The sequence below is a fragment of the Sphingobacterium sp. JB170 genome (genome assembly GCF_900163865.1).
Classification (GTDB): Bacteria; Bacteroidota; Bacteroidia; order Sphingobacteriales; family Sphingobacteriaceae; genus Sphingobacterium.
Genome location: NZ_FUKU01000030.1, coordinates 57,672 through 173,014 on the forward strand (window position 1 = coordinate 57,672; position 115,343 = coordinate 173,014).

Genomic DNA, 115,343 nt, shown 5'->3' on the forward strand with positions numbered 1-115,343 from the left:
AGACGTGAATAATCAAAAAGCACAAGTTCAAGGTGCACAGGCGGCATTAACAACCGCACAAACAAATTTACAACGCGCTGTCATCCGTGCGCCGTTTTCTGGTTCTGTCGGGATTTCTCAAGTTCGCGACGGAGCCCTGGTAACCGCCGGTGGAACTTTATTAAATACCTTGAGTTCAATAAACCCTATAGCCGTAGAATTCCAAATAAGTGAACGTGAGATTCTTGAATTTTCGAACTACCAAAATGGAAAAGCCGCGACAGAGATTACTGTTCAGCTTCCCGACGGCACGAATTATTCCGAAGTCGGTAAAATTTCAATTATTGACCGGGCGGTTGATCCACAAACGGGAACAATTAAAGTACGTGCAAATTTTGCAAATGCCCAAAATGTGCTACGTGCTGGTATGAATCTTACTATGATGGTGAAAAGCACCTCGAGTACAGAACAACTGGTTATCCCATTTAAAGCCGTACAAGATCAATTAGGTGTTTACAACGCATACGTCGTAAGCGACAGCAGCACGGTTACGCAGCGCGCCGTCGAATTAGGACTTAAACTTGATGAACTTGTTGTTGTAGAATCTGGTCTAGAAGAGGGTGAAAAGATTGTTGTCGACGGAATTATGAAAGTAAGAACAGGCGCTAAAATTGTCGAGAACAACGAACAAAAATAAATGCTTGTCCCTAAACAAAAAAGAATAGTATGATTTCAGAAGTATTTATAAAAAGGCCGGTCACCGCCATCGTTATCTCTATATTGATTGTAATTATAGGTACGATATCGCTGATGACATTGCCTATTAGTCAATATCCATCTATCGCCCCTCCTACAGTGAATGTTACGGCGAATTATACAGGCGCAGATGCCCAGACGGTGGAGCAAACGGTGACCACGCCGATTGAGAGTCAGATCAACGGTACGCCGGGCATGATCTACATGTCTTCGAACAGTACCTCAAATGGGCAAGCACAAATCACAATTACATTTGAAGTTGGAACGGATATTGATATCGCCACACTCGACGTACAAAACCGTGTTGGGATTGCTGAACCAGCCTTACCCGAGGCCGTACGTCGCTTAGGTATAACAACCCGTAAAGCAAACAGTGATATCTTAATGCTTGTCTCATTGGTATCACCAAATGGCACACGTGACGATAATTTTTTAGCAAACTACGCCAACTTATACATCAGAGATGCAATTATGCGTGTTCCTGGTGTCGGTGACGTAACGGCATTTGGGCAGCCATTCGCCATGCGTATATGGTTAGATGCTAACAAACTAACCGCGATTGGTTTAACGCCAGATGATGTATCCTCGGCAATTGGTGAACAAAACCTTCGTATCCCAGGAGGATCAGTAGGTGCTCCACCACAGGCGAATTCCCAAGTATTTGAATACCCCGTAATTACGGACTCCGATTTATCGTCGGTCGAAGATTTCGAGGAAATAATAGTAAAATCAAATACAGACGGTTCCATCGTCCTTCTAAAAGACGTTGCTCGGGTAGAACTGGGACAGTTTAACTATGCCACTACAACACGGGTAAATGGGATGGTATCGACCGGTATGATGATCGCGCAGACGCCAGGAGGAAATGCCGTAGAAACTGCCGAAGGTATCTATGTAGCATTGGACGAGTTGAAAAAGTCCTTCCCAGATGACGTCGATTACGTCGTTGGATACGAAACGGTTTCGGTTGTCCACGCATCCATTGACTCCGTTGTCCACACACTGATCGAAGCATTATTACTGGTTACAGTCGTTGTATTTTTCTTCCTTCAATCGTGGCGTGCCACACTAATTCCAGTGCTTGCAATTCCAGTATCGATTGTGGGAACATTCATCTTCTTCACACTCTTTGGCTTTTCAGTCAACAATTTAACGCTATTGGCTTTCGTACTCGCGATTGGTATAGTGGTGGATGATGCCATTGTGGTAGTTGAAGCTGTTCAGCATTACATCGATCATTATAAGATGAGTGCGACAGAGGCGACTAGGCGTGCGATGAAAGACATCACCGCTCCGGTAATTGCAATTGCTTTAATCCTCGCTGCTGTATTCGTTCCGGTAGGTTTTATTCCGGGAATGGTAGGGCAGCTTTATCAACAGTTTGCGATCACGATTGCCGTATCGGTTATGCTCTCTGCTTTTATCGCTCTTTCCTTGACACCGGCTTTATGTTCGTTGCTACTTAAGGAAACTTCAGTTAATAAAGACGCTAAAGGATTAAATAAGTTCTTTTATAAATTCAACCTTTGGTTTGACAAAGTAACGTTCAAATATTCAAGTGGTGTTCGTGCTTGTATTCGTAAAGCACCACTCGCACTTATTATAGTGCTATGTATTTTCATCGGTACAGGGGTTATGTTTACTACAAAACCTTCCGGATTTATACCGAATGAAGACGGTGGTATGTTCTTCGCTGGGGTTACACTCCCCGAAGGTTCATCGGCCGCCCGTACGGGAGCAGTTTTGAATGAAATTGAAGCTGACATTCGTAAAGACTACCCAGAGATTGAACACATTACGCTAATTTCAGGTATCAATATCTTGAACCGTTCTTTCAAGTCTAATGGTGCGACCTTATTCGTATCGTTGAAGCCGTGGGCAGAACGTACAAGAACAGCAGCTGAAGTTTCAGGCGGTATCATGGCGAAATATGGCAGCTACAAAAAAGCAACTGTTCTAGCTGTTACGCCTCCTGCTATTCCGGGATTAGGTACCTCGGGTGGTTTCTCCATGATGATCCAAGATCACGAAACGGTTGATATTAAACAGTTTGAAGCCGTTGTGGGTACATTCCTGGCCGAGGCAAACAAGCGGCCTGAAATTGGAATGGCCTATACTTTGTTTAGCTCGAACTCTCCGAACTTCAAAGTCTCAGTAGATAGAGAACAGGCGAGAAAAATGTCTGTACCGGTATCTTCCGTTTACAGCACGATTTCGGCCTATTTGGGTTCTTCTTATATCAATGACTTCACCCGGTACGGTCGTAACTTCCGTGTGGTAACACAAGCTGATCAGGAGTTCCGGATGAATATTGAGGATATCAATAAACTATACGTGAAAAATTTGAATGGACAAACCGTTCCAATTAGTTCACTTGTGACCTGGGAATTGATACAGAACCCATCAATTATCAATCACTATAATATATTTAGAAATATTGAAGTGAGCGGTGCCGCGGCACCAGGATATAGTTCCGGTGATGCATTAAATGCCTTAGAAGAAGTCGCAGCGCAGACCTTGCCGAATGGTTATGGCTATGATTTCTCGGGACTATCATTACAGGAAAAACAGTCGGGAAGCACGACGGTAATGATTTTCGCGCTGTGTATCATTTTCGTGTTTTTACTACTTGCAGCACTATACGAAAGCTGGTCTGTTCCTTTCTCAATTCTTCTTTCGGTACCTTTAGGGTTATTCGGAGCAATCTTAACATTGACGTTAATTCCTGCATTGGACAACAACATCTATGCGCAGATTGGTTTGGTAACAATCATCGGTCTGGCGGCGAAAAATGCGATTTTGATCGTGGAATTCGCCAAAGAACGGGTAGACATCGGTATGCCGTTATTAGACGCAATAATTGATGCGGTTAAGTTGAGGCTTCGCCCAATTATCATGACTTCGTTTGCCTTCATTCTAGGTATCATCCCACTGATGCTCTCAACGGGTGCGGGTGCTATTTCGAGACAAACAATTGGTTGGACAGTATTTGGAGGAATGACTGCCGCAACTTTGCTTGCAATATTTGTCGTTCCAGTACTCTTCTACGTAATCACAAAATTAGCGTACGGAAAAGCAAAACTTGCTGAATTAGAAGCAAACTATGATGCTGAAAAAGCAGCGAATTTAAGTGCACACTAAGACAGCATTAACATAAAAGTAAAAAGTGGACATTCCGAAAGTTTTGTCCACTTTTCTTTTTGTATCCAACAGCACTTATTTATAAGCAACAAACGAAGCAAAACTTAGATTTTTATGTAATATATCGACAGACTTAAAGCCTACCCTACGCAGCAAATCCAACTGTTCGATAAGTGGCCGAGGAGTATCTTCCTTCTCAATATAGCTAAATACCTTTTCGCGGTATTGTTCACCGTCTAAACCTGCTAAATATTGTCCGTATAATTCCGAATAGATCAGATCTTGTAGTTCATCACTATTTTGCTTAACCAAATCGAATACCCAAAGGCTTCCACCATCTGCAAGTAATCTGAAAATTTTGGAAAAATTTTCACTCCAATCAGCATCCTCGCGCAAGTGGTGTAGAACAGAAGTGGCTATGATTACATCATACGATTCACCCGGCAAGTTTACCGTTCTAAAATCACCATGGTAAGCCTTGACGGCAGTTGGCCCATGGGAGTTTATGCGTTGAACTGCACGCGCCAACATCGGTTCACTTAAATCGAGTAGATCAACTGCAACATCCTTTTTCTTGGTGAGGAGCTTGATCGTGTAGTTCCCTGCCCCACATCCGATATCCAGTAATTTGATCTTTTTGGGGTAAGTACGAGTGATACCTTCCGCGATGAGTTCCATATTGAGTACCGAGTCAATTGTACTCTGTTGCCCAAGGTACAAGTTTGAAAAACGTTCAACGTCAGCGTCGAAGCGTTCCTGAATTTCCTTAACGGTTGATTTCATATCCTTTTTTTTCAAAAATACATTATCAATATATACGCTAAAAATACTATTTTGGGCATTATTCGATACCTTTAAGGTATGGAACTACGTCACATACGCTATTTTCTTACGCTTGCTCAGGAACTTCATTTCGGCAAAGCCGCACAAAAGCTTTGTATTACTCAACCTCCACTCAGTCGTCAAATTAAAGAAATGGAAATGGAACTTGGTGTACAGCTTTTCCTGCGATCAAATAAACGAGTTGTTTTAACAGTTGCGGGGGAACATTTTAAAAAAGAAGCAAGCTCTATCCTAGCGCAATTAGAACTCCTCAAGCAGCAAACAAATCAAATTTATCACTCCTTCGCAGGAGAGATCAAAATAAGTCACACGGGTTCTATTGATAAGAGGCAATTAGGCCTTCTAATCCAACGTATCGACGAGTCTTATCCCTTCTTAAATGCGAAACTATTTGAACTCTCTAGCGACCGCCAAATACAACTGTTGACGGACCGAAAAATGGACCTAGGTATCATACGTGCGCCAGCAAGTTCTCCACTACTTCATTCTTTGAAACTCTATGACGATGGTTTTGCATTAATGTATCCTACGACATTCAATTTACCGGTCGACATGTCTCTGCTATCTCAAGAAGCATTTATCGCATTTGACATGGATAATGCGCAGTTCTATCATCGGCACGTAACCGCTTATTGCGCACAATTAGGTTTCACACCCACGGTGCGTCACGAATGTAACAACATGGCATCCATAATCGAGTTTGTGCATCTGGGGTTAGGAATCAGTGTCGTTCCCCAATCGCTCCAAGAACAATGTCGTAATCTCAATATTAATTTTTTAAATTTGGCAGACATAACGCTAAAGACAGACGTCATGCTTGCATATAGTAAAAACAGTAAGCATCCAGCGATGGATGAATTATGCAATTTGATACTTCAAATTTTTAAAGGATGAGATTATATTCAATAGATACTGGTTTTTTTAAACTCGACGGTGGAGCAATGTTCGGCGTAGTTCCCAAATCAATTTGGCAAAAATTAAGTCCACCTGACGAACGTAACCTATGTACGTGGGCTACTAGACTCCTACTGATTGAAGATGAGGACCGGTTAATTCTGATAGACACGGGGCTGGGAGACAAACAAGATGATAAGTTCTTTTCTCATTATCATCTTCATGGCGAGGATACCATCGATTCTTCGCTCGCTAAATACGGATTTCGACGTGAGGATATAACTGATGTTATCTTGACCCACCTGCATTTTGATCACTGCGGTGGCGCAATAACACGGGATGGTGAAAAATTAATTCCGGCATTTAAAAATGCAACATACTGGAGTAACGAAAAACATTGGCTATGGGCAACTGATCCGAATCCTCGAGAGAAAGCATCCTTTTTAAAAGAAAACATACTACCGATTCAACAAAGCGGACAGCTAAATTTCATAAAAGAAGGTGACCCTTTTTCTCCTGCAATAAATATACGATACGCGTTTGGCCATACCGAAGCGATGATCTTGCCACAAATTCAGTATAAGGGACATACCATACTATACATGGCCGACTTACTTCCTTCGGTTGCCCATATTCCCCTTCCGTATGTGATGAGCTACGATGTTCGCCCACTTGTCACGATGCAGGAGCGCGTCGATTATTGGACGGAAATCGCGGATAACAAATATATTCTTTTTCTAGAACATGATCCAGTACATACATGTTGTACCTTAAAACATACCGAAAAAGGTGTGCGTTTGGATCAAACATTTCAACTGGAAGACATTTAAAAAGCCGATTTATGGGGATTACCACCCCATCTAGCGCAAAAGGAAGTATCCCGCATAAAATCGACCTTTAGTCGTTCCGAGGGTCTCGAACTAACCTATCGGTTCAAGGTACTGCGCGTAACAATATCCTTCTTCTCCGTCTCGGGTCCGAACTAACCACCACTGGTCATTAGCGCGGCTAATTAAGGTAATAACTTCATCTTTGGCCGCCTTTCCAACGATCGGTTGATCCGTTCCCGGGCCTTTGCGAATGTTTAAATTCGTCGATTCTGTTATAACTCGCACTTCACTACCGACAATCGCAGAGGAAACATCGACATTCATGACAACATCTCCCGAAAGGAAATTTGGGTCAATTTGATTGTAAATATCCCATAACTTATTCTTCACATCCGCGTTAGGCGCTGTGCCTCTTATTTGCAAAACACCTTCCTGTTCAGCAACCTGTAAATCCAGTATATCAGCCGATTTGGCTGTATCTAATAAAATTTTATATTTATCTAATAACCCCATAATATCTTACTTGTTTTTATCTAATTAATGGCTAGTGCCGACATATCGACTTTCTTTGGATTTAACGCATCGAGAGCCATTTTTAACGGCTGCACACGTGTTTGTTCAATATTACCGGTTACCGTAATGACACCGTCTTTAACATCAACATTAACCGTTGGATAATCTTTAGTTGCATCAATCACCTTAGTGATAAGGTCCGCATCATCCAAATTCGTTTGGATCGGTGCCTGCTCAACGATTAATTCATTTACGACAGATTTCACATTGTTAGCATCCGCATTCTTGGCAGCTTCCCCCAGTGAGGTTTTCTCTTCTTCGGTCGCGACCGTTCCTGTAAGCGTCACAACCCCTTCTGCAACTCCGACGACCACGTTCGGGCTGCCAGCGGTTACAGTTTCAACTTTAGCTTGTAAATTAGCATCTGAAACTTTGCTTTTACAAGCTACTATCGAACCGGTAAGCAATAAAGCCAATAATATGGCAGACCATGTACTTCTTCCTTTTTTAATCATTTCCAATTCCATTTTAGTGTTTAACATTTGGAGGTTTATAATATTAAAGAAACAAGAAATTAAAAGTTTTGTTTGAATAATGTGAAAAGGTCGCTTAAGCCTAGAATACCTGAACGATAGTTTGACTGATGCCATTAAACGTAATGCTGTCCCCCGTGCTTTTCCCCAGCATCAATGCCCCAATTGGCGAGGAAGGAGAAACGACCATATAAACGTCCCCGTTATATTCGATTCGCCCCAGGCTAATAGCAATAAAGTAGAATGCTCGATCCGTTAGAACCACCGCGCCCAAAGCAACCGTCAATTTCGCTCCTAAATCAATTTGATGCAACAGATGTTCGTCCACTTTTGCTTGCGCCAATTGATCGTGGAAGCGGTTGAGATCTTGTTGTATCATTTCGCGCGTGGTCTCATATTTGTCCCCCGCGCTACTTTTAGTATCGTTTTCAATAGCTTCTTGCGATTGCCCAATGGCGTGATTGATTTCGTCCAATCGGGCGTTATTCCGTTGTAGGCAAACCTTATACAAAACATCTTTTATTTCCATCGCGCTTTTTATATCTATCTAAAGCGTACTAGCGAGGAGGAATATTTCGCTATCGAACGCAACAAAAAAACGCCAAACACAAGGTTCGGCGCTTTCATCTCATGAAACTTTTAAACTATTTTTTCAACGCATCATTTACGTCGTCTGCTTTTTCTTTTGTTTTATCTACCGCTTTATCAATGGCATTTCCAGTTCTCTCCGCTGCGCCTTTAGTGGCGTCGAGCGCATTATTTGCACCTTCATCGATTTTTTCACCTGCCTTGTTTACTGCGCCTTTAACTTTATCCCAAGCAGAATTTGCTTCGTCGTACGTTTTTCTGGCTGCTTCTTCTGCTTCTTTATCACCTTTGGCAACAGCAGCATCTAGATCCTCTTTTGCTTGTTGAAGCTTCACTTCGGCATCTTCTAATTCCTGATCAACTTCCGAATGCATATGATCCGCATGTTCGTCCACTGTTTCTATTGTGCTATCAAGTTTTTCTCCCACTGAAACTTCACCATCGCCATTCTTGTCTGCCGAGCTGTTACATCCCGCAAAACCGATTGTTCCAACTACTAAGGCTACTAACGCTAATTTCTTCATGTTTTTAATTATATTAATGGTTAACAATGTGCTAAATCAAACAATTACTGTACCAAAACCAAATTATTTCATATAGATCGTTCCCTTTGCGGCCTCCAAAGTATTTTTCAACAAGCCAACAATTGTCATCAAACCGACTCCACCGGGTACCGGCGTAATCCACGATGTTTTTTGTGATACAGCGTCAAAATCAACATCACCATACAATCGATATCCGGATTTCGTTTTACTTGAGACCTCCCGATTAATCCCAACATCAATAACAACAGCTCCAGGCTTTACCATATCCGCGGTCACAAAATTTTTGCGCCCAATTGCTGCTACGATTATATCTGCCTCTAATACCTCTTGTTTTAAATTTTGCGTACGACTGTGTGTTAAGGTCACTGTACAATTCCCAGGATTACTATTTCGAGCGAGTAGGATGCTCATCGGTGAACCAACGATATTGCTACGGCCCACGACAACAGCCTTTTTACCCGCTGTTTCGATTCCATAATGCGCTAACATCAACATGATTCCATACGGGGTCGCAGGGATGAAACAAGGCAAATTACGTTGCATCCTGCCTAAATTAATCGGATGAAAACCATCGACGTCTTTACGATGATCGATTGCTTCGGTAATCTCTTCCGGATCAATATGTTTTGGAAGCGGAAGCTGTACAATAAGCCCATCAATATTTGGATCCGCATTAATTTCTTTGATCTTCGCTATAAGCTGTTCTTGGGTGATATCTACGTCGTAGCGTATATTGGTAGATTCAAAACCGACAAGATCACAGTTACGCATTTTACTTGCCACATAGGTTTCACTTCCTCCGTCGTTTCCCACCAAGATCGCAACCAAGTGTGGTTTACGTCCAGACGCAGCGATAAACGCAGCCGTTTCTACTTTAATATCTTCTTTAATTTTTGCTGAAACCAGCTTTCCATCTAATAAGTTCATCTTCAATTCGAATAGTAATTAAAAAACTGTACGGATGATCAAGGATTTATTAGTCCAATTTGAGTACCGCCATAAATGCTGACTGCGGTATCTCTACGTTTCCAACTGAACGCATCCGCTTTTTACCTTTCTTCTGTTTCTCTAAAAGTTTACGCTTCCGCGAGATATCACCACCATAACATTTCGCCGTTACGTCTTTACGTAATGCCGAAATAGTTTCGCGCGCAATGATTTTTGCACCAATTGAAGCCTGAATTCGAATTTCGAACTGCTGTCTGGGTAAAAGCTCTTTTAATTTCTCACAGATTTTCTTACCAAAGTCGTAAGCATTAGATCTATGAATAAGTGAAGATAACGCATCTACCGGTTCGTCGTTTAGGCGTATATCTAAACGCACTAAATCCGATTGACGATACCCAATTTGGTGATAGTCAAATGAAGCGTATCCTTTTGATATCGTTTTCAACTTATCGTAAAAATCGAACACAATTTCGCCCATGGGCATTTCAAAAACCAATTCAACACGATCTGAAGTTAAATATGATTGGTTAACAATTGTACCACGTTTCTGTATACACAAGGACATCACCGGTCCCACATAATCGGACTTGGTGATAATGTTCGCTTTGATATAAGGCTCATCAATGGAGTCGAGCTTACTGGGATCAGGAAGATCCGATGGATTATGCACGACAACTTCTTCATTATCTTTTGTCAGATATGCGCGATACGATACGTTCGGTACAGTCGTAATCACCGTCATATTGAATTCGCGTTCTAACCGCTCCTGAACGATCTCCATATGGAGCATTCCCAAGAAGCCACAACGGAAACCAAAGCCTAGTGCGGCTGATGATTCAGGTTCAAAGACAAGTGATGCGTCGTTCAATTGTAAACGGTGCATCGACTCGCGCAATTCTTCGTAGTCTTCAGTTTCTACCGGATAGATCCCAGCAAAAACCATTGGTTTTACTTCCTCAAAGCCTTGTATAGCAGAAGCACATGGACGTTCGCGGTGTGTGATGGTGTCCCCTACTTTTACTTCCCGAGCTTCCTTAATACCCGAAATAATGTATCCTACATCACCCGTTTTGATCACGTCTTTCGCGACCTGATTCAACTTCAAAGTACCGATTTCGTCTGCAATATATTCTTTGCCCGTTGCCACGAATTTTACGCGATCGCCCTTGCGTATTTCTCCATTTTCGACTTTGAAATAGGCCATAATCCCCCGAAAGGAATTGAATACAGAATCAAAAATAAGAGCTTGCAGAGGAGCGTCTGGTTCACCAACCGGCGCCGGAACGCGGCTAACAATCGCTTCCAAAATATCGCTAATTCCCATTCCCGTCTTTCCTGACGCTGGAATAATATCTTCACGGCGTCCACCGATGAGTTCCACAATCTGATCTTTCACTTCCTCCGGCATAGCACCAGGAAGATCCATCTTATTTAAAACCGGGATGATCTCTAAGTCGTGTTCGAGCGCTAAATAAAGATTCGAAATTGTTTGTGCTTGGATACCCTGAGATGCATCAACAATCAATAGCGCGCCTTCGCATGCAGCGATTGAACGAGAAACTTCATATGAAAAGTCGACGTGACCGGGCGTATCGATCAAATTCAACACATAGTTCTGTCCATCTTGAATGTATTCCATCTGAATAGCGTGGGACTTTATCGTGATGCCACGTTCGCGCTCCAGATCCATATTGTCCAATAATTGAGCTTGAGCCTCTCGTTGCGTGATCGTCTTTGTGAATTCCAACAAACGATCTGCCAAGGTACTCTTGCCGTGGTCAATATGCGCGATGATACAAAAATTACGTATATGCTTCATACAATGTTTTATCCAATTTTTCTAAACGGCAAATATAATTTTTTTCGGGCAGATAATACGTGTTATCCACGGAAATAAAACTTAAGTGATACCAGACCTCGGACTCCTGCCGTAGAATAGTTCAAAAACTCTCCGCGACCGTAAATACCTAGAACAGTAACCATATCATGATGCAAGCCGTGAAGCTTTCCCCCTGCTAATGCAAAGGCTTAGCGTCTACCCGACGAATCTGGGCTCCTATTGCTTTAAGGCGTTCTTCGATATCCTGATAACCACGTTCAATCTGATCGATATTATAGATGATCGATTTACCTTGGGCCGAAAGTGCTGCAATCAACAAGGATACCCCGGCTCTGATATCCGGCGACGTCATTTCTATTCCACGAAGTTTTGTCTGGTTATTTAAACCGATCACGGTCGCCCTGTGTGGATCGCACAGAATTATCTGTGCGCCCATATCGATTAATTTATCGACGAAAAACAATCTGCTCTCAAACATTTTCTGATGAATAAGTACATTTCCTTTTGCCTGAATTGCAGTGACCAGAACGATACTCAATAGATCGGGAGTGAAGCCCGGCCAAGGTGCATCGGACACGGTTAAAATTGAGCCATCAATAAACGTATCAATTTCATAGGACTCTTGCGCAGGAATAAATATATCATCCCCGCGAAGCTCAAACCGGATGCCCAGTTTTGCAAATACCGTTGGGATGAGTCCAAGTTCCTGAAAGTGCACATCTTTAATGGTCAACTCTGAACCGGTCATCGCCGCCAATCCAATAAAAGAGCCGATCTCGATCATATCAGGAAGCATTCGATGGCTGGTTCCACCTAATTTCTCAACACCCTGAATCGTTAATAAATTTGACCCAATACCCGATATGTCCGCTCCCATTCGGTTTAACATTTTACACAGTTGTTGCAAATAGGGCTCACAAGCCGCATTATAAATGGTGGTTGTGCCTTGTGCTAGCACTGCGGCCATAATAATATTTGCCGTACCGGTAACTGAAGCCTCATCCATCAAGATATAGGCACCCCGAAGCTCTGAGGCATCGACATTAAAGAAATTCTTCTCCGCATCGTACACGAACTTAGCGCCGAGTTTTTCAAAGCCCAAAAAGTGGGAATCTAAACGGCGTCGCCCAATCTTATCGCCTCCCGGTTTAGGAATAGCAGCCTTACCGAAACGAGCCAGTAGCGGCCCGACAATCATAATAGATCCCCGAAGTCCCGCTCCTTTTTCTTTAAATTCCGCAGATAGAAAATAATCGATATTAATCGCATTCGCACGAAATTCGTAGGTATCTTTATTTACGCGCTTAACCTCGACACCTAATGATTCCAGTAAATCGATAAGCTTATTTACATCTTTAATATCCGGAATATTGCTAATGGTAATTTTCTCCTCCGTCAACAAAACGGCAGACAACACCTGCAACGCCTCATTTTTAGCTCCCTGCGGGATAATCTCCCCTTTTAGCTTCTTTCCACCGATTATTTCAAATGCGTTCATATATCGTTTGTTTTACTTTTATGTATTTCAAAAAATTAAAAAAAGAGCAATTGAATAACGAACGTCGCTACACAATTGCCCTCAAATGGTATACGTTTTTCTAACAAAAACTACCGCTTAAAGTGACTCCTTTTTGGTCCAGCACTAAAGCTCTTTTTGCCAGCAGCATGTTTTTTGTTATTGTTATTATTGCTATGACCAGACCCGCCCTGATTATTTCGTTGATTATTGTTATTAGTACTTGAGCTACTCGACGATTTCATACGGTTTCCCGGAGGAGGTGTTTTGAAATCCAACTTGGTTAACACCGTATCGGCAGGTAAAGTCAGCTGGCCCTTTGAAACCTCTTTTAAGTCTTGAATGATATGCTCATCTTGCACACTATCTTTGTTCCAAGTCATATACGCCATCTTCATAAAATTAGCAATTGATAGCGCCATACGTTCGCGGTTCTCCGGACTTGGCATCGCTAATGCCTTTTCAATCATGCGCTCCACTGTGAACCCATAATGTTTAAACCGTATCCGATGCTGCGGATACCCCAGCAATTCAGGCTGCTGATGAATCGCATTGCGATCAGGAATTGGATATGGCGAATCGACATCAATCTTAAAATCAGATATGATATGAAGGTGATCCCATAATTTATGCTTAAAGTCGGAAACATCTCTAAGGTGAGGATTCAACACCCCCATCATATCAATGACAACTTGTGCGTAACGGTTTCTTTCTTCTTTGGTCGGAAGGGTACAAATATAGTCTACCATATTTTGCACATTTCTTCCATATTCCGCCAAAATAAGTTTTGAGCGGGTACTATTATAATCGAAATCCATATTGTGTAGTTTCACGCTAATCTAACGTGTAATTAGCGCCGTTATTATTTTAAGTGGTAATTTATACTATTCTAAGTTTAGCAAATTTAAGCAACAATTGTTTCTGTCCCAACTCTTTGAAGAAAATAGTTGCTTTTATATCCGGTTTATTGCCTTCTAAACTCACAACTTTACCGTAACCGAACCGTTCATGCTCGACTTCCATCCCCACTTGCAAGCCCGAGGTATCCGAAGGGGCGAAGTTCTCGGACGGCACATGTGCTTTGGGTAATATTGAAGTAGTTTTCACTACTTTGGGCTTGGGTTTCGAGTAGGTATCGGTATCTTTTTGCTGCCATGTGACCCTTTCCGATTGGAACCCATTATCCAAGCTTGTGGATGCCGCCCGTTGCTGAAAGTCGATATCGAGACACGCGGGGTTCAATTCATCGAGAAAACGACTCGGCTCGCAATTATTTAATGATCCCCACCGATAACGAGAAGTCGCATATGACAAATGAAGGTTTTTTTCCGCCCGTGTAACGGCCACGTAAAATAGACGCCGCTCCTCCTCGAGCTCCGAACGGGAATTTAACGACAACTGCGAGGGGAATAAGTTCTCCTCGAGTCCAACGATAAACACATTCGGAAATTCCAACCCTTTCGAAGAGTGAATGGTCATCAATGAAACGGTATCTGCATTGGGATCTTTGTCATTATCGTCATTTGTTAGCAACGCGATATCCTGCATAAAAATATCGAGTCCCTTTTCTTCGATATCCTCCCGTTCGGAAAATTCTTTTATTCCATTGAGTAGCTCCTGAATATTTTCATAGCGGCTTATCCCTTCGACGGATTTGTCCTCATAAAGGTCTTTCAATAGTCCGGAATGTTGCGCAATGTGCATCGCTGTTTCAAAAGCACTTTTCGATTTGGCCAGGGCTTGAAAACTCTGAATCATTAACCCAAAATTTCCTACCGCGGAGGCACTGCGCCCATCGAGAAAATTAGATGCATTGGAGACCACATCCCATAGCCTATAATTTTGTTGATCGGCAGCAACCATCACTTTTTCTACGGTTGTATCGCCAATCCCTCGACGCGGGTAATTAATAACGCGTTTTAACGCCTCTTCATCGTTCGGGTTAAACGTCAATCGAAAATAAGCTATTAAATCTTTAATTTCTTTCCGTTGGTAAAATGATGTTCCACCATGCAGCTTATAAGGCACTCCAATTTTACGCAAAGCCTCCTCCATTGAGCGTGACTGTGCGTTTGTGCGATACAAAATCGCAAAATCTTTATAATTCGAACCCTCACGCGAACGCCTTTGCGCAATCTCTTCTGCAACGATCTTCCCTTCTTCATTATCTGAAAAAGCGCGCTTCACCTTTATTTTCTCACCGTCCTCATTCTCCGAAAAAACATTTTTTTCTAACTGGTTTGTATTCTTTTCAATAATACTGTTTGCGGCATTAACGATCATCTTGGTCGATCGGTAATTTTGCTCCAATTTAAACACCTTTACATCAGGGTAGTCTTTTTGGAAGTTTAGGATATTCTGAATATTTGCCCCCCGGAAGGCATAAATACTTTGCGCATCATCCCCGACAACACAGATATTTTCTTGAACAGCGGCGAGCCTTTTTACAATCAGATACTGCGAAAAGTTGGTATCCTGATACTCATCCACCATTAAATACTTGAATTGGTGTTGATATTTATGAAGTACATCCGGATGCTTGTTTAATAAAACATTCGTTTTAAACAAAAGATCATCGAAGTCCATGGCACCGGCGCGGTAACACCGCTGCGCATAGGTCATATAAATTTGTCCTAACTGGCCACGTCCGTTCGCGATATCTTCAGCCAGGATCGCTTCATTCTTATTATATTCCTGAGCAGAAATCAAATTATTCTTTGCCGAGGAAATTCGGCCGTAGACATGATTCGCATTGTAAAGCTTATCATCTAAACTCATTTCCTTGATAATCGAGCGAATTAAACTTTTGGTATCATCCGAATCATAGATGGTAAAATTCTTGGGATAACCAATCAATTCTGCCTCGACGCGTAAAATACGCGCAAAAACCGAGTGAAATGTCCCCATCCAAATATTTTTCGCTTCCGATCCAACGACTTGCATGATACGCTCGCGCATCTCCTTTGCAGCTTTATTGGTGAATGTGAGAACCAATACATTAAACGGATCGATTCCTTGCCGAATCAAATGTGCTACTCTATAGGTAATTACGCGTGTCTTTCCAGAACCTGCACCCGCGACTATCATCACTGGACCTTTAATCTGTTCGACCGCCGCACGTTGAGAAGGGTTTAATCCTGCTAAAAAATCCAAATTTGTCTCCTAAATTTTAAAATAAATTAATCAAAAAAATCGTGTAAAAGTAAGAAAAATAATTTACACCAAGGGAAGGCCAATAGAATACTCTACCGAGATATGACGGAATCTAAATGCATCTTTTTGAATTCGTAAAAACAAAGCTACAGGTAGCTAGCTAGGTCTAAAATGGTGCATCATCTGGCATATCATTCATACGAGAAGGCATCGTAATACCGCCGCCGCCTGCGGGAGGATTACTCGTAAAAGCATCCGACGGATTTATTGCTGAACTAAAAGAATCCGTACCAAAACTATCTGCACTAGCACCGCCGAAATCCTCTTCTAGATCGACAAATTTGACGTATTTACCAATAAACCGCAACGGCACAATCCCCGTTTCACCATTTCTATGTTTCGCGATGATTACCTCACCCACCCCAGCTGTTGGACGTCCCTCTTCATCTTCGGTCAATCCATAATATTCCGGACGATACAAGAACAACACCATATCGGCATCCTGCTCGATAGATCCAGATTCACGTAAATCAGATAACATTGGTCGCTTACTGTTTCCAGGTCTCGATTCCACGGCACGACTTAACTGCGACAAGGCTAGCACAGGGACATTGAGCTCTTTTGCCACAGACTTCAACGCCCTCGAAATACTACCAATCTCTTGCTCGCGGTTCCCCCCCCCCTTACCTTCGGGTTTACCATGCATCAGTTGCAAATAATCGACAATCACCATTTGAATATCGTGCTGCGCTTTGAGTCTCCGACATTTCGCACGAAACTCAAAAACATTTAAAGCTGGCGTATCATCAATAATAAGCGGGGCCTCTGTAAGTCGTCCAATTCGTGAATGCAATTGCTGCCATTCGTGATCAGCCAAGTTCCCTTTTTTTAGTTTTTCTTGCTCAATTTCCGTTTCCCCGGCAATTAAACGATTCACGAGTTGCACCGAGGACATTTCCAAAGAGAAAACCGCAACCGGACGCTGGTGATCCACCGCAGCATTCCGCGCAACAGATAACACGAATGCCGTTTTACCCATTGCAGGACGCGCAGCAATAATCACTAAATCTGACGGCTGCCACCCAGAGGTCATACGGTCTAACGCTGTAAGTCCAGACGGAATACCTGTCAAGCCATCGGTTTTATCGCGAAGCATTTCTAAATTGTTGATTGCTTCGCGCATAATATCGTCCATCATACGCGAGTCGCGACGAAGGTTATTCTGCGCGATGTCAAATAACGACTTTTCAGCCGTATCTAATAAATCAAATATATCTGATGTTTCATCGTAGGCGCTATTAATGATCTCCGTAGAAACCTTAATTAATTCGCGTTGTATAAATTTTTGCGAAATGATACGAGCGTGAAACTCAATATTAGCCGCTGAAACGACGCGATCGGTCAATTGAGTAATGTAGTATGCCCCACCAATAATTTCTAATGCCCCCATCTTCCGAAGCTCCGCCGTAACGGTCAAAATATCAATGGGAGAACTTTGTTGAAACAATCGAAAAATTGCCTCGTATATTTTTTGATGCGCGTCTTTATAAAAAGACTCGGGCTTTAAAATATCAATAATCTCACTTAAGGCATTTTTTTCTAACATCAAGGCCCCGAGCACCGCTTCTTCGAGATCGAGTGCTTGCGGCGGCAATTTTCCAAGCCCCCCGACTAAATTATTCAAATTTGCGCGCTTTTTAGCAAAGTTAGTTTTGCTGCCCATGTTATTGGAAAATTCACTGTCTGTCGTCATTCGGAAAAAGCTTCTGCTGTTAATATTTACTGTATGCTCCTGAGTACCGCACTCGTAATACGGGGAAACAAAAATAGAAAAAAATAACACGATAAAATTAACTAATTGTGAACATCACATTTTAATAATTCGGACATTTCTGTAGCCCCCTTTACATCAGTGACAAATAACACCTAGTTTTACACATCGTTATGTTAGTAACGAACAATCGTCTCCTATAGTTTATTAAAAATCAAGCACTTTTACGATTGTTAATAACTTTAAGACATGTTAACAACTCCAACCGCGACTTTAATCTGAAGCAAAAATCTGAATACATCAACTCTTCAACCTAATAGCCAAATACTTATAAACTTAATCCCCAAAATATTTACGAGCTGAATTCTTTCTCGATGCTTTTCAATATCGTATATTTGTGTTATGGCAAACGATACATCAACGATAAAACCTTACAAAACAAAGGAAGGTGGCAAAAAAGAACAAGTGGCAGACATGTTCAATAATATATCGAAAACCTACGATGTATTAAACCGTCTGATGACCATGGGAATCGATACGATATGGCGTAAGAAAGCAATTAAATTATTAAAAAGTATCCAGCCTCAGCTCCTACTCGATGTCGCAACAGGTACGGGTGATTTTGCCATCGAATCTTTACGTATTTTAGAACCTAAAAAAATTATAGGTATCGATATCTCATCGGGTATGCTTGAGGTAGCCAAAGAAAAAATCGCAAAAAAAGGTCTGCAAGATCGCATCGAGGTTCAGCTTGGGGATTCAGAAAAACTCCAGTTTGAAGACAACACTTTTGACGCGGTCACCGTGGCATTCGGTGTTCGAAACTTCGAAAATTTAGAAAAAGGGCTCGCCGACATCCACCGTGTACTCAGACCAGGCGGAAAAGCAGTCATCCTCGAGCTTTCTAATCCATCGAAATTCCCGATCAAACAATTGTATCATTTTTATTTCCACAAATTTACACCGGCACTGGGCAAACTGATATCTAAAGATTCGAGCGCGTATTCATACCTCCCGGAGTCTGTCGCAAATTTCCCTGATGGTGCCCGATTTGCCGCGATCACATCCAAAGTTGGTTTCAAAGACACCATTGTTCGCCCACAGACATTTGGCTTCTGTTCGATTTACGAATGTTCAAAATAACAGCGAAGTCCGTTATGTAAGCGACCACAACGCATGTTGAAAAGTAAGGCATAATATATAGTCTGTAAAAACAAGACAAATACAATCCTTTAAATATCAAACAATGAGAACAGTATTTATTACAGGCGCGAGTTCCGGAATTGGGGAAGCTTGCGCACAAGTTTTAGCCAAAGAACAATCTTACCGGTTAGTGTTATGTGCACGCCGTTTATCCAGGCTAGAGCAAATCAAAAAAGATATCCTAGAGAGCTATCCCAACACTGAAATATATTGTTTTGAATTAGACGTAAGAGACTTCGCGCAGGTGGAACGCACTCTATCAAATTTACCGGCCGATTGGCGCGCGATTGATATACTTATTAATAACGCGGGATTGAGCCAGGGCTTGGATAGCATTCAAAATGGCGATATTGGCGATTGGGACCGTATGATCGATACCAATGTGAAAGGTTTGCTTTATGTCAGCAAAAAGGTCATACCAATGATGAAAAATAGTAATCACGCACATATAATCAACCTAGGATCGATCGCTGGCAAAGAAGTATATCCCAACGGAAACGTGTACTGCGCAACAAAACACGCTGTCGACGCACTCACAAAAGCGATGCGTATTGATCTACTCCAACAAGGCATCAAGGTTACTTCGGTCGACCCGGGAATGGTCGAAACCGAGTTTTCGCAAGTACGGTTCAAAGGCGATCAGGAACGCGCTAAAGATGTGTACCACGGACTCACTCCTTTATCAGGTACAGATATCGCCGAAATAATTGCTTTTGTACTCGCTCGGCCGGCTCATGTAAACATCAATGACCTGCTGGTGATGCCAAGTGCACAAGCGACTGGAACAATCGTCAACCGAGCACCAACTATTCAAAAAAAATAATTTTTTAACTTTAATTTTCAATAAAATGTCATTAGAACAAACGATAAACCAAGATATCAAAGCAGCGATGATTGCCAAAGACAACGCCCGTCTTCGTGGACTTCGGGCAATTAAGGCTGCCGTACTTCTTGCTAAAACTGAAAAAGGTGCTAGCGAAGATCTAACCGAAGAAGGTGAAATAAAGGTTCTTCAAAAACTAGTTAAACAACGTAAAGAGTCGGCAGAAATTTATAAAACCCAAAATAGAGACGATTTATACGAAGTCGAAGTCGAAGAACAAGAAGTTATTGAACAGTATCTTCCTAAACAATTAGACAGATCGTCTGTCGAACAAATAATAAAAGATATTATAGAACAAGTGAATGCCACGTCTGTTAAAGATATGGGGAAAGTTATGGGTGCCGCAAATCAAAAACTTGCTGGTCGGGCAGACGGACGCACGATATCCGAGGTTGTAAAGTCACTGCTAAGCTAAAACTAAATGGAAATCAATTGGGAAATTAAATCGTTTCAGGAACTTAACACGACGGAATTGTACCAAATTGTTCAACTGCGTATCGATATTTTCATGCTGGAGCAAAACTGTTTCTACCGCGACTTAGACAACAAAGATTTCCCGTCAAATCACTTAATGGGCTGGCATCAAGACACTCTTGTTGCCTATGCCCGTTTATTACCCCCGTCTATCTCCTATGAAGAATGCTCAATTGGAAGAGTACTCGTCCATCGTGACTTTCGAAAATTTGGCCTCGGTAAACAGCTTATGTTGCAGGCTATAGCCTTTCTAAGCCCGCCGTCCACGCCACAGCCGATACGGATCAGTGCACAGCTATATTTGCAAAGATTCTATGAAGACCTCGGATTTGTACCTACAGGCGATGAATATCTGGAGGATGATATCCCACATATTCAAATGTTACGCCCTTCGTAATACCGTTCAACTCGCAACACGGTAACGACCACAGGAAGACTAAACTTGGACCATAACAGAACAAAGTAGAGGTCCGGGAATCGAACCCCATAAAAAGGATATATTAATAAAACAGAAAATATAAGAAATTATTTCTGAGGCCGCACTCCAAAATTTCTATCGCGTTCAAAGGTAACCATATGGCGTTCTTTTTTCGCCGGGTAAATATCGTCCAATGTAATCATAATACCGGTCTCTTCCACCTCGCCAAATTCATCGTTCATTGCGGTACCGAACGTACGCATGGTTGGTGAGAGATTCATATAAGTATTGATCAACGGCGGAATGTTTTCACCAAGCTCACGCACTTTCGTATTAAGTACTTTGTAACCTTCCTTATATTCAAGCCCGTCAAAAAGACTGCGAAATTTGGATATATCCGTCTTATAAGCAATATTCAGGTGTGCGACAGGGGTAACCAATTTATCTGGATCTGGGAAATAATGTTCCATAAAAAGAATCAAAAGGTCACGCGCTGTCTCATTATAACGTGGATACATGGTCACCTTTCCAAACAAATATTTAATATCCGGAAATATCATAACCAAAGCGCCCAGACCATCCCATAGATTGTCCAAAGAAAATAACCCTCTTCGATTATCAATCGCGGGTTGATAACGTGGTTGAACCCAAGAGCGTCCCAGCTCCAATGTCAGGGGAAGATACTCTTGCTTAAACCGGTCGGAAAAATCAAAATAATGAGCGGTAGAAAGATGCAAATCACCATTTCCGTCGACGGCATCGCGACACTGTATCACCCGATAACCAGCAATAATTTCTTCGTCGTCCGGATTCCATGCTATAAGCTGATCGTAATTATGCGCGCCCGTATCGTTCTCATCGATATCGAAAGGTAACCCTGTTCCGCCGCCAGCCCCACGGAACGTTAATTCCCGTAGTCGCCCGATCTCTTTCATTATATTTGGTGCTTGATGAAAGTTTATCAAATACACCTCATTGTTTCCATTATTTGTATAACGAATAAAAGCCTTTTTGGTTAACTCGGCCTTAATTAAACTTCTTTCTACTGGTGCAATAATTTCTTGCATATATTATTTCTTATCCCCCATTTTATAAACTAATGACCTTACTTCACCGGCCCACTCACGTTCGTTTTTCGATTTATCAAAAGAGGCGTAATCGATACGCTCTCCTATACGAATCGTTATCGTCTGTCCTCGTTGCGAAAACATTTCATCAGGCAAATATAACATCTCTAAATTTGCTTTGAGCCCAACTTTCTGTCTTAGACTAGCTAAATTATAGAAAAAACTAGAATTTTTGCCTTCAATATGAACCGGAACGACGTCTCGCTTATATTTTTTTGCTTTATTAATAAAACTCTTCTTCCACTCCAAGTCGCGAATCTGTCCCTTTATTTTCCGTGAAACCAGCCCCGCTGGAAATATGAGCAGTGCATTATCCGAGGCATATGCCTTGTCAATTGCGAGTACGCCACTCTTCGCTTGGTTACCTACTTTATTTACCGGCACGAAAAGAGGTTCTAAATTTCGAATATTCATCAAGATATCGTTCACCAAGAATTTAACATCGCGGCGATAACGCCCAATCGCATGCATAATAGCAATTCCATCAAGCCCCCCCAAGGGGTGATTTGACGCAAAAATAACGTTTTCATCTAATGGAATATTCTCCCCCCCCACCAGAACGACATTAAGCCCCAACTCATCAATAACGGCATCGACAAAGTCCAAACCATACAAATCTCTAAACTTGGTCATGAGATAATTGATATCATCTTCGTGTAATACTCGTTCAAGATAGCGTACAATTGGGCTAGGGATCCATTTGGCAAGTTGCGGACTTTTCGTATGAATTACCTCTCTAACTTCAATAAATTTTTGTAATCCTTCTTCTTCGATCATTTGCTTTTCCAAATACTAATATGTCTGATAATCGACAAAATCAATCGTAAAATTAATAAAATATATTATTATTGGTTGTAAAAACATATTTACAAGGCTATCATTGTTTACTACCATATTCTTTTTAAATTAGCTATATTTAAAATGGAGCAATGATACTTGACAATTTCACTCCAATTACGACATCAAACGGCTGAACATGTACATAGGTGAGATTCTGGAACAGAACTATTTTGAAATTGACGCTTCCACTACGATCGAATTAGGGCTAGACAAGCTAAATGAAACGCATGCTTCTCAACTAGCAGTAGTCAAGAAGCATGAATACCTTGGTTTGGTGACCGAGGATGATCTTTTAAGCGTGAGCGACGTATCAAAACCTATATCCTCGCTGGCTGTCACTTTAGGATTCCTATATCTTTATGAATATCAACACGTTTACGATGCCTTACAATACATGACTGCACATCAATTGCAAATCCTTCCGATCCTAAACAAGGAAAACACTTATTTAGGAGTTCTTACCTCGCAAAACCTAATAAAAGCACTTAATAGCACATTAGGTAACCAAACCCCCGGAGCGATCATCGTTTTGGAACTCGGAAAAAACGACGTGTCTTTTTCCCACATAGCGCATATTTTTGAGTCGGAGAATGTCCGTATCTTAAATGCTGCGGTACGAGACATATCGGACACTACTAAGATTGAAATGACGATTAAAGTTGATAAACAAAATATTTCGACGCTCGTTTCCTCGTTATGGCGTTTCGATTATGTTGTAAAAGCAACTTTCAATGACGGAAGCCAGGATTCGGATATAAAAGAGCGCTACGATATCTTAATGAATTACCTTAACTTATAGTATCTCGCGCTTTTTTTAGCATCTTTGCAGTAGAATTGTCAAAACAGATAAGCATGCACAAAAAATCAATTGCGATATACGGGAGGGCATTTAATGCCTCGGTCGTTCCCTATGTTGAGCAACTCTTCGCTTATTTAAAGAATAAGGACATTCACATTTACATCCACGCAGATTTTTATAATTCCCTCAAAGTACAGTACGATTGCTCGAGCGACTTTTTGATGTACCACAACCACGAAGACCTCCCTCAAGATATCATGTTTTTACTTAGTTTAGGTGGAGATGGAACCATGCTTTCTGCGGTATCACAAGTGCGTGACTTGGGGATTCCGATAGCAGGTATAAATTTTGGACGTCTTGGCTTTCTCGCTTCTATCAACAAAGCGGATATGATTCAGGCACTAGACGATATATTCGCTGGAAACTACACCTTGCAACCCAGAGATCTCATAGAGGTAAGTGGAAATGACAAAGCGATTTTCGGAAATGAAAATTACGCTTTAAATGATATCACTGTATTTCGACATGATACCTCCTCGATGATTACAATTAACGCGACCCTGGATGGCGAACTATTAAATTCTTATTGGGCAGACGGAATAATTATCGCTACCCCCACCGGCTCTACGGCCTACTCGCTAAGCTGTGGCGGTCCGATTATCATGCCTGGTAGCGGGAATTTTGTAATTACACCAATTTCCCCACATAACCTCAACGTGCGCCCGTTGATCATCTCGGCAAATAGTGTCCTTGAACTGGAGATTGAAAGCCGCACAGATAAGTATGTATTAAGTTGTGACTCTAAAACCGAAATGCTTGACAGGACGACCAAATTACGATTACAACGTGCGCCCTTTCAAATAAACTTGATCCGTTTGCCCTCAGACAGCTATTTCTCTACGCTTAGGGAGAAGCTCTTATGGGGTTTGGATGTCCGCAATTATTAACTTGATTAAAATTTGTATTAATCATATTGTATTAAAACAATTATATTTACGTCACAAAGAGATGCCTTTGTTATTATTTGATTTATCAATTTGCGCGAGTGCCCGTTTAATCGAGCTGTGCAAAGCTTCAAAATCAACATATATTAACAAAAACCTCGACGTAAAAATTTTCTCAAACATGCCATGAAATGGACCGCATTTAAAGGACATTATCAACAAACGATACGGCATGAAAAAAGGGAACCTATTAGTCTGCGACATAAGGCAGGCTAAGAAAACATTAATGTGTTCTATAAAAAATGAGTTTCAAAGAAAGACTAAAGAAAGATAACTTGCCACAGCATATAGCAATCATCATGGATGGCAATGGACGATGGGCAAAGGGGATCGGAAAACTCCGCATATTTGGACACCAAAACGGTGTGTCGGCGGTACGTGAAGCTATGGAAGGATGTGTGGACGTAGGCATAAATTACCTAACATTGTACGCCTTCTCTTCGGAAAACTGGAACAGACCCAAACTGGAAGTACGCGCGTTGATGGAGCTGTTGGTAAACACCTTAGCGAAGGAAACCAAAACATTTATGGACAACGGCATTAAGTTACAAACCATTGGAAATATAAGCGATCTCCCAACGAATTGTCAAAAAACCTTAGCGGACACCATAGATCTTACAAAATCAAACGATCAGTGCGTGCTCACACTCGCTTTAAGTTACGGATCGCGGACAGAGATCGTTGATGCTACCAAAGCCATCGCGCAAAAGGTGGCGAATGGACAACTAGATATAGCAGATATCGACGAAGCCACGATCAGTATGCATCTATACACACACGGTACACCTGACCCCGACTTAATGATTCGTACAAGTGGTGAGCAACGGATCAGCAACTACCTCCTTTACCAAATGGCATACACCGAACTCTGCTTCTTAGATAAAATGTGGCCGGAATTCAAACGCGAGGACCTGTTTGAAGCAATATATAACTATCAAAACCGTGAAAGAAGATTCGGGAAAACAAGCGAACAATTGTAATATTTATTTACCTTTGCAGCATTCATTAAAAGCCTAATCAATTGTCTGGCTATTAATTATATTCTTTTAACAAAAATTAACAAGAGATTCGTGTACTTTAGCACAGAGAAAATAGATTAAATGAAGCGCATATTATACTTAATAACATTTACCTTACTATTTGGAGGACAAGAATTATTTGCTCAAATACAAGGAAATAATCCGATTAACTTAAACAATCCTAGTGAAATAAGTTACTTAGAACCTAAAGACTACGTTATCGCTGGAGTTCGCGTTACAGGAACGGAGTATTTGGATGGCGATGTACTAGTTACCATATCGAAATTAGTTGTCGGACAATACATAGAAGTTCCAAGTGAGGCTACTGCGAATGTTGTTAAAACGTTAATGTCGCAAAACTTATTCGACGACGTACAACTATACGCCGAGCGAATTGAAAATGAGAACATCTATTTGGAAATCCGCGTACGAGAGCGCCCGCGCCTTACACGTATTGATATAAACGGGCTAAAGAAAACAGAATCTGAAGAAATTCACAAACGCTTAAATACAAGCGCAGGTAAAATCGTTAATGAAAACCTAATCAAAACGACAAAATCAACCATCGAGAAGTTTCTTCGTGAAAAATCTTTTCTCTACCCGGACATTAAAATCCGCACCGAAAAAGATACCGTACAAACAAATAACGAAATTGTTATTGTTGACGTTGAAAAGAATAAAAAAATAAAAGTACACGGTGTTAAATTTAGCGGCAACGAAGCTTTCTCCAACAAACAGCTACGTAAATATTTAAAAGGTGTTAAACCACGTCGTTGGTTCCGGATATTTGGTCCCGGAAAATTTAAAGAAGACAAATATGAAGAGGCCAAAACTAACTTGATTGCTAAAATGCAAGACAAGGGGTACCGCGACGCGCAAATCGTAAATGATAGCATCGCTCGTTACGATAACAATGAGGTTGATATATATGTCGATTTATACGAGGGCCCGAAATATTTCATGGGAAATATCGAATGGTCAGGAAACTCAAAATACACCGATTCGGTATTAAATATCATTTTAGGGATCGCTAAAGGCGATGTATACAGTGAGGAGAAACTGACTACAAAACTAAGCGGACCTTCCCGTAATAGTGACGACATCAGTGCATTATACCAAAACGACGGTTATCTAACCTTCAACGTGCAGCCGATTATAAAACGAATCTACAATGATACAATCGACGTCGAAATTGTACTAAGTGAGGGAAAACAGTTTACAATAAACAATGTAATCGTCAAAGGTAATGACGTGACCAATGACCGCGTTGTTCTCCGTTCAATATACACAAAGCCGGGTCAAAAATTCTCTCGTGAGATGCTTATGCGCAGTGTACGAGAGATTTCACAGTTAGGCATGTTCGACGAACAAAAAATCAATCCAGTACCAACGAATCTTAATTACGAGGAAGGTACAACTGATCTTGAATATACCGTTGTCGAAAAACCTTCGGATCAAGTCGAGCTTTCGGGTGGTTACGGAGCAGGACAAGTTATCGGTACCTTAGGTTTAACATTTAATAACTTTTCCACAAGCAATCTATTTAAGAAAGATGCATGGAAGCCTCTCCCACGTGGAGACGGACAGAAATTAAGCATACGCGGACAGACATCCGGTAAGCGCTACCAGTCGTATAGTTTCTCTTTTTCCGAACCTTGGTTGGGCGGAAAGAAACCAATATATTTCGGATTGAGCGCCTATACGTCCAATTCCTCGTACGGCGGATTTAACTACTATACAGGAGAGCAGATGGTAAAAGATTCGGAATTGAATCGGATATGGATGACCGGTGTAACCGCTACCCTAGGTAAACGTCTACAGTGGCCAGATCCGTATTTCCAAGTCAATACGTCCTTATCCTTCCAGCGCTATAAACTTCAAAACTACGGCAACTATTTCCTTTTCTCGGACGGAACAGCCTATAATATTAACTTGACTCAAGAGATAAGCCGTAACACCATTGACGCACCTATTTACCCAACATCGGGATCAAATATAAAATTCAGTGTGCAATTAACACCGCCATACTCATTATGGAACGACATTAATTACGAGACAGCAGAAGATAACGTTAAATACAAGTGGACAGAGTACCACAAATGGAAACTGGACGCGCAATGGTTTGCGAAAATAGCCGGTAAATTGGTTTTGAAAACTCAGGCGCAGTTTGGTTACTTGGGAAACTATTCCAATAAAACGCCAACATCTACTTTTGAACGCTTTAAATTAGGTGGAGATGGTATGCAAGGATTTGACTTCTTACAGGGTTCTGAGATTATCGCGATGCGTGGTTACGCAAATGGTACAATCATCCCTGAATCAACTGGTTATAATCAAGAAAACATAGCAATCAACTCAGGTAGCCCGATATATGCAAAATATCAATTGGAACTAAGACATCCGGTAATGCTGAACGATCAAGCTACAGTATTCGTACTTGCATTTGCAGAAGCAGGTAATACCTGGAACAAATTCAGCGAAGTGAACCCATTAAAAATGCGCCGCTCAGCAGGTGTTGGTGCACGTATCTTCCTACCTATATTTGGTATGCTAGGAATCGATTACGGACATGCATTCGACCCTATTCCAGGACTGCAATCAAGTCAATGGAAACAAAACTTCACATTCAGTATTTTACAAAATATGGGCGGCTTTTAAACCATTTGCAAACAACATAGTCCTAAAAAATAGAAAAGCGAAATAGTAGCTATTTAGAAGGATTTAACGTTTCTTAAGGGAAACCAGCGAAGGTACGTGAATTTAAGGCACATTATTCGCTAGAGTATTATAATACAGTAGAACAATAGATCGTTCAAACAAAATTTAACATACATGAAAAAGATAATATTTGTCATCGCTATTTTATTAACCGCATCCTTTGGTGCTGTTAAAGCACAATCAGTTGCTTACGTTGATTCTGAATTTATCCTTAAACATATTCCGGAATATGTTACAGCACAAAAGCAACTTGACGAGATGTCTACCAACTGGCAGCAGGAAGTTGATAAACAATATGCGGCAATTGAAACGATGTATCAAGCCTATCAAAACGACCAAGTATTATTGAATGATGATATGCGTAAGCGTCGCGAAGATGAAATTGTCAACAAAGAGAAAGAAGTCAAAGAATTTCAACGTCAAAAATTCGGATTCGAAGGCGACTTATTTAAAGAACGTACACGTCTAATTCAGCCCATACAAGATCGCGTAACATCGGCTATTAAAGATGTAGCTACCACACAAGGTGTAGACCTAATACTTGACAAGGGATCGGAAGTGACATTCTTATTTGCAAATCCAAAATTGGATAAAAGCAACGATATCATTACAAAATTAGGTTATAAACCAGATCCGAGCTTGGCAAACTAATTTTTTTGATTATAATTGTTTAATTAAATCAGTGAATCTATTATAGTAATATTAAAAAAACAGTATCATTTACAAAGAGAGGGATACAAAAAGTTTAAAATGAAAAGAATGAGAAATTTATTTAAAAGTGCAGTTTTAGCAGCAGTGGTGTTTTTAGGCGTTCAAAATGTTAACGCACAACAAAAAATTGGACACGTAAACGCGGATGAAATTTTCCAATTAACACCAGAATTCAAAACTGCAAACGATCAATTGAAAACTCTTAACGATACAAAAACAAAAGAATTACAAGGTATGTATGCAGAGTTTCAAAAGAAACAAACTGATGCCAATGAAAAAGTACGAACTCGTAGTGAAGCAAATAAAGATGCTGTAGATGCAGAACTTCAAACTTTGGGTCAAGAGCTCCAAGCTATCGAAACTCGTATCCAAGAGCAACAACGTGCTGCACAGGAAGAGCTAGGAAAAAAACAACAAGAGTTGCTTACTCCAATTCAGACAAAAGTAATGACAGCAATAAATACTGTAGCGAAAGAGAAAGGTTTTGCTTACGTATTAGACATCTCTAACGGTAGTGTGATGTATTTCGACGGTGGTGAAGACATCTCCGCTGACGTAAAAACTAAACTTGGAATTGCGGCGAATGCAACTCCACCTGCGAACCCAGCAGCAACTGCTCCAGCGCAACAATAAACAGAACGTATTTTGTAAATGAACGAGGCTACATCCATGATGTAGCCTCGTTCATTTTTAAGGTGATATTTTTTACGTTGTACGCCCTGACAATTCATTTGATTCACACCATTAATCGGAGCGATTAGGGACGAACCTCATCGTTACCTGTAGCACTTTTCGTTGCCGATAATTCATCGCTCGGTATCTCTGCCACTTCACGCTCTACCTCCCTAACCTCTACGTGTACGGCGAAATCCGAAGGTGCGATAGGAATGCCTTTTAATGATGCATATTCACGTGTAAAGATCGCGCCTAAATAGAGTATCGCTGCTGTATAATATACCCACAAGAGGATCAACACAATAGAGCTCGCCGCTCCATATGTCGATTCTGTATCTGAAAACTCGAGATAAAGGCTTATCAAAAAACGGCCAAAGACGAAGAGAATACTCGTAAACAGTGCCCCAGAGCGCACCGTTCGCCATTCAATTTTCACGTCGGGTAGCGTCTTGAAGATTATTGAGAAAAGAACAAAGATTATTAAAAACGAGATCAAGAAATTAATAGAATTGAACAAGAACACCGTCATGTCTTGAAAATAGCGTTGTAGTCGCTCGGTCATTGCTACGACAACACCATTGATGATTAAAGTCACGACCAGCAAAAACCCAAGGCCAATCACTAATGATGAGGACAATAAGCGATCTTTTAAGATTTTCAACCACCCTTTCTTTGCTTTCGGTCGAACGCGCCAAATCTTATTGATAGAATTCTGAATATCGCCGAACACCGTAGTTGCTCCCACCAGTAACGTTATTGCACTGATAATTAATGCAATATTAGATTTCCCAGACAGCGAAAGATTTTTAATTATATCTTGAACTTGCCGTGCGGCACTAGGACCGATTAGTCCAGTTAACTCTACGACAACTTTTCCACGGATCGCTTCCTCTCCTAAGAATATCCCCGCTAAAGATATCATCAGCACAAGAATAGGCCCGAGAGAAAATACGGTGTAATAAGCTAAGGAAGCGCTGTACTTAAGGCTATCTTCCTTTGTAAATCCAATGACCGTATTCTTAGATACCGTAAAAAATTCCTTAAGATCAATCGCTAGTTTACTCATATATTATTTCATTTGCGAACCGATAAATTATGCGGCTACCCGTGCCATATCTTCCTCACAGTTAACCAACCCACTTATAGAGGTAAAAGTTTTAGAAAACTTAAAATTAGCGCGATCGCCGCCCGAAGAAATTGGGCCATTTAGCATCGTATTGAAGTCAATTTAGGCGCGCGTAATGAGCGGATCCTACGAGGAGTAGACCAAGTGCCAGGAGAAACTTTACGACACTCTATTACCTCTCTTACTGTCGAAATGCCAATCCCCGTTGCAAATACGTTTTTTTATGCTAGATCAGCGACGACATTTTATGCGCATAGTCGCGGAATACTTCCTTGGCGCAATATCTGCAATTTGAATTTCGTTCCCCCCTAAAGAAATGAGGCTATGGACCAAAAACAACGCCTAAAAAAAGGAGCCACTTGGGCTCCTTTTAAAGTATCTAACAAATTGATAACGATTTAAAACTCTATTTTACTGCGTCTACAACTGCTTTGAAAGCATCGGGGTTATTTAAGGCTAAATCAGCTAAAACCTTACGGTTTAAACCGATATTCTTAGCATTTAATTTACCGATCAACTGCGAATAAGAAATTCCATGTTGACGTGCTCCTGCATTGATACGTTGAATCCATAAAGCTCTGAACTCGCGTTTTTTAGTTTTACGGTCGCGGTAAGCGTACTGTAAACCTTTTTCTACTGTATTTTTAGCAATAGTATAAACTTTGCTTCTTGAACCGAAATAGCCTTTAGCTAATTTCAAGATTCTTTTTCTTCTTCTTCTGGAAGCGACTGCGTTAACCGAACGTGGCATATTATTTAAAATTTAGTTTGGTATTAGGCGTTACGTTTCTCAGTAATCTTACTACCTGATACCCGGTCAAAAAATATTTGTTAAAATTGAGATAAAAACTTATTTACCCAGAGCAAGCATACGTTTTACGTTGCCTAAATCCGCGTCATGTACGTAGCTAGTTTGTGTCAAGTTACGTTTTTGTTTTTTTGTTTTTTTCGTCAAAATGTGGCTTTTGTAAGCCCCTTTTCTTGCTATTTTACCTGTTCCAGTCAATTTAAAGCGTTTTTTCGCGCTGGAATTGGTTTTTACTTTTGGCATAATCCTATTTTTTATATCAATCTGTTAGACTCTCTATTTTTTTGGAGCTTTGGGTGCAAGCGTAAGGAACATTCGTTTACCTTCTAATTTAGGTAGCAACTCAACTTTTCCATAATCCTCTAACGCCTGTGCGAACCGTAATAAAAGAATTTCTCCATGTTCTTTAAATACGATAGCACGACCTTTAAAATGCACGTATGCACGCACTTTCTCTCCGTTTTCTAAAAACTTCATCGCGTGCTTAAGCTTAAAGTCAAAATCGTGGTCACTTGTATTGGGACCAAAACGAATTTCTTTAATTACTGTCTGCTTAGCATTCGATTTTATTTCTTTTTGCTTCTTCTTCTGTTCGTAAATAAACTTACTATAGTCTATAATTCTACAAACGGGAGGAGCCGCATTTGGCGAAATTTCCACAAGATCAAGTTCCAATTGATCAGCTAATTCCATTGCCTTACGAGTTGGATAAATTCCTTGTTCTATATTATCGCCGACCAGGCGTACCTCAGGTACCCTGATAAATTCGTTAATGCGATGTTCTGGTTCTTTCTTTCTCATTGGTGGTCTAGAACCACCACCTCTATTTAATGCCAAATATTTTAAAATTAAACGGTTATCTCTTTAATTAATAATTCCTTAAAATCCGAAGGGCTCATCGTCCCTACCTCGACAGACCCATGCTTACGCACAGAAACTGTGCCACTCTCCATCTCCTTTTCCCCCACAATCAGCATATAAGGGATTTTTTTCACTTCCGCATCACGAATCTTACGGCCAACTTTCTCATCGCGATGGTCAATCAGTCCGCGAATATCGGAATTATTTAGGGATTCTAAAAGGTTTTTCGCATATTCTTCATATTTTTCTGACACTGGCAAGACGATAAATTGCTCTGGAGCAAGCCATAATGGAAATTGCCCTGCGCAATGCTCAATCAAGACTGCAACAAAACGTTCGATAGAACCGAAGGGAGCGCGGTGAATCATCACAGGACGATGCTTTTGGTTATCACTACCCGTGTATTCAAGCTCGAAACGCTCGGGTAAATTATAATCCACCTGAATCGTGCCGAGCTGCCATCTGCGTCCTAATGCATCCTTCACCATAAAGTCTAGCTTCGGACCATAGAAAGCCGCCTCCCCATATTCAACCGTCGTAGGAAGTCCCTTTTCATCAGCTGCTTCGATAATCGCCTGCTCGGCAAGCTGCCAGTTCTCATCTGTCCCGATATATTTAGTACGATTTTCAGGATCACGAAGCGAAACTTGCGCCGTAAAATCAACAAATCCGAGTGCATCAAAAACATAAAGTACTAAATCGATGACCTTTTTAAATTCCTCTTTTACTTGATCCGGACGACAAAATAGATGTGCATCATCTTGCGTAAACCCACGTACACGGGTTAAACCATGAAGCTCACCCGATTGTTCATAACGGTATACTGTTCCAAACTCTGCAAATCGAACTGGTAAATCTTTATACGAGCGCGGTTTGACTTTATATATTTCACAATGATGCGGACAGTTCATCGGCTTCAAGAAGAATTCCTCCCCTTCAACGGGCGTATGAATCGGCTGAAAAGCATCAGCTCCGTATTTCTCATAATGCCCGGAAGTAACATACAGTTGTTTATGTCCGATATGCGGTGTAACAACCGGCTCATAGCCCCCTTTGATCTGTGCGCGCTGAAGGAAATCCTGTAATTTCTGACGCAATGCGGTGCCCTTAGGCAACCATAATGGCAACCCAGCGCCTACCTTTTCCGAAAACGCAAATAGTTCAAGTTCTTTACCTAGTTTACGGTGATCTCTTCTCTTTGCTTCTTCAATAAACTTAAGATATTCCGTCAACTCTGACGCTTTGGGGAAAGTCACACCATAAATACGAGTCAACTGTTTACGCGTTTCATCCCCACGCCAAAATGCACCCGCAACGTTCGTTAATTTTATCGCTTTTATTACCCCTGTTTGTGGGATATGTGGTCCTCGACAAAGATCCGTAAAATTACCCTGCGTATAGAATGTGATCTTCCCATCTTCGAGATCCTTTAAAAGGTCAAGCTTATATTCATCACCTTTTTCAGTAAAATACGCAACTGCATCAGCCTTGGAAATAGGTTTGCGTTCGAAGACCTCCTTTTGCTTTGCTAAAGCAAGCATTTTATCTTCGATCTGTTTAAATTCATCTGAAGAGAATGTGCGGTCACCAAAATCGACGTCATAATAGAAGCCAGTTTCGACGGAGGGGCCTATCCCTAATTTCACGCCCGGATATAAAGCCTCCAACGCTTCAGCCAACAAATGTGCAGATGAATGCCAAAAGGTAGATTTTCCTTTATCATCATTCCAAGTGAGCAGCTTAACCGATGCATCTTCTTCGATAGCACGAGTAGCATCCCAGACCTCGCCATTTATTTCTGCTGCCAATACGTTTCGTGCAAGCCCCTCAGATATTGAAAGTGCGACCTGCATTGCGGTAGTTCCTTTTTCAAACTGACGTACCGAACCGTCAGGTAATGTAATGTTAATCATTAACAAATATGATTTAGAATTTGTAAGTTATTCGTTTTTAAAACTTTACAAACACCCACCCTACTATGGTGTAAATTATTTGTAAATCTTTTTTAAAAACGTAGCTCAATCGAGCATTCTTTACAAATATCTCCAAAACTTTACAAAAAGTCGCAAAATGTTTTGACATTTTAATTTCTACTCTTATTATTATACTGCTACGTCGGATTTATTTTAATTTTAACAAAATTGTTTGAGATAAAAGTCGGCTAACTGCCGGAATGTGTAAATCTAAATGAAAAATTAAATTACCATATTGAAGCAGAATATTCTGTTAAGGTTTTTCTTAGTGATAATAAAATACAGATTTGTTGCCTATTGAGCCTCTGACTCCTATTAGCCGTAATAAAGAAGAAATTAAAAAGTAACTAAGCATTTTCAAACCGGGGTTCGATTTGCAAAATGTACTTTTCAATTACAACAATTTGATGAAATTCCTGGAAAATCCGGAGAAACATTGGGAAATAGATAAACAAAAAAAGTAACCAAATGACTTTTGAATCGTAGCTTGCATTTAGAAAACCTTAATAACATAATTGACTGAATATTAGATACAAAAAGAAGCTATCACGATGAATTATACTCTTTGCGGGAAATAAACTACTTAAAATATTAATAAAGACCAAATTGATATATTTAATCGTTTCTCTCAATAAAAAATAACTAATAAAAAAGGGAACAAAAACACGTTTTCAATCCACAATTATGTTCGTAAACTAAAAGATTAAATCATTAATTAAATAAAATTGTGATTAAAGTCCAATTTGACTATTCGCTCTTATAGGAATTTATCAAAAATTATCCAAGATAGACTTTGTCGATGATTTTTATATTTCTACCGATATACATATTGTACCAAATCCAATCAGACCATTTTTATAAGTTTAACATTTTGAATTTCCGTCCTAGTCGTTTCCGGTCGGTGCATGTGTCATCAAAAAACGAGGATACAATTCACATTTTGAAAAAACTAAGACATTAGCCTAACTTCTCCTGTACTTAATTTTCGTACCTTTGTCCTCGAAAATAACTAAGAAATGTCAAATCAGGTTCCAGAAGACGGAAGACTCCTCCCCCTAATGGAGGAATTTTACACAATACAAGGAGAGGGATATCACACCGGAAAAGCTGCTTATTTCATACGTTTGGGAGGTTGTGATATAGGTTGCCACTGGTGTGACGTAAAGGAAAGTTGGGATGCGGACGTTCATCCTCTCACCGCAGCCGACACGATTGTCGAACATGCGAAACTACATCCCGCAAAAACAGTCGTTGTAACTGGAGGAGAACCTCTTTTATATAATTTAGATTATCTGACAAAAAGATTGAAAGAAGAAGGTATCCAAACCTTTATCGAAACATCCGGCGCATATCCTCTTTCGGGTTTTTGGGATTGGATTTGTCTGTCTCCCAAGAAATTTAAAGCTCCACGTCCCGATGTATTGAATGCAGCGGGCGAACTCAAAGTTATCGTATTCAACAAAAGCGATTTTCAATGGGCCGAAGAACACGCCAAATTTGTGAGTAAAAACTGTAAACTATACCTTCAGCCCGAATGGTCGAAAGTCTCGGAAATGACTCCAGCTATTATTGAATATGTTAAAGAAAACCCACAATGGGAAATATCTTTACAAACACATAAATACCTCAATATACCGTAGTGATTTTGATGGAAATTTCTATTTGTTTGGCAACACTATGAACAAATAATCTAAAAGCGCTTACTGAGCACGCAAGATAATATTTCACCCGATTGCGAGCAGCATCGCTCCCCGATAGCAGCTACAGACAAATACTTTATAACTTCACGACCTCCCCACTTCGTACAGATTCATCGCAGGCAAAAGCAATTCGCAAACTATTAAGTGCATCTTGCATTGATTTCTCTAGATTTAAATCCTCTTTAATTGCTTGCAAAAAGAATTGTTGTTCGCGGTTGCATAATTCCTGGTGGTCGGGTTCATCGGAAAGATCAACCCATTGATCGCTATGTACGAAATTATTTGTTTCATCAATGTCCGCATAATGCACACGTAATGATTCGGTTTTTGAATGTGCTTCTACGGAATCGGACTGTCCGATTGACGCTGCTTGGTTTGCAACGATCGATACGGAACCTTTAGGACCGATCACATCTTTCACAAAAAATGCAGTCTCGCTAACCATTGGCCCCCACCCCGCCTCATACCATCCTACTGAGCCGTCGTCAAACCGAATCTGTAACTGCCCATAGTTGTAGTTGGTCTTGGGGATCTCGTCGGTGAGTCGCGCACCGATGGCATAAACCTGAGTAGGTTTCGCGGCTGTCATCTGGCACATCACATCGATATAATGTACGCCGCAATCTACAATAGGGCTCAAACTGTCCATCAGGTTGCGATGCACGTCCCACATATACCCATGACTTTGCTGATTAAGATTCATGCGGAACACCAAGGGCGTGCCTAATGTTTGACCAATTTCAATAAATTTAATCCAGGAAGGATGGTAACGTAAAATATACCCTACAACCAACTTCTTACCAGATTTCTTTGCCGACTGTACAACACGTACAGCACCAATAACACTATCGGCAAGCGGTTTTTCTATAAAAACATGCGCACCGATTTCAAAAGCCATGATTGCATATTGCTCATGCGTATCGGGATAAGTGGAAATACAAACAGCATCCGGGACCGTTTGATCAAGGGCAGTCTCATAGCTATCAAACAACGGATAATTCGCTCCTAGCTTCCGATTCAAGGCGCTTTTACTCGCTCCTCGTGAGACTAAGCCGACAATTTCAAAGTCATCCATTTGGTGATAAGCCAATGCATGGGAGGCGCCCATATTACCACATCCAACAATTAAGATTCTAATTTTCTCCATCTTCTCTTATACAAATTTATACGCACCTGGCCTAGCAATTGGGAGTTCATCTACTTCGGTGTCCCAAGTATATTCTTTAGCCGATGGCCCTAAAGTTTCCGTTGAGTTTATAATTTCCTCGTATGATATAGTCTTTCCTGAATAAGCCGAGGCACGTCCCCAAATAGCCATTAGCGTCGAATTTGCCATATATTCGCCGTCCTCGATCACACGATTTTCACGAATTGCCTTAAATAATTCGTCATGTTCGGTTTGATACATATTGTTTAACTGCTCCGTGTTCTTCCATGGTTGATCACCGAAAATCTCATAACTCGTATTCAAAGCTACATTAACTCTGCCCTGGGTACCAAGCGCTTCAATGGTATTGCGCGGAGTGGTTCCATTTTGCTGGCGACCAAAGTGGAAACCACGGAATCCATCGTCATAGACAAATTCCACGCTGAAATGATCATAAACATTTCCAAATTTATTCCACGGACGACTTTGACGCCCCCCCATAGCTGTCACTTGGGTCGGAACCTTTTCCTTCAACATCCAGTTCATAAAATCGATGCTATGAACAGTTTGCTCCACAATCATATCACCTGAATAACGTTGATAATAAAACCAATTTCGAATTTGTTGTTCTAATTCAGAACTTCCGGCTAGGGGCTCACGATAACTCAACTCGCCACCTAAACGAAAAGTTGAAATCGCATGTATATCTCCGATTGCTCCTTGATGCACTTTAGCAACTAACTTCCGGCTAGGGAATGAATACCGGAAACAAAACCCACTCATTACACAAAGCTTCTTTTGCTTCGCTAGTCGTACAGCATCGTGGACAATATGCACCCCAGGGATATCTACTGCAACAGGTTTTTCACAAAAAACATGTTTTCCTTCCTGTATTGCAAGCGCTAAGTGTGCTGGACGAAAACTAGGTGGCGTACATAAAAGAACGACATCAACATTTGATTTTATTAGCTTTTCGAACGCGTCGAAACCGATAAAGGCACGATTTTCCGGTACGTCAATTCGATCACCATACTTCCCCTTCAAGGCGGTAAGCGTCTCCTGAAGATTATGATCAAATACATCTGCAAGTGCAGTAACCTTTACATCTGGATCAGCTTGCAAAGCTTGGAAGATCGCTCCCGTCCCTCGACCTCCGCAGCCTATAAGGCCAACATTTAAAGTTTTATTTTTTTGAATAAGACCTGCAGCCGTTAGCGGCGTGTCAATTGCAGTAGCCCCTAAAACGATGCTACTAGATTTTAAAAACTCACGTCTATTAGTCATGCATATAATTTACGGTTTAGAAAAAAATCTTGCATCCACACGCAAGAATAACAAAAAATCAATTGCCAATAAGGAATATTTGCATAATTTCACGACAAATTAACAATAACCCCAAGATTATGCAAGATGCTATCAAAGATATTACACCGCTAATCAAAGATAATGCTGCCACGTTTGGATTATTAATGGCAGTACTAGGCGGCGTATTTTACACCTCAAATCTTGAGAATAAATATATTAAAAATTTCTATTCGATTATCCCGCCATTGCTGCTATGTTATTTTGTTCCGGGTATCCTGAATTCCACCCATGTAATTGACGGAGCAAACTCGCCCTTAGCTAGCATAGGAAGCCGCTTCTTTCTTCCGTCCTGCGTAATTCTTTTCACCCTAAATCTCGATCTGCGTGAACTGTGGAATCTGCGCAAACGTGCGGGGTTAATGTTTATAACGGGCACGGTGGGTTTAGTTTTGGGCGGTCCTATTGCCGTGTGGCTCACCGCACTCGTAGCACCTGAGGTTGTTGGGGGAATTGGTCCCGATGCAGTGTGGCGTGGCCTAGGCACACTGGCAGGATCGTGGATCGGAGGCAGCGCAAATCAGGTTGCATTACGTGAAATATTACAACCTTCAGGGAAGCTTTTTTCGTCCATAATTGCGGTGGATGCATTAGTGGCTTACCTCTGGATGGCGCTTTTATTGTATGGCGCTGCGAACGTCAAGAAGGTGGACAAATTTTTCAAAGCGGACGCTAGAGACGTAGAGGAACTTACGGTGCGGATGGATCATTTATCGAAATCTAATAGTAGAATACCAGAGACAAAAGATATCATCATGATGCTTTCATTTGCTTTAGGCGGTACAGGTTTAGCTTCTTTCTTAGCGACACCTATCTCGGAATATATGCAGGTTAATTTCCCACAGCTAGAGACATTTTCATTAACTAATAATTACTTCTGGATCATACTTATAGCAACCATAATCGGGATCACACTTTCGTTCACGCCTGCTCGGAAACTAGAGCATGCCGGTGCATCTAAGTTAGCGACTGCATTACTTTATATGCTCATTATAACTATCGGTATGCAGATGGACATCTTAGCTATCTTAGAAAACCCAGGGTTGTTCGTTGTTGGTGCGCTATGGCTTTCATTCCATGCAATACTTTTAATTATCGTTGGGAAAATCTTAAAAGTTCCATTCTTTTATTTCGCAGTAGGTAGCTTGTCGAATATCGGAGGTGTTGCTTCTGCGACCGTCGTTTCTGCCGCATTCCACCCATCGCTAATTTCCGTAGGTGTGATACTTTCTGTTTTTGGTTATGCAATAGGTACATACGCCGGATGGTTAACCGCTATTTTAATGCAGCTAGCAGCTGGCGGATAATTAAATCGTTTTTAAACTGTACTGGGAATATTTTTTGTAATTTCACCTACCATGGAAGATAACAAAACCTACTATCAGGGCCAGGTCTTGTGGGCGCAACTAGATCCCAACCGGCACCTTCGTCACTCAGCTTATGCAGATTTTTGTGCGCAAGCACGCAGCAATATGTTAAAAGAATCAGGACTATCACTTGAAGAGTTTGCTAAAAGCGGAATCGGTCCTATTCTATTTCGTGAGGAGCTTATCTATCACCGTGAAATAGGCTTGGACGAAAAAATCACCGTAAAAGTTGAGCTAACAAAACTCAATACCTCGAACTTTAGATTTTCGTTTCGCCATGAGATATACAAAGAAAATGGCGTTAAAGCAGCGACTGTAATTGTCGATGGTGCTTGGTTGAATTTAAAGGAAAGAAAATTAACAAGTATCCCAAAAGATTGGGAGTCACATATCGACAGAATTCCCAAAGCTCTGGATTATCAGAGCGAATCAACTCCAAAATAATAACCAGAGGTTCGATCAATCTGATCCGGTAAAATAACTATCGGTAAAAGAAAATTCGTTCTACTGAAGATTTAATTAGTACAGTAACGAATAAACATTGGCGACAGCTGGTATTCAATGAATTTTCAGTCCCGAACTAAAGCCAATTGAAGAACAAACTCTCTAAAGTGCCCATCAAGCGGTTACAAACTGATTGTGTATTGCCCGGATGTCCCCCCCTCCTACACCCTATGCTTGAGGGACATTTAGATCATCATCATGAGGAGAATAAGCCCCACAGGTAATTCAAGTGGAAGGAACGTCCATACCAAATGACGGTTAGAAACCTTCTATTTATTCTTTACAACAACCTCATAAAGATCATTGCGCCGATCTTTCAATAATTTTACCGTTCCGTATTCATGCAAATCACGTAATGCATATAAATCGACATCTGCAATTAATACCATCTCCGTATTTGGTGTCGCTTCTGCCTTGATACCGTTATTTGGAAACGCAAAATCTGAAGGCGTAAAAACCGCTGATTGTGAATACTGTATATCCATGTTATTTACACGCGGTAAATTCCCAACACAACCTGCAATGGCAACATAGCATTCATTTTCAATTGCTCGTGCTTGTGCGCAAGATCGAACCCGCATATATCCATTCTGCGTATCGGTCATAAAAGGTACGAACAATATCTGCATGCCTTGATCCGCCATAATTCGGCTTACCTCCGGAAATTCGACATCATAGCATATAAGCAACCCCACCTTACCACAATCCGTATCAAACACACCTATATCACTCCCTCCGGCCATGCCATAATACTTGAACTCATTCGGTGTTATATGGATCTTTTTATGTACATCTACTTTACCATTTCGATGGCACAGATATGAGGCATTATATAACTTCTTATATTCCATGATCGGCATCGAACCGGCAATAATGTTTACATTGTAAGATATCGCCAACTCTTGCATCTTAACAATAATCCCCGAGGTAAGCTCCGCTAACTTTTCCATCGCGGCACGCTCGGGAAGGTGATTATAAGGGCTCATCAGGGGTGTATTGAAAAACTCCGGGAACAAGACAAAATCGGCGCCATAATCACTAACCGCATCGACGAAAAACTCTACTTGGTCGTAGAACTCTTCTACGTCTTTAAATGAGCGCATCTGCCATTGAACGAGTCCCAAACGAATAGTCTGTTTTGTCGTCGAATTTGATTTGGCATCCGGTTCATAATAAATATTGTCCCACACGAGTAATGTGGCAAATTCGTTCGATTCTTTATCTCCAGGTAAATAGTTTTTTAAAATTTTCTGAACGTGAAAGTCATTCGACAACTGAAACGTTAATGTCGGATCGAAGATCTCTTTGCGCTTTACCTTTTCAATGTACGTCCGCGGTGTCATTTTATCCGCATAGTTATGATAATTCGGTATCCGTCCACCTGCGACAATACCTTTTAGGTTCATCTCTTCACAGAGTTGTTTACGCGCATCGTATAACCGCCTTCCAAGGCGCAGTGCACGATGGTCGGGGTGCACGAATACTTCGATCCCATATAAGGTATCGCCTTCGTCATCATGTGTCGTAAACTTCCCGTCATCGATGATCTCATAATACTTCTTCTGTAGATTCGTTTTTTTCGAGTCTATTATCAGAGACAATGCACAAGCGACCACCCTGCCATTTAATTCAACGCATAGTTGACCTTCTGGAAACAGCGTAAGTAGATCTTCTATATTTTCGCGCGTCCATACGCCTCCAGAATCACCGCCGTACGCCTTTTCCATAGATCGTTTAAGATCCTTATAATCTTCGTCCGTTAATATCCTAACCTCTATATCCATATATTCCGTTCTTGCCACAGCGAACTCTAGCTATCAGCCTCGCCCATATTATCTAAATTAAACAAAAAGGAGAACTTCCCGTTCTCCAATCTTTTTCTATAACAGCTTACGCCTCTCCTTTAGGACCACCAAAGTTCATGGGAATGGGAGGATCGTTAGTTTTGATCGGACCATTTCCCTCTTCATACCGGTTCACATTATCTTGAAGTGCCCCAAGGAGTCTTTTCGCGTGCTCGGGCGTCAAGACGATGCGAGACTTAACTTTCGCCTTAGGAATACCCGGCATGATGCGGATAAAATCTAAAACAAACTCACTATTGGAGTGCGTAATAATTGCCAAATTACTATATATGCCTTCTGCAATCTCCTCGCTCAGTTCAATACTTAACTCGCTATTTTCTTCCGGCTCTGTACTATCGTTCTTCAAATCCATAAAATTAACATCAATTTTCGACATTCTGTTTTTTCTAACTAATATATCAAATTATTACCGCTTATACGTTTATTTTGTAAACGTTCGGAAGTCCTGCCCAGATTCGATAACTAATATAGCTTCATAAATTAAGCGAATCACATTGTCTACATCTTCCTTATGAATCATTTCCACGGTCGTATGCATATAGCGAAGTGGCAGGGAAATTAGTGCTGAAGGCACTCCACCATTGGAATACGCAAAGGCATCCGTATCCGTACCCGTCCACCTCGAGGAAGCCTGACGCTGGAACGGAATACTATTCTTTTGCGCAACTTCGATCAACAATTTATTCAGATTAACCTGTACCGCAGGCGCATACGATAACACCGGCCCCTGGCCACAGGCTAAATCTCCTTGGGTAATTTTATTAATCATTGGCGTCTGCGTATCGTGTGTAACGTCGGTCACGATTGCAATATTCGGCTTGATGTAGTCTGCAATCATCTCGGCCCCACGTAGACCAATTTCTTCTTGCACCGAATTTACAATATATAAGCCGAAGGGAAGTTTCTTTTTATTTTCCTTCAATAGCCGCGCTACCTCAGCGATCATAAATCCCCCTGCCCGGTTATCGAGTGCACGTCCCACATAATATCGATCGTTTAAGACCATAAATTCATCTTCGTAGGTCACCACACATCCAACGTGGATACCCATCTGTTCAACCTCCTCGTTGGATGTGGCTCCGCAATCCAAAAAGATATTTTTCAGATTCGGGGTATCCTCTTTTTCGCCCGAACGAGTGTGGATTGCCGGCCAACCAAACACAGCTTTCACCATCCCATTATCTGTATGGATATTGACACGTTTAGATGGCGCAATCTGATGGTCAGATCCTCCATTGCGGATAACATAAATAAGACCATCTTTGGTGATATAATTTACGAACCATGAAATCTCATCGGCATGCGCTTCAATAACGACCTTATAAGGCGCCTTAGGGTTAATAATCCCCATTGCTGTACCGTAATTATCGATATATGTTTCATCCACATAGGGCTTAAGGTAATCCAACCATAACCGCTGTCCCTGCCATTCAAACCCTGTAGGCGAGGGATTATTAATATATGTTTCAAAAAAACCAATTGACTTCTCGGTAACAACCGAAACATGCGTCTTCTCTTCTTTTCCTTTTTTGTTCGCCATGTTTTAAAAATTTGATAGGCAAAATAGAAAAAATTACAGGCATTTCAAATAAACAATTGTTCGGAAATTAGGGAATAAACCATTTTGCTGTTGGAATTTATTAATGGATAACGTTATATTTACCATTTAAAATAGAACTATGCTTTCAATCCTAAATGTCTTCCATTGGAATATTGACCCAATTATTTTTCAAATTGGTTCTTTTGGTTTACGCTACTATGCATTGTGTTTTTTAGCGGCCTTCGTTGTTTCGTACGTACTTATGCTTCGTGTTTTTAACAGAGAAGGGAAATCGCAAGAATTATTAGATCAATTAAGCATTTATATTTTCCTAGGCACACTGATCGGTGCACGGCTAGGCCATTGCCTATTTTATGAGTTCGACTATTATATGGCACATCCGCTAGAGATGATTCTCCCGTTTCGCATAAGCAATAATAATTTTGAATTCACAGGTTTTCAAGGTTTGGCTAGTCACGGGGGAGCAATTGGCATCATTACGGCATTATGGCTGTTCTCGCGAAAGACAAAAACAAATTTCGTTTGGATTGCCGACCGTCTTGTCCTCGTCGTACCACTGGCAGGTGCATTTGTACGATTGGGGAATTTTTTCAATTCAGAAATCATAGGCCTACCGACGAGTTTACCGTGGGGCGTTGTTTTTGAAAAGCACGACGAAATAGCGCGACACCCCGCACAAATCTATGAAGCGATTTGCTACGTCATTATATTTCTTATTCTTTGGGCGATGTACCAGAAAAATAGTAAGCCCAAACCTGGTTTATTATTCGGTATATTCTTGGTTTTATTATTTGGCGTACGCTTCGGTCTTGAATTCTTCAAAGAGAATCAAGAGGCATTCGAAGAGGGCATGAAATTTAACATGGGCCAGTTACTTAGTCTTCCATTTGTGGCTATTGGATTTTATTTAATATTCAAAAAACCCAAAGCAGCACCGGCCAAAAAATAATACAAAAAATCAGCCGCAACAAAGATTTATTCACGAAATACTGCTACCACAATTTTGGCACCATACAATGGCTCATACCAAAAATTCGTATATGGTAAAAATTTAGCACAAAACTTTACGCTATACGTCGTACATTTGCGGAGTCGTGCCTGAGCACGACGCTTTTATCTGCGTACGCATGCAACAAACTAAAAAACCCAGTAGGACATTAGTCCTATTCATCCTCGGCTTACTCTCGGCAATCGGTCCATTTTCAATCGACATGTATCTTCCGGCGTTTAAAATTATAGCATCGGATTTCGATACTTCTGTTGATTTGGTTCAATATTCGTTAACAAGCTTTTTCGTCGGTATTGCATTCGGTCAGCTAATCTACGGTCCATTATTGGATCGTTATGGCCGAAAAAAACCTCTATTAATTGGTTTAACGATCTATATTGGCGCTACTTTTCTATGTATTTTCACCCGCGATATAGAACACCTTATTCTTCTACGTTTTTTTCAGGCGCTAGGTAGCTGTGCGGGTATGGTCGCCGCACGTGCAATGATTCAAGATTATTACGAACCGCGCGAAGCGGCACGCGTGTTCAGTCTATTAATGCTTGTTATTGCGATCTCTCCAATATTGGCGCCCAGTGCAGGAGCATTCTTGATGAATCACCTCGACTGGCATTACATCTTCGTTTCCCTGTTGGTGATAGGGACATTTATTCTTTTAGCAACATACTTTAAACTACCCGAGTCATACCCGGGTAATAAGGACTTCTCCTTACGCCCAGCTGCAATCACGAAAAACTTCTGGACAGTATTTACCAACAGAACCTTTTTAAGCTACAGTATGGTGGGATCAATTGCCTCGTCAGGCTTATATGCATACCTCGCTGGTTCTTCGTTTGTCATGCAGGAACAATACGGGTTAACGCAGTCTGAATATGGGCTGGCTTTCGCATTCGTAGCTTCGGCAATGGTGGTTGCTACGCAAATCAATCGGATTATTTTAAAAAGATGGACCAGTCCACAGATTAGCCGAATTGCAAATATCTGGCAAGCGCTTGTTGCACTCGTGCTCTTTGGTTTTCTTGTCAGCGATTTATTGACATTCCCGATTATGCTCGGACTTATTTTCTGCTACCTATTAGGACACGGTTTTATATTTCCCAATACCTCGGCGATGGCACTCTCTCCATTCAAAACTCTTGCCGGAAGCGCATCAGCACTACTGGGCTGCATCCAAATGGCCATCGGCGCAGTTACCTCCGGACTGGTGAGTTTTTTTCACAACAACACGGCCTATCCAATGATATGTGTGATGGCAGTAGCAGCGGCAGGATCTTTGATCATTTCTGTTGTCGCCGCAAAACCCGGCGACCAAGGGGCAATTTAGTGTCTCGCTGGATTTGGCTAGAGAAAACTTTGAAGCCCCAAACGGTAACTAGGGAGGCCAAAACCACAAATGACACCGACACAATTCTTTGCTAAAAAAGAATGATGTCTAAAATCTTCTCTTTGATGCACGTTGGAAATGTGCACCTCGACCACCGGTGTTTGAATCGCAGCTATCGCATCGCCAATCGCTAAGGACGTGTGGGTAAATGCACCCGCGTTGAGGACAATCCCGTGGTAGGAAAAGCCAATCTCATGCAGCTTGTCTATGATCGATCCCTCGTGGTTACTTTGAAAATAGGTCAATTCCACTTGTTCATATTCAGCTTTCAGCTCCTCGAAATAAGACTGAAAATCCCGGTCCCCATACACACTCTTTTCGCGAACCCCTAATAAGTTTAAGTTCGGTCCGTTAATTATAATTATTTTTTTCATCGAATTTCCCTAAACACTAAAGATAGACAATCTCCTAAATATCTCCATAAAAATTCCGGAATGAAGAACGCAGCCCGATATTAAATATTCCAGACTTCTGGGTTGGGAATCCTTTAATCTGGTGATAGCGCTGCGTATACCCCAGTTCAAAACGGAGATTATATTTTGGATTTAAAACATAAGAAGCTTTGGCATCTAGATAATACAAATCATTCTTCACCCCCTGCCCTATTTTGTTCCCATACGTTTCAGGAATGGTCCGGTAGGATTGAAAAATATCACCTCCCATATTCGTTCCATCTGCAGGGTCCGTTCCAAAACGGCTATACACGCCTTGCAAGGAAAAATCAAACCGGTTCCAAGAATAATTAGCTATACCAATGAGCTCCTTGAAATTCGCTCCACGTGGATGTGCGAGCGGTTCCCCGTTATTACTATAATTAGAGATCGAGACAAAATGTTGATAAGTATAAGGTCTTACGACGTTATACTCCGCAAGAAAATTCAGGTGTTTAACATTAAAAATATCATAGCCGCGCGCCCCCACTTGTGCGCCCCATTTGTTATGGGCGTATCCATCACCTCCGAAAAACTCCTTGGCTGTAAATTCACCGAGTAAAAATTGCCCATAAGCCGTTACGTTACGTAAAATTTTATACTTCGCGTTCAGTCCCAAAAACATTTTGTCGGGTGAGGTAGAATTATTGGATTCGACAGGCCGAATAAAAATCACTGGGCTTATATAATTGAAATCAAAGCCACGGTGTCCCGCCTGGTTTTTATTAGCCCAGACCACAGCCTGGAAAAAACCGACCGACAATCGATTACTAACGTTATAATCTAAGTATTGAAAAGCGCCCCATTTAGCTCCATCGCCATATTGACTACCTGAATCCAAAGAGTCAACTCTCGGATTGTCCGGATCGTTCATATACGCCCAAATCGAAGTATATTGCACGTTACCAATTTTACCGGTCAGTTTTAATTGGGCATAATTCGATGAAAAATCGGACAGCAATAATGATCGATAACCATCACCTATATGATTTTTATCGTAGGCAAGCGTCGTTTGAAAATAATCGCTAAAATCATAGGTGACACTCGCCGTCGCGTATAACCAATCTTTTTTATTTCCAGATAAATGATCCACTCCTCCTTGCCCTGGTATAACCTGGTTACGCTCGGCATACTCCGAGAGGTATCTTGGGAATACTCCTCGATTCTTATAGATACTCGCATAGTAGGTAAACTTATCGTTGATAGTCCCCCCGACTTGCGCGCCAACCGTACCGAGCCAGGTCGTTCTTTTATCCGAATCAATCATTTCTTTACCGATAACCAATTCAGGTAAAAAGTCTGCATAAAACGTATGATTTTCATCTTTAACCTCAATAAGATGTTCATTAAATAATTTCCGTAGAAAACCGTTCTGCGTATCCATATGATTTGATGTGGCTAACGAATCATATTTTGTCAATAGTTCACCTCTTAAAAGATATGGTTTCGAGGCTGTATGGTAGCGTGTATCAGGCGAATAAAGTAGCTCATTGTATTTTTGAAAATGTTGATAAGAATAAGGTAGATTCTTCACCTGTGCGACCACCGATTGCATAAAAGAAATTGCCAGCAGAACAGCAGAATATATAATAACGTTATTACGCTTCATAAATTAACAAATAATTTGCAGTTGACCATTGCAATTATTATTCCGAAATAATAATTCATAACAAATGTATACATAATAAATCAAAACCGCGCAACATCGAATAACATGCTAAATCGATTATCTGTCATTAATTTCCAATTTAATAACTATATTAGTTGCTACAACAGAACTAGAATTTGAATATAGACTGAATAGAACGAATGAAACGAAGAAATTTTCTTAAAAACACAGCAGCCTTGAGCATGGGTTTAGCAGTAAGCAAGTTCTCTTTTGCCGATTCATTTAACGAATTTCCGACGGTTCGCGTGCCAGCCGATAAAAGACATTTCTCGAGTAAAGTCATCGAAGATGCCATCAAGGAATTTCAAAAAAATGTTTCCAACAAGGAATTGGGATGGCTTTTTAATAACTGTTTCCCAAACACACTTGATACAACAATTTATGACGAGTCAACCGCAGACAGGAGGCTTACCTATGTGATCACGGGTGATATCGATGCGATGTGGCTGCGTGACAGTAGTGCACAGGTATGGCCCTACCTTCCGTTCATGAAAAAGGATAAAAAGTTAAAAGATCTAATATTGGGTTTAATCAACAAGCAATCGCAGTGTATAAATATAGATCCGTACGCGAATGCATTTTACAATGACCCAAACAAAAAAGGGGAATGGTTTTCCGATCATACGGATATGACACCAGGCATCCACGAGCGTAAATGGGAAATAGACTCTTTATGTTACCCGATCCGCCTTGCGTACCATTACTGGAAACAGACCAATGACGCCACTCCATTTGATGACCAGTGGGTACAAGCACAAGAAAATATTTATAAGACCTTTACGGAACAGCAGCGCAAAAATGACGTTGGTCCCTATAAGTTCGCGCGAACAACCGACCGAGGTTCTGACACACTGCAGGTCGATGGATTAGGCTATCCGGTAAATCCTGTGGGATTAATCTGTTCAGCATTCCGCCCATCAGATGATGCGTCAATTTTTCTTTTTCTCATCCCCTCCAACCTATTTGCCGTGGTAAGCTTACGTCAAGCTGCAGAGATACTACGCAAAGTAAAAAACAATACGGATTTAGCATCTCGTATGGAGGCATTAGCTAACGAAGTAGAAGATGCGGTAAATCGATATGGTATCGTCGAACACCCGGAGGCCGGAAAAATTTATGCTTTTGAAGTTGACGGGTATGGAAGCCAGATTTTAATGGATGATGCAAATGTTCCATCATTACTCGCTTTACCATATTTAGGCGCAGTAGACGTAAATGACGAAGTATATCAACGAACCAGAAAGTTTATTTTGTCGGAAAAAAATCCATTTTTCTTTAAGGGTTCCGCAGCAGAGGGCGTTGGCGGTCCACATATCGGGCGTGACATGATTTGGCCAATGTCAATCATTATGCGCGCATTCACCTCGAAAGATGACCAGGAGATCCAAGCGTGTATCCAGACACTTAAAAAAACGCACGGAGATACCGGCTTCATGCACGAGTCCTTTCATAAAGATGATCCTAAAAATTTCACGCGCCATTGGTTTGCATGGACCAATACCTTGTTCGGCGAACTCCTTTGGCACACCTATAACGAGAACCCGAAATTACTCAAAGCCTAAGCCCCCTCAACGGCCTCCGCTTATAAAATAGGAGCGAATTAAAATCGGATGTGGTAAAACAGCGAGCTATCACTGTTTTACCACATTTAAGCCCTTTCCTAAGAAGCGCGCGAAAGAACAAGATGGTTTACTTTTATGTTGATTGGATATAAAATTAAGGATCCCGAACCAGCGACAAATTAGGGTATCTGGAACGCTTTAACCCAAAATTCAATCGAAGCTACCTCCGTCGTAGTCTGCAAAATAACAGCACGACAATTACGCGAATTCAGTTTTGAAAAACAAGTGAGAAACCTCATCTTTGCTTTATTATTCAGCGATAAGCAAGACAACATGGAGCAAGGTCCGATTGGTATATTTGATTCTGGGTATGGGGGTTTGACCATATTTCGAGAAATAAAAAATGCTCTTCCAGCATACGACTATATTTACCTGGGCGACAATGCACGTGTGCCTTATGGACCGCGATCGTTCGAGACCGTGTACACCTACACAAAGGAATGTGTATTCGAACTTTTCGAGATGGGTTGCAATCTAGTCGTGATAGCCTGTAATACCGCCTCAGCCAAAGCACTCCGCACGATACAACAGCGCGACCTACCTCCCGGAAAAAAAGTCCTTGGGGTGATTCGTCCCACAACCGAAACACTAAACAACTTCACTCAAAGTGGAGAAATAGGCATCTTAGCAACCTTGGGAACCGTTCGTTCGGACTCATACAAGATTGAAATCAATAAATTTCATCCCCATGTACAAGTATATCAGCATGCTTGTCCACTCTGGGTACCTTTGGTAGAAAACAATGAAATTAATACGCCGGAGGCGGAATATATTATCGCACAAGATCTTCGGGAGCTACTCTCAAAAAGTGCAAATATCGACGCGCTTGTATTGGCTTGCACCCATTATCCTTTACTATCCCCCGTTATCGAACGGTATGTACCGAATCATGTGCGTATAGTAGCGCAGGGGCCACTTATCGCTAGCAGTTTAACGAACTATTTATACCGGCATACAGAGATTGAACGATTATGTTCAAAAAACGGCACAATGAGATTTTTCACAACCGACAACCAGCGAGATTTCCAAGAAAAAGCTGCCTTATATTTTGGTGAGGAAATCGAAGCGTCGTACTTAAAAATGTAGTATAGGCAATTGGTAACTATGCGTTCTTCGCCTGAAGTGCGAGCGCAAACAATTTCATTTGTTTAACCATCGAGAGTAGCCCATTAGCACGGGTGGGTGAAAGATGCTCCTTCAACCCGATCTGATCTATGAAATAAAGATCCGCACTAGACACCTCGCTTGGGGTATGTCCGGAAAGCACCTTCACCATTAAACTGACGAGCCCTTTTGTAATGATCGCATCACTATCGGCTGTAAATTTAATTTTTCCTTCTACCAGCTCAGCATACAACCACACTCTAGACTGACAACCTTTGATAATAAAATTATCGTTCTTATATTTATCATCTATCAACGGAACTTCCTTGCCCAATTGTATGATGTATTCGTATTTCTCCATCCAATCCTGGTAAAAAGAGAAATCTTCAATAAGTTCGTCTTGAATCTCGTTTATCGTCATTATTAATTCATATTATTTGAAGCTTTGAGATCGAGTTATCTCAACATATCAACCGCCCGTTTCAGCGCCGCGGTCAATATATCAACTTCTTCTTTTGTATTATACATTGCTAAGGAAACTCGAACCGTCCCGGGGATTCCAAATTGTTCCATTACCGGTTGGGCGCAATGGTGTCCGGTACGTACAGCTACGCCCAACTTATCCAAAATGACCCCAATATCGTAGGGGTGAATATCACCCACAACAAATGAAATCACAGATGATTTATGGCTTGCCGTACCGATAAAACGAATATCTTCTACTTCAGATAACCGTACTACAGCATAGTTCAACAGCTCTTCCTCATAGGCTTGAATTTCTGCAAGACCAATAGCATTTATATAGTCGATTGCATCACCCAAGCATATACCTGCTTCTATATTAGGGGTACCTGCTTCGAACTTAAAGGGCAGGTCATTGTAGGTTGTCTTTTCGAAAGTAACATCTTTAATCATATCCCCCCCTCCTTGATAAGGTGGCATAGCGTTTAGTAACCTTTCTTTACCATACAGCACGCCAACACCAGTAGGACCGTACATCTTATGTCCAGAAAACGCAAAAAAATCAACATCAAGCTCCTGAACGTCTACGGCAATATGCTGGATCGCTTGCGCGCCGTCGACAAACACGGGCACTTCATACTGATGCGCGACATCAATCATCTCCTTGATAGGGTTGATCGTTCCTAAGGCATTTGAAACATAGGTAACGGAAACAAGCTTCGTGCGGTCCGAAAACATCGATTTGTACGCCTGTTGGTCGAGCTCCCCCTGTTCATTCATAGGAATAACGCGCAGCTTACACCCACGTTCCTCGCATAACATCTGCCAAGGAACGATATTCGAGTGATGTTCCATCGCCGAGATTATAATTTCATCATTTTTTTCAATAAACATGCGTCCATAGCACGTAGCCACTATATTTATCGCCTCAGTGGTTCCTTTGGTTATTATGATCTCGTGGTCGTATGCTGCATTGATAAGCGCTTGTGCCTTGCGGCGCGTAACTTCGAAAGCATCGGTAGAGATTTGACTTAAATAATGAACGCCTCGATGAACATTACTGTTCATCTGCGTATAGTAATTCACGATAGCATCAATCACCTGTTTAGGCTTCTGCGTGGTAGCCCCGTTATCTAAGTATACCAGTGGTTTGCCATTCACTTCACGCTTAAGAATCGGAAAGTCCGCTCTTATATTTTCAATATCAAAATTCTTCAATTTACAAATCGCTTTTATGATATACAAAGTTAGCATAATAAGCGCTAAAAACGGTTCCCTAGTACACTTTTCTTCACTATCGCTGAGCGTATGTTAGGAATATGACATTCTTCACACGAAATTATTTTATCTAAAAATTGACAAAGAAATTTAATGCTAATTGGCTACCTTTGTAGTAGATATGCAAGAATTACCATTAAATATCCCAGAAGGATCACGCAAAGAGGTGATGGCTTATATGGAGCCGTTCATGTTAAACGAAATGAGCGAATACCTGAAGCCTGTGGAACAAATGTGGCAACCTGCCGATTTTTTACCGGACTCCTCACGTGATACATTTTTTGAAGAAATAAAAGATTTGCAGGAGAGCGCAAGGGAACTTCCGTATGATCTATTAGCTGTCCTTGTCGGTGACACCATTACCGAAGAGGCCCTACCAACCTATGAATCCTGGTTAACCATGGTGGAAGATGTTGAAAAAAATGAACAAGGAGGATGGATGAAATGGGTAAGGGCTTGGACTGCCGAAGAGAATCGGCACGGAGATTTATTAAATAAATACCTTTACCTTTCCGGTAGAGTAGACATGCGTCAGTTTGAGATGTCAACTCAATACCTCATTCAAGATGGCTTTGATATTGGAACGGGAGCCGACCCCTACAGAAACTTTATTTACACCTCCTTTCAGGAATTAGCCACCAACGTCTCGCACAGACGCGTAGCAGGCCTTTCAAAAAGTTCCGGCGACAGGTTACTCGCGAAGATGTGTGGTGTTATTGCCGCCGATGAAGCACGGCACGCAAAAGCATATATGTCATTCATTACCCATGCGCTAAAAGTTGATCCAAGCGAAGTCATGCTTGCATTTGAAGACATGATGCGCAAAAAAATTGTCATGCCCGCACACTTTTTACGAGAGGCAGGAGAGCCGCAAAGTGAAGCATTTTCACATTTCTCCGATGCAGCACAACGCTTAGAGGTCTATACAGCGATAGACTATGTGGATATCTTAAAAACACTCAATGACGAGTGGGAAATTGATAAAGTTACAGACTTAAATGACAAAGGAGAAAAGGCACGTGACTACCTAATGAAACTTCCCGATCGTCTTCTACGTCTAGCAGATCGTGCTAAAATCCCAGAAGCAGAATACAAGTTCAAGTGGATTCTCTAAAAACATCGAATTTCAATTCTTCCAAAGACGTTACGTTTTAAATATGACATTTAAAAGAGGGGCTTAGACTCCTCTTTTTTGTTTATTGAAATTCTTAATCGTAAATTAGTTGCTGCACTAATAATTGATATGCTAATGGAAAAATACAATCAATACTCATTTATTTTGGATCAAACCGCGCGTCGGGTAAAACAATATGCACAAACATCATTCGCGCAAAAAGAATTTGATATCACGATTGATCAATGGGGTATTCTAAAAATACTTTTCCAGCATCCTGTTCATTACACGCACAAGGAACTCGCCGAATGTTCGGGTAAAGATCAGCCTACATTAACGCGAATTATTGATAATATGATTAAGAAGAATCTGGTCGAACGTATAGAACACCCAACCGATAGACGTTGTCTACAGATATGTTTGACAGATCAAGGAAAACAAAAGGTAGAATATTTGTCACCGGAAATCGCACAAATCAGGATGAAGGCATGGGAAAACCTTACGGACGAAGATTTCAGCCATTTTGTACGCATTTTAAACACGATTTATGAGAACTTAAACAAGGAGAAAAAATGATAACAACAGATATATGTGTCATCGGCGCAGGGCCGGTCGGACTATTCGCCGTATTTCAAGCAGGGTTATTAAAAATGCGCTGCCATGTGATCGATGTACTGCCGCAAGTTGGCGGGCAGCTTTCTGAAATATATCCCCATAAGCCCATCTACGATATCCCGGGCTACCCCACAATCAAGGCTCAGGAGCTTATTGACAATCAAATGGAACAGATCGCCCCATTCGCTCCAACATTCACCCTGGGGGAAAGGGTTGAGCAGGTTAACCGGCAACCAGACGGTAGCTTTTTGATAAGTGGATCTGCAGGAACGACGATCCGTGCAAACGTCATCGTCATCGCTGGAGGGCTAGGTTGTTTTGAGCCAAGAAAGCCTGAACTGAAAAACCTTTCTCAATTCGAAAACAATTATGTACATTATATGGTGCGTACGCCAGAGCATTTCCGCAGCAAAGAAATTGTCATTGCCGGGGGAGGTGACTCCGCACTAGACTGGACAATACATCTGGCCGGTATCGCAAAAAAAGTCACACTTGTGCATCGATCTGACACCTTCCGAGGAGCGCCGGATTCGGTGGAAAAGGTTTATAAATTAGCCACCGATGGAAAAATCACTCTCCTATTGTCGCATCAACTCCACTCCTTGGAGGGGAACGGGCATCTGGACCACGTTAGAGCCGTCAATAAACAAAAAGAAGACGTACAAATTCCAGCTGAATATTTTATCCCGCTGTATGGGTTAAGCCCGAAACTTGGTCCAATTGCGTCATGGGGACTGAACATCGATAAGAATGCTATTCCGGTGAACACATTCGACTATTCGACTAGTATCGAGGGAATCTATGCGATTGGTGATATCAATACGTATCCCGGTAAATTAAAATTGATTCTGTGTGGTTACCATGAAGCCGCTTTAATGGCACAAAGCGCATTTAAGCAGGTTTATCCAGCACAAAAATTATCGTTCAAATATACGACCGTAAACGGAATAAATAGTTTTTAAATGGAGGACAATATAATACACATAAACGTTACCGATCGCGACGGAAGCGTTCAAAACATAGAGATTCCAACAGATGTAAATATGAGTCTCATGGAGCTGCTAAAAGCTTGGGATTATAACATACTGGCGACTTGCGGCGGAATGGCACTTTGTGCGACCTGTCACATTCAAGTTCTCCGGGGAGCAGAAAATCTGAACGAACCGGGAGATATGGAACTGGACATGCTGGACACTCTCCCTGACGTGACGGATCAGAGTAGGTTGGCCTGTCAATTGCGACTCGGAAATGAAAATGACAATCTTTCTATACAGATCGAAGGAAGTTTGGCGGACAACCTTAGCTAAGTGTATAAAATACACTTAGATTTCGTACTTTTGATTATTGAATTTAATTTCAGAAAAGGCAAACGTTCAACATGGCGTTATCAGACAGATAAACGGTTCGAATATTTGTAAAATACTAAACATTGAAAAAATTTATAGCATGTTAACAGATAGGTCAGAACGAAGCTTTCCAAGGGTAATCATTATCGGCGCTGGTTTCGGTGGTGTTGAAGCTGCGCGAAAATTTAAAGATAAAGAAGTAGAGGTATTGCTGATTGACCGCAACAACTTCCACACATTCCAACCATTAATGTATCAAGTGGCTACAGGTACGTTGGCGGCCGATGCAATCTCCTTCCCTATACGTAAAATGTTCAAGTCGCAAATGAATTTTCATTTTCGAATGGCCGAAGTTAAAAAGATTGATGAAAAATCTAAAATTGTAACTACTTCAGTGGGCGATTACGATTACGATTATCTAATTGTCGCGACGGGTGCAACATCAAATTTCTTTGGCAACAAACAAGTCGAAAAATACGCTTTGCCGATGAAAAGCATTAGAGAAGCACTTGACATCCGGAGTTATGTATTGCAAAATCTCGAGGCAGCTGTACTACGCAAGAATACCAAAGATAGACAGCGGTTTTTAAATTTCGTGATAGTCGGCGGCGGTCCAACGGGTGTCGAACTCTCTGGAGCAATAGCGGAGATACAACTTCATATGCTCAAAAAAGACTACCCGGAGCTTTCCACCCATGAGATGAATGTCTACCTGGTTGAAGGTACAGACAAAATTTTAGGGGCATTATCGGAGAAATCATCCCAAGATGCATCACGTTATTTGCAAGAACTAGGCGTCCAGCTGAAATTAAACACGCAGGTAACGGGCTATGATGGCAATACCATAACATTTTCCAACGGCGAAAGCATCGAAACCAAAATAGTTATTTGGGGTGCGGGCGTAATGGGACAATTTCCCGAAGGTATCCCTGCTGAGATAATCCAGCGTGGAAACAAAATCACGACGGATGGACAATGCCGAGTAGAAGGAATGACGCACATATATGCTATTGGCGATGTGTCCGCAATGATTACGAAACAGAACCCCAGAGGACTGCCCGGTGTCGCTCCAGTTGCACAACAACAAGGGTCCTACGTAGCGGAACACATCCTTAGTTCCGTCAACGGGCAGAGCTCAGCCGATTTTAAATATTTTGATAAAGGCTCCATGGCGACCGTAGGTCGCAACCGTGCAGTCGTAGATATGGGGAATTTCCACATGAAAGGATTTTTAGCGTGGCTAACATGGATGTTTGTACATTTAGTTTCTATCTTTGGTTTCCGGAACAGAATGGTCACATTTATCAACTGGACCGTTAAGTTTTTTACAAAAAACAGCGGCATACGTTTGATCATAAATAAATATGACAGATCCGCGATTGAGCCGGAATCAGAAATCGAAAAGAATTAATTAAAGAACTCTAACTCGAAAAAATGGATAATAAAGCAATAGCCAAAGCATTTAAATTTTGTGGTCAATTAATGGAATTGTACAATGAGAATACTTTTCGATCCAAAAATATGGCTACTGCTTCCTATAAAATTGAAAAATTATCGTTCCCTGCTGCCGAATCTACGGTGGAGGAGCTAAGTGCCAGTCCTGGCATCGGAAAAAGCACCGCCGAAAAAATCATTAAGCTCGTCCAAACCGGCGCGTTTGATGACTTGGACAGCTACCTATCGAAAACACCCAAAGGCATTCTAGAGATGCTTTCCATAAAAGGACTCGGCCCCAAAAAGGTCCAGGTACTTTGGCGGGATCTCGAAATAGAAACCGTCGGCGAGCTACTGTATGCATGCAACGAAAATAGGCTTGTACAGGCCAAAGGTTTTGGATTAAAAACACAAGAGGAAATACGTAAAGCAATCGAGTTTTCCAACGCTAATCAGGGATTATTTCTATATGCAAAGGTCGAAGCGCAAGCCGAAGCGTTCAGGAGGCATCTCCAAACCAGTATTCCTGATGCACAATTTGAATTTACTGGAGAATTCAGGCGTAAATGCGAGATAGTTTCAGTAATCGAGCTACTTAGCAGCGCACCCCTTGAGCACGTTGCAAGTTTGCTTACTGCCATCGATGCCGTTTACCCTCTGGAGAAAAATGACAACGATACAATCATTGTAAGTGGGGAACAAGGTCCTAAATACGAGATTAAACACAGTCCTAGTGACCGGTTTGTTCTCGATCTATTTTTGACAACCGCCAGCCCCGCGCATCTGGAGAAGCTTCATCAACTCAACAAGGAAATTTTACCCCTAACAACCGAACAGGAAATATATAATTCTTTGGGCTTACAGTTCATTCCACCGGAGCTCCGCGAAGGACTTCAAGAAATAGACTGGTCGTTAGAAAAACGTATTCCCTCTCTTATTTCCTTCGCAGACTTGAAAGGATCTTTGCATAATCACTCTACTTATAGCGATGGGGTTCACTCCTTAGAACAAATGGCACTTTATTGCCGAAACAATCTGGGGCTGGAATATTTCGGAATATGCGATCACTCCAAGACGGCCGTTTATGCACAAGGCCTACAGGTCGAACGGGTGCAGCAACAATGGGATGAAATCACACAACTCAATCTACAGTTAGCTCCTTTTAAAATATTTAAAGGCATCGAATCTGACATATTAAATGATGGATCGTTGGATTACGACGATGCTATTTTGTCACAATTTGATTTTGTTGTTGCATCCATACACAGCAACATCCGAATGGATGAGCAGAAAGCTACCGAACGTCTGATCACGGCGATCGAAAACCCGTACACTACGATCCTAGGTCACCCTACCGCGCGCCTATTGCTCAGCCGCGCGGGCTATCCCATCGATTACAAAAAAGTGATTGACGCTTGCGCAGCGAATCAAGTAGTTATCGAAATTAATGCTAACCCACTTCGATTAGACTTGGATTGGCGCTGGCATCAATACGCCATCCAGAAAGGAGTTTTACTATCTATCAACCCCGATGCCCACCGTACGGAGGGACTTTTAGACATGAAATACGGCATTCACGTAGCGCGCAAAGGAGGGGTTTCCTCAGAAAACTGCTTGAATACTTTTTCTTTACCTCGGATAGAATCTTTTTTCAACAATCGAAAAGCGAAAAAATCTATTTAAGGCCACCCCATCGCCTACCATCCCATCCAATAGTTTAACTTCACCATAAAGGTGTTTGTAGGAGCGATATGCCATAAATCTTCGAAATTATTTGTCCAGCCCGGTTGGTAAATTGGCAGCTGGCCGGATCGGCTATGTTCCCATACCAAATAAATAGTGGATCCCGGTTTATATTCCCATCGAGCAACTAAGTTGGATCGGAACTCGTTAAAACTAAAATCTGGATTTTTCAGGTGCACGGCCTGATCGCCCTGCCCTATTGTATAATGGCCATCCGCAAAGTGTAGTTGTTCTGAAGAAAACATATTAAATCGATCGTTATAGTTTTTTGACAAAGTATTGTCCGCCCATTTAAAACGGTCGTACCGGGCTGTTGAAGTAAATGGTGAACCATAATATTGTATGGAAAAATCAGGAGTTATATTCCCCTGCAATCTTATTGTCAAACCGTACGTTTCCTGTTTCATCCTCCCCATGACATAAGTCTCTTCTATTTCGTCGACAACAGGAATAGCCATCGTTCCCACATATTGTAGATTATCCTTATTCCACGCATAATTAAACTGTCCGACAAGGTGAATATGGTTACCAATTCGAAAAGTCATTGAAGGCCGAATTTCGTTGTATCTAGTTTCCCCGTCCATGAAATGTTTCCCGTCGTATTCCATCTTAAAGATAACGCGCTGGGCACGATCAGAGTTTATCGAAATATTCGTGCTAAAGTTTGCATCATAACGAAGATCGGGCCCTCCGCGCAATATTCTACTATCTACTGTATTCCAACTAAAAGTCTCTTTAACGTCCATCTCTATACGCTTACGTATACTTAAGCTTCGCCAACGGGCGGCGATATTGTTATCCATCATCTGGCCTCCGTAGCTCCATACATTTCGCTGCGTAAGATTTATCCCCGCAAACCGAAATGGCCCCCAGGGGTCGGTTTTTCGAAATGCAACTTCTGATTCATTTAATTTATAGTCCGTTTGTTTGATGTACCCTACGTCGTTTACGTCGAAACCAGGCGTCGACCAACTGAATGTTTGGGAATAGTTCCACTGCGCATTTCCTTTTTTACCAGCCTTAAGGTATCCGCCTGTCCCCGATAAAGTCTTCCCTTGGGGATCCAGCTCCAAATAGTCACGCCCAGATTTTCGCTGGTAAAAATGTGTCGCATTTTGTTTAATATTCGTTATTGCTTCGCTCGAGCCCCAGAGGGAACTGTACATTGCTTTACTCTCTATATAGTATAATCTGTTTGAAAAATATTGCGTAAAATCGACGCCTGCGGTCATCGCGTCCTTTACAAGATATTCCGCCAAGTGGGCATCGCCTAGCCTGCGATTTACAGAGGTAACCATCCCGCCCAGCAGGGTGTTCCCTTGCCAGTTCTTTTGAACGCGTGCGACCGTATAGTTAGTTAACGGCTCCTGGGATACCTTATCCTCCTTGCCATCTTTAGTCACATAGGCGGAAGAATGTGCCGTGATACTTTCAAGCAACCCTATCGTTAGTCCCTTTTTATTGGTTCCCGTTAATTTCATTGCACCAATGATTGGAACAAAATCGGGCGTACTGATATAACTATTTGGGTTATCGATATGAGATACTTGATACTTAGGCATCGCCCCGATTCGACGCGAATAAAACAACATATCGCCTTCGTTATTTTCGAACTCTAAGATATGCTTACCTTCAAGAAAAAAAGGTCTTTTCTCGTCGTAAAAAACTTCATAGGCTGTAAGATTCATCACCGATGGATCGACTTCAACCTGCCCGTAGTCGGGGTTGATAGAAAGATCTAAGGTATAGTCATTTACCGCTATTTTTGCATCCACACCTCCATTAAGCTTCCAACGACTCCCTTTTTGATAGGGGCTATTTGCAACCCGTGGTTCACGAATTAGCTTACTCATGGTGTACGGTAAGATTTCAACTCCTTTTGGTTCGGGTAAATCTTGCATTCCGTGCATTTCACCGAACGAAAACACATGTCCATTATTTTTTATCGGAATCAAACTCCAATTTTGTACTTCATTATTTCGCCGAATAATACGTCGGATATGCAGCCCCCATACCCCATCTTCATTAATTTGATTGTATCGTATCTGATTGAATGGAATACGTAGTTCTGCGGTCCAACTTGAGTCGGCCATGTTTTGGTAGGTCTTGCCCTCCCACACCGCATTCCAGCTTAAGTTGACAGATAGTTTATCTGTTACCGTAAGATCCGTTTTGTTCCCTCCTAAATTTAGGTTAAACTCTACAGCCGCTCGGTAATCGTGATAAGGGTCAAAGGCAATGCTTATTAAATCTCCATTGCTATTATCGTCCCTATTGCCAATGAAAGCATTCATCTTTTCGGGGTGAACATCTTTACAATAGATCCCTATATAAATATATTTATCATCGTAAAATATTTTCCCCTTGGTCCACGAGTCCGTATGCGCCCTTTCGAATGGAATAACCTGTAAAAATTCCTCGGACCAGGCCCCTTGATTCAACCAAATAGAATCATCTAGTTTACCGTCGACCTTTGGCGGGTTGGCCGTAATCCTCGTGGCTTCATAAGATCGCTTATACGCCTTTTCAAAGGAGACGACAGGTGTCCGTTCCTCCTGTCCGTATACATCAACGGCGCACAATAATAACAAAATAGAATAAAAAAACTTCATCGGTTTAAGGTGAGCTATATAGCTAACTTTTACGTTTAATGAAGCCAAATGTATTGAATAATTCTCACTTTCTTCAATTGCTAAATACTTAAAATCCAACCCTCAATATTCTCCTTTTCTTTTTATCGAGATTTTCCTTATCTTGAGTGATCAGAATTATATACCCTAACCTTCCACAGATATGGAAAATTTATCCCTAAATCGAAGACAGTTTTTAATAGGCACAGGTGCACTTTTATCCTTATCCACTTTGCAAAGTAGTGGTGTGCCGATCTACGACCACTTAGACCATAAAAAGGTTGCTTTAATCGGTGCTGGTTGGTATGGAAAAAGTGACCTCTTTCGTCTACTTCAAGTCAGCAATGTCGAAGTTGTGGCTGTATGCGACGTGGACGAAAACCATCTCGAGGAAGCAGCCATCTTAATTTCCCAGCGGCAAGGATCTAAAAAGCAACCTAAAAAATATAATGATTACCGCGAATTGCTCGCTAATCACCAACTCGATATTGTTTTGATAGGCACGCCAGACCATTGGCATGCCTTGCAGGCTATCGCCGCGATCCAGGCCGGAGCAAATGTCTATCTGCAGAAGCCTATTAGCGTCGATGTCCTCGAAGGTGAAGCAATCGTCGCAGCTGCGAGAAAACACAACAAAAAAGTCCAGGTTGGCACACAACGCCGTAGCACGCCACACATGATCGATGCTAAAGAAAATGTAATTGAGAAAGGGTTACTAGGAAATATTTCGCACGTCGAGATGTGCTGCTACTACCACATGAAAAGCAAAGCTAATCCGTCAGAACAACCCGTCCCGGACTTTTTAGATTACGAAATGTGGACGGGTCCCGCCCCCCTCCGACCGTATGACGGAATTCCTCATGGAGGTTGGTGGCGTGCATTTATGGAATATGGAAACGGAATACCGGGTGACATGTGCGTCCACATGTTCGACACTGTACGTTGGATGTTGAATCTACAATGGCCGAAAAAGATTTCAGCAACTGGAGGGAGTTACGTGCAGAAGGGTGGGAAATCGAATATAGCAGATACCCAAACTGCAATATTCGAATACGAGGAGCTAAACTGCGTTTGGACGCACCGCACTTGGGGAACCCCGAGTGACCCGGATTACCCATGGGCATTTATTGTATACGGCGATCAGGGGACATTGAAAGGCAGTACAATGAAATATGAATTCATCCCCACAAAAGGAGAACCAATCCTCAAAAACGTCATTTATGAAAAGGAAGAATTTCCAGAAGATCTAAACGAACCACGAATCGAACTCAATGCGGCTCCAGCAACGCGTAGACATATGCTTGATCTTCTTGCGGCCATCAAGAACGACGAGTTACCTATCGCCGACGTGTTGCAGGGACATATTTCTACCGCCTGTTGCATTCTAGCAAATATTTCGATGGAACTTGATCGGGCAGTGCAGTACGATCCGATAAACAAAATTTGTATTGATGATCCCGAGGCCACTGCAAAATTAAAAAGAACTTATCGGAGCCCATGGAAACATCCCTCACACACAACCTAATAAAAAATCCAGCAGTAAGCGAATACTGCTGGACTTTAACCTTTGAGGTAACAGGTACCTGATAAAAGGCAATTATTTTTTATAATATTGTTTAGCTTTGGGAATTAACTTTTGAATATCGTTTATACGACGTACATCACTAGGGTGTGTACTCAAGAATTCCGGCGTCGAACTTTCTGCTTTAGCCGATGCCATGCGTTGCCAAAACGACACCGCCGATTCGGGGTTATAACCCGCCATCGCCATAAATATCAGACCTAATTGGTCCGCTTCGGATTCGTTCCCCCTAGAATATTTCAATAAAGCCAATTGTCCACCAATACCGTAAGCATTATTAAGTAAGCCTTGCATCACAGAGCTCTTACCCGCCGAGGCGACACCAATTACTTGTGCTCCCACTTGCAACGCATATTGATTCGACATCTGCTCCATCGAATGGCGTGCAATAGCATGCGCTATTTCGTGCCCCATAACCGTTGCTAACCCAGCATCGTTTGCGGTGAACGGTAGAATGCCCGTAAATACGGCTACTTTCCCACCGGGCATACACCAGGCATTCACTTCACCACTTTCAATCAAATTAAATTCCCAGTTGAAATTATATTGATCTGCTAAACCTTCTGCGGCCAAATATGAATTAACGGCTGTTGCAATTTTAGCGCCTACTTGCTTGACCTTTGTCGCTTGAGAGGTCCCGGTAATAACTTTGGTATCCGACGCGTTTAAAAACTCTTTATAAGCACTTGCTGCTTGCTCTTGAATTTGATCATCGCTAACCAGCGATAATTGCTTACGACCAGACAATGGAACAGTCGAGCAGGACGCCAATCCGACCGCTAATACAGCCATACATGTATATCTGAATATCTTTTTCATAATAAGTTCTTTTTAAGTACTACGCAAAACCTATGCCTAAAATTACGTACTATTTCTTCTTCCACAAATAAATTTTCGATTCGTGACCTTTTAATAATCGTTCTATATTTTTTTGATGTGTTACCAGTATCAGTGCACAAATAGCAACACCATAGAGCAGAACAGCTGGAACGGACGTATGAAAAACAAAGGCTATACTAAAAGGGAATGTAAAACCAGCCAATATTGAACTCAAAGATACATAATGTGTGAAAATTAAGGTTAATGAAAATACCGTAACACAGCATAATGCGGCCTCGGGATGTATGGCGACTACCATACCAAAAAGCGTAGCCACCCCCTTCCCCCCTCTAAATCCGGCAAAGAGGGGAAATAAATGTCCTAGCACCGCGATTACACCAAGTGCGAGTTGGAAATTCACAAATTGAACCGAATTGGGTACACCAACCAATGTTGTACTTAAAAGGTAGGGTAAATTGGTTGCGGTCCAGCCTTTGAATATATCCACAAACATCACAATGATGCCTGCTTTTTTTCCTAATACTCGAAACGTATTTGTCGCTCCCGCATTCCCACTACCATATTCGCGCACGTCGACTCCATAAAAAGCACCACCAAACCATACGGCTGACGGAATAGAACCAAAAAGATACGCTAATATGACTATCCCTACTAAATAAATTGAAATCATAAATTAATTTAAGCCACTAAATATAATTATATAATTTTAGCCTTTAAACTTAAATCTAAACTTTTAACGGAATGAGTCAGCGCGCCGGCAGAGATGAAATCGACACCCGTAAGCGCATATTCACGGATAGTTTCTAAATTGATACCACCTGAGGCCTCCGTAACGAATCTACCGGCCACCATTTCCACAGCTGTGTGCACATCCTCGGGCGTAAAATTATCAAACATAACTCGATCGACATATTGGTGCGCCAACACTTCTTCTAGTTCTTGAAAATTGCGTACTTCTATTTCAATCTCGATATCGAGTGCATTTAACTTTCGATAAGCGTCCGCTTTCTGTAATGCATTGGAAATCCCCCCAGCATAATCCACATGATTATCTTTAATTAGGATCATATCGTAGAGTCCAAATCGATGGTTTGTTCCCCCACCAATTAAAACTGCCTCTTTTTCTAAGAAACGAATCAAAGGTGTTGTCTTTCGCGTGTCTAAAACTTTCGCATTTGTGCCTTCAAGCTGTGCCACATACTGATTGGTTAGCGTTGCTATACCGGACATCCGCTGCATAACGTTTAGCACCAAACGTTCCGCTCTAAGAATTTCATGAATACGACCTCGTGCAAGAAAAGCAATATCTCCAGCCTTCACTTGCTGACCATCACTAAAAAAAACCTCAAGCACTACGTTTGGATCAAAAATGTTAAAAATCTGAACGGCGATCTCGACTCCTGCCAAAATCCCGTTGTCTTTAACAATTAATTTTGCTTCTCCTTGGGCCCCCTCCGCTATTGTGGATAATGTTGTATAATCACCCTCTCGGACATCTTCCTCAAGCGCTAATTCCACAAATTTCCTCAGTTTACTTGACTCAACTGCCATTTCTAAGAATTAAATAATTAAGCGAAGATGAAGAAAATAAATTTTATTCTAAAATTTAACGTTGATTTTAATGAAGAAATACGTTATTCGATTCTAAACTCGGATATCTTGAACACATTATCCTTGACATAAAACTTCATGAAAATACGATAGGTAGTCGAACCCGAATTAATTGAAAACACGGCAAATGAACTCGATGAATTATTCGATCGCTGCACTTCTTTAATCTTGTCGATCTTGTTGTTTCTGAAGAACTCTTCTAACAACAACTCAACTTGAAACTTGGTATATACCCCCTCATCCCCCTTAAGAGAAAGGCTTACGGAGTTGGAAAAGGTATCACTCAACTGTTTTGCGTTACCTGTCTTGATGGATGAATAGGCTAAACTTACCACTTCATCGAATGTGGATGCCGAAAATGCATAAAAAGAAGGGAGCACCGCTGCAAGCAGAAATCCAAATATGTTTATTCTTAAAAATTTTCTTCTATTTATCATTTGTTCTTATCCCCCAAGTCCAACAGCTAACTTTATTGGACATGGCACTAAAATGATGCCAACTATATAATCCCGCATAAACAAAAAAATAGAGACTGCATTATGACTTATATTTTCGTTAGAATAGATATATTTGTATGTGAGCAATACAGAAAACAAAAGAGTTGCCCTATTAATCCTAGACGGTTTAGGATATGGCAAAGATGATAGTTCAAATGCTGTTCGTTCAGCAAATATTCCATTTTTAGATCACCTGTTAGCAACTTACCCTAACTCTAAAATAGAGGCTTCGGGTGAAGCGGTCGGGTTACCCGAAGGACAAATGGGAAACTCCGAGGTGGGACATATGAACCTGGGAGCGGGCCGAACCGTATACCAAGAACTTGGCCGAATAAACAAAGCTGCAAGAGAGGGTGAATTCAATACCAACCCAATCATCCAGCAGGCATTTGACTATGCGAAAAAAGAAAACAAAAAAGTACATTTCATCGGCTTACTGTCTGACGGCGGCGTACACGCACATATTAACCACCTCAAAGCATTATGTGATGCGGCTGGTGCAGCTAGCCTTAACCAGGACCAAGTCTTTGTCCACGCCTTCCTAGATGGTCGCGACACAGATCCTAATGGCGGGCTTGGCTACGTCCAAGAACTGGAAGATCATTTAAGTCATTCAACGGGTAAAATAGCGTCGGTTATTGGTCGATATTATGCGATGGACCGCGATAAGCGTTGGGAACGCGTGAAGCAGGCTTACGATTTGTTAACTAAGGGCGTCGGTACCCCGACCAGAGATATTCAAGCGGCTATTAAAGCTTCTTACCACGAGGGCGTTACGGACGAATTTATAAAACCAATCGTCGTGACCGATGCTGTCGGCGCACCGCTTGCTAAAATACAAGATGGAGATGTCGTTTTTTGTTTTAATTTCAGAACGGACCGCGGACGTGAAATAACACTCGCCCTTACGCAACAACCCTTCCCTGAACAGGAAATGAATCCATTATCGTTGTACTACGTCACGATGACTTCATACGATGAAACATTCGGAAACGTAAACGTCGTATTCACCAAAGAAAATTTGGTAAATACACTCGGTGAAGCTCTAAGCAAACAGAACAAAACACAAGTACGTATTGCCGAGACAGAGAAATACCCCCATGTAACCTTTTTCTTCTCGGGCGGACAAGAAAAACAGTTCGACGGTGAGCGTCGATTATTAATCCCTTCACCGAAAGTGGCAACGTACGACTTGCAACCGGAGATGAGTGCGGGAATTATCACCGATAGCATCTGCAAGGATATGCGTGAGAATAAGCCAGATTTTATCTGCCTTAATTTTGCGAACCCCGACATGGTCGGCCATACGGGCGTTTTTCAAGCGGTTGTTAAAGCCGTCGAAACGGTCGATCATTGTACGAAAAAGGTCGTAGAAACGGGTCTTGAAAATGGTTACTCTTTTATTATCTTAGCAGACCACGGGAACTCTGAGTTTATGATCAATGAGGACGGGAGTGTCAATACCGCACATACAACAAACCTCGTTCCTTGTATATTAATTGACCAGGACTTTAAGCAACTCAAAGATGGCAAATTAGGTGACATTGCCCCTACTGTACTAACTTTGTTGGGTGCGGATATCCCGACCGAAATGACCGGAAATGTACTCGTTTAAAAAAAATAGGTTTAAAATTTATACCGCAGCATTGGCATTAGCCAGTGCTGCTTTCTTTCACGCGTGTAATTCCGAAGGTAAACGAAAACAAACGGACAACCCGCAATATGTGAACCTCCCGGAATATTTTAATAACGAAATTTTGCGACTGACCGACCTCAAGCCTACGATCTTAAAAACAGTCGTCAAAGACAGTATTTCCGAATCAAAAAAAATGCGCCTTACGGATTGGGAACGCGAACTGTCGAGCTTTACGAACGTTGATCTCAACAAACCGGCCTATCAGGGTCTTTTTGAAAAAGACAGTAGCGATTATCGAGTGACCTACACTTCGAATGATCCACAAATAGATATTCGGCAAGTTACTGTAACCTATGAACCGGATGGCACTCCGTTTTCATTTTTAATTAAACGCAAGGTAGACAACACGCTGTATGAAACAAACGAAACTCTATCGTACAACAAAAAAGAAGGCTATAGCATTGAGAAAAAACAGCATATCCTCCTTCTAGGAGATAAGTCCTACTTCATAAAAGGTATTTTCAGCAGTGAATAGTCTCGCCTTCAACTCATTGGAACGATGACTCGCTAAAAATAAGGTACCAACGATATTATATTATCGCTAAAACGGGTTAATCGTCCTCTGCTATTTAAAAAATCTAAGCTGATCACAAAAGCATAACCCGCAATTTCGCCACCAAGCTTTTCAATCAACTTCGATGCAGCGACGACCGTTCCACCCGTTGCTAACAAATCGTCGTGCACAAGCACCTTGGTTCCCGGCGCGAAAGCGTCCTCGTGCACCTCAATAGTTGCTTGACCATATTCCAGCTTGTAAGATTCCGAAATCGTTCGAAACGGGAGTTTCCCCTGTTTGCGGATCGGAATAAACGGGACGCCAAGTCGATTGGCAAGCAGCAGCCCAAAGAGAAACCCCCTACTTTCTACCCCCGCCACCGCATCTATCTCTATAGATTTTAAACGTTCGATAAACTCATCTACTACAGCTGTACACAACGAATCGTTCTTTAATATCGGGGTGATATCTTTAAAAACAATCCCCGGCTCGGGAAAATCTGGAACATCTCTTATTATCGCTCTTAATCGGTCTTCGATCATGTGAATACTATTTAAGCTCGCTGGCATCAACCTTCTTAACTTTGGTCTCGTTTTGCAATATCTTCGATATGGCATTGAATGGTCTGGAAACCACCTCATCGCCCTTCTCTAGGCCTGACTTAACAATAATTTCACTGTCATCTTGTATACCTGTTGTTACCTCGGTCTGTTTGACCACCTCTCCCTGCACAACAAATACATATTCCTTCATCTCCTCATTACTCAATGAATCGTCTTTCCCTTCAGACGCACGCACAGTAACCGATTGAATCGGTACTACTAGTCCCTTATCGCTCTTCGTGTGTATCTGTACAGTCGCAGACAACCCAGGCCGAAATGGCGATGTATTCTCGGAGTTCGTTTTCAAAAGATCTTCATACGACTCAGGCTCAATACGCACTTTAACATTAAAGTTGGTAACCTGTTCGGCGGTGGTAGCAATAGCTTCAGCACCGCTCGAAGTCGAAGAACTAGATATTTCCGTCACAGTACCTTTAAACTTACGTCCTTGGAAAGCATCGATTTCAATCGTAGCGCTGTTGTCAACGCTCACACGGTTAATATCATTTTCGTTCACTTCAACGTTCACTTCCATCGTCGTCATATTCGCAATACGCATAATCTCTGTACCGGCCATTTGCGCCGTCCCGACCACCCGCTCACCGAGCTCTATTGAAAGCAAAGAGATAACACCATCAGATGGTGCAAATATCGCTGTACGTGCGAGGCTATTCCCTGCCTCTTGCAGCTGTGCCTCGGACTGGCTAACACCAGCCCTCGCAGCTTCAACTTGTTGACGTTGCGATTCCAGCGTAGCAAGAGCACTTTCATAATCGGCTCGAGCTTGATCCATTTCCGAAGCAGAGATGACCCGTTTATTAAATAATTCTAAGCTCCGCTCATAAGTAGCCTGAATATTGACCAAGTTGGCTTCCTGCTGCCGCAAGACTTGCTGGGTGGCCGAAAAATTCGCTTTTTGTTGACTCACCATCGCTGTTACTTGATCATAACTGGATTGCAGCAAATCGGGTTTAATACGACATAAAAGTTGCCCCTTTTTCACCACATCACCCTCACGAACATTTAACTCAATTATTTCTCCGGATACCTCCGAGCTTAACTTCACTTCAATTTCAGGTTGTACCTTTCCGCTCGCCGAGACAAGCTCTGAAATTGTTGCTTCTTTCACCGCATCGACAGCTACTTGTTGAACGCCACCATCCCCAAACCAACCAAGCTTACCGCCCACCACCACAATGATGAGAATAACGACAGCGGCTATGACCAAAATCTTAGGAAGGTTGCTTTTTTTCTTTGCCATTAATTTATGTTGTTAAAATGTAATTGGATTGCCAATATAATAATCGATTACCTTGCCCCGGAATACCATTTCATAGCGCCTGCGAATCATATCAAATTCGGCAGTATTCATATTCGTTTGTGCGGTAAACATTTCTATTGAATTTGCCATTCCCACATCGTAACGTTCTTTAATTGCGTCGAACGCTACTTTCGATGTTTGAAATGCCACCTGTGAAGCCTGGTATTGCTTATTGGCCGATCTCAGATCAAGAATCGCCTGTGATATGGTCTTCTCAAGATCCCGTCTGGCAATTGACTCCTGGTTTTCGGCCTGTAAATAATTAATTTTCGCTTTATTCACAGCAACCTTCGTTCTGTTATTATTGAAAATAGGTACCTCCAAACTAATCGTACCCCGAAACGATTTGTTCTCATTGAATTGATCCGCAAACTTCATCATTTCAAATGTAACTGGGTCCATCGCCTCGGATGAATAATTGGTTCCATAACCCGCCGAAAGACTCAGCGAGGGATAATAAGCACCTTTGGCGATATCAATATTCTTTAAAGCTAGCTCTTTGTTATAGCCTGCCTGCTCGATGACAGGTTGCGTACCGAGCGCTTGCGAAAACACTTCCACAAAAGAAACTGCCGCATAATCGGCCATTATCTCGGCAATATCGGGCTTTACAAGTTCAAATGTCGTGTCGGGAGACATTTCCATCAATTGTTTCAGATTCAACATGGAAAGTTCGTAGGCATTTTCCGAGCTCATGATATTCAGCTCGTCGGTAGCTACTTGGTTCTCTGCTTGAGCGATATCTGCAACTGTTTTATTTCCCACCTCAAACTGAATGCTATCTTGTCGTAGCTGTTCTTTCGAGAGAGAAACTTGTTGCTTTGCAGCTTCAAAAAGTTCGTTGTTGGTAATAGCTTCAAGATAATTTGTCACCACCGACAGGACCAAGTCATTTTTAACCTTCTCTACCTCTGTGGCGTCGACCGATAACTGAATTTTATTTGCTTTGATTTGGTTTACTTTTTGAAAGCCTTGAAAAATCGTCACGCTCGAGGACAGTTGTGCCCCAGCAGAACTGGTCCAATCATTGCCTCGGATTAATTGTCCGGAAGTTTGATCGAAAGTCAACCCATAATTATACGCATTATTTGCCCCGAACGACAAATTAGGATATAATTCGGACTTAGATTGATAGAGATCTTCCTCTGTCAATTGGTAGCCAAATTGCGCTTGACGGATTTGTAAATTGCGTTCTAAGGTAAATTTCACTGCATCTTCGATGGTTATCTGTCCGAACACCGGACAGACACCTACAACACTTATTACAAGCATTTTACAGAATAAGGAAAATAATTTTCGTATCATTTGGTGATTTAAGGGTAAATGATTCCTAAATTTGAGATAAAATTCCGAGATTATCAACATGTATTTCGTAAACGCTCCTTTTTTTTTACGTTGGTTGTACCCCAAAGTCACATTCAATAGAACGCGAAAGGAAAAAAAAGTATACTTAACGTTCGACGATGGCCCTATTCCAGAAATTACGCCCTTCATTTTAGACACTTTAGAAAAGTATCAAATTAAAGCGACTTTTTTTTGTGTGGGTGAAAATATCGAAAAAAATAGAACAATTTTCGACCGTATCGTTGCCCAAGGTCATCGAATCGGCAATCACACCTATAATCACTTAAGAGGCTGGGATCACGACGACGATGTCTATTTAGAGAACATTGAAAAATGTCAACAATTAACCAAATCCGACTTATTCCGTCCGCCCTACGCTCGAGCAAAAAAATCGCAGCTGGCCAAACTCGCCCAGGAATACGAAATCATATACTGGGACGTGCTTTCAGGTGATTTTGATCAAACTATCTCCCCCCAAAAGTGCTTCCAAAACGTCGAACGACATTGTAAAAACGGGTCTATAATTGTATTCCACGACAATATCAAAGCGATCGACCGCCTAAGCTACGCTTTACCAAAAACAATAACCTTCCTCCACGAAAATGGGTATACATTTGCAACATTGTAAAGCTGCACAGTACCCCATAGGAACTACATCTGTGTCGATCGAAAACCAGACACCCGTAATCCATATTCACGACCCGAGGCTACCGAGAAGCACCCAAGCGCATTATTCGATATATTCGACGTCGGATTTCCCGGCGCAGCCGTCCCTGGATTCATTAACTGAAATTCGTTCCAATACCTATACACCTGGGAATCAACACAATACCTACGAACTGTAATCGTATCGCCAGGGATTAGGTCACGGTCGGAATCCGCAACCTGATGTGTAACGAAGAGACCGTCGTTAAACTTATCATTGTATACTCCCGTAAAAAGGAACCGGCTTTGATTTATCGAAAGATCATATTTATAATAATCTCGTTGCCCTTGAATATCTGTGAATTTAAAAGTTGCAAAATAAAAGGGCTCATCAAATATACGTTCTTCCACTACACCAATGGAATCAACATCAATATAGTTCGGCATGAACGACGACGCTTGATAAACCTCCCCCTGATTTACTACTTGCAAACGATAGGTCCGTCCACTAATAGGTAAGAAATCATCATTAATATAATTCCCATTATCACTGTAGCTAAATTCAAATACTCGCCCCTCCTCTTCGATCACTACTACCTGCGCCCCTTCAACAGGTTGCGAACTTATTTCCGAAGTAAAGGCGACTGTCTTGGAGACTCTTATACGCTGACTGTGTGATAAATCAGATAATTGCGCGTCAATAACGATTCGCGATTCCGATTCATTTAAATCCACATCGATTACTTCCTCACAAGCAAAAAATAGGAATAAAAACAAAACCATTATACAGCCACACCAACCTCTTTTCATCATGCTAAAATTTAAAGTTCCACGTAACAGACGGAATTATTCCAAATAAAGCGATTTTGTAAGCTTCCGTTACATTAGCGCTTCCCTTTTTATCCCTAAAATCAATAATATAAGCATTCTTGCGATTGTAAACATTGTATAACCCGAATGTCCAACTACCTAATAAGCCCTTGTTTTTGATCTTCGGCTCGTAGGTCGCTGAGATATCTAACCGGTGATAACTCGGCATCCTATATCCATTACGCTCGGTATAATAAAACATGGATTTACCATCCAATTCATATTTGCCACTTGGAAAGGTTACGGCATTCCCGGTATTAAACACAAATGTTCCACCAAAGGTCCATTTTTTTGACAACTGGTAGATTCCAACAATCGAAAGATCGTGCGTTCTATCTTGCCTTGCGTTGAACCAATTGCCCTCATTTATCCCATCGATACGACGTTCACTTTTCGATAAGGTATAACTAACCCACCCATTAAGCTTACCACTATTTTTCCGTAAATACCATTCAAGACCATAGGCACGCCCAATTCCAAATAACAACTCACCTTCTAGGTGTCGGTTTGCTTGTAGGTCAGCTCCATTTCGAAAGTCAATCTGGTTATCCATCGCTTTATAATATGCTTCCAAAGAGAATTCATAGTTATTATTCATTAGGTTCCTAAAATAACCCAGAGCAAGTTGATTGGAGATCTGCGGCTTAATATTCAAGCTACTGACGACATATTGGTCTGTAGGAAGACTCGATGTCGTATTGGTGAGCTGATGAAGATTCTGGGACATCCTGTTGTACGATGCTTTAACGCTGCTGTTTTCATTCAACAAATAGTTAGCTGAAAAACGAGGTTCTAAATTCAAATAATGCTTGATCACGGAAGTTCCATAGCTGTGTTCATCCACCGGCTCTCCTTCTTTGTCAAATTCATAAAAAGTTCCTGGTCCAACGACCATAAAATCACTCAACCGCAAACCGTAAATAATTGAAAACCGTTCAAAAGGCTTCCATTCATGCGAAACGTAGGCGGAAAGATCGACCCCTTGGCGGCTATCAACATCAATTGAATTTACATTTGCATTTTCGCCTGCTGCCACACTAGCGGGTTTGATCGTTTGCTTTAAGGCATTAACACCAAACCTCCAGGTACTTTTCGGGGAATGGTAAAACGAAAAATCTTGCTTTAGGTTCCAGTTTAAAATCTTTGAAGAAATGCGAAAATCAGTATCATCATCGTTCACCGAAACACGATACGTAAAATCACTATATATCAATGTTGTGTTACTAAAAAGACGTTCATTTAGAATACTGTTCCAACGCGCCGTTCCCGTAGCGTTACCCCAGTCGAAACTAAATCGATCGGAATAGCCTAGATCATCCTTACCAAAATAACCGGAAACATACAGGTGGTTTTTATCATTAATCTTATAATTTAGTTTGGCATTCAGGTCGTAGAAATACAGCTTACTTTTTTTGACATCCTCGTCGCTAGACAGCTTCAAGAACATGTCGGCGTACGTACGCCTACCGCTAAGCATAAAAGAACCACGATCCTTAACAATCGGCGCTTCGATTTTCAATCGGGAGGCTATTAATCCGATCCCTCCTTCGGCGGAGAACTCTTTCTGGTTACCTTCCATCATAGTAATATCGAGCACTGAGGAAATACGACCACCGTATTGCGCGGGAATTCCTCCCTTATAGAGTTGCACATCTTTTATAGCATCCGAATTAAATGTTGAAAAAAAACCAAGCAAATGGGAAGCGTTATAAACGGTGGCCTCATCAAGTAAAATAAGGTTTTGATCCGCCCCACCCCCACGAACGTAAAAATTAGAGCTTCCCTCTCCCCCACTTTGTACCCCGGGCAACAATTGGATCGTTTTCAATAGATCTTTTTCGCCAAAAATCACTGGTACATTCTTCACCTCTTCCATTGTAAAGTCAAGACGTCCCATCTGTGCGCTGCGAACATTATCGTCTTTCTTGTTCGCCGACACTTCTACCTCTTCCAATAAATTATCGAGGGAATGAATTTCTTGGTCTAAACGCGAATTTTGGTCGAGTTTAATTTCTTGAACGACGTTTTCAAATCCGACATAACTGAACGTGAGTTTATAATTGCCTTTGGGCAGACTTAACGAATAAAACCCGTAACTGTTGGTGCTCGTTGCCTGGCCGTTATCTGCAGTAACGACCGCGCCAATAAGTGTCTCCCCCGTTTCTCCATTTCGTACCAGACCGCTAACCGCGAATTGTTGACCATAAAGATGTACAGAGTACAACAGCCCAATCAGACTAACTATAAAACACCTCATTGACGGTTAGTCTTTGTCTGGTTCAGTGTAAAGCAACGGTCGAAAAAAGCCATTTGATACACGATCGACTGCGACCAATAATCCCAATTGTGTTGCCCTGGCATCGTCAAAAAGGTGTGCGGAATATTTAAGTAAGTTAATTTTTCGTGAAGCTTTTTATTCACATCCTGAAAAAAATCTTCCGTGCCGCAATCGATAAATAGTTGCAACTTCCCCGGCTCAACGAGGTGCGTAAGCTCCATCACCGTATGCTGATTCCATTTTTCCGCATTCTCTTGATAGGATCCTATACGCTCTATAATGCTCCAGTTATTAGAAAACGGACGTATATCCACCCCACCGGAAGTACTTCCGGCATAAGCAAAGAGATCTTGGTGTCGAAAAGCGAGGTACAATGCCCCGTGGCCGCCCATGCTCAAACCTGTTATCGCCCGATTTTTGGAATCCGACTTCACTTTATATATTCTTTCCACTTCCGGAATCAGTTCCCTCGTTATAAACGTCTCATACTGAAACTTAGGATCGTCAGTATCCCAATACCAGCTATCAAAACCACCGTCGGGACACACAACCAAGTACCCGTATACGTCTACAAGTTCTTTAAGTTTCGGCACTTTCTTCACCCAGTCGCTATAATTTCCCGAATACCCGTGCAGCAAATATAAAGTCGAAGTAGGTGATTTCCCTTCTGGTGAGATAATTACGGCTTTAATCGTTTTATGCATGCTCCCGCTCTGTATGGCGATCGTATCCACTTTTGAGGCATGGGCATATAAAACAGAAAAAGTAAAAATTAACGCTAAAAATTTATTCATAAATATCAGTTCGTTCTAGTTAATTGGATCGATATTATAGCGATAAAGATAAGAATCTAAACCAAATGGACGTTCACTTATTGTATAAAATATCGAATTTTCTGTTCCAAAACAGATGGCTTCCCCCTGCGCCTCCGGCGCGTATGGCAATTGTATATATGCCCGAGTAAATAGCTGACGTATAGATTCGTCATTTTGCCTTTCCCATAGAAATACACCCGTTAGATTTTTTAGTAATAAGAAACGCCCATCAAAGGAAATGTCAGCGGCCGTAATAAATGTTAGCGGTAGCTGAACGAGTTGTTTAAGTAGCTGCACATTGCCGGCCTTTTTTGCGTGTAAATCGACCGGATATACCCCAACATGGAAATCCCGCTTAGCGATAAGGTACGCGCGCCCATCTAAAGGGTCTACAAATATCGCTTCGGCATCTCTGGGTTTATCGGCATATTTTAAGCGTATGGTTTGGATGGCCTGCTGGGGTATTGTGTAGGATGTTTGTCCGTCAATCCATTCTGGCTCTGCGAATACGTATAGCATAATTTCGCTCCGCACGGCGCGGTTGTCACCAATATCCCCCAATACCACAAAAGATTTCCCATCACGCTGGAAAATCGCGATATCTTCCATATCCTTTGCATCCACCCCTGAAAGCGTATACTCCCCTTTGAGCTGTGCTTTATTATCAATCAAAAATATTCGGCTTGAATCCCCGCTATCGTTGTGAACCCAAAACATGTTTGAATGCAAAATAGACTGCTTTATTCCCGACAATTCCTGGAGCTTTCCATCGTGAAGCTTTCCTAACGCGTGACGCCCGACCGTATAATTTTGTCCATAACCCGGTTTGATGAAAAATAAAAAGATGAAACATAGCGACCAAGCGCACTGTTTACACCAAAAAGAGAAAAAATATAACATTCAAGTTGAAAATAAAAATGCTGCAAAAGGTGTACCCCAATTACAGCAAATCCCAGTGAATAACAATATTTGATTTCACTATCAATTTTTACGCGACTATTGCCCCTGAAACGCAGAAACCAGCGGCTTGTACTGTGTAGAATCTTTTGCTCTAAACTCAAATAAACGTTTGTAGGTGTCGAAAACGACAAACGCCTCTGCTTCGGGCCCAATTTGATTTTCGAAAAACAGTTTAAAAGTGTAGGTACCGTTTTTCGTTAGATCGGCGTCCTTTTTATTAGAAGAAAAAGCAAGAGGCGCTAACGTCGCTGTTGTCATCCCTTTCTCCTCCGGCAGCTTGAAGACATGCGCCATAGCGGCGACCAATTCATCAGAATTAGTGCCAATGGAAGTAAACTTGATCGCGCCTTCTGTAAAACCGTTATCCTCGTCAGGCATACCATCAGGGGTAATACCTGCGGGCATATTTTTCAAAATTTCTATCTGCACGCCTATGGTATCGGCCTCGCGAAGTGATTTTGCAACAAAAACAACCGTTGAATCCGTCTGCCTACTTTTTACCAGCGACAAATAAAAAGACGGATTCTCCGAGGCGGATGGAATGTGGTATTGCCCAATTTTCACATCGTGCTTGCTAGAACCATCCTCGTTTTTACCACTGTTGCCACAACTCGAAAGTACGCCTAGGCTCAGCAGAACTATAATTGCAGATACAAGATCTCTTTTCATAATTTTTCCTTTAAGTTATTTACCTAATAACAATAAGATGCATTAATTTGTTTTAATTCACAAGTGCAGCGTACAGTATTTCCACAGGGTGATAAGATTTACGGGCCGTACCATCTTTGATTTGATGCCTGCAGGAGGTTCCCGCGGCCGCGATAAGAGTATCCTCGTCCGCCGCTCGAACAGCAGGCAAAAGTACCAATTCAGCCACTTTCATAGAAACTTCATAATGTTCTTTTTCATAACCGAAAGCGCCAGCCATGCCGCAGCACCCCGATGGGATGACTTCTACCGAATAATTTTCAGGAAACGATAGAAGCTCCTGCGAAAACTTAACCAGATGAAATGCTTTTTGATAGCAATGTCCATGTAGTTTTATCTCCCTTTTTTGTGTCGAAAATTGTTCCCTCTTGATACGTCCAGCCTGAATCTCGGCCACCAAAAATTCTTCGATCGTCAAGGCATTATTCCCGAGCGCTACTGCCTCGCGTTGGCGACTCGCATCAACGAGCTCAGGGTACTCATCGCGAAAAGTAATTATCGCTGAGGGCTCAACACCGAGCAGCGGTGTTTGCGTGCTAACAATATCTTTTAATAAATCAACATTCCTGTTGGCTATTTTCTTAGCTTCTTTAACAAATCCTTTCGACAAGTAAGTCCGACCACTTTCGAGGTGCTTAGGAACTATAACTTGATAGCCCAACGCGGTGAGCAGCTTATAAGCCGTTTTTCCAACGGCGGTATCGTTGTACTCTGTAAATTCATCACTGAACAAGTGAACTTTTCGTCCCGTAATGCCACTAGACTGCTTTTTAACCCACGAGGATAAAGTTGTAAAGTTCACAGCAGGTAAGGAACGCTTCGCGGAAAAACCAAGCGCCGCTTTAACTCCACGCGCGAGGAGCGGGGAATTAATCACAAAATTATAAACCGGAGCGACATACGAACCGAGCTTTTGGCTTTTTGTAAAATTAGCGATGACCGTTGAACGGAAACCGGCACCATGTTCATCGTAATAGTGTTGTAAGAATTCGGCTTTCATCTTGGCAACATCCACGCGCGAAGGGCATTCATTTTTACACGCTTTACAACTTAGACAAAGGTCCATAACCTCTTTAATTTCCTGGTGATCGAAACGGTTCTTTTTAGTCGATCCCGTCAAAAATTGACGCAACATATTGGCGCGCGCTCGTGTTGTATCTTTCTCATTGCGCGTAGCCATAAATGAAGGACACATTGTCCCTCCGGTAATTTCAGTCTTTCGACAGTCCCCAGAACCCGAGCACTTTTCAGCAAGTCGTAATATACTTTCCTCTTTAGTAAAATCGAAATACGTTTCTACCGGATCAGCGGCAGCCGATTGGTCATACCGGAGTGAAGAATCCATTGGCGGGGTATTGACAATTTTATTTGCATTAAAAACACCCGATGGATCGAATATTTGTTTTGTCTCTTGTAATAAGGCATATACCTGCTCACCGAGAACTTTACCAATAAACTCGCCACGCAGCCGCCCATCACCGTGTTCTCCACTTAAAGACCCATTGTACTTTAAAACAAGATCTGTTGTTCGTGTTAGAATAGACCTAAATTTCCGCTTTCCGTCCTCGGTTTTCAAATTTATGAACGGCTCAATATGCAGTTCACCGGCTCCCGCGTGGGCATAGTAGGATGCATGCGCACCTTCCTGGGCAAGCAATTCTTGCACGTCCGCCACATAAGCGGGCAAGTCCTCGGGAGACACCGCGCAGTCTTCGATTAAGTTGACAGGCTGTTCATCCCCCGGCAAGTTACGAATCAGCCCCAGCCCTGCTTTGCGCACATCCCAAACTAAATTAGACTCCGGTGCACCTACGATGAACGGATACGCATAACCAAGACCTTTTTGTTGCAATTCGGCAGTCAACGCATTAGCTTTTTCATGTAGAAGCTGCAAATCTTCCGAGCGGAATTCAACGATTAATAGAGCGGCCGGGTCGCCTTGAATAAAAAAACGATTATATTGATAGGTCGGATGTCCAACTGTAAAATCCAGAATATATTTATCTATTAATTCAGACGCTTCAGGTTGATGCGAAAGTGCCACGACATTACCGTGCATACATTCGACCATATCTGAAAAATGCACGCAAAGCACACCAACTTCCTTTGCAGGCAGAGGCATAAGATTTAATTTAGCCTCGGTTATAATTCCGATCGTGCCTTCGGAGCCCGCTAACAAATTACACAAATTAAACGGCCGGTCGCCAAGCAGAAAATCGAGGGCATAACCGGTGTTTCTACGGGTAATTGACTTTTTGGGATACCCTTGCTGAATTGCAGCAATATTATCTTTATTGGTTAGTAAACCATTTAATGCGCGGTAAATATCCCCTTCACGCGTAGGTGCGGAAAGCTTCTTAAATAACGCCTTTTCATCCAGTTCCTCCAAACGCACTTTAGATCCATCGTCTAAAAGTAGCGTTGCCTCAACCAAATTTTTCCGGGTGTCCCCCCAAACAATGGAGTGTAAACCCGAAGAGTTGTTACCTATCATGCCACCAACCATTGCCCGATTAGCAGTAGACGTTTCCGGCCCGAACATCAAGCCAAACGGGCGTAAATATGCGTTGAGATCGTCCCGGATCACCCCCGGTTGCACGCGTACCCAACGTTCTTGAACATTAAGCTCCAGTATCTCGGTAAAAAAACGCGAAACATCAACCACAATCCCCTTCCCAACAACTTGTCCGGCGAGCGATGTCCCTGCTGTACGAGGGATCAAGGTTATCTTCTGTTGCTGCGCGAAAGCGATCAACATAACCAAGTCTTTTTCCGTATGCGGAATAGCTACGGCCAGCGGCAGCTCTTGGTAAACGGACGCATCGGTCGAATAAGCGAGACGCATAGTTTGATGTTCTACTTGATCTGCAAGAAAATACAGTTCGCCGGTTAACCGCGAAGAAAGTTCACCCAGGTTATCAATTATTTGCACGTTTTTACTAGTTTTATATAAACAAAGCTACTTATTTCGGCCATAATTCGCCAATAATCGGCGGTTTGAATCGAAATTATTTCAAACACAGCATAAACATGCATCCTTAAATTTCGATAAGAAGAATCCTTATTTCGGAATGATATCTTAAATAAAAACCATAATGGAGAATATTATTCGATTTTACAACTAAAAGTTTGAATATTATTCTATATTGATTAACTTTGCAGCGCTATGGCAAAACTCGAATACAATTTAGATCATATTGACTATCATATCTTGCGTATCATGCAAGATAATGCACGGACAAATAACGCGGATATCGCACGAGAACTGGGGATGGCCCCATCGGCGATTTTAGAACGTGTGAAAAAATTGGAGCAAAAAGACGTTATACTTCAATATAATGCCAAAATCAATCCCGATTCGATTGATCAAAAACTGCTTTCATTCATATTCATTAAAACACAAGACATTATTGGAGTCCAAAACGTAGGCATCTTACTGGCAAAAATACCAGAGGTTCAGGAGGTTCACGACATTGCGGGTGACGACGGCTATCTTGTGAAGGTCCGCACAAATGATGCGGCTGGACTTGTGGACTTAATGCGCAACTCGCTGGGAACAATCGAAGGAATTATTTCTACACGAACAACCATTGTCTTAGAAACTGTAAAAGAAGAACAAAAGCTCGTCATTCCGAGCAAATAACAAAATGACAAAACCAAATCAAAGTGGACCAGCCGTTGCATCGATAATATTTGCTTACCTGGTCGTATATTTCGTGTGGGGATCGACATTTTTCTTTATCGAAAAAGCGCTAGAGAGCTTCTCTCCCTTTGTACTTGGATCAATCCGCTTCATTATTGCCGGATCGATATTGATGAGCTACTGTTGGCTACGAGGATACAAAATCTATATAAAATCAGCCGTTAAGGACGCAATAGTGATTGGTTTTCTACTGCTGTTCGTAGATATGGCGGCTATAATATGGTCCGAGCAGTATATCTCCAGTGCAATCGTGTCCATTATTTCCTCCGCCACGGCAATTTGGTTCGTCATTTTTGACAAACCCAAATGGCGGCAAAATTTCACAAGTGTGCCGATCGTCCTCGGCCTGTTAACAGGTTTTGCAGGCGTAATTATGCTTTTCGCCGAACAGTTGATGTCCTCTAGTGAAATCCCGGCCGAAAAAAACATGCGTACAATCGCGCTTATTGTCCTAACAATCGGCACGATAGCATGGACTATTGGCTCGTTGATATCCAAGTACACGAAAGAAAAAAGCGACAAAGTAAACACCGAGCCTGATATGCACGTAATGGTCAAAACGGCGTGGCAAATGGTCGCTGCAGGGATAACATTCACGATTGTCGCATTGCTTACCGGCGAGTACTCCCGTTTCGATCCGCATGCAGTACGCTTGGTGGACTGGGGCGCAATCGCCTACCTAGCGACCATTGGCTCGATACTTGCATTTGGCAGCTATATCTGGCTATTGCAACACCGCCCGGCTACTGAGGTGAGTAGTTACGCCTACATCAACCCCATCATCGCACTCATCCTTGCCCATTATTTCACCGCGCATAAAGTAACCTCGTTGCAAATTTTGGGACTGATAATTATTCTTAGTAGCGTTATGCTGATGAACTGGGATCTGTATAAAAACAACAAAAAGTTCAAAATTATAAAACGCGCCAAACGTATTCGAAAACTACGGGAAATGGCCCCCAAGAGTAGTATTCCACGTCTGGTCGAAATTTCTCAATACAACGAGAAACACGAAAAGAAAAAAACACCAGAAACGACGGATAATCATGAATAAACCGCAGGAGGCAACTCCAAGGGAATCCCTGCAATATAGTGCACCCAAAAAGCTGCAATATATTGCAGGGAGAATAATATTTTTTTTCTAGTTACTGTAGCACAAGTTCATTTACCTCCGTATAATCAGGTAAAAACAATTAACTATGAAAAAGTTACCCTTACAATTTTTAGCCTGTTTAATTTTAAGCGTATTCGCATTCAGTAGTTGTCTGGACGATGACGACGACTACGTGCCAATCCCTACCGGTTACATGACTTTTATCAATGGTTTTTCACAAAGCAGCCAAGTTGTCTATGACCTTAATGGACCAAACAGCCCTTTTGCAGTTCAATACCAAGCTTACCTACGTCCACCATATGGCGTGCAAGTAGGGCAACGAAGCTTACAAATATACTCATATGACGACCGCGCTCCACTGGTAGACACATTAATAACGGTAAAAGATAGCGCAGCGTATTCGACATTCGCGTACGGCACGATCGAGGAGCCCCAATTCGCTTTGATAGAAGATAAATCCTTAGAAGACCTTGACCAGAAAAGCGCCTTCCGCTTTTTAAACTTAGCAAACAATACAGGAGTGGTTAATCTATATCTCGGGGATGAGGCAACGCCCATATTTGAAGACCGGGCAACCGAAACGGGAACTAGCGCAACCGAACACCAAACTTTTATCGCCAGTGAAAGCGGCTCATTTAGCATAAAGGTTACCGATGCTTCAGGCGCAGAGGTTGCGACAAGAGACAACTACGAATTCAAAAAAGGACAGTACTATACGTTTATCCTGATCGGAACAAATGGCGACACCGACACACCTCCTTATATCGGTGTAGTTGCCTACTAATAATTTGTTTAATTATATTCTACCTATTTTAAAACAACATGATAGTCTCCTTTTTTGGAGACTATTTTGTTAACAAGACGCCCTGTCAACCGGGCATGAAGTTACAGTTTGTCACGACGGTATATCCAAGCCCCCCCGTATTAAACCAATTATTACCTGCCTGAATTCGTAAAATTTCAATTCTAAGCAAAAAAATGTATTTTCGTGCTCCATTTTTTTTATAAAAAAATAGCACGCAAGATGCAGTTGACAAAGTTAGAGATAAAAGGTTTTAAGAGTTTCGGTGATAAAATCACAATCAATTTCAATGAGGGCGTAACGGCAATCGTCGGGCCTAATGGCTGTGGTAAATCAAACGTTGTCGATGCGATCCGTTGGGTGCTGGGCGAGCAAAGTACGCGAACACTGCGCTCGGAAAAGATGGAAAACATCATCTTCAATGGTACCGCAAACCGCAAACCCGCAAATTTGGCCGAAGTATCGCTCACTTTCGAGAATAACAACCAATTGTTACCGACGGAATTTTCGACGGTAACCATCACGCGTAAACTATACCGAAACGGAGACAGCGAGTACCGATTAAACGATGTGAAATGCCGCTTAAAAGACATCACCGACCTGTTCCTAGACACCGGTTTGGGAGCCGACACCTACTCCATCATCGAACTCAAGATGATTGACGAAATCATCAACAACAAAGATAACTCGCGCCGGAACCTTTTTGAAGAAGCTTCAGGTATATCCAAATATAAGGTCAGGAAGAAACAAACGCTCACCAAGCTAAAAGACACCGAAGGGGATTTATCGCGTGTGGATGACCTGCTATTTGAAATCAACAAAAACCTTAAGCAACTCGAGACACAAGCAAAAAAAGCGGATAAATACTTCTTGCTCAAAGATCAGTACCGTGAGGCAAGTATCGGCTTAACCTATCACAAACTGGAAGCATTTAGTAGCGATCTAGAACGAATTAATAATCAGGAAGCCGAGCAACAAACGTTTTTAGAGCAAATAGGCACAAAAATTCAAGCCAACGAGCAGCAGCTCCACAGCTTGCGTAACGATATTTTGGCGAAAGAAAAGAATCTCGCTACCCAGCAAAAGAGCACCAATGAATACAGCAATAAGATTCGTAGCTATGAAGCAGATAAAAAGATTAAAAATGAGAAGCTACGCCATTTACAAGACAATGAAACGCGCTTAAACACGGAATTAACTTCCGATAAAGCACAAATTGAACACATCAACAGTACCCTTAAAAGACTAAACGAGGATCTATTCGAAGCACAAAGCTCCCTAGACATTTACTCCGAAGGTACCCAAAAGCATGGCAGTGAACTTGAAGAGCTACGCGCCCAACAGCAAACCGCAAAATTAAAGCTCGACCAATATCAAAAAACGACGACTGACCTTCAAAACAACATCTATAAGCTTGAAAAAGACATCGCCGTACTGAATATTCAAAAAGATGCCCTTCAGCAAGAGTCAGCGCGTACGTTGAGCGATAACAGCGCCAAAGAAGGTGAACTTGGACAGTTCACCACGGCGGTCGACGCTTTAAAAGATCAAGTCGCGCAGCAACAGCAGCAATATGATCGCACGGTACAGGTGGAACAAGAGCTGCAGTCCAAGATTGAGAATAAAGAGCAAACACTTTCCGACGTACGTAGCCAGATAAATCGAGAGTCGCGTTTGGCTGATGCAAAGCAGAACGAGTATAATCTTACAAAATCGCTCGTCGATAACCTTGAAGGCTTTCCAGAATCGATCAAATTTCTACGTAAAAATGCGGGATGGAAAAAATCCTATCCCCTATTCTCGGATATACTTTTTTGTAAAGAAGAGTATCGTATAGCGATCGAAAATTATCTGGAACCGATCATGAATCACTACGTGGTGGAAAGTAAACAAGAGGCTATCCAGTCCATCCAACTCCTGAGCGATGCGGCCAAGGGGCGCGCGAATTTCTTTGTGCTCGAGGCCGTAGAAAACGCGACTAAACTGCGAGAAACACCTCCCCGAAAAGATTTAACTTCCGCATTAGATATCGTCACTGTTGACAAAAAATACAAAAACCTCTGTGAGCAGCTTTTAAGCAATGTCTTTATGCTTAATTCAGAATCTTCCGACGCTATTCACAACGAGTTTCCAACCGAGAATATCGTAATTCTACATCCTGAAGGTAAATTCTCCAAGACACGATTGGGCGTGAGTGGCGGATCGTTAGGACTATTTGAAGGCAAACGTATTGGACGGGCTAAAAACCTAGACAATTTAACCAAAGAAATCAAGACGCTCAATAAACTGGTTGAGAGCCTACAAAGTCAAGAAAACAACATCGTGGAAGAAATATCATCCCTTCGTCTTTCTTCACAAAAAGACCTCCTCGACGAATCACGAACAGTCTTGAATAGGCTCAACAATGAATATATCTCGGTTAAAACCAAACAAGAACAATACCTGGCTTTTTTGAAAAATAGCGAAAACCGAAAAACTGACATCGAAAGTAACCTAACGGTCATCAACTACGATCTCCAAAAATCGGAACCCGAACTCAGCGCATTAAAAGAGGAAAACCAATCTATCCAAACGCAATTACGGGAGTTGCAAGAAAGCTATCTTGACATATCCGAGCGTTATAACGAATTTTCGGCAATATTCAATCAAGAAAATATCCGCTTCCACCAACAACAAAACAAGCTTTCCGGTCTCCAAAAGGACTTGGAATACCGTGAAAGTCAGCGAGAGGCTCTTGAAACACGAATCACAAGAAACAGTACAGAATATGACCAAATAAAAGCTGCGATGCTCGTGGCGGTACCGACCGAAGGACTCGACGACTCCGAACTAGTCGAGATGTATGCACAAAAAGAGATGCTCGAAAAAGCGCTCCAAGAGTTCGAAGAAGACTTTTACGCTTCGCGAAAATTGATCAACGAACTCGAGGAAGAAACAACACAGTTGCGTCGAAATAAAGATCAACACGACTATCTACAAACCGAACTAAAAGATAAAAAGACAACATTGCAGTTGGAGTTAAACAGCTTAAAAGAGCGTTTGTCGGTCGAGTTTGACATTGATATAAACAACCTTTTACAAGAAAAGGCCCCAGAAATTATAGAATCGAAAGAGGCACTTACCTTGAAATGTAATAAACTGAAAAAACAACTTGACGGCTACGGATCGATTAATCCTATGGCAAAAGAAGCGTATGATGAAATTCAGGAACGACACGATTTTATAACAAAAGAAAAGAACGATCTACTCGAAGCAAAAGCCTCGCTAATGACGACAATCAATGAAATTGACCAGTCTGCAAACGATAAGTTTATGAATGCGTTCAATACAGTCCGAGAAAATTTTGTACATGTATTCCGTTCGTTATTCAACGTGGAGGATTCTTGTGACATGGTACTTTCTGACCCCGCAAATCCGCTGGAATCGGACATCGATATCATTGCTCAGCCCAAAGGGAAACGGCCACTATCCATTAACCAGCTTTCTGGCGGTGAGAAAACATTAACTGCAACAGCCTTATTGTTTTCGCTATATCTCCTTAAACCAGCACCATTTTGCATCTTTGATGAGGTAGACGCTCCACTTGATGATACGAACATTGACAAATTCAATAATATCATAAAAGACTTCTCAAAAAATTCACAATTCATCATCGTGTCCCATAACAAGCGAACCATCGCAAGCACCCAGATAATTTATGGCGTTACAATGGTTGAGCAAGGGATATCTCGGGTTGTGCCGGTTGATTTGCGAGATGTCGCTTAACCAGAAGCAAACCCTCACCTATTACCAGCAGCGGCAGACGTACATAATTTTTAATTGCATAAAAGCAAATAAATATGAACGAGCAAAACGTGATAGAAAATGAGTTCGAAGCGATTATTCAACTGATCGGAATCAACCCCTATGTCTTGGTACCCCAGCAAATTCTAGACAGCATATTTAGCCAAGCAGGACGAAGTAAAAGCCCTATTGCTATTCGAGGAAAGATAAACGGGAAACCTTATCTGCAGCGTCTCGTTAAATATCGAGGGAATGGCGATTATACATCAATACCATCATGCTTAAAGATTCGCCAGAACGTATTGGGGAACGCGTACATTTAAGTATAACCTTTAATCCTGCGCTACCGAAATTCACTTCACCTGTGCAATTTAAGAATGCCTTAGCGGAAAACCCACAAGCAAAGAAAGCTTTCGAAAATTTGCCACCTTATTTACAAAAAGAAATCAATCGGTATTTGACAAACCTAAAAAGCCAAGCCAGTCTGGCCTCAAATACCGAGCGTGCCATCGCCTTTCTTTTAGGTAAGGGGAAATTTATCGGCAGGGAAAAGCCCTAACAAACAGCAGCAGTAATCGCCTTACCGCTCATCAGGAGCGGCCTCTTCCTTTTTAGTCCCTAGTCTCATCAATGGTATGTTAAAAAAACAGACAACACCTACCAAAGCAATGAGCCCACCTAATACGACAAACATGTTCCCCACACCGAACCGGTCCGCTACCCATCCGGTACCTAAAAGTCCAATCACCGTTGGAATGACAACAATACTGAAATACATCGAAAAGACGCGTCCCATAACCTGGGGACGGACCTCCTCTTGAATTACGGTCATAAAACAAGCGTTATATACCGCTGCTGCGATACCCGCAAGAGCTGTTAAAACGACATAAAAACTAAATGCTGTTGCGGGAATATACCCGGACAATGACAACGAGATTCCCATAATTATATACATCACATTCATGAGAACAACTTTAGATAACGACGGCTTAAATATACCGATCAAACTCCCACCGACAAGCATGCCCACACCCCAAACAATTTCGACTACACTGATTTCGAACTTGCCACCATCAAAATGCTGTATGGTTAAAAGAGGAAACAGCACAGCGATCGGCATGATGCAAAAAGTAACCAACATAGAGAAAACGAAAAGCGAGACAAGCCCCTTGGTTCTAAAAATCTCTGAAAACCCACCACCGAGATCGGCCCACACCTGCCGAAAGCTACTTTTCACTTTAGAAGTGATAAAAGGGCTCGGAATATGAACGATCAACAAAGAGACGATCCCGAAAATTGCACCAGCAATATCGAGTAACAACACGTTACCAATAGGCATTAGTGTTATGGCCAGGGCACCTAGAGCAGGACCCGCAATTGATGAAACAGATTGAATCACTTGATTGATACCTGAAATACGCAACAATTCTTCTTGAGGGGCAATCATCGGTATTGACGCTTGCATCGCAGGCATATGGAAAGCCGACCCTACCGAACGAAGTCCAAGCATGATATAGATTAACCATAAATTCTCAAACCCGGCATAAAAGCTAATTGACATCGCTAGCGTGCATAGTGCTACAAATGCATCGGAAAATATCATCGTTTTCTTACGATCCCAACGGTCAATATAAACCCCTGCAAAGGGGCCAATGATTGCCGCAGGCAACATTCCTGCAATCGCACCATAAGCCAGTACCTGAGCTGATTCAAAATGTATGCTGAGCCATATAATAATCGCAAAGTTAACCGCTGAGCTGCTGACAAGGGATAAAAATTGTCCCACCCAAATAAATAAAAATTTTTTCTTCCAAGAATCTTGCATAGCGTAACAATGAAGCTGTATGTACGGGTATTAACTTATGTATTGATATAGTAGAACCTACCCTCGAAAGAAATTCGAAAGCCCGTAAGCAGCCCGCCAAGGGACGCCTACTCGTTTTGGAAACAAAATTAGTATATGATATTCATAATGGAACAAACCTACAAAATTTGTGGATCTATACAAAAAAAGACATACGCATAAAATAAACCCTCTGGCTTATAACCTCAGCCATTAAGAAAAAAAGAGTTCTCACCGCAGCGAAAACTCTTTTCCATCCTTAAAAACTCAAATCTTTATTTTACTTCGATCAACCGTTTCGCAACAATTGCTTCTTCTTTTTTACCTACCGATAAAGTGAGTACCCCATCTTCATAAGTTGCATCAATACGTGTATAATCGACGGATTCGGGCAAGGAGAATGAACGGATAAAAGATATATAACTAAACTCTTTTTTACTAAATACTTTGTCTTCACTTGCCTTATCTTCACCTTTGTCCACCGATACGGTAATCAAGTTTTTATCCACCTTGATGCTGAAATCAGATTTCTTTAAACCTGGAGCCGCCAGTTCAACCTTGTATGAAGACTCTTCTTCGGATATATTTACCGCAGGAATACGTGTTACAAAACGTTCCGTGATAAATGAATCATTGAAAAAATTGTCAAAGATGCTGTTAATATGAGGATTAACTACATCTGAATTTACTGTTTTTGTTGGAAATTTAATTAATGCCATTTTTTATGTCCTCCTAATTTTTATGTTTTGTATGTGCTAGTTACTAATCAAATTACATACCTAACGTAAATTAGTGAATTTTCCGGACATTTTGTCTGCAACAATTATATTAACATGACGTTTTGTCTCAATTAAACACCATTCCTATTTCGCGTTCGATATACACAAAAAATAAGATCCCGCGGCAAACTTTATTTTGCATAATGTAGAGACACTTCGGAATACGCAGAATCAACACCAAACGGTGGCGTCATTTTTCGAACGGTAATATCGATCTGATCGAGAAAATTATACTCTTCACGAACAAGTTCCAAAATTTCATCGGCGGCGGATTCCAAAAGCCTTCGCTCCTTAACCATGACAAGCGAAAGAATACGATAAAGTCCTTCGTAGTTCACCGTATTTACTAACTCGTCGGGACTGGAATTTCGGTAATCTAAACCAACTACAAGGTCCACAAAAAATTCGTTTCCCAAGATACGCTCCTGTTTATAAAACCCAATTGGCGAAAAAAAACGTACCTGCTTGAGTGACACCTTTTGTCTGATTACCCCCATAATACAAACATAGCAAAAAATAGAAAATGTTAAAATTAATAACTAATATTGCTAATAATCAACAAACCCAACTATAATGGTAACAAAAATAACATATACACTTGCAGCCATATTCATGAGCTCCTGTGCTATCGCCCAAACAGACTTCAAGCCTGAAGATACTGAATTTTACAGCCCAAAACCTCCAGTCGTTTCAATTACTTCAGGCGTACCGAGCGATGCTATTGCACTTTTTAATGGATCCAACTTAGACCAGTGGAAAAGCAGTAATGAAAACGGAGGACCCGCAGCGTGGACCATTGAAAACAATGCATTAGTCGTAAAGCCAGGTGCTGGCGGTATAGAAACTAAGCAGGACTTCGAAGACTTTCAACTACACATCGAATGGAAAAGCCCAGATGTAATTAAAGGGGAAGGCCAAGGAAGAGGAAACAGTGGTATATTCCTACAAGGATTATACGAAGTTCAGGTCTTAGACAATAACAACAACCCGACCTATGTCAACGGCCAGGCGGGAAGTTTATATAAGCAAAGACCTCCGCTTGTTGAGGTTCACCCAGAAAAGGGCACTTGGCACAGCTACGACATCGTTTATAAAGCCCCGCGCTTCAATAAAGACGGCATGCTTATTAAGAAAGGAAATTTCACACTTCTGCACAACGGCGTAGTGGTGCAAAACAATACGCAGATTGAAGGTACCACGGAATATATTGGCCTTCCTAAATTAAATGCCCATGGAGCAGGACCAATCGCTCTGCAAGACCACGGCAACCCGGTGAGTTTTAAAAATATTTGGATACGTCCACTATAAAACCAAAAAGCTACCTAGAAAATTGTTCTAGGTAGCTCTTTCATTATCGGCCTGACGTAAAATTATGTTTGACCTTTACGCTGTTTGCGAGGTTTTTGTATAACTCTCGTTATGTACATTTAGTACCGCACGTCCAGAGGGATCATTTAGATTTTGAAATGAGGCATCCCAAGCTAAAGCCTCCGGTGTGCTACAAGCCACAGATTTCACAGAAGGCACCGTCTTTGCCGCCGTCTCAGAAGGAAAATAAGACTCAAAAATCGTTCTATAGAAATATTCCTCCTTATTTTTCGGTGTATTCACAGCAAACCGACTCGCAGCGACTTCAAATTCCGTGTCACTCACTTTTTCCGCAGCCTGCTCCTTAAGCACGTCAATCCAGCCGTATCCCACGCCGTCAGAAAATTGTTCTTTTTGTCGCCATGCGATACTTTGGGGAAGGTAATCTTCAAAAGCTTTGCGAAGAATCCATTTCTCCATACGTCCGTCTCTAATCATTTTATCTTCGGGGTTGATTGTCATCGCGACGTCGATAAACTCTTTGTCTAGAAACGGAACGCGCCCCTCTACTCCCCATGCGGCCAACGATTTATTAGCTCTTAAGCAATCGTATAGATACAATTTATTCATTTTACGCACCGTCTCTTCGTGGAACTCCTGCGCATTCGGCGCCTTATGGAAATAAAGATATCCACCGAATAACTCATCAGATCCTTCACCTGAAAGCACCATTTTAATCCCCATTGATTTAATGACTCGCGCCAACAAATACATCGGTGTGGAAGCACGAATGGTCGTCACATCATAAGTTTCCAAATGATAAATCACATCGCGCACGGCATCCAATCCTTCTTGGATCGTAAAATTAATTTCATGATGAATCGTACCAATATGATCTGCTGCTTTTTTCGCAGCGACTAAATCAGGTGCCCCCTTTAAACCTACCGCAAATGAATGCAGTTGTGGGTACCAAGCCTCTTCCTGCCCCCCTGATTCAATCCGCTTTGATGCAAACTTTTTCGTAACCGCCGCAATCACCGAAGAATCTAATCCGCCCGAGAGCAGCACGCCATAAGGCACATCCGACATCATTTGGCGTTGCACGGCATCTTCGAGTGCTTTACGTAGCTTTGCGATATCGGTTTTAGCGTCTTTTACAACTTGATAATGTGCCCAGTCGCGGATATACCACTTTTTAGGCTCCTGTCCTTCTGCACTATATAAATAATGCCCCGGAGGAAACTGCTCAATCTGCACGCAAAAACCTTCTAATGATTTCAGTTCTGAGGCGGCAAAGAGTTGCCCAGAAATATCTTTCCCGTAATATAGCGGAATAATCCCCATATGATCGCGAGCAATTAAATACGTGTCGTTGCGACCATCATAGAGCACAAATCCAAATATCCCATTTAAATCCTCAAGAAAAGTGGGACCTTTCTCCAAGTATAAGGCAAGTATAACTTCGGAATCCGATAACGTGCTGAAATTATAATTAGGCAATAGCGTACGCAAATATTGATGATTATAAATCTCTCCATTGACAGCCAACACCACTTGCCCATCAGGACTAAATAAAGGTTGACTTCCAGATTTGGGATCCACGATCGCTAAACGTTCATGCGCTAAAATCGCTTTTTCATTCGTATAGATACCGGACCAATCTGGCCCCCGATGCCTAATCCTTTTAGACATTTCTAACACCTGAGTCCTCAAAGGATCCAAAGACGTTGTGTTCAAATCAAAAGCGCCGACAATTCCACACATATAATTCTACTTTAATAATGTTTGTTATGTTTCATTACAATTAACAGAACAAAGTAACCAATAATATAATTAAAATCATAACAATTTTTAACTTTTATTGAAAATGTAACAACAAAACCAATATTATATTACAAATAAAACACAGAAAACACGATTACATTAACAAACGGACCCATAGAAACAGCAAAATAACCCTGTGGTCAGTAACTACCGTACCCCCCCGTTAAAAGTATATAGATGCTCACAAAAAAGACCAAACACATTTATGAGTTTGGTCTTTTTTACCTCCTTAACACCTGAGCGAGGAACGCTCAGGCTATGGGAAAATACCAAAGTTAATCGTTAGATAATCCCATGAAGCGACCGACCCTTTTCACCCAATCTATCAACCCTTCTGTCTACGTCCGGGTCCATCATTAATACAGGTGCATGATGCGGCTTACTACGTGCATCGATGATAACCGGCCCAGTACAACCCCAATGTTTGAATGCTAGAAAACTACCTATACCGTATATATCGTGAGACGGATTACTCCGCGTGAATGTCACCCATACAAAGTTATTCACGCTCGCTGCAGCAAAATCTGCGTCGTCAACTAGAACGATCAATTGAATACCGGAAAAATCACATTCTTCAGCAGCCTGTGTCCAGCGAGAGATGGCATCAATTTCCTGCTCGTAAGAGGCAAAATCACGCCCATCAACGACAATAGCTCCAGGCAGCGCCAGCTTCGCTTGATTAAACGGTCGAGGCAACGCTAAATCTTTTGATACTTCTCTCGCGAGCTCCCTCCTTTTTTTTCCTACAGCCGCAAACGTAACTTTGGAACCTGCATTTAGACCATCCCCCGAATAATCAAGGGTATCAATAGTCGTATTGGTATTAAAATGCAAATCGCGCGTCAAATCAATGCGCTCAAGTATATGTGAAAAAAATGCGGGAATATCATAAATATCAAGTGTAGGATTATCTTCAAAAGCAGCGATAAACAGATATTTAGCTAAGCTTAATTGATTCGTTCCTAGGATTTGATTGGATATTGTTAAAAGTTCCTGCGGACGGACGAGGTCTTGATATGGCGTGTACCGTTCGCTGCCTATAGCAAACAACAGTGGATGTACACCTGCCGGGTCAACTGCATTTACCGCATGTAATCCGCTAATCTGTTTGGGCATTGCACTTCCAGTAATTTCATGAATCAACGCGCCGAAACTTGTATCCTCCTGCGGCGGTCGTCCAACAACGGTGAACGACCATATCGGATTTTCCTTATGATATACCCGATGAACCTTCATAAGTGGAAAATCATGCGTCAAACTGTAATAACCAATATGATCACCAAAAGGTCCTTCAGGCTTAGTCTCTTGTGGATACACCGTACCCGTAATCACAAAATCGGCATCTGCCGATAGACAGAAACCCTGATCATCGTAGAAATAACGAAATCGCCTATTTCCTAACGCGCCAGCAAATATTGCTTCAGACAGTCCCTCGGGCAAAGGCATCACTGCCGACAACGGGTGCGATGGGGGACCTCCAACGAATATACTTACCTTCAGGGGTTTTCCTAACTCATTCGCCCTAGTTTGATGAATACCGATCCCGCGATGCAACTGATAATGGAGTCCAATTTCTTCATCCTTTAGATACTGGTTACCCGAGAGTTGTATCCGGTACATTCCCAAGTTTGCTTGCATAATACCCGGCGAACTAACGTCTTCAGTATATACCTGTGGCATAGTGACAAAGGCACCACCATCCTTCGGCCAGTTCACAATCTGTGGTAACTCGGAAATCTTCGTTTGCCCATACAGAATGGGTGCGCCACTTTTTTTCTTCCACGGTAATGCTCCGGTTGCCACAAACGAAGAGCTCATATAGTGCAAAGGCCTCTTCAATACAGATGCTGGGTCCATTTTGACATCGACAAGCTTTTTAACGTGGTGAAGCGTATCGCGAAACATAAATTTAGATCGGTCAATGGTACCAAAGAGATTTGATACCGCTGGAAAACGTGAACCTTTAATATTTTCAAAGTACAGTGCAGGTCCCTGTGCATCGAACACGCGCATATGAATTGCCGCCATCTCCAAATAAGGATCTACCTCTTCTTTTATGCGTATCAAATGGCCGTTGCGTTCCAAATCGTTCACACATTCCGCCAGACTTTTGTATCCCATGTTGCTAAATTATATTCTAAGCAAAAATAGCAGAATTAACGATAAAGCGATAAGTATTTCAATCCCTACAATGTAAAGATTGCTACGAAATACAAGCGGCACTACCGCGCAAATTCTTGATCCTCCAGCAAAACCTGTTCAATGGGAGAGAACCGGAACGGCATCTGCTTGCGCCAATCATTATCTACAATACTATTTACCCGCATGATACGACTAAACTCGGCCTGATCGGTCGCACTAATATCAAGATGCTTCCGATAAACAAGCCTAACAAACCATTTTGGAAGATCCACAATGATCTGCCCAGCGTGCACCATTTTCAATTCTTTGTACTTGTTAAAAAGGTCGCCAAGCGACATCGGGTTGGCTCCACCTAACTCCACAACTCTATTTTTAAAAGCCGGCACATCGAGCATCAATTTAAGCCACCTAAAAAAATCCCGCACCCCGATTGGCTGCAAGGCATGCGTCGCATAGAACTTAGAATAGAAAACAAATTTTCTATTCGCAATATCCCTAATTACCCGGTCGACCAGTGAATCGTGCCCAACAACGCAGTTTTTCAATATAATCGTATAATCCACGCGAAGTTCACGCAACAAGGATAAAATAGGCTCGATACACATTCTATCCACCAACCGAGCTACATACACAACGCGCTGACAAGAATTCTGTTGAAGAAGCTGTATAAAATTACGAAGTGAGATAACCTCCAATTTCAGGTTTACTTCATCATAGAGCGTAGGTACCTGCGTATAATATATACCTGCTTTTAATTCGTGTGCGTTCAGCGGGAAATCCCGCACCCCTTTAATAAGGTCGCCCTCATACACTGTCCCATGCATCGGCTCGAACATACGTTTTTCAAAAAGCTTAAGGTTACGTGTAACGGCAAACACGCCAAAATTTTCATCAGCAAACAAACTTAAGCTTCGTCTCCCCACATAATTGTTTAGTCCGCTAATTAATACATTCATATTTATTTGTTCTCATCTTGTTTCCACAACAGGTAAATTATGAGGGATAACAAAACCGACTCGGTAATGTTCGATGGAAAATAGAATTAAAAGCAATACTAAAAACAAACGATTACAGTACGAATGTCTCACCTATGTCAAAACCAATTCCGCAGCCCGTAAACATCGCAGAAAGTCGATTCTTTACATTATATTTGCGTAAATCGATAAAAATTCAGCTAAGCTTCTTCGAGCATGACAAAAAAGGTAATATTGGTATGGTTTAGAAATGATCTCCGTGTTCAAGATAACGAAATTTTGTCCGAAGCTGTAAACAAAGCCGATATTACAATTCCCGTCTATTTTTTTGATCCTCGCTATTTCAAGACCAATGATGACGGATTCCAGAATACCGGAATATTACGTACCCAATTTCTAATTGAGACCGTCCAAGCATTGAAGCATAGCCTTCAAGAATTAGGCGCCGACTTGTTAACGTTTATCGGTAAGCCTGAGGACCATCTGGGAACATTATGCGCTAAATATGACGTCACCGAAGTATACCATCATCGCGAAGTCGCTTACCGTGAAACACAAATATCTGAACGCGTAGAGGCTGCACTATGGGAACAAAAAATCAATCTCAAGCATTTTATTGGCCACACTCTTTACCATAAAGAAGATCTGCCAATACCCATTAAAGATATACCAGACAATTTTGCTGCATTCAAGAAGAAGGTGGAAAAAGAAAGTTTCGTACGGCCAACTATCGATCCGATCGAAACAATAATTACACACCCGCACCTGGAACATACACAAATAGCGACACTGGGGGAACTGGGCTACCATGAGGATAGCTCGCTAGACGATAAACGCATCCAAGGCGGCGAGCGGCGAGCGCTACAAACCATAGCTCAAACATTATCCCTGAACTATAGTGAGATTGATGACTACAACCTCGTCTCTCCATATATTGCCGTCGGCGCTGTTTCTCCGATATTTTATTACCACGAGATTAAAGCGGCATACAGCCCCAATAAAAAGAAAAAATACGACCAATTAATCTTGCGTTTAATGTGGCGAGATTATTTTCGATTTATGCTAAAAAAATACCCGAATATTTTTTTCAAAAACCACGATGTATCCACAGACGTAAAGAACAGCATCGAAGTATTACAGCAGTGGCTAACCGGCCAGAGTGAACACCCTGTAATTCAGGATTTAAAAAACCAAATGCAGCAAATCGGAAACCTCCCGTACGCGCATCGGGAGATTCTTGCGGCGTATATGATTCAACATTTACACGTCAACCACCTATCGGGGGCTAGAGTCTTCGAGGAATATTTCCTTGACTACGCACCCGCAACGGTATACGGCTATTGGCTACATTTTGCGCAAAAAGGGACTAGTTTAAAAGACAATTTAAAAACAAGTTGGGAAGAATTAATTAAAAAAAATTATAAGGCGCATGCTTCAATCAAATAGTTGGACAAAAAACAGCAAGCACGAGACAATAGGTGCTCCAAGTGCGGATTTAATAAAAACAGACAATACCTTAAAATTCGCGCGCTTTAGAACACATTTTGTTGATTTTAAAGGTGACAAAATATTTTATAATTACTAACTTTGACCAAAATTCTTATAAGTAAAATTTCCTCATGGATAAATTAACATATTTGAGTAACGCTGATTCAGGATACATCGACTCGTTATATCAAGCATACAAGGAAGACCCAAACGCCGTAGACGTAAGCTGGCAAAAGTTTTTTGAAGGTTTTGAATTTGGACAAACTAGTGATGGAGGCACTGCTCCAGAAAGCTCAGAACAAGCGATCAAAGAGATAAACGTGCTGAATATGATCCATGGGTACCGCGACCGAGGCCACCTATTTACCGAAACTAACCCGGTTCGCGAACGTAGAAAATACTTCCCTGGCAAAGAATTAGAGACATTTGGACTTTCCGAATCAGATCTTGACACCGTATTTAACGCTGGTGTAGAAATCGGGATAGGCCCAGCGAAACTGCGTGATATTCGCCAGTTCATTGAGGACACCTATTGCCGCTCGATTGGTGCAGAATTTCGTTACATCCGTAATCCGGAAAAAATCAAATTTTTACAAGATAAAATTGAAGCGGATCGCAACAGCCCAAACTTCACCTTAGACAATAAAAAGCGTATATTAAAAAAACTTAATGAGGCCGTAATCTTTGAGAGCTTTCTGGGCACTAAGTTTTTGGGACAAAAACGCTTCTCATTGGAAGGAGCTGAATCTTTAATCCCAGCGCTGGATTCAGTTATTCAACAAGGATCAATATTAGGTATCGAGGAATTCGTTATCGGTATGGCACACCGGGGACGTTTAAATGTACTTACAAACATCATGGGAAAAGCGTATAAAACGATCTTCTCGGAGTTTGAAGGTAAAATGTATGAAACAGATCCCGAAATCCAATTTGGTGGTGACGTAAAATATCATTTAGGGTTCTCTTCAGACATCACCAGCCAAGCAGGCAAAAACATCCACCTAAGCCTTGCGCCAAATCCTTCACACTTAGAAACAGTTGATGGTGTTGCTGAAGGTATGGTTCGTTCGAAAATTGACCTAAAATACAGTGGAGATTCCTCCCGAATAGCACCAATCTTAATTCACGGTGATGCCGCAATAGCAGCACAAGGTATCGTCTACGAGACGATCCAAATGTCTAAACTTGACGGTTACAAATCCGGCGGTACAATTCACATCGTTATCAACAACCAAGTAGGTTTTACCACAAACTATAAAGACGCGAGATCATCTACTTATTGTACGGACATCGCTAAAGTAACCTTATCTCCCGTATTTCACGTAAATGGAGATGATGTGGAGGCCTTAGTCTACGCTATTAACATTGCTGTAGAATATCGTCAAAAATACAAAACCGATGTATTTATCGATTTATTAGGCTATAGACGTTTCGGACATAATGAGGCTGATGAGCCTAAATTCACGCAACCATCACTATACAAGCTAATTGAAAAACATCCGAACACGCTTGCGATCTACGTCAAAAAACTCGTCGACGAAGGAAGTATCGATATCGATTTTGCGAAATTATTAGAAAAGGATTTTCGTGGCGCATTGCAAGAGCGACTAGACGAAGCAAAAAAAGTCGAGAAAATCAGTGAAGAACGTCCTATGTTTGCTGGTGCCTGGAAGGGTCTTCGTCCCGCAAAAACGACAGATATTGAAGCTAAAATAACTACAAAAGTATCGAAGGACCTATTCGTATCGCTTGCAACAGAATTAAACGCACTGCCTAAGGACAAAAAATTCTTCCGCAAAATAACCAAAGTATTTGACGACCGATTAAAAATGATCGACACTGACAAATATGATTGGGCGATGGGCGAATTAATGGCTTATGCCACCTTATTGAATGAAGAGTATCGTGTGCGTATTTCCGGACAGGACGTACAGCGTGGAACATTCTCACACCGCCATGCAGTTGTAACATTGGAAGATTCTGATGAAACTTATACTCCACTGGCTAAACTTAAAGGCGGCGATCGATTCAATATCTACAACTCGCTGTTATCTGAATATGCAGTATTGGCATTTGAATACGGTTATTCTTCGGTGAACCCAAATTCACTTACGATTTGGGAAGCACAGTTTGGAGACTTCGCTAACGGCGCACAGATCGTCTTCGATCAATATATTTCTGCTGGAGAGACCAAATGGAAACGCTCAAATGGTCTCGTGCTACTTCTTCCCCACGGAATGGAAGGTCAAGGCCCAGAACATTCTTCCTGCCGCATAGAGCGTTACCTAGAAATGTGTGCTAATAATAATATGATCGTTGCTAACTGTACGACGCCGGCCAACTACTTTCATTTATTGCGCCGTCAATTACACCGTGATTTTAGAAAACCGCTTGTTGTTGCCACACCAAAAAGCTTATTGCGGCATCCAAAAGCGGTATCACCCATCAAAGATTTTACTGAGAACAACTTCCAAGAAATTATCGATGATCAAAATGTAACGGCAAAATCAGTAAAACGCGTTGTACTTTGCTCGGGTAAAATATATTATGATCTTCTTGACAAACAAGAATCCGATAAACGTAATGATGTTGCACTGATACGGGTGGAGCAGTTGTTCCCTATAGCGCACAAACAAATAGAAGCATTGCAAAAGAAATATGCAAAAGCCGAATTTAAATGGGTGCAAGAGGAAAATGAGAATATGGGTGCTTGGCCATTTTACTTCCGTAAATTCCATGGATCGAGCCTCAACTTGAGCGTAATTGCTCGCCCAGAAAGTGGCTCTCCTGCAACCGGATATATGAAACAACACCAGGCGCAACAAGCAGAAATTATCATTAAAGCATTTGAAATTTAAAACATATCATCCTATTAACTTGTTGTTGATATAACAGAAGACAAAAATATGAGCTTAGAAATTAAAGTACCGGCAGTAGGTGAATCGATCACAGAGGTAACCTTAGCAGAATGGTTAAAACAAGATGGCGATTACGTTGAAATGGACGAAAATATCGCTGAATTGGAATCGGACAAGGCTACATTTGAGCTTCCCGCAGAAAAAGCTGGGATCCTTAAAATTATTGCCCAAGAAGGTGACACTTTAGAAATCGGCGCAGTTGTTTGTACCATCGAAGAAGGGGATGCTCCTGCTGCTGGTGGCCAGATGACGGAAGAAGCTCCTACGGGAAAAACGGAAACTAACGATTCAGAACCTGTGAAGGATACTGAAAGTCCGGATTCCTATGCTGCTGGCACGGCCTCGCCCGCTGCCGCCAAAATTTTAAGAGAAAAAGGTATCGATGCCTCGACGATCAAAGGAACGGGTAAAGATGGTCGTATCACCAAAGAGGATGCCGAAAAAGCACAATCTAAGCCCGCTACTCCTGCAAGCAAACCTGCGACCGCTGCGACGCCTGGAGTTGCTCCTGTAGCTGGTTCGCGTAACGAGCGTCGCGAAAAAATGACTTCCCTACGTAAAACCATCGCTAAACGTCTGGTGAGCGTAAAAAATGATACCGCCATGTTAACTACTTTTAATGAAGTAAACATGCAGCCTATCATGGATCTACGATCGAAGTATAAAGAAACATTCAAAGAAAAACATGGTGTAGGTCTTGGGTTCATGTCCTTTTTCACCAAAGCGGTTACTACCGCATTGAAAGAATGGCCAGCCGTGAACGCGCGCTTAGAAGAAAATGAGCTTGTGTATTCCGATTTCTGTGATATTTCAATTGCAGTCTCTGCTCCTAAAGGACTCGTTGTACCTGTAATCCGCAATGCGGAATCAATGAGCCTACACCAAATTGAGAAAGAGATTATAGTACTTGCGACAAAAGCACGCGACAACAAATTAACAATCGATGAAATGACAGGTGGTACCTTTACGATCACCAATGGTGGTGTATTTGGTTCAATGATGTCTACGCCAATCATCAATGCTCCACAATCAGCGATTCTTGGAATGCACAACATCATACAGCGTCCTGTTGCTGAAAATGGGCAAGTGGTGATTCGCCCAATGATGTATATCGCGCTATCGTATGACCACCGTATCATTGACGGTCGTGAGTCCGTAAGCTTTTTGGTACGTTTAAAACAACTACTAGAAGATCCAGCGAGACTTCTACTAGAAGTTTAATTATACCAACTATATATTAAATAAAAGGTCGTCTATTAAGGACGACCTTTTCAATTTTGACTTTTAATCAATGACAAGCGTAAGAATTTCAGCTTTTATCTCTGCCCTGCTGATCCTGATTGGCAATGTAGCGACGGCGCAACGGATTGGTCTAGAAATCGACCTGTTCGGTTATGCCGATAACAGAGAGTTCAAGTCCACCTATACCGAAGACAAAACGTATTTCGGAACCATCTTGACCCCGCAGCTTTATTTCGCAATAGACAATACGAGTAGAATATATGGTGGAATACAATATAAACAGGATTTCGGCAAGCATGCACAGAATGGATCGGATGTTTCTCCAGTAGCGTACTACAACTATAAAGACAAAAACTTCGATTTTGCTTTGGGGCATATGCCTCGCCACGATCGTCTAAGAAACGTTCCTTTGATGGTGCTGTCCGATACGCTACTCTATGAACGGCCAAATCTGGAAGGTATGTACTTCTCCTACCGAAATGAAAATATCCAGCAAACGCTATACATTGACTGGTTGAGTAAGCAAAGTAACGATTATCGCGAACGCTTCATCGTCGGACTTTCAGGAAAGTACAAATTTGGGCGTTTCTATATCGCCGATGACGCCTTATTATACCACAATGCCCTCTCAAGTAATGACAGTATCGAAGAACATATCCAAGACAACGGCATAGTCTTATTGCGCGCTGGTGTAGACCTAAGCGCTATGACTTTCCTAGATTCCTTGACGATCGATGCGGGCTTTGCCCTAGGTTTTGACCGTGTACGGACAGAGTATGAACTGCGAACATCGAGTGGTTTTCTTTCCAATATTCACCTTGGATATAAACGATTCTTTATAAAAAACACCTTTTACTTAGGTGATCCTCAAAATCTCCCAATGGGTGATTCGTTCTATCATCGCGACCGATACGACCGGTTAGAGCTCGGATGGATGCCGTTAAAAAAGGGAGCGCTCGAGGGCAAATTTACAGCTGCTTTTCATTTCGATTCCCAGCAGGTCAGCAATCAGCAATCGTTTACTTTACGGTATCGATTTGGTTCTACCCTATGGCGCCAAAAACAGTAATGCCATAATAACCAACGTTCGATCCGTTACCCTGCACCTCAACTACCGTGCTACTCATACCAAGCGTTTTTAGTCGGGTGCAACTAGATCATTGCGAATCATACGATCGTTATACTGTTGAATAAATGCTTTTAATTGCATATCCAAACTATCGCTAACACTGGGTAGCTTGGTTACTAAGTTGTTTTTTTCGTAACGGTCTTCCCGGAGGTTGAATAAAGAAACCGGGTGTTTACCATTGTGGCTCATAAAATAATCACCTTTGAAAAAGTTGTACATCCCACCGATGTTATTGACCAAGAAATTATCTTTTCGGGGCGAAAAAGCATTAAACCCAAATGAAAAGTAAGGTTTGTCATATCCGATATACTGCAACACTGTTGGCAAAATATCGATCTGTTGCACGAGTTTATCGGAGTATCCTTTCAACTTCCCACCGGGGCGGTAAAAAATGATTGGAATAGCAAAGGCGTTCGCGGCGGTGTTATACTCCGGAAGGTAGCTAACTGTAGCGTGATCAGCACAAATTACAAACAACGTATTAGCATACCAGTCCGCATGTTTAGCACGTTGAAAAAATTGTCGTAATGCATTGTCCGTATAGCCGACAGGTTCTTGAACGGGCAATGGTCCTTTCGGAAATTCCCCCTCGTAAGCTGCTGGAACTTTAAAAGGATGATGTGAACTCAGCGAGAAAAAGGAAGCGAAAAAAGGCTGCTGAAACGTATCGAGCTTACCGGCCATAAATTGAAGAAAAGGTTCATCCCAAATCCCCCACATGCCATCGAAATCCTTATCGTTGTTGTATTCTGATTTACCGTAATAATGCTTTATACCGGCGAGTTTTGCATAGGCAGAAAAACCCATACTACCGTTGGGTGCGCCATGGAAAAAAGCAGTTTGATAGCCTTCGGCGCCTAGCAACTCGGCAATACTTGTTGTTTTATTTCCCGAATATACCGAAAGAACAAAAGGTTCGCCAACCGAGGGGATTCCAGAAATAATTGAAGGTAAAGCATCAATCGACTTACGGCCATTCGCATATGCTCTATTAAAAGAGTAGGATTCTTGTATCAAGGAGTCTAAAAACGGGGTATACCCACGATATTGCCCCCCCTGTATGTCTTTGTTTAGGGCGCCAATATGTTCTCGAGCGAAGCTTTCTAAAATTAAGAATACCACATTCAACTTCCGAAACTTCTCCTCACCCGAAGGCTGGTGAATGACCGGGTAAATCCGATCCAGTTCTTGCTCAGAAAAAAAATACACCTGCTTCAAAGCGACGGCCTTGAGCGTTTTTAAAATACTAAAAGGGGTATTTAATACAATATTCATTTCCTCGGGTGCTTTGACAAAGTCACCTGCATTGCTCAGCGTGATCGGTCTGGTGCTGTGTGCCCAGCCACCACGAACACCGCCAATAAACAAAAACGCGACGGCCAGTAGCAGGATAGATTGCGCCCCATAGAATTTCCACCCATTATCTTTAGGCCGCACGGGAACGGCGATGCGAGCGATCTTCGATATAAGCAGCACAAGCAATACAAAAACAAGCACTAAGCCCCAATAATCGATTAAAAAATCAACTATCAAGCGCCCCATATTCTCCTCATTGGAAAACTGTGCGAAAAGCGTCCCGGTGGTGCGCTTTAGGGTAAACGGGTAATAGGCAAAATCAATTAAATTTGCAGCGACACCAATACTATTTGTCACCACAAATAAGCTTCGCGTAATTTTTTGATAGCTGAAGTGGTATTTTAACCTCCATGGAATACTTTGCATGAGGATAAACAAAATATTGAGGTAAAGTAAAGCGACAATATCAAACAACATCCCTCCCCACATCATGAACAACAGGTCCGAGGTTTCAACCTGCGGGAACAGGTTGTAATTATAAAAATAAAATCCCAATCGCATCAGCGCATAGAGCACCAAGAGTAAAGTAAATTGCGTAAAAGGTATAAAAAATGTATTAACAATACTTCGAGGAAGAAACTGTCTCATTCTAATATTTTAAAAAATCATCATAGACCTTTTGGTAATAACCTTGGGCATATTGTAGTAGGCTGTCGCGCTCATGAGCCTCTCTTGTACTAAACGTACTATAACCGGCCGCCTTCCCTTGCACGTCGTAGCTCACTGCTCCGGAGGATGAAATTACTCCGAAGGTACTGTTCGAATTGAAGAATGCCATATGCTTGCGTTTTCTAGCAAATAGGTTTTGTGAGTAAGGATATGCTCGTCCATCATTCCCAACAAAAGCCGCTAGCGTACTTGCAATGTCTAGTTGACTAACGATAGCGTCGATCTTTTTACCGCGATAGTCCTCCTTCAACGCTCCACCAAAAACAAAAAGCGGAATATGGTACCGATTCGGATTGTCTAGTCCATATTTCTCTTGCGGGTAAAAATGCCCATGGTCGGAAGTAACCACAACTATTGTATTTTCATACCACGATTGCTTTTTCGCCTGTTCGATAAAAGAATAGAGCATCGAATCCGTATAGTATGCCGTACTCCTATATGCGTTCGCTTTGGTTTCGTTCCCAAATTGGTAACTAGGGGAAAGATCAAACGGTTCGTGATTGACAAGAGTGTAGAAAATGCTAAAAAATGGCTGTTTGTCCTTGCTCAGATCCGCTAACATGCGCGCAGCGACCACATGATCATATACGCCCCAAGAATTACGCTTGGTATTGACGGGAAAGTTCATCATATCGACTATTCTATTCACGCCATGGGTATACATGAAAGATTTTACGTTGTAAAATTCACTCTGCCCGCCATGGTAGAACGATAGGGCGTACCCCAAAGAATCGTACAATTGCGTGATAGAATGAAGTTTCTCATGTTTGGGAATATATTTAATAATGCTTTCAGGCCCCTGTGCCGGGAATCCGCTAAATGTCGCGATTATTCCTTTATCGGACCGATCGGCAGCAGCATATGCCGAGCGGAAAGAAATACCCTCATCCATTAGCTTTTTCATCTTCGGAGTGACGTCAGTTTCCCCACCAAGGTCTTCAAATACCTGTGCTACCATCCCTTCCAATAGTACCAAAATAATATTTGGTTTGGAGATGTTGAGCACCGTGTCAACACTATGGCTGTCGTAAGTCACCACAGTCGAGGTAAGCTTACAGGCTTTTTCCTTCGTAAAAAATTTGTATGGGCTTTGCTTTGTGTTTTTCGTAAGATCTTTTAAGAATGTCCAGTAAGTATTTACCGCAACGTGATTTATCGTATTATCTTCAGAGAAATAGACGGAACTCGGATTAAGTACGGCACGCCCATAACCACCACGAATGAAAGTAAAAAGTAATCCGATACCAACAATAAACGTAAAAATCGAGGTTGACAATTGCTGCCTACGAAATTTGGCCATCGGCACAACGAAAAGATGGTAAAAATAATGCGCGATAAAAAAGTAGAAAACCAAAACTAAAATAGCTGATCCCACCATCGTTAGATCAATGGAATTGGACACTCCGCGAAGCGCACTCCAACCTAAAGATATGGCTCTTTTACTGAGCTTTTCACCCCAGGCTTCATACAAGAATACATTTCCAACCGTAATGGCGGAAAATAGAAAGGTAATAACCATCACGTATCCGCGCAACAGCCAGGAGGAAACAGGTTTTTTAATCCAGCTTTGCTGTACGATAAAAAAAAAGAAAGGGAGCGCTGAAAGGTATGCTGCAATAGAAAAATCCATCTTTAAACCGTATAAAAAAGCATAAAGAAGTTCGGTAGGGTTCTCAATTTGCTGCCACGTACCCCCAGCGAAAACCACCCGATCGATCAGAGATAATATAATCCAATAGCCGAATACAACACTAAAGAATCCCAAATTCCCCCACCAAGCAGATTTGTCTTTCATCGATTTACTATAATCTTAATAAACTGTTTACCTAAAATTCATGGTAAAAATACGTTTATTTAATAATAAGTATCATAGACCTCGCCATTTCATCAACATTTTATTGCATAGATTCTTCCTATAAATCTAAGCAAATGCCTATTTTTGCGTTTGAACTTTTTATCAAAATGAGTATAGCTAAAACATACGATCCGAAAGAAGCAGAAGCAAAGTGGTATTCCTATTGGAAAGACAATGGTTTTTTTCGTTCCACTCCCGATCATAGGGAACCTTACACGATTGTAATGCCTCCACCAAACGTTACCGGGGTATTGCACATGGGGCATATGCTGAATAACACCATACAAGATGTCTTGATTCGTAGGGCACGTATGCAGGGCAAGAATGCGTGTTGGGTACCCGGGACCGATCATGCATCTATTGCGACCGAAACGAAGGTTGTGACTATGCTTAAAGAACAAGGTATCGATAAAAAGTCCTTAACACGCGACAAATTTTTAGAGCATGCGTGGATTTGGAAAGAAAAGTATGGTGACATTATTCTAAAACAATTGGAAAAACTCGGCGCATCGTGCGACTGGGAACGGACCAAGTTTACCTTAGACCCGGATCTTTCTGAATCCGTTATAGACACCTTTATCCGTTTCTATAATGAAGGTTATATTTATCGCGGCGTACGCATGGTTAACTGGGATCCGCAGGGGAAGACTGCACTTTCCGACGAAGAGGTCATTCGCAAAGAAGTTAACCAAAAACTTTATTACGTACGCTACCAAGTCAAAGATAGTGATCGGTTCATCATTATCGCGACAACACGCCCGGAGACGATCATGGCTGATGCCGCAATTTGTATCCACCCCGAAGATGCGCGTTATCAAAATCTTAAAGGTAAAACCGTTATCGTCCCGCTGATTAATCGCGAAATTCCTATTATTGAAGATTCGTATGTCGAAATGGAATTCGGTACGGGATGCTTAAAAGTAACACCAGCACACGATCTAAATGACTACGAGTTAGGTCAAAAGCATAACCTACCGATCATCGACATATTAAATGACGACGGTACTCTCAACGAGAAAGCAGAAATTCTTGTTGGTGAGGACCGCTTTATAGCGCGCAAGAAAGTGGCTAAACTGCTGGAAGACGTTGGACAAATCGAGAAAATCGAAGACTACAAATCACAAGTAGGTTTTTCCGAACGTACCGATGCGGCCATAGAACCTAAACTTTCTATGCAATGGTTCTGTAAAATGGAAAAACTGGCAAAACCGGCACTTAATTACGTTAAGGACGGTACAATTAAATTAATTCCAGATAAATTCTATGCTTCATACAAACATTGGATGGAAAACGTCAAGGATTGGTGTATCTCTCGCCAACTTTGGTGGGGCCATCGTATCCCGGCATGGTACAACGCGGCCAACGAATGGGTTGTGGCCAAAACACAGCAAGAAGCAATTACCGAGTTTCAAAATCAAGGAAAGTCTACAGACGGTTTACGCCAAGAGGATGACGTGTTAGACACCTGGTTTTCTTCGGGTTTGTGGCCTATGTCCGTATTTGATGGCGTACGAAATCCAGAAAATGCAGAATTCAAATATTATTACCCGACAAATGACTTGGTTACTGCCCCAGAAATCCTCTTTTTCTGGATCGCGAGGATGATCATCATGGGACACGATTACACCCAGTTACCTCCTTTTAAAAATGTATACCTTACCGGCATCGTACGGGATAAATTGGGTCGTAAAATGTCTAAATCGTTAGGTAACTCTCCGGACCCTATTCAACTTATGGAGCAGTACGGTACAGACGGAGTACGTGTAGGTATGCTTTTATCGTCGCCTGCGGGTAATGACCTGATGTTTGACGTCTCCTATTGTGAGCAAGGCCGAAACTTTGCGAATAAAATTTGGAATGCATTCCGTCTAGTAAAAGGATGGGAAGTTGTACCAGCGCCTGCCACAGCTGCGCAAAAAATAACTGCGACCTGGTTCGACAACAGATTTAATGAAGCGGTAAAAGAAATCGACGAACATTTCACAAACTATCGATTGTCCGATGCATTGATGACAACATACAAACTCATCTGGGACGATTTCTGTGCTTGGTACTTAGAACTAATAAAACCAGCCTACCAGTCTCCTATCGAACAGGAGACATTAGAAACTGCGAAATCATTCTTCGAAAAAATCCTAACGCTAGCACATCCCTTTATGCCGTTCTTGACCGAAGAGCTATGGCATGATGAGATTTTTGAACGCTCGGACGAAAAAAATTGCATTATTGTTGCCTCCTACCCTACCGTGCAGCCCTTCCAGGAAGAGATCATTAAAGAGTTTGAAATCGTTCAACAAATTATCTCCGAGGTACGCAGTATACGTAACGCAAAGGGAATTTCACCGAAAGTTGCCTTGCCGTTAGCAATCAACACCACCTCAATTGACTTCAGCAAATATGAACAAAGTATTGTAAAACTTGCTAATATAGCGGAATTCACACTCGTAAATGACAAAGTCGCGGGCGCTGTAAGTTTCTTAGCTGGTAAAACAGAATGTTTTGTTTCCCTAGAGAATAACATTGATGTGGAGGCAGAAAAAGAAAGGATCAACAAAGAGATAAAATACCTTAAAGGATTTTTGAACGGGGTGGAAAAAAAATTATCCAACGAACGGTTTGTACAAAATGCGAAGCCTGAAATTGTAGAAAACGAAAAAAATAAAAAGGCAGACGCCGAGGCAAAGATAAAAATCTTAGAAGAAAGCCTATCTTCCTTGCATTAGTCTGTCCAGAGCATTCATCAAAGAACCCCGAGTTGCTCACGCATACTCGGGGTTCTTTTTTGTATAATCCCCCGAGCAGGCAAATCTCATGCTCATCATTAAACCCACGGAACGCTGGCAGGGAAATTTTAACAAGGTATCCCACGGGGAGTATTCACCGAAACAACATGGCCTTTAACCGAGGAGTTTTCTTAATTCACCTATTTACATTAGCCTACAGGTCGTTTTCATTCTATATTTGATGAATCAAAACAAAAATAATAGATCATGAAAAATAGTTCAACATTTAATTTCAGCTTCGAGAGCATCACTCAGCTAATCAACAGTACGTTCACAAAAATCAAGAAAACAAATGTCAAGATTGCTAAGAAGTCGGGGGAGCAATATATGAGTCTTCCTTTAATAGTTGCCCTGATTATTACCTGTATATTGCCCTTTATCGTTATCGCAGGCGTAATAATCATATTAATCTTCGATATTGATATTATCTTCGAGCGCCAAATTGATAAGCTCGATAGAATAGAGGAATAATATCATTTAACAAGCACCAAAAAAACTAAAAACAAACAATAATATGTTATTAATCGCCGTACTACTTCCATGGCTCTCCTTTTTCCTGCGAGGGAAAATACTATCTGGAATTCTATGTCTTATTTTACAAATTACAATACTTGGCTGGCTTCCGGCAGCCATCTGGGCGGTAGCCTCCCGGGTAGATGGCAAAAACAAAACGCGGATACGGCGTTTAGAACGTAGTCTTTAGCATCGCGAAATCTCAACGGACATTTTCACATCTCACCAATCGCCGCCGTAAAATACGTTCACGAGGCATAATATAAAGACAATGTTCGTCCTTAGGCCGCGGAATCCCCCAGAAATCTAGGGTTTTCGTTTTCAAATAATTCCATATATCTACATCGTATTCCATTTATTCGGGAACCAGGAAGCTGACATCGATTTTATGCACTGAACATCAATTAGATAATCATCTACAATGCTTAAAATAAAAATAAACCGGGCCTGTTTTAAATTTTTTAAAAAAACACATAAAACATGTGGATTACAATTGCACAAATAGAAATTGAATAGGTAAATGCGGCGCACATGCCCCCCGAGGTAACGGCGAGCCCATAGCCCCTTCAGATACCCCTTTCCTGCAAGCGAACTACGCCGGAGTGTACCGTGCCAAGGAACAGGTTATGTTTGATTTATATTTTGTAAAATATCAGAAACTTCAAGGCCTGGATATGGCCTGGTCAGCCGGAAAGGAACGGAAATTCTGCCGTCCATATTTTAGGAAATAACCCAATCAAAATCTGGATATCTAATTACCAATCACGAGAATAGAACGAGCACGGGAGACCGAGAACAAACATGCCTATACAATAAGAATGGGAGGCTGGATATTCCAGTCGACACGTACGCTGAAATAAAAGCATTTGAAAAAGTAGATATTCTATTTCTCGCTACCCGCAGCGTCACAAATCCCGCAGCAGTGGATAAAAAGGCAGCAAGGCAGCGAAACGTAGAGTATGCCATTCTAAAGTTAAAGGACAACAGCTGTTCCGTGACTAATACATTTTCCGCTAACCATGTTTCTATCTGGTCCTTGGACGAACAAACAGGAATGCTGCCTTATCGCCAATCTGTTGATGGTAATATCTCAAAATCGCGCTAAAATATAGTATTAAATTTCCTGCATCGGCGGGCCGCGCAGAAAATTGTTAACCATGAAGTGCGTCTATTTTCGCAGTTGAAAACTGCAATAACATACACTTCGTGCAAAATGCAGCTTCTTTACGAAATATTCCAAATCCCCAGCTTTAGGGGATTTGGTTATAAAAATGGCATTAAGAAAGAAAATAGGTGCTATACGAATTGCGTATCGCGCACTGCAACTTTCGTCCAATATTTACTATATTTTTCTGCCGCAGCAAGGTGATCTGGATGCTTTTCGTAGACATTAATCTCCTCGATCGAATTAAATAAGACGAATATGCTATACTGAAATGAATTGTCAACAACTTCTCTATCAGTGGTCGGCGCAGGTTTTCCAATGTGGAACGCCAAAATTCCCGGAATTTTCTGAAGTGCTGCAAAGAATTCCAAGAAATCTTGTTCTTCTTGCTCGGTTATCCCTTCTTTTAACCAAAAATAAACAGTGTGCAATATTCTGCCAGAATCAAATTCCACATCGGCCGCTTGTCCGCTAGCCGCCGAGCTACATGATCCTGTTAAAGCTGCAGATACACCTAGTGTCGCTGCACTTTGTAAAAAACTTCTTCTTTCCATGACTTAGTTTGATTAAATCAAATATAAATATTAAAATCCTAAAGCCAAAAACAATCGGTTGCATAATTTCAAAATACACTCATTTACGGGAAGTTACTTCCCTCCGGCCGAGTTTCCATATCGATATTTTCACGGCCGGTTCTCTTTTCATTCAAACACAAAACAGTCGTCCGGTAAGTTTCCCAAAAGAACAATTTCGCCAGGATCATTCAACAATCTTGAAATGCCACTTTCGCAACCGTCATTACTCTATAACTAGGAACAGCATATTAAAGTAATAAACTAGGAAATTAACCGGCTTGAAAGATTGTACTTTAGATTTGTCACGAATTTCGCTTTTTATACCTTGCGAATATTATCTTTGTTAAGCATTGTAACATGGATATTAAATCGCGTTTTGTTAAACAATTGCGCGGCTAAGGCGTTGTTATGGTATAATTTTATTGATTGAATAACGAAAATTTATAACGAAACACTTTGAATCGATTCGGACGAATAGCTTTAAAAACCATACTTTGGGTTATAGGTAGTGTTATAGCCCTTCTTTTATTACTGATTTTTCTAATTCGTTTACCTAGCGTGCAAAACTATGTAGTGGGAAAAGTAACTACATATCTTGAGAACAAGCTCGGCACACCAGTGGACATTGGATATGTGAACATCACCTTTCCAAAAAAATTGGAACTGAATGACGTCTATTTTGAGGATCAATCCAAAGATACATTAATCGCGGGTGAGAAACTTATCGTAGACATCAATATGTTAAAGCTGATAAATAACACCGTACAGATCGATGAGTTTACCCTTGAAGGAATTACCGCAAAAATAAACCGAACTTTACCAGACAGCGCCTTTAATTTTGATTATATCGTCCAAGCGTTTGCCACGAAGGACGAAAGTACACCTTCTACAGATTCAAGCGCTGCATTGATCTTTGACATCGATGATGTTATTTTCAACCGCATCCATTTTGTATATAACGATGAAGTTATTGGTACCAGCGCCGATTTGAAGATTGACCATTTTGACACCAAGCTGGAGAGATTTGATCTGACAGACAACATGGCCTTTGCTATGCCAAAAATTAACCTTGATGGCCTTCAGGTAATCATTAAGCAGTGGCAAGTAGCCGCTCAAGGCGAAGGTCCTTCGGTGGCGGACCTCGGTCTCCGAGATTCTACCCTAGAGACTTCTTCATTGATGCCTGGTATTGCTATCGACGAATTGAACTTGGCTAATATATTTGTTCAATATGCAAATGAGCCCGCTGCAATAAGCACCACTTTTAAAATTGATGCGCTGAATGCCGATGTAAAAGAAATCGATTTAAATAAAGAGGTCGTTCGTTTTGGGCAGGTTACGCTAGATGGATCAGATTCCGATATCTTACTCGGGAAACTAGCGAGCAAACCGACATCCACAGATCCGCAAGAAGAAAGCTCCCCGATAAACTGGAAAGTTTCAGCAGACCGCCTAGCCGTCAATAAAACAAAAGTAGCATTCAAAGATGATAATCAAGCGCGAATGAAAGGCTTTGATTATTTTAATATAGGCATCACTGACTTCACTGGTGATCTAAATGATCTTTACTATTCATCCGATTCGATTTCCGGCTCCCTAAAAACGTTAACGATGAATGATCATTCTGGATTCTTGATAAAAGAGCTACGAGGAGATTTTGTTTACGGCGACCGCGGGCTTGAACTTCAAAACCTATTGGCCCAAACCCCAAAAACAACAATCAGGGATCATATTAAGGTAACCTACCCCTCCTTAGATGCTTTCAATGACAATCCCAATAGCGTCAACATTGAAGCGAGGATCAATAAATCCACCTTGGATATGTCCGACATTCTTTATTTTGTTCCAGATTTAGATACCATGGAAGTCATGAAGCCGTTGCTTTCACGATCTTTTTTCATTGATGGGCGTGTGGCGGGCACTATGGATAACCTCAATATTCCGAAAATAGAATTTAAAACGCTCAATAAGACACATATTTTAGCTAGTGCAATAATTAAAGGGTTACCTGATACGGAGAAATTAAACATTGACTTGAACCTCAAAAAGTTTACGACCGGCCGTAGCGATCTCGATCACCTTATCGCCAAATCCATGCTGCCCGACAGCATACAGTTGCCAAACGCGATAAGCCTTTCTGGAACCTTCAAGGGAGGGCTTGCCGGCTTTGACGCTAATATGAGCCTAATAACCGAACAAGGAAATGCAACATTTAACGGGAAATTGGCTATGGCGCAGGACACGACGTACGATGCATATGTATCGATAAATGATTTTAACATAGGTAGTTTATTAAGCCAAGATTCGCTACTTGGGTACGTCTCGGCTAATGCAAAAGTGCAAGGGCGTGGTCTGAATCCCGAAACCATGGTTGCTAATATCGAGGGAGAGCTTAACCAGCTACAAGCGATGGGTTACGACTACCACGATATAAAACTAGCGGTTTCAGCAAATCAGGGCGACATTGAAGGTAACCTCAACAGCCCGGATCCTAACGTACAACTGAACATGGATTTCCACGCCGACATGCGCGAAAAATATCCGAAACTTTATGCGACATTAAACGTGGACACACTCAATCTTAAGAATCTTAACATCATTGAGGATAACTTCCGTTACCAAGGTAAAATTGTAGCAGAGCTCGAGACCGCTGACCTTGATTTTCTGAACGGTTCCCTGCTTATTTCAAACTCTTCGATTGCTTACAATAACGACCGCTTCTCCTTAGATAGCGTTGCTATATTCGCAACCGCAGACAGCACTAGAAACTCGCTCATTCTGGAATCGGGATTCTTAAGCGCGCATATGGTCGGTAAATATAGGCTAACCGAACTTAGCTCATCGGTACAAGACATTATACATATGTATTACAATCCCGAGGGGACACCACCGCCCGAGGAAATAAACTACCAGGCACAGAACTTTGAGTTTAGTGCCACCCTACGCAATTCGCCTTTTATTCGTGAATTTCTCCCCGAACTCGAAGAGCTACAGAACGTAACACTAGATGGCACATTTGACTCCGAGAGTAAAAGCTTCATGGCAAAGCTCATCGCTCCGAAGATTCTCTACGACGGAATGCGCATTGAAAATATTGGTGTCGATATTACCACCGCAGATAGCACGCTGTATTACTCGGCGCTCATCGAGAAAATAAACGTAAGTAACCTCGAGCTCAGTAATACTGTTCTCAGCGGTAGCGCGAAAGAAAACAATCTCGATTTTGGTCTCTGGATAAAAGATGAAGACGACAAAGAACAATACCATCTTGGTGCGA

97 protein-coding genes (2 of these 97 cut by a window edge) are annotated in these 115,343 nt (G+C 41.6%); 47 read left to right on the forward strand and 50 right to left on the reverse strand.

The annotated features are described in order from the left end of the window. Both FM107_RS09370 and FM107_RS09375 read left to right on the forward strand, forming a co-directional pair. Window positions 1-676: the 3' portion of an efflux RND transporter periplasmic adaptor subunit gene (locus FM107_RS09370; protein ID WP_086948251.1), read on the forward strand. Its footprint begins 449 nt before the window's first position; only the last 676 of its 1,125 coding nucleotides appear in the window; its start codon lies off the left edge, out of view; its stop codon occupies window positions 674-676. 29 nt (window positions 677-705) lie between these two features. Continuing rightward, window positions 706-3,876 (forward strand): efflux RND transporter permease subunit, encoded by a 3,171-nt coding sequence (locus FM107_RS09375; protein WP_086948252.1) that lies wholly within the window; start codon window positions 706-708, stop codon window positions 3,874-3,876. 75 nt (window positions 3,877-3,951) lie between these two features. Here FM107_RS09375 and FM107_RS09380 read toward each other — a convergent pair whose 3' ends face one another. After that, a complete protein-coding gene (locus FM107_RS09380; protein WP_086948253.1) occupies window positions 3,952-4,659 on the reverse strand; it encodes a class I SAM-dependent methyltransferase in 708 nt (235 codons plus the stop codon). A gap of 78 nt (window positions 4,660-4,737) precedes the next feature. On the opposite strand from FM107_RS09380, the gene FM107_RS09385 reads away from it, so the two are divergent. Both FM107_RS09385 and FM107_RS09390 read left to right on the forward strand, forming a co-directional pair. Then, window positions 4,738-5,613, forward strand: coding sequence for a LysR family transcriptional regulator (locus FM107_RS09385; RefSeq protein ID WP_086948254.1), 876 nt, complete (start codon window positions 4,738-4,740; stop codon window positions 5,611-5,613). Continuing rightward, window positions 5,610-6,443 carry an MBL fold metallo-hydrolase gene (locus FM107_RS09390; protein ID WP_086948255.1) on the forward strand — a complete coding sequence of 278 codons (834 nt, stop codon included), beginning with the start codon at window positions 5,610-5,612 and terminating at the stop codon, window positions 6,441-6,443. Before FM107_RS09385 ends, FM107_RS09390 begins: the two co-directional genes overlap by 4 nt. Window positions 6,444-6,533: 90 nt before the next feature. On the opposite strand, the gene FM107_RS09395 is transcribed toward FM107_RS09390, so the two are convergent. From FM107_RS09395 to dnaB, 10 genes are all read right to left on the reverse strand, one after another. Then, window positions 6,534-6,956 (reverse strand): SH3 domain-containing protein, encoded by a 423-nt coding sequence (locus FM107_RS09395; RefSeq protein ID WP_086948256.1) that lies wholly within the window; start codon window positions 6,954-6,956, stop codon window positions 6,534-6,536. Window positions 6,957-6,976: 20 nt separating this feature from the next. Further along, window positions 6,977-7,498 carry a BON domain-containing protein gene (locus FM107_RS09400; protein WP_256959450.1) on the reverse strand — a complete coding sequence of 174 codons (522 nt, stop codon included), beginning with the start codon at window positions 7,496-7,498 and terminating at the stop codon, window positions 6,977-6,979. 73 nt (window positions 7,499-7,571) lie between these two features. Continuing rightward, on the reverse strand, window positions 7,572-8,018 hold the full coding sequence (locus FM107_RS09405; RefSeq protein ID WP_086948257.1) for a hypothetical protein: 447 nt from the start codon (window positions 8,016-8,018) through the stop codon (window positions 7,572-7,574). Between the two features lie 115 nt (window positions 8,019-8,133). Further along, entirely contained in the window at window positions 8,134-8,601 is a 468-nt protein-coding gene (locus FM107_RS09410; RefSeq protein ID WP_086948258.1) for a hypothetical protein, read from the reverse strand. 63 nt (window positions 8,602-8,664) lie between these two features. Then, a complete protein-coding gene (locus FM107_RS09415) occupies window positions 8,665-9,549 on the reverse strand; it encodes a bifunctional 5,10-methylenetetrahydrofolate dehydrogenase/5,10-methenyltetrahydrofolate cyclohydrolase (RefSeq protein WP_086948259.1) in 885 nt (294 codons plus the stop codon). Between the two features lie 49 nt (window positions 9,550-9,598). Further along, on the reverse strand, window positions 9,599-11,389 hold the full coding sequence (lepA, locus tag FM107_RS09420) for a translation elongation factor 4 (RefSeq protein WP_086948260.1): 1,791 nt from the start codon (window positions 11,387-11,389) through the stop codon (window positions 9,599-9,601). A 196-nt stretch (window positions 11,390-11,585) separates the two neighbouring features. After that, a complete protein-coding gene (gene murA / locus FM107_RS09425; RefSeq protein WP_086948261.1) occupies window positions 11,586-12,908 on the reverse strand; it encodes a UDP-N-acetylglucosamine 1-carboxyvinyltransferase in 1,323 nt (440 codons plus the stop codon). A 110-nt stretch (window positions 12,909-13,018) separates the two neighbouring features. Further along, a complete protein-coding gene (locus tag FM107_RS09430) occupies window positions 13,019-13,744 on the reverse strand; it encodes a DUF4290 domain-containing protein (protein WP_086948262.1) in 726 nt (241 codons plus the stop codon). Between the two features lie 61 nt (window positions 13,745-13,805). Continuing rightward, window positions 13,806-16,079, reverse strand: coding sequence for an ATP-dependent helicase (locus FM107_RS09435; RefSeq protein ID WP_086948263.1), 2,274 nt, complete (start codon window positions 16,077-16,079; stop codon window positions 13,806-13,808). A 166-nt stretch (window positions 16,080-16,245) separates the two neighbouring features. Beyond that, on the reverse strand, window positions 16,246-17,832 hold the full coding sequence (dnaB, locus tag FM107_RS09440; RefSeq protein ID WP_086948264.1) for a replicative DNA helicase: 1,587 nt from the start codon (window positions 17,830-17,832) through the stop codon (window positions 16,246-16,248). A gap of 420 nt (window positions 17,833-18,252) precedes the next feature. Here dnaB and ubiE point away from each other — a divergent pair, with 420 nt between their 5' ends. The 4 genes from ubiE (at window position 18,253) to FM107_RS09460 (ending at window position 20,807) form a co-directional block, all read left to right on the forward strand. After that, a complete protein-coding gene (gene ubiE / locus FM107_RS09445; protein WP_086948265.1) occupies window positions 18,253-18,993 on the forward strand; it encodes a bifunctional demethylmenaquinone methyltransferase/2-methoxy-6-polyprenyl-1,4-benzoquinol methylase UbiE in 741 nt (246 codons plus the stop codon). A gap of 103 nt (window positions 18,994-19,096) precedes the next feature. Continuing rightward, the gene (locus FM107_RS09450) at window positions 19,097-19,876 is read left to right on the forward strand and encodes an SDR family NAD(P)-dependent oxidoreductase (RefSeq protein ID WP_086948266.1); all 780 of its coding nucleotides are present in this window, start codon (window positions 19,097-19,099) and stop codon (window positions 19,874-19,876) included. 25 nt (window positions 19,877-19,901) lie between these two features. Next, window positions 19,902-20,351: a GatB/YqeY domain-containing protein gene (locus tag FM107_RS09455; RefSeq protein ID WP_086948267.1), complete on the forward strand. Its 450-nt coding sequence runs from the start codon at window positions 19,902-19,904 to the stop codon at window positions 20,349-20,351. 6 nt (window positions 20,352-20,357) lie between these two features. After that, window positions 20,358-20,807 carry a GNAT family N-acetyltransferase gene (locus FM107_RS09460; RefSeq protein ID WP_086948268.1) on the forward strand — a complete coding sequence of 150 codons (450 nt, stop codon included), beginning with the start codon at window positions 20,358-20,360 and terminating at the stop codon, window positions 20,805-20,807. Between the two features lie 128 nt (window positions 20,808-20,935). Here FM107_RS09460 and FM107_RS09465 read toward each other — a convergent pair whose 3' ends face one another. Both FM107_RS09465 and FM107_RS09470 read right to left on the reverse strand, forming a co-directional pair. Next, complete coding sequence (locus FM107_RS09465; protein ID WP_086948269.1) at window positions 20,936-21,895, reverse strand: GNAT family N-acetyltransferase; 960 nt, start codon at window positions 21,893-21,895, stop codon at window positions 20,936-20,938. A gap of 3 nt (window positions 21,896-21,898) precedes the next feature. After that, window positions 21,899-22,744, reverse strand: a complete 846-nt coding sequence (locus FM107_RS09470; RefSeq protein ID WP_256959451.1) for a 1-acyl-sn-glycerol-3-phosphate acyltransferase — start codon at window positions 22,742-22,744, stop codon at window positions 21,899-21,901. A gap of 187 nt (window positions 22,745-22,931) precedes the next feature. Between FM107_RS09470 and FM107_RS09475 the strand changes: the two genes are divergently transcribed. The 6 genes from FM107_RS09475 (at window position 22,932) to FM107_RS09500 (ending at window position 29,679) form a co-directional block, all read left to right on the forward strand. Beyond that, window positions 22,932-23,594, forward strand: coding sequence for a CBS domain-containing protein (locus tag FM107_RS09475; protein ID WP_086948270.1), 663 nt, complete (start codon window positions 22,932-22,934; stop codon window positions 23,592-23,594). A gap of 53 nt (window positions 23,595-23,647) precedes the next feature. Continuing rightward, a complete protein-coding gene (locus FM107_RS09480) occupies window positions 23,648-24,541 on the forward strand; it encodes an NAD kinase (protein ID WP_086948271.1) in 894 nt (297 codons plus the stop codon). A gap of 299 nt (window positions 24,542-24,840) precedes the next feature. Continuing rightward, window positions 24,841-25,578 (forward strand): isoprenyl transferase, encoded by a 738-nt coding sequence (locus FM107_RS09485; protein WP_086948272.1) that lies wholly within the window; start codon window positions 24,841-24,843, stop codon window positions 25,576-25,578. Window positions 25,579-25,698: 120 nt separating this feature from the next. Further along, window positions 25,699-28,275, forward strand: a complete 2,577-nt coding sequence (bamA, locus tag FM107_RS09490; RefSeq protein ID WP_086948273.1) for an outer membrane protein assembly factor BamA — start codon at window positions 25,699-25,701, stop codon at window positions 28,273-28,275. A gap of 174 nt (window positions 28,276-28,449) precedes the next feature. Further along, window positions 28,450-28,986 (forward strand): OmpH family outer membrane protein, encoded by a 537-nt coding sequence (locus FM107_RS09495; RefSeq protein WP_086948274.1) that lies wholly within the window; start codon window positions 28,450-28,452, stop codon window positions 28,984-28,986. A gap of 108 nt (window positions 28,987-29,094) precedes the next feature. Further along, entirely contained in the window at window positions 29,095-29,679 is a 585-nt protein-coding gene (locus FM107_RS09500; RefSeq protein WP_086948385.1) for an OmpH family outer membrane protein, read from the forward strand. A gap of 124 nt (window positions 29,680-29,803) precedes the next feature. Here the strand turns inward: FM107_RS09500 and FM107_RS09505 are convergent, their stop codons facing one another. The 5 genes from FM107_RS09505 to thrS all read right to left on the reverse strand — a co-directional run bounded on the left by FM107_RS09505 (window position 29,804) and on the right by thrS (window position 34,429). Further along, window positions 29,804-30,787 (reverse strand): YihY/virulence factor BrkB family protein, encoded by a 984-nt coding sequence (locus tag FM107_RS09505; RefSeq protein ID WP_086948275.1) that lies wholly within the window; start codon window positions 30,785-30,787, stop codon window positions 29,804-29,806. Window positions 30,788-31,253: 466 nt separating this feature from the next. Continuing rightward, entirely contained in the window at window positions 31,254-31,598 is a 345-nt protein-coding gene (gene rplT, locus FM107_RS09510; RefSeq protein WP_086948276.1) for a 50S ribosomal protein L20, read from the reverse strand. A gap of 99 nt (window positions 31,599-31,697) precedes the next feature. Then, entirely contained in the window at window positions 31,698-31,898 is a 201-nt protein-coding gene (rpmI, locus tag FM107_RS09515) for a 50S ribosomal protein L35 (protein WP_086948277.1), read from the reverse strand. A gap of 33 nt (window positions 31,899-31,931) precedes the next feature. Further along, window positions 31,932-32,456: a translation initiation factor IF-3 gene (gene infC, locus FM107_RS09520; RefSeq protein ID WP_373407995.1), complete on the reverse strand. Its 525-nt coding sequence runs from the start codon at window positions 32,454-32,456 to the stop codon at window positions 31,932-31,934. A gap of 47 nt (window positions 32,457-32,503) precedes the next feature. Then, a complete protein-coding gene (gene thrS, locus FM107_RS09525; RefSeq protein WP_086948279.1) occupies window positions 32,504-34,429 on the reverse strand; it encodes a threonine--tRNA ligase in 1,926 nt (641 codons plus the stop codon). A gap of 1,076 nt (window positions 34,430-35,505) precedes the next feature. Here thrS and FM107_RS09530 point away from each other — a divergent pair. Continuing rightward, window positions 35,506-36,129, forward strand: a complete 624-nt coding sequence (locus tag FM107_RS09530; RefSeq protein ID WP_086948280.1) for a 7-carboxy-7-deazaguanine synthase QueE — start codon at window positions 35,506-35,508, stop codon at window positions 36,127-36,129. 136 nt (window positions 36,130-36,265) lie between these two features. On the opposite strand, the gene FM107_RS09535 is transcribed toward FM107_RS09530, so the two are convergent. Both FM107_RS09535 and FM107_RS09540 read right to left on the reverse strand, forming a co-directional pair. Next, window positions 36,266-37,336: a Gfo/Idh/MocA family protein gene (locus tag FM107_RS09535; RefSeq protein ID WP_086948281.1), complete on the reverse strand. Its 1,071-nt coding sequence runs from the start codon at window positions 37,334-37,336 to the stop codon at window positions 36,266-36,268. A gap of 6 nt (window positions 37,337-37,342) precedes the next feature. Beyond that, a complete protein-coding gene (locus FM107_RS09540) occupies window positions 37,343-38,620 on the reverse strand; it encodes a Gfo/Idh/MocA family protein (RefSeq protein ID WP_086948282.1) in 1,278 nt (425 codons plus the stop codon). A 119-nt stretch (window positions 38,621-38,739) separates the two neighbouring features. On the opposite strand from FM107_RS09540, the gene FM107_RS09545 reads away from it, so the two are divergent. Further along, window positions 38,740-40,005 carry a DUF819 domain-containing protein gene (locus tag FM107_RS09545; protein WP_086948283.1) on the forward strand — a complete coding sequence of 422 codons (1,266 nt, stop codon included), beginning with the start codon at window positions 38,740-38,742 and terminating at the stop codon, window positions 40,003-40,005. Window positions 40,006-40,056: 51 nt separating this feature from the next. Continuing rightward, window positions 40,057-40,509 carry a thioesterase family protein gene (locus FM107_RS09550; protein ID WP_218778953.1) on the forward strand — a complete coding sequence of 151 codons (453 nt, stop codon included), beginning with the start codon at window positions 40,057-40,059 and terminating at the stop codon, window positions 40,507-40,509. A 329-nt stretch (window positions 40,510-40,838) separates the two neighbouring features. Here the strand turns inward: FM107_RS09550 and FM107_RS09555 are convergent, their stop codons facing one another. The 3 genes from FM107_RS09555 to FM107_RS09565 all read right to left on the reverse strand — a co-directional run bounded on the left by FM107_RS09555 (window position 40,839) and on the right by FM107_RS09565 (window position 43,974). Continuing rightward, window positions 40,839-42,353, reverse strand: a complete 1,515-nt coding sequence (locus tag FM107_RS09555) for a bifunctional GNAT family N-acetyltransferase/carbon-nitrogen hydrolase family protein (protein WP_086948284.1) — start codon at window positions 42,351-42,353, stop codon at window positions 40,839-40,841. A gap of 106 nt (window positions 42,354-42,459) precedes the next feature. Further along, window positions 42,460-42,786 carry a DUF3467 domain-containing protein gene (locus FM107_RS09560; protein ID WP_179204453.1) on the reverse strand — a complete coding sequence of 109 codons (327 nt, stop codon included), beginning with the start codon at window positions 42,784-42,786 and terminating at the stop codon, window positions 42,460-42,462. 69 nt (window positions 42,787-42,855) lie between these two features. After that, complete coding sequence (locus FM107_RS09565; protein WP_086948285.1) at window positions 42,856-43,974, reverse strand: M42 family metallopeptidase; 1,119 nt, start codon at window positions 43,972-43,974, stop codon at window positions 42,856-42,858. Between the two features lie 139 nt (window positions 43,975-44,113). Between FM107_RS09565 and lgt the strand changes: the two genes are divergently transcribed. Both lgt and FM107_RS09575 read left to right on the forward strand, forming a co-directional pair. Then, entirely contained in the window at window positions 44,114-44,944 is an 831-nt protein-coding gene (gene lgt / locus FM107_RS09570) for a prolipoprotein diacylglyceryl transferase (RefSeq protein ID WP_086948286.1), read from the forward strand. 178 nt (window positions 44,945-45,122) lie between these two features. Further along, the gene (locus FM107_RS09575) at window positions 45,123-46,328 is read left to right on the forward strand and encodes a multidrug effflux MFS transporter (protein ID WP_086948287.1); all 1,206 of its coding nucleotides are present in this window, start codon (window positions 45,123-45,125) and stop codon (window positions 46,326-46,328) included. A 17-nt stretch (window positions 46,329-46,345) separates the two neighbouring features. On the opposite strand, the gene aroQ is transcribed toward FM107_RS09575, so the two are convergent. Then, window positions 46,346-46,762 (reverse strand): type II 3-dehydroquinate dehydratase, encoded by a 417-nt coding sequence (gene aroQ / locus FM107_RS09580; RefSeq protein WP_086948288.1) that lies wholly within the window; start codon window positions 46,760-46,762, stop codon window positions 46,346-46,348. A 34-nt stretch (window positions 46,763-46,796) separates the two neighbouring features. After that, window positions 46,797-48,428, reverse strand: coding sequence for a gliding motility protein RemB (locus tag FM107_RS09585; RefSeq protein ID WP_086948289.1), 1,632 nt, complete (start codon window positions 48,426-48,428; stop codon window positions 46,797-46,799). A 200-nt stretch (window positions 48,429-48,628) separates the two neighbouring features. Here FM107_RS09585 and FM107_RS09590 point away from each other — a divergent pair, with 200 nt between their 5' ends. Together FM107_RS09590 and murI are read left to right on the forward strand one after the other, a co-directional pair. Further along, window positions 48,629-50,050 carry a glycoside hydrolase family 125 protein gene (locus FM107_RS09590; protein ID WP_086948290.1) on the forward strand — a complete coding sequence of 474 codons (1,422 nt, stop codon included), beginning with the start codon at window positions 48,629-48,631 and terminating at the stop codon, window positions 50,048-50,050. 333 nt (window positions 50,051-50,383) lie between these two features. Further along, on the forward strand, window positions 50,384-51,196 hold the full coding sequence (gene murI / locus FM107_RS09595) for a glutamate racemase (RefSeq protein ID WP_086948291.1): 813 nt from the start codon (window positions 50,384-50,386) through the stop codon (window positions 51,194-51,196). A 16-nt stretch (window positions 51,197-51,212) separates the two neighbouring features. On the opposite strand, the gene FM107_RS09600 is transcribed toward murI, so the two are convergent. Beyond that, window positions 51,213-51,635, reverse strand: a complete 423-nt coding sequence (locus FM107_RS09600) for a SufE family protein (RefSeq protein ID WP_086948292.1) — start codon at window positions 51,633-51,635, stop codon at window positions 51,213-51,215. A gap of 35 nt (window positions 51,636-51,670) precedes the next feature. After that, the gene (locus tag FM107_RS09605) at window positions 51,671-52,894 is read right to left on the reverse strand and encodes an aminotransferase class V-fold PLP-dependent enzyme (protein WP_086948388.1); all 1,224 of its coding nucleotides are present in this window, start codon (window positions 52,892-52,894) and stop codon (window positions 51,671-51,673) included. A gap of 181 nt (window positions 52,895-53,075) precedes the next feature. Between FM107_RS09605 and FM107_RS09610 the strand changes: the two genes are divergently transcribed. From FM107_RS09610 to FM107_RS09635, 6 genes are all read left to right on the forward strand, one after another. Then, window positions 53,076-54,068, forward strand: coding sequence for an acyl-ACP desaturase (locus FM107_RS09610; RefSeq protein WP_086948293.1), 993 nt, complete (start codon window positions 53,076-53,078; stop codon window positions 54,066-54,068). A gap of 135 nt (window positions 54,069-54,203) precedes the next feature. Then, window positions 54,204-54,644, forward strand: a complete 441-nt coding sequence (locus FM107_RS09615) for a MarR family winged helix-turn-helix transcriptional regulator (RefSeq protein ID WP_256959452.1) — start codon at window positions 54,204-54,206, stop codon at window positions 54,642-54,644. Then, window positions 54,641-55,645, forward strand: a complete 1,005-nt coding sequence (locus tag FM107_RS09620; protein ID WP_086948294.1) for an NAD(P)/FAD-dependent oxidoreductase — start codon at window positions 54,641-54,643, stop codon at window positions 55,643-55,645. Before FM107_RS09615 ends, FM107_RS09620 begins: the two co-directional genes overlap by 4 nt. After that, on the forward strand, window positions 55,646-55,990 hold the full coding sequence (locus FM107_RS09625; RefSeq protein ID WP_086948295.1) for a 2Fe-2S iron-sulfur cluster-binding protein: 345 nt from the start codon (window positions 55,646-55,648) through the stop codon (window positions 55,988-55,990). 139 nt (window positions 55,991-56,129) lie between these two features. Next, complete coding sequence (locus FM107_RS09630) at window positions 56,130-57,440, forward strand: NAD(P)/FAD-dependent oxidoreductase (protein ID WP_086948390.1); 1,311 nt, start codon at window positions 56,130-56,132, stop codon at window positions 57,438-57,440. Between the two features lie 23 nt (window positions 57,441-57,463). Further along, window positions 57,464-59,146 carry a DNA polymerase/3'-5' exonuclease PolX gene (locus FM107_RS09635; protein WP_086948296.1) on the forward strand — a complete coding sequence of 561 codons (1,683 nt, stop codon included), beginning with the start codon at window positions 57,464-57,466 and terminating at the stop codon, window positions 59,144-59,146. Between the two features lie 14 nt (window positions 59,147-59,160). Here FM107_RS09635 and FM107_RS09640 read toward each other — a convergent pair whose 3' ends face one another. After that, a complete protein-coding gene (locus tag FM107_RS09640; protein WP_086948391.1) occupies window positions 59,161-61,818 on the reverse strand; it encodes a DUF5916 domain-containing protein in 2,658 nt (885 codons plus the stop codon). Window positions 61,819-61,999: 181 nt separating this feature from the next. Between FM107_RS09640 and FM107_RS09645 the strand changes: the two genes are divergently transcribed. Next, window positions 62,000-63,361 carry a Gfo/Idh/MocA family protein gene (locus FM107_RS09645; RefSeq protein WP_086948297.1) on the forward strand — a complete coding sequence of 454 codons (1,362 nt, stop codon included), beginning with the start codon at window positions 62,000-62,002 and terminating at the stop codon, window positions 63,359-63,361. 72 nt (window positions 63,362-63,433) lie between these two features. Here the strand turns inward: FM107_RS09645 and FM107_RS09650 are convergent, their stop codons facing one another. The 4 genes from FM107_RS09650 to FM107_RS09665 form a co-directional block, all read right to left on the reverse strand. Next, window positions 63,434-64,237 (reverse strand): M48 family metallopeptidase, encoded by an 804-nt coding sequence (locus FM107_RS09650; protein ID WP_086948298.1) that lies wholly within the window; start codon window positions 64,235-64,237, stop codon window positions 63,434-63,436. Between the two features lie 49 nt (window positions 64,238-64,286). After that, window positions 64,287-64,928 (reverse strand): glycerol-3-phosphate 1-O-acyltransferase PlsY, encoded by a 642-nt coding sequence (plsY, locus tag FM107_RS09655; RefSeq protein ID WP_086948299.1) that lies wholly within the window; start codon window positions 64,926-64,928, stop codon window positions 64,287-64,289. A 26-nt stretch (window positions 64,929-64,954) separates the two neighbouring features. Next, the gene (nadC, locus tag FM107_RS09660; protein WP_086948300.1) at window positions 64,955-65,809 is read right to left on the reverse strand and encodes a carboxylating nicotinate-nucleotide diphosphorylase; all 855 of its coding nucleotides are present in this window, start codon (window positions 65,807-65,809) and stop codon (window positions 64,955-64,957) included. 83 nt (window positions 65,810-65,892) lie between these two features. After that, window positions 65,893-66,306, reverse strand: a complete 414-nt coding sequence (locus FM107_RS09665; RefSeq protein ID WP_086948301.1) for a DUF4783 domain-containing protein — start codon at window positions 66,304-66,306, stop codon at window positions 65,893-65,895. A 139-nt stretch (window positions 66,307-66,445) separates the two neighbouring features. Here FM107_RS09665 and gpmI point away from each other — a divergent pair, with 139 nt between their 5' ends. Both gpmI and FM107_RS09675 read left to right on the forward strand, forming a co-directional pair. Beyond that, on the forward strand, window positions 66,446-67,981 hold the full coding sequence (gene gpmI, locus FM107_RS09670; protein WP_086948302.1) for a 2,3-bisphosphoglycerate-independent phosphoglycerate mutase: 1,536 nt from the start codon (window positions 66,446-66,448) through the stop codon (window positions 67,979-67,981). Beyond that, a complete protein-coding gene (locus FM107_RS09675) occupies window positions 67,968-68,537 on the forward strand; it encodes a hypothetical protein (protein ID WP_086948303.1) in 570 nt (189 codons plus the stop codon). The genes gpmI and FM107_RS09675 overlap by 14 nt, the downstream gene beginning before the upstream one ends. A gap of 32 nt (window positions 68,538-68,569) precedes the next feature. On the opposite strand, the gene FM107_RS09680 is transcribed toward FM107_RS09675, so the two are convergent. The 3 genes from FM107_RS09680 to FM107_RS09690 are packed head-to-tail and all read right to left on the reverse strand — an operon-like array spanning window position 68,570 to window position 71,786. Next, window positions 68,570-69,100, reverse strand: a complete 531-nt coding sequence (locus FM107_RS09680; protein ID WP_086948392.1) for an adenine phosphoribosyltransferase — start codon at window positions 69,098-69,100, stop codon at window positions 68,570-68,572. Window positions 69,101-69,107: 7 nt separating this feature from the next. After that, window positions 69,108-70,421 carry an efflux RND transporter periplasmic adaptor subunit gene (locus FM107_RS09685; RefSeq protein WP_086948304.1) on the reverse strand — a complete coding sequence of 438 codons (1,314 nt, stop codon included), beginning with the start codon at window positions 70,419-70,421 and terminating at the stop codon, window positions 69,108-69,110. A 12-nt stretch (window positions 70,422-70,433) separates the two neighbouring features. Then, window positions 70,434-71,786, reverse strand: a complete 1,353-nt coding sequence (locus FM107_RS09690; RefSeq protein WP_086948393.1) for a TolC family protein — start codon at window positions 71,784-71,786, stop codon at window positions 70,434-70,436. Between the two features lie 58 nt (window positions 71,787-71,844). Here FM107_RS09690 and FM107_RS09695 point away from each other — a divergent pair, with 58 nt between their 5' ends. Continuing rightward, window positions 71,845-72,453, forward strand: coding sequence for a polysaccharide deacetylase family protein (locus tag FM107_RS09695; protein ID WP_086948305.1), 609 nt, complete (start codon window positions 71,845-71,847; stop codon window positions 72,451-72,453). Between the two features lie 23 nt (window positions 72,454-72,476). Here FM107_RS09695 and FM107_RS09700 read toward each other — a convergent pair whose 3' ends face one another. Genes FM107_RS09700 through FM107_RS09715 form a run of 4 tightly spaced genes read right to left on the reverse strand, consistent with a single transcriptional unit; the run spans window position 72,477 to window position 77,105 of the window. Further along, window positions 72,477-73,283 (reverse strand): DUF4249 domain-containing protein, encoded by an 807-nt coding sequence (locus FM107_RS09700; protein ID WP_086948306.1) that lies wholly within the window; start codon window positions 73,281-73,283, stop codon window positions 72,477-72,479. Between the two features lies 1 nt (window position 73,284). After that, window positions 73,285-75,597 (reverse strand): TonB-dependent receptor, encoded by a 2,313-nt coding sequence (locus FM107_RS09705; RefSeq protein ID WP_086948307.1) that lies wholly within the window; start codon window positions 75,595-75,597, stop codon window positions 73,285-73,287. Further along, window positions 75,594-76,412, reverse strand: coding sequence for an alpha/beta hydrolase family protein (locus FM107_RS09710; RefSeq protein ID WP_086948308.1), 819 nt, complete (start codon window positions 76,410-76,412; stop codon window positions 75,594-75,596). Before FM107_RS09710 ends, FM107_RS09705 begins: the two co-directional genes overlap by 4 nt. 15 nt (window positions 76,413-76,427) lie before the next feature. Next, window positions 76,428-77,105, reverse strand: a complete 678-nt coding sequence (locus FM107_RS09715; protein ID WP_143559467.1) for a hypothetical protein — start codon at window positions 77,103-77,105, stop codon at window positions 76,428-76,430. Window positions 77,106-77,262: 157 nt separating this feature from the next. On the opposite strand from FM107_RS09715, the gene FM107_RS19520 reads away from it, so the two are divergent. Continuing rightward, window positions 77,263-77,406: a hypothetical protein gene (locus FM107_RS19520; RefSeq protein ID WP_179204451.1), complete on the forward strand. Its 144-nt coding sequence runs from the start codon at window positions 77,263-77,265 to the stop codon at window positions 77,404-77,406. 23 nt (window positions 77,407-77,429) lie between these two features. On the opposite strand, the gene FM107_RS09720 is transcribed toward FM107_RS19520, so the two are convergent. Together FM107_RS09720 and FM107_RS09725 are read right to left on the reverse strand one after the other, a co-directional pair. Next, complete coding sequence (locus FM107_RS09720) at window positions 77,430-78,062, reverse strand: hypothetical protein (protein ID WP_086948310.1); 633 nt, start codon at window positions 78,060-78,062, stop codon at window positions 77,430-77,432. Between the two features lie 52 nt (window positions 78,063-78,114). Beyond that, window positions 78,115-81,033, reverse strand: a complete 2,919-nt coding sequence (locus FM107_RS09725; protein WP_256959453.1) for an FAD-binding and (Fe-S)-binding domain-containing protein — start codon at window positions 81,031-81,033, stop codon at window positions 78,115-78,117. 234 nt (window positions 81,034-81,267) lie between these two features. On the opposite strand from FM107_RS09725, the gene FM107_RS09730 reads away from it, so the two are divergent. The 6 genes from FM107_RS09730 to FM107_RS20000 all read left to right on the forward strand — a co-directional run bounded on the left by FM107_RS09730 (window position 81,268) and on the right by FM107_RS20000 (window position 88,062). After that, a complete protein-coding gene (locus tag FM107_RS09730) occupies window positions 81,268-81,744 on the forward strand; it encodes an Lrp/AsnC family transcriptional regulator (protein WP_086948311.1) in 477 nt (158 codons plus the stop codon). Between the two features lie 4 nt (window positions 81,745-81,748). Then, entirely contained in the window at window positions 81,749-82,858 is a 1,110-nt protein-coding gene (locus FM107_RS09735) for an EamA family transporter (RefSeq protein WP_086948312.1), read from the forward strand. A 145-nt stretch (window positions 82,859-83,003) separates the two neighbouring features. Next, window positions 83,004-83,702 (forward strand): DUF4397 domain-containing protein, encoded by a 699-nt coding sequence (locus FM107_RS09740; protein ID WP_086948313.1) that lies wholly within the window; start codon window positions 83,004-83,006, stop codon window positions 83,700-83,702. 240 nt (window positions 83,703-83,942) lie between these two features. After that, window positions 83,943-87,485, forward strand: coding sequence for a chromosome segregation protein SMC (gene smc / locus FM107_RS09745; protein WP_086948314.1), 3,543 nt, complete (start codon window positions 83,943-83,945; stop codon window positions 87,483-87,485). 74 nt (window positions 87,486-87,559) lie between these two features. Then, window positions 87,560-87,826 carry a hypothetical protein gene (locus tag FM107_RS19995; protein WP_256959454.1) on the forward strand — a complete coding sequence of 89 codons (267 nt, stop codon included), beginning with the start codon at window positions 87,560-87,562 and terminating at the stop codon, window positions 87,824-87,826. Beyond that, window positions 87,781-88,062, forward strand: coding sequence for a YdeI/OmpD-associated family protein (locus tag FM107_RS20000; protein ID WP_256959455.1), 282 nt, complete (start codon window positions 87,781-87,783; stop codon window positions 88,060-88,062). Before FM107_RS19995 ends, FM107_RS20000 begins: the two co-directional genes overlap by 46 nt. Window positions 88,063-88,083: 21 nt before the next feature. On the opposite strand, the gene FM107_RS09755 is transcribed toward FM107_RS20000, so the two are convergent. The 3 genes from FM107_RS09755 to FM107_RS09765 form a co-directional block, all read right to left on the reverse strand. Next, the gene (locus tag FM107_RS09755; protein ID WP_086948315.1) at window positions 88,084-89,328 is read right to left on the reverse strand and encodes an MFS transporter; all 1,245 of its coding nucleotides are present in this window, start codon (window positions 89,326-89,328) and stop codon (window positions 88,084-88,086) included. 293 nt (window positions 89,329-89,621) lie between these two features. Continuing rightward, window positions 89,622-90,065 carry an Hsp20/alpha crystallin family protein gene (locus tag FM107_RS09760; RefSeq protein ID WP_086948316.1) on the reverse strand — a complete coding sequence of 148 codons (444 nt, stop codon included), beginning with the start codon at window positions 90,063-90,065 and terminating at the stop codon, window positions 89,622-89,624. A 191-nt stretch (window positions 90,066-90,256) separates the two neighbouring features. Further along, complete coding sequence (locus FM107_RS09765; protein WP_086948317.1) at window positions 90,257-90,622, reverse strand: dihydroneopterin aldolase; 366 nt, start codon at window positions 90,620-90,622, stop codon at window positions 90,257-90,259. A gap of 76 nt (window positions 90,623-90,698) precedes the next feature. Between FM107_RS09765 and FM107_RS09770 the strand changes: the two genes are divergently transcribed. After that, complete coding sequence (locus FM107_RS09770) at window positions 90,699-91,433, forward strand: DUF1080 domain-containing protein (protein WP_086948318.1); 735 nt, start codon at window positions 90,699-90,701, stop codon at window positions 91,431-91,433. A gap of 75 nt (window positions 91,434-91,508) precedes the next feature. On the opposite strand, the gene asnB is transcribed toward FM107_RS09770, so the two are convergent. The 3 genes from asnB to FM107_RS09785 all read right to left on the reverse strand — a co-directional run bounded on the left by asnB (window position 91,509) and on the right by FM107_RS09785 (window position 96,355). Next, complete coding sequence (gene asnB / locus FM107_RS09775) at window positions 91,509-93,197, reverse strand: asparagine synthase B (protein ID WP_086948319.1); 1,689 nt, start codon at window positions 93,195-93,197, stop codon at window positions 91,509-91,511. Between the two features lie 342 nt (window positions 93,198-93,539). Next, window positions 93,540-95,378, reverse strand: coding sequence for a UbiD family decarboxylase (locus FM107_RS09780; protein ID WP_086948320.1), 1,839 nt, complete (start codon window positions 95,376-95,378; stop codon window positions 93,540-93,542). Window positions 95,379-95,479: 101 nt separating this feature from the next. Then, window positions 95,480-96,355 (reverse strand): hypothetical protein, encoded by an 876-nt coding sequence (locus FM107_RS09785; RefSeq protein WP_086948321.1) that lies wholly within the window; start codon window positions 96,353-96,355, stop codon window positions 95,480-95,482. Window positions 96,356-96,589: 234 nt separating this feature from the next. Here FM107_RS09785 and FM107_RS09790 point away from each other — a divergent pair, with 234 nt between their 5' ends. The 4 genes from FM107_RS09790 (at window position 96,590) to FM107_RS09805 (ending at window position 103,090) form a co-directional block, all read left to right on the forward strand. After that, entirely contained in the window at window positions 96,590-97,819 is a 1,230-nt protein-coding gene (locus FM107_RS09790; RefSeq protein WP_086948322.1) for a deoxyribodipyrimidine photo-lyase, read from the forward strand. Between the two features lie 173 nt (window positions 97,820-97,992). Beyond that, window positions 97,993-100,719 carry a 2-oxoglutarate dehydrogenase E1 component gene (locus FM107_RS09795; RefSeq protein ID WP_086948323.1) on the forward strand — a complete coding sequence of 909 codons (2,727 nt, stop codon included), beginning with the start codon at window positions 97,993-97,995 and terminating at the stop codon, window positions 100,717-100,719. A 48-nt stretch (window positions 100,720-100,767) separates the two neighbouring features. Next, a complete protein-coding gene (gene odhB, locus FM107_RS09800) occupies window positions 100,768-102,000 on the forward strand; it encodes a 2-oxoglutarate dehydrogenase complex dihydrolipoyllysine-residue succinyltransferase (RefSeq protein ID WP_086948324.1) in 1,233 nt (410 codons plus the stop codon). Between the two features lie 70 nt (window positions 102,001-102,070). Beyond that, on the forward strand, window positions 102,071-103,090 hold the full coding sequence (locus FM107_RS09805) for a hypothetical protein (RefSeq protein ID WP_086948325.1): 1,020 nt from the start codon (window positions 102,071-102,073) through the stop codon (window positions 103,088-103,090). Between the two features lie 69 nt (window positions 103,091-103,159). On the opposite strand, the gene FM107_RS09810 is transcribed toward FM107_RS09805, so the two are convergent. Continuing rightward, on the reverse strand, window positions 103,160-105,094 hold the full coding sequence (locus FM107_RS09810) for an LTA synthase family protein (protein WP_086948326.1): 1,935 nt from the start codon (window positions 105,092-105,094) through the stop codon (window positions 103,160-103,162). A 1-nt stretch (window position 105,095) separates the two neighbouring features. Next, window positions 105,096-106,970 (reverse strand): LTA synthase family protein, encoded by a 1,875-nt coding sequence (locus tag FM107_RS09815; protein ID WP_086948327.1) that lies wholly within the window; start codon window positions 106,968-106,970, stop codon window positions 105,096-105,098. Window positions 106,971-107,137: 167 nt separating this feature from the next. On the opposite strand from FM107_RS09815, the gene FM107_RS09820 reads away from it, so the two are divergent. From FM107_RS09820 to FM107_RS09830, 3 genes are all read left to right on the forward strand, one after another. After that, window positions 107,138-109,753 carry a valine--tRNA ligase gene (locus tag FM107_RS09820; RefSeq protein WP_086948395.1) on the forward strand — a complete coding sequence of 872 codons (2,616 nt, stop codon included), beginning with the start codon at window positions 107,138-107,140 and terminating at the stop codon, window positions 109,751-109,753. Between the two features lie 267 nt (window positions 109,754-110,020). Then, window positions 110,021-110,284 (forward strand): DUF4342 domain-containing protein, encoded by a 264-nt coding sequence (locus tag FM107_RS09825; protein WP_086948328.1) that lies wholly within the window; start codon window positions 110,021-110,023, stop codon window positions 110,282-110,284. A 43-nt stretch (window positions 110,285-110,327) separates the two neighbouring features. Beyond that, the gene (locus FM107_RS09830; RefSeq protein WP_086948329.1) at window positions 110,328-110,516 is read left to right on the forward strand and encodes a YqaE/Pmp3 family membrane protein; all 189 of its coding nucleotides are present in this window, start codon (window positions 110,328-110,330) and stop codon (window positions 110,514-110,516) included. 1,106 nt (window positions 110,517-111,622) lie between these two features. Here the strand turns inward: FM107_RS09830 and FM107_RS09835 are convergent. Further along, window positions 111,623-112,045, reverse strand: a complete 423-nt coding sequence (locus FM107_RS09835) for a Dabb family protein (RefSeq protein ID WP_086948330.1) — start codon at window positions 112,043-112,045, stop codon at window positions 111,623-111,625. A gap of 594 nt (window positions 112,046-112,639) precedes the next feature. Here FM107_RS09835 and FM107_RS09840 point away from each other — a divergent pair. Then, window positions 112,640-115,343: the 5' portion of a translocation/assembly module TamB domain-containing protein gene (locus FM107_RS09840; protein WP_256959456.1), read on the forward strand. Its footprint extends 2,537 nt past the window's final position; 2,704 of the gene's 5,241 nt are visible here — the first part of the coding sequence; it begins with the start codon at window positions 112,640-112,642; its stop codon lies off the right edge, out of view.

Excerpts from the sequence above, each read along its gene's own strand:
- FM107_RS09555 (WP_086948284.1), bottom strand. The coding sequence starts at position 42,353 with ATGGATATAGAGGTTAGGATATTAACGGACGAAGATTATAAGGATCTT.
- FM107_RS09835 (WP_086948330.1), bottom strand. The coding sequence starts at position 112,045 with ATGGAAAGAAGAAGTTTTTTACAAAGTGCAGCGACACTAGGTGTATCT.
- FM107_RS09430 (WP_086948262.1), bottom strand. The coding sequence starts at position 13,744 with ATGGATTTCGATTATAATAGTACCCGCTCAAAACTTATTTTGGCGGAA.
- FM107_RS09640 (WP_086948391.1), bottom strand. The coding sequence starts at position 61,818 with ATGAAGTTTTTTTATTCTATTTTGTTATTATTGTGCGCCGTTGATGTA.
- murA (WP_086948261.1), bottom strand. The coding sequence starts at position 12,908 with ATGAACGCATTTGAAATAATCGGTGGAAAGAAGCTAAAAGGGGAGATT.
- FM107_RS19520 (WP_179204451.1), top strand. The coding sequence starts at position 77,263 with ATGAAAAATAAAAAGATGAAACATAGCGACCAAGCGCACTGTTTACAC.
- FM107_RS09485 (WP_086948272.1), top strand. The coding sequence starts at position 24,841 with ATGAGTTTCAAAGAAAGACTAAAGAAAGATAACTTGCCACAGCATATA.
- nadC (WP_086948300.1), bottom strand. The coding sequence starts at position 65,809 with ATGGCAGTTGAGTCAAGTAAACTGAGGAAATTTGTGGAATTAGCGCTT.
- FM107_RS09815 (WP_086948327.1), bottom strand. The coding sequence starts at position 106,970 with ATGAAAGACAAATCTGCTTGGTGGGGGAATTTGGGATTCTTTAGTGTT.
- FM107_RS09665 (WP_086948301.1), bottom strand. The coding sequence starts at position 66,306 with ATGATAAATAGAAGAAAATTTTTAAGAATAAACATATTTGGATTTCTG.
- FM107_RS09450 (WP_086948266.1), top strand. The coding sequence starts at position 19,097 with ATGAGAACAGTATTTATTACAGGCGCGAGTTCCGGAATTGGGGAAGCT.
- infC (WP_373407995.1), bottom strand. The coding sequence starts at position 32,456 with ATGAGAAAGAAAGAACCAGAACATCGCATTAACGAATTTATCAGGGTA.
- FM107_RS09830 (WP_086948329.1), top strand. The coding sequence starts at position 110,328 with ATGTTATTAATCGCCGTACTACTTCCATGGCTCTCCTTTTTCCTGCGA.
- FM107_RS09780 (WP_086948320.1), bottom strand. The coding sequence starts at position 95,378 with ATGGGATACAAAAGTCTGGCGGAATGTGTGAACGATTTGGAACGCAAC.
- odhB (WP_086948324.1), top strand. The coding sequence starts at position 100,768 with ATGAGCTTAGAAATTAAAGTACCGGCAGTAGGTGAATCGATCACAGAG.
- ubiE (WP_086948265.1), top strand. The coding sequence starts at position 18,253 with ATGGCAAACGATACATCAACGATAAAACCTTACAAAACAAAGGAAGGT.
- FM107_RS09375 (WP_086948252.1), top strand. The coding sequence starts at position 706 with ATGATTTCAGAAGTATTTATAAAAAGGCCGGTCACCGCCATCGTTATC.
- FM107_RS09540 (WP_086948282.1), bottom strand. The coding sequence starts at position 38,620 with ATGACTAATAGACGTGAGTTTTTAAAATCTAGTAGCATCGTTTTAGGG.
- FM107_RS09495 (WP_086948274.1), top strand. The coding sequence starts at position 28,450 with ATGAAAAAGATAATATTTGTCATCGCTATTTTATTAACCGCATCCTTT.
- FM107_RS09590 (WP_086948290.1), top strand. The coding sequence starts at position 48,629 with ATGAAACGAAGAAATTTTCTTAAAAACACAGCAGCCTTGAGCATGGGT.
- lgt (WP_086948286.1), top strand. The coding sequence starts at position 44,114 with ATGCTTTCAATCCTAAATGTCTTCCATTGGAATATTGACCCAATTATT.
- FM107_RS09820 (WP_086948395.1), top strand. The coding sequence starts at position 107,138 with ATGAGTATAGCTAAAACATACGATCCGAAAGAAGCAGAAGCAAAGTGG.
- bamA (WP_086948273.1), top strand. The coding sequence starts at position 25,699 with ATGAAGCGCATATTATACTTAATAACATTTACCTTACTATTTGGAGGA.
- FM107_RS09740 (WP_086948313.1), top strand. The coding sequence starts at position 83,004 with ATGAAAAAGTTACCCTTACAATTTTTAGCCTGTTTAATTTTAAGCGTA.
- FM107_RS09550 (WP_218778953.1), top strand. The coding sequence starts at position 40,057 with ATGGAAGATAACAAAACCTACTATCAGGGCCAGGTCTTGTGGGCGCAA.
- FM107_RS09500 (WP_086948385.1), top strand. The coding sequence starts at position 29,095 with ATGAGAAATTTATTTAAAAGTGCAGTTTTAGCAGCAGTGGTGTTTTTA.
- FM107_RS09635 (WP_086948296.1), top strand. The coding sequence starts at position 57,464 with ATGGATAATAAAGCAATAGCCAAAGCATTTAAATTTTGTGGTCAATTA.
- FM107_RS09720 (WP_086948310.1), bottom strand. The coding sequence starts at position 78,062 with ATGAAAAGAGATCTTGTATCTGCAATTATAGTTCTGCTGAGCCTAGGC.
- FM107_RS09705 (WP_086948307.1), bottom strand. The coding sequence starts at position 75,597 with ATGAGGTGTTTTATAGTTAGTCTGATTGGGCTGTTGTACTCTGTACAT.
- FM107_RS09480 (WP_086948271.1), top strand. The coding sequence starts at position 23,648 with ATGCACAAAAAATCAATTGCGATATACGGGAGGGCATTTAATGCCTCG.
- FM107_RS09685 (WP_086948304.1), bottom strand. The coding sequence starts at position 70,421 with ATGGCAAAGAAAAAAAGCAACCTTCCTAAGATTTTGGTCATAGCCGCT.
- FM107_RS09795 (WP_086948323.1), top strand. The coding sequence starts at position 97,993 with ATGGATAAATTAACATATTTGAGTAACGCTGATTCAGGATACATCGAC.
- lepA (WP_086948260.1), bottom strand. The coding sequence starts at position 11,389 with ATGAAGCATATACGTAATTTTTGTATCATCGCGCATATTGACCACGGC.
- FM107_RS09615 (WP_256959452.1), top strand. The coding sequence starts at position 54,204 with ATGGAAAAATACAATCAATACTCATTTATTTTGGATCAAACCGCGCGT.
- FM107_RS09730 (WP_086948311.1), top strand. The coding sequence starts at position 81,268 with ATGGCAAAACTCGAATACAATTTAGATCATATTGACTATCATATCTTG.
- FM107_RS09625 (WP_086948295.1), top strand. The coding sequence starts at position 55,646 with ATGGAGGACAATATAATACACATAAACGTTACCGATCGCGACGGAAGC.
- FM107_RS09390 (WP_086948255.1), top strand. The coding sequence starts at position 5,610 with ATGAGATTATATTCAATAGATACTGGTTTTTTTAAACTCGACGGTGGA.
- FM107_RS09400 (WP_256959450.1), bottom strand. The coding sequence starts at position 7,498 with ATGTTAAACACTAAAATGGAATTGGAAATGATTAAAAAAGGAAGAAGT.
- FM107_RS09535 (WP_086948281.1), bottom strand. The coding sequence starts at position 37,336 with ATGGAGAAAATTAGAATCTTAATTGTTGGATGTGGTAATATGGGCGCC.
- FM107_RS09735 (WP_086948312.1), top strand. The coding sequence starts at position 81,749 with ATGACAAAACCAAATCAAAGTGGACCAGCCGTTGCATCGATAATATTT.
- FM107_RS09395 (WP_086948256.1), bottom strand. The coding sequence starts at position 6,956 with ATGGGGTTATTAGATAAATATAAAATTTTATTAGATACAGCCAAATCG.
- FM107_RS09455 (WP_086948267.1), top strand. The coding sequence starts at position 19,902 with ATGTCATTAGAACAAACGATAAACCAAGATATCAAAGCAGCGATGATT.
- FM107_RS09575 (WP_086948287.1), top strand. The coding sequence starts at position 45,123 with ATGCAACAAACTAAAAAACCCAGTAGGACATTAGTCCTATTCATCCTC.
- FM107_RS09765 (WP_086948317.1), bottom strand. The coding sequence starts at position 90,622 with ATGGGGGTAATCAGACAAAAGGTGTCACTCAAGCAGGTACGTTTTTTT.
- FM107_RS09600 (WP_086948292.1), bottom strand. The coding sequence starts at position 51,635 with ATGACGATAAACGAGATTCAAGACGAACTTATTGAAGATTTCTCTTTT.
- plsY (WP_086948299.1), bottom strand. The coding sequence starts at position 64,928 with ATGATTTCAATTTATTTAGTAGGGATAGTCATATTAGCGTATCTTTTT.
- FM107_RS09405 (WP_086948257.1), bottom strand. The coding sequence starts at position 8,018 with ATGGAAATAAAAGATGTTTTGTATAAGGTTTGCCTACAACGGAATAAC.
- FM107_RS09700 (WP_086948306.1), bottom strand. The coding sequence starts at position 73,283 with ATGATGAAAAGAGGTTGGTGTGGCTGTATAATGGTTTTGTTTTTATTC.
- FM107_RS19995 (WP_256959454.1), top strand. The coding sequence starts at position 87,560 with ATGAACGAGCAAAACGTGATAGAAAATGAGTTCGAAGCGATTATTCAA.
- FM107_RS09630 (WP_086948390.1), top strand. The coding sequence starts at position 56,130 with ATGTTAACAGATAGGTCAGAACGAAGCTTTCCAAGGGTAATCATTATC.
- aroQ (WP_086948288.1), bottom strand. The coding sequence starts at position 46,762 with ATGAAAAAAATAATTATAATTAACGGACCGAACTTAAACTTATTAGGG.
- FM107_RS09805 (WP_086948325.1), top strand. The coding sequence starts at position 102,071 with ATGACAAGCGTAAGAATTTCAGCTTTTATCTCTGCCCTGCTGATCCTG.
- FM107_RS09465 (WP_086948269.1), bottom strand. The coding sequence starts at position 21,895 with ATGCAAGAAATTATTGCACCAGTAGAAAGAAGTTTAATTAAGGCCGAG.
- FM107_RS09760 (WP_086948316.1), bottom strand. The coding sequence starts at position 90,065 with ATGGCATTAATTAAATTTCCAACAAAAACAGTAAATTCAGATGTAGTT.
- FM107_RS09690 (WP_086948393.1), bottom strand. The coding sequence starts at position 71,786 with ATGATACGAAAATTATTTTCCTTATTCTGTAAAATGCTTGTAATAAGT.
- FM107_RS09790 (WP_086948322.1), top strand. The coding sequence starts at position 96,590 with ATGACAAAAAAGGTAATATTGGTATGGTTTAGAAATGATCTCCGTGTT.
- murI (WP_086948291.1), top strand. The coding sequence starts at position 50,384 with ATGGAGCAAGGTCCGATTGGTATATTTGATTCTGGGTATGGGGGTTTG.
- FM107_RS09675 (WP_086948303.1), top strand. The coding sequence starts at position 67,968 with ATGTACTCGTTTAAAAAAAATAGGTTTAAAATTTATACCGCAGCATTG.
- FM107_RS09695 (WP_086948305.1), top strand. The coding sequence starts at position 71,845 with ATGTATTTCGTAAACGCTCCTTTTTTTTTACGTTGGTTGTACCCCAAA.
- thrS (WP_086948279.1), bottom strand. The coding sequence starts at position 34,429 with ATGATTAACATTACATTACCTGACGGTTCGGTACGTCAGTTTGAAAAA.
- FM107_RS09380 (WP_086948253.1), bottom strand. The coding sequence starts at position 4,659 with ATGAAATCAACCGTTAAGGAAATTCAGGAACGCTTCGACGCTGACGTT.
- FM107_RS09585 (WP_086948289.1), bottom strand. The coding sequence starts at position 48,428 with ATGAAGCGTAATAACGTTATTATATATTCTGCTGTTCTGCTGGCAATT.
- dnaB (WP_086948264.1), bottom strand. The coding sequence starts at position 17,832 with ATGACGACAGACAGTGAATTTTCCAATAACATGGGCAGCAAAACTAAC.
- FM107_RS09810 (WP_086948326.1), bottom strand. The coding sequence starts at position 105,094 with ATGAGACAGTTTCTTCCTCGAAGTATTGTTAATACATTTTTTATACCT.
- FM107_RS09645 (WP_086948297.1), top strand. The coding sequence starts at position 62,000 with ATGGAAAATTTATCCCTAAATCGAAGACAGTTTTTAATAGGCACAGGT.
- FM107_RS09545 (WP_086948283.1), top strand. The coding sequence starts at position 38,740 with ATGCAAGATGCTATCAAAGATATTACACCGCTAATCAAAGATAATGCT.
- FM107_RS20000 (WP_256959455.1), top strand. The coding sequence starts at position 87,781 with ATGCTTAAAGATTCGCCAGAACGTATTGGGGAACGCGTACATTTAAGT.
- FM107_RS09650 (WP_086948298.1), bottom strand. The coding sequence starts at position 64,237 with ATGAAAAAGATATTCAGATATACATGTATGGCTGTATTAGCGGTCGGA.
- FM107_RS09505 (WP_086948275.1), bottom strand. The coding sequence starts at position 30,787 with ATGAGTAAACTAGCGATTGATCTTAAGGAATTTTTTACGGTATCTAAG.
- FM107_RS09825 (WP_086948328.1), top strand. The coding sequence starts at position 110,021 with ATGAAAAATAGTTCAACATTTAATTTCAGCTTCGAGAGCATCACTCAG.
- FM107_RS09410 (WP_086948258.1), bottom strand. The coding sequence starts at position 8,601 with ATGAAGAAATTAGCGTTAGTAGCCTTAGTAGTTGGAACAATCGGTTTT.
- FM107_RS09565 (WP_086948285.1), bottom strand. The coding sequence starts at position 43,974 with ATGGCGAACAAAAAAGGAAAAGAAGAGAAGACGCATGTTTCGGTTGTT.
- asnB (WP_086948319.1), bottom strand. The coding sequence starts at position 93,197 with ATGTGTGGAATTGTCGGCGCTTTTGATTTGAACACAACGTCTTTGGAT.
- FM107_RS09770 (WP_086948318.1), top strand. The coding sequence starts at position 90,699 with ATGGTAACAAAAATAACATATACACTTGCAGCCATATTCATGAGCTCC.
- FM107_RS09385 (WP_086948254.1), top strand. The coding sequence starts at position 4,738 with ATGGAACTACGTCACATACGCTATTTTCTTACGCTTGCTCAGGAACTT.
- FM107_RS09710 (WP_086948308.1), bottom strand. The coding sequence starts at position 76,412 with ATGAATAAATTTTTAGCGTTAATTTTTACTTTTTCTGTTTTATATGCC.
- FM107_RS09755 (WP_086948315.1), bottom strand. The coding sequence starts at position 89,328 with ATGCAAGATTCTTGGAAGAAAAAATTTTTATTTATTTGGGTGGGACAA.
- FM107_RS09680 (WP_086948392.1), bottom strand. The coding sequence starts at position 69,100 with ATGATCGAAGACCGATTAAGAGCGATAATAAGAGATGTTCCAGATTTT.
- FM107_RS09560 (WP_179204453.1), bottom strand. The coding sequence starts at position 42,786 with ATGGATTTGAAGAACGATAGTACAGAGCCGGAAGAAAATAGCGAGTTA.
- FM107_RS09530 (WP_086948280.1), top strand. The coding sequence starts at position 35,506 with ATGTCAAATCAGGTTCCAGAAGACGGAAGACTCCTCCCCCTAATGGAG.
- FM107_RS09610 (WP_086948293.1), top strand. The coding sequence starts at position 53,076 with ATGCAAGAATTACCATTAAATATCCCAGAAGGATCACGCAAAGAGGTG.
- FM107_RS09475 (WP_086948270.1), top strand. The coding sequence starts at position 22,932 with ATGTACATAGGTGAGATTCTGGAACAGAACTATTTTGAAATTGACGCT.
- FM107_RS09460 (WP_086948268.1), top strand. The coding sequence starts at position 20,358 with ATGGAAATCAATTGGGAAATTAAATCGTTTCAGGAACTTAACACGACG.
- smc (WP_086948314.1), top strand. The coding sequence starts at position 83,943 with ATGCAGTTGACAAAGTTAGAGATAAAAGGTTTTAAGAGTTTCGGTGAT.
- FM107_RS09620 (WP_086948294.1), top strand. The coding sequence starts at position 54,641 with ATGATAACAACAGATATATGTGTCATCGGCGCAGGGCCGGTCGGACTA.
- FM107_RS09415 (WP_086948259.1), bottom strand. The coding sequence starts at position 9,549 with ATGAACTTATTAGATGGAAAGCTGGTTTCAGCAAAAATTAAAGAAGAT.
- rplT (WP_086948276.1), bottom strand. The coding sequence starts at position 31,598 with ATGCCACGTTCGGTTAACGCAGTCGCTTCCAGAAGAAGAAGAAAAAGA.
- FM107_RS09785 (WP_086948321.1), bottom strand. The coding sequence starts at position 96,355 with ATGAATGTATTAATTAGCGGACTAAACAATTATGTGGGGAGACGAAGC.
- rpmI (WP_086948277.1), bottom strand. The coding sequence starts at position 31,898 with ATGCCAAAAGTAAAAACCAATTCCAGCGCGAAAAAACGCTTTAAATTG.